Raw genomic sequence first — 115,343 nt, forward strand, 5'->3', positions numbered from 1 at the left:
GGCCGCCTCCTTCTTGAAGCGGGGTGCAAAGGTAAGAAGCTTTTCCTTCCTTGCAAGCACCTGGCGAAAACTTTTTTCTCAGCCCTTTCCACTGAACCGCCCCCTGCCGGAACGGGATGCAAAAGTACGAAGATTCCCCTGCCCCGCAAGCCCTGCCGCAAGAAAAAGACACTCCGGCAGCGGAAGCGCCTGAAAGTGAGAGGGAAAAGTTTTCAGTTTTACTTCTTCCCTAGTTTACCTTGCTGGCAAACCTCTTTTCGGACGCTTAGAAATAACAAAGAGGGGGCAAGATAAAGTTCATCTTGCCCCCTCTTTTTGTAGGAATTTCTTTTGCCTTATGCGTTTTTAGGCTTCTTATATAGCGGCACTGTGCTACACGGCTCTCCGTACATGACACTAGATGCCACCGGCACCAGCTTTCGCATCGCCTCTACATAAGCATATGTGGGTACTGGTACACTTCCGCAACCTTTTACTACAACCTTTGCATCCCGATACTCTTCCATATCGATTTTAGCGATTGCCTCTTGAAATAAAGCTTGCTCCAATGCCTCTAAATCACCAAACACATAGTAATTGGCATAGTTCTGCAGCTTTGAGGCCAACAGCATGTAGGCCCATGTTGGCACAATAGCATCTACTGAACAAGTGATGGCTACATTCTTACCTTCATACTGCGACCAATCATGCTCTTTTACAAAAGCACGGAAATCTTTCTCTCGCAGGATCAGCCCTTGAAAGAGGTTGTCTTTTATATCATATACAACACGCTCGCCTGGATGCAACAGCTCCTCCAAGTTAAGTGTTACCAGCGCACTTTGCGCCACTCGATTAATTATCTCTTCTGACATGGTTAATTCTCCTTTTACTTGGCTCCTTTACTCGGACTTGTAATATAAACATCCTTCAGGTAGAAGGGTTCATAGTATGCTACGTCTTCGAAAGCCTTTTGCTCATACTTTGGTAAAGCCAGCGCACCTATGGTTTTAGCTGTCGGCACCACATTGTCTACAAACAAAGCATTGGCTTCAGTGTTCATCAACTCTTTCAATTTAGCAGCGCCACTACCAAAGAAGATTATCGGCCGTTCTTTTAAATGTTCTTCAAACGCATGCTCATCTAGCACAAGAGGCGCAATTGGCTCCACCTCCTCCAGTTCATGTGTCAATAGACAGGTATAAACTTCCATTCGGCGGGCATCTAACATAGGGCAGTACAGATACCGCTCCGGGTTAGGCGTCATATTTATTACCTGCGCAGCTAGCCCGTACAAGGTAGACACTTCTAATAATGGTATATCCAACGAGTAGCACAACCCCTTAGCTGTAGACGTGCCAATGCGCAAGCCTGTATAAGAACCAGGCCCTCCTGATACCACTACCGCACTTAAATTCTGCAAGCTAGCACCACAATTTTCTACTAACTGCGACACCATTACAGTTATGTGTGAGGAGTGCGATTTCTCTATCTGCAGCTCAGATGCCCCCAGCAGTTGCTGATCTTTATAGAGTGCGATAGAACAGACGGTTGTGGAAGTTTCCAGTGCTAGCAACAGCGGCATGAGCAAATTTGATTATGGGTTATAGTTGGATGCAAAATTACGCCAAGCTGGCGAAGCCTCCAAAATTAGGACCGGCTAAAGCAAAAGAGGGAAGCACTGTCGCACCTCCCTCCCCTGCTTGTGTGTTTTATATCTTAGTTGGCCTTCAAGTATGATTTATACTTAGCCGGATCGTTAAGCACCTGAACGGCTGCTATAATATCCGGATCATCATCAAAAGAAGACTCTATATATCCTTTTTGCAGATAGTAACGAGAAGCAATCTCAGCCTCCAGCATTTCCTGTATCTCCGAGCGGAATCGGATCAAGTCGTTTGCTTTATTATGAGATACTTTCTTTTTGATAGCCTCCAACTCAGCCTTGATATCATCGAAATGTTTACCTTCTTTGGCTTTAGCTGCTACATCACTCAACTCACTCTCAATGGCTGTTGAATAAGAGAGGTCCTTATTTTCCAGATAAGCGATAAACTTCTTATACTCCGCATCTGTAAGCTTAAATTCTTTTGCTGATGGGATTGTCGGGTGCTCTAGCTTATACTTGTTAGCATAGTCGAAGAAGTAGCCTTTACCTGCAATAGTTCTGGTGATCTCAGAGAAAGAAGGCTGCTCTACCTCTACGTCAGGGCTTACACCGCCTCCGTCATATACTACTCTACCTGCTGCTGTTTTAAAAGCCATGCGAAGTGAGTCTGGGATAGTGGCTACACTGCCGTCTTCGTTACGATGCGCATAGTCTATAGCCTGAATGCAGCGACCACTTGGAATATAATATTTAGCTGTGGTTACTTTAAGTTGAGAGTTATAAGAAAGCGGGCGTGTTACCTGTACCAGTCCTTTACCGAAAGTACGCTCTCCTACCAATACAGCTCGGTCATAATCCTGCATTACGCCAGCCACAATTTCTGAGGCTGATGCACTACGAGAGCTGGTAAGCACTACCAACGGCATCTCCAGGTCCAGCGGCTCATCAAGGGCCTTATAAGTTTTGTTCCACTCTTCTACCTTACCCTTGGTGCTCACAATGTCTCTGCCTTTCTCCACAAAAACATTCGAGATGTTCACAGCCTCATGCAGCAAACCTCCCGGATTATCGCGCAGGTCAAACACGATTTTCTTAGCGCCCATCTCCTTCAGCTTCTGCACTGCCATTTTTACTTCCTTGCCTGCATCCACTGTAAAACCGGACAGCTGCAAATAACCGATTTCGCCATTCAGCATACCGTAGTATGGCACATTGTCCACCACAATGTTTTCGCGCATCAACTCTACTGTTCTGGACTTATTCTGTCCGTAGCTGCGCACCTCTAACTTTATAGGTGTATTAGCCTGACCCTTCAGCAATTTACTTACCTCATCGGTAGCTTTGCCTTTCACATCAACCCCATTTACTTTAAGAATCTCATCACCAATGGCTAAACCTGCTTTATGTGCCGGAGAGTTCTCGTAAGGCATTTGCACTATCACTTTGCCATCGCGGCTGCCGATGATAGCACCAATACCGCCGTACTGACCAGTGGTCATAGTGCGGAAATCCTCTATATCATCTTCAGGAATGTAATTAGTGTAGGGGTCAAGCGACTTGAGCATGGCATCGATACCCGTGCGCATCATTTGCGCAGGCGGCACGTCATCCACATAGTAGGTGTTTACTTCTTTGAAGAGTGTAGCAAAAACGTCCAGGTTTTTGGCTATCTCAAAGTATTTTTCAGAGTCGGTTTTAAAGGAAAAGAGGCCTAAGGCAAAAACGCCAGCTAAAAGGCCAGCTATAGATTTCTTGTACATAATGTCAGGCTTAAGGAGACGGGGGTAAGTCTATTTATTTAGACAACGCTCCAAACCTGAAATTAGTTTTTTTTGAATAGAGTGGAAGGTTTTTTTTTCCTTACCAATGTACAAGATACCCAGCAGGCGCGGAGCCTGATCCGGGCGCTGGTACAGCATGTGCTTATTAAGTCGATATGCCTCCCGCATTTGTCGCTTTAGGCGATTGCGGTCTACGGCGCGCTTAAAATAGCGTTTAGAAACAGAGACGAGAACCTGGGTTTGCCCAGGCGGCAGGTCCTGCGGTGTATAGTACACAAACCGCAGCGGATACAAATTAAAAGAAGAACCCTTTGAGAAAAGCAGCGAAATGAGCCGCTTACTACACAAGTGTTCTTCTTTTGAAAATGTATAACTGTTAGGCTGGTCGGCTTGCTGCTCGTTAGCTGCTGCTGAATCCATTAGCGGCTATGCAATAGCGAAGCCAATTCCTGTATCAGGAATTAAGCTGCCTTATGTCTTTTTTCGCTAGAAACTGTAAGTCTCTTTCTGCCTTTGGCTCTTCTGCTGGCCAATACTCTTCTACCGTTAGCGGTTTCCATTCTTGATCTGAAACCGTGCTTGTTTCTTCTTTTTCTCTGAGAAGGCTGGAATGTTCTTTTCATCGTCTGCCAATGGTTTTATTATGGCCTGCAAAATTAGTAAACCTTTATAGAATAGCAAAGTCTGCTTCAGATTTTTTGTAAAAAGATACTGAAGCAGTGAATGGTTGCTGTTGAAATAACTAGTAGTATATGCCTGCCGATGCTGTAGTTAAGGCTAACAAAAGCGGTTATACTTGTTGCTAGTTACTGTCTATCATATAGCTTTCAAAACTCTACAGTTGTATAGTCCATTTCCGACGCTCAAGCGTAGGAAATCAAATCATAGCAGCCCCCGCCCCTCCTTAGTCATGGAAGGGTTGGTGGAGCATGTTGCCGCACATTGCCTTTCCGCTTACCCTGCTTATACTTGTATCACTTTTGCGAAGTCCAAAGTATAAACTGATTCATCAGCAGCGTAAATCATGATCTACTACCACCTCTCCTTTCAGAACCCGCTTTCACATTTTGTTGATATCAAGATCACCATAAAGGATAACCAGCAGCAGGAGCTATACTTACAATTGCCAGCCTGGCGCCCCGGCAGGTATGAGCTGCAGCACTTCGCCCAGAAGCTGCGGGCAGTTACCGCCACGGCTAACGGAGAAAGTATAGCAATAGAAAAAGTAACGAAAGACCGGTGGCAGGTGCAAACGAAGGGAGCAAAAGAGATAGAGGTCAGCTATAGCTTTTTTGCCCGCCAGATGGATGCAGGGGGCTCGTGGCTGGATGAGGAGCAGCTATACCTAAACCCGATCAATTGCCTGATGGCAATAGAAGGGCGCGAGCATGAGCCTTGCCAGCTACAATTGCAACTGCCAGAAGAGTGGCAAGTTGCCTGCGGCTTACCTGAGACGGAGAAGCACATGCTTGAGGCAGCTACCTTCGACGAGCTGGCAGACAGTCCATTTATTGCCAGCGACACCCTAAAGAGGGAGACGTTTGAAATGGGTGGCTATACTTTCCACATCTGGCTTCAAGGCGATTGTCAGCTGGACTGGGAGAAGCTAAAAAAAGACTTTGCCGGCTTCACTAAAGAGCAGCTGGAGGTGTTTGGGGATTTCCCGGTTAAGGAGTACCACTACCTGAACGAAATTCTGCCTTACCGCTACTACCATGGGGTAGAGCACAGTCATTCCACTGTTATTACCCTTGGCCCGGGAGAACTGCTGATGACACCAAGCCTTTACAAAGAGTTTGTAGGGGTAAGCTCGCATGAGCTCTTCCATACCTGGAACATCAAGAAAATCCGCCCGAAGGAGATGCTGCCCTACAATCTTACACAGGAGAACTACTTTAAGACCGGCTACGTGGCCGAGGGTATTACCACCTACTACGGCGACTATATGCTTGCCCGCAGCGGCTTCTTCAGCGCCGAAGCATACTTTGAAGAGCTAAACACGACGCTGCAGCGCTATTTTGCCGACTACAGCCGCCACAACCTCTCCGTAGCCGACTCTTCTTTCGACCTGTGGCTGGATGGCTATAAACCAGGCACTCCTGATCGCAAGGTATCCATCTACATCAAAGGAGCCCTTACAGCACTACTCCTGGACCTGCAGCTTCGCAAGACTACCGACAATAAAGCAAACCTTGATGTGGTAATGCGAACGCTTTGGGAGCAGTTTGGAAAGAAAGATATAGGCTACACAGAAAAGGACTATGCGCAAATAGTAGCCGAAGTGGCAGGACAGTCGTTCCAGCCATACTTCGAAAAGTATATCAACGGCACTCAAGATATAGAGCCGGCACTAGATGAAGCACTGCGCTACGTAGGTTGCACCTTAGTCCAGCAGCAGAACTCTTTGATCTACGAGAGCAAGTATGGATTCAAGCTAGCATCGGACGGAAGTGCGAATGTAACAGCCATAGCCCCTGCCTCTCCTGCCAGTGAGTTGCTAAGTATGGATGATGAGTTGGTAGCTCTAAACGGGCGCAAACTGGAGAGCAACCTGCAACAGCTGCTTGCATTGGAGCCGCAGGAAATGGAGCTAACCCTGTTCCGGGACAAGCAACTGCGCGCGGTAAGGCTGGAGCCCAACGGCAAAACCTTCTATAGCAAGTATACTGTCCAGAAGCGCCAGGATGCCACAGATGCAGAAAAACAGAACTTTAAGTTGTGGCTGAAGCAGCAGTTTTAATTGGCGACACAAGTATAGAAACACAGGACTCAAGACTTTTCTGCTTGTGTAGTTAGACCGCTAGCCCTATAGGTACTAACCCATTCTAAAGCCCCACAAAACTGTATTCTGCCCCAATTACTAAGGCAGCAGAAGCAGTACATTATTTTACAAAAGTTCTGTGTCTTTATACTTATGCCCTTTGTCTCTAATCAAACAGCAGCTTAGCGTAGAACGAAGGTTGCTTCAATCGTTCACGCAGGTCCAGGTCGTTGAACATGCAGGAGATGGTTTCGGCAAGGGCTTGGTTTTTGGAGGCTTTACTTGCCACTTTATCGAAGAGCCACGGGTAGTTCAGGAGCTTTTGCATCTGCCGACTTAGCTTTAGCTCTTTCCAGAGGCGGTTGTATACAGCTTTATCGTAGCCATGCATGAAGGCAGCTGAGAAATCCTGCTGTTCCAGGCATTTGGCGGCCTGTTCTGCTGCCCATCTGCCGCTAATCATGGCATTGCTGATACCTTCGCCGGTAAAAGGATCTATCAAGGCACCCGCATCACCTAAGAGCATATAGTTGTCGCCGGAGATAGTGCGCTTTTTTGAACCTAGAGGTAGCCCGAATCCACGGATCTCATCCACCAGCTCAGCCTTTGCGAATCGCCGCTGCAACTCCGGGTGTGTTTCTATCATGCAAAGCATTTCCTTTTTCAGGTTTACTTTTTTGCGACTCACGGCGCTGCTCAACATGCCCACTCCTACGTTAGCATAACCACCAGGAAGCGGAAAAACCCAGAAATACCCCGGCAAAAAGTCTTTGAAGAAGTGTAGCTCTATAAACCCATCTGCATCCATATCGGACACACCTTTGTAATATGTCCGAAGCCCTGCGCAATAATGCTCCGGCTCTTGATCCAGACCTGCCACGTGCCGCGTGAAGCCAGACTGAGCTCCGTTAGCCATCAGTAGCAGCTTAGTCTGCACCAACGGTTGCCCCTGCTTATCAGAAAGGACATACCCGCCCTCTGCAGCAGGTTTATACTTGACCACATCCACCTGTTCCAGGAATTTTACCTCTGGCCGCTGCCTTACCTGCTGCACCAAAAAATTATCGAAATGAATGCGTTTGGAAATATAACCGGCTGGTGTATCCTGATCAGGCTGGTAGTTATACTTAAACGGCACACTCAGTTTATGTCCGCCGGGCGAGATAAAATGTATTCCCCAGGAAGGCATGGCTTCCTGCAGTTCTCCTAGTTGTGCGGGCAAGTCTGGGGAGATTCGGCGCAACTCATTCACTACCTTACCACTCAAAGCGTCGCCGCATACTTTATCCCGTGGAAAGCTAGCTTTATCAATCAAAAGCGAAGGTATGCCTTTGTTGGCGAGGTGAAGGGCAGCAGTGGCTCCGGCAGGTCCGGCGCCGACTATACAAATATCTGTGTTGTGCATGGTAAAGTATAAGGTATGCTAAAGATAGCAGAAGCTGCCAAACGGCACAAACCGGATATAAAAGAGGGGAAGTCCTTGTACAGGACTTCCCCTCTCCGTAATTTTCATAGCTTATTTTGCGTAGGATGCCTTATTTCTTCTTGTAAGGCATGTTGTTGCCACCTTTTGCCAAGTTACGATTCGGATTCTGTACCTTCGAGTCGTCCTGTTGCAGTGACCTTTTAGCAGGATCTATTTGAACTTGATCGTTATAGCCTTCCTGCTGGCGCTTGTTTTCTACTTTACCAGTTGCCTGCTGTTCGGCCTGCTTCTGTAATCTTTCCTTGTTGTTATCTTTATTATCGTTCATAAGCTTATCTCCTCATTTAGTCAACACTTAGTTTTACCCCATATGGCTATACTTTGTTGCACTTTGATACTGCACCTTATACCTGAGAAGATGCATGGAAGCTTATAACAAGAATTAAAGTTGCACTATATCTAAAACAAAAAGGGAGGCCTAAGCCTCCCTTTTAAAGTTGTATGTTTTGCTGTGCCTACTGCAGCACTGTATCAAATGCTACCAGATTAACGAACTCCTGCACACGGCTGTCAATTTCTTCCTGCGAAAGGTTTTTCAGGCGCTCTGTACCGAACTTCTCCACGCAGAATGAAGCCATTGCTGAGCCGTAAATTACCGCGCGCTTCATGCTTTCGAAGCTAATGTCGCCAGTGCTGGCCAGATACCCAATAAAGCCACCTGCAAAAGTATCGCCGGCTCCGGTTGGATCGAATACTTCCTCCAGTGGCAGGGCTGGCGCGAAGAACACTTTGTCCTCGTTAAACAGCAGGGCACCGTGCTCTCCTTTCTTAATGATCAGGAATTTTGGTCCCATTGCCATGATCTTTTTGGCAGCTTTCACGAGAGAGTACTCGCCGCTTAGCTGGCGCGCCTCCTCATCGTTGATAGAAAGCACATCTACCAATGCCATCGTAGCCTTCAGCTCATCCAGGACGATGTCCATCCAGAAGTTCATCGTGTCCATTACAATCAGCTTAGGGCGGTTGTTCAGTCGCTCGATTACCGTTTTCTGTACCTGCGGCGCCAGGTTACCCAGCATCAGGTATTCACAGTTCTGGTACGCATCCGGAATAATAGGGTCAAAATCGCCCAGCACGTTCAGCTCAGTAACTAGTGTTTCGCGGCTGTTCATGTCGTTGAAGTAGCGGCCAGACCAGAAGAAAGACTTTTCGTTCTCTTTTACCTGTACCCCTTCGGTGCTGATGTTACGCTGGTGCATCAGAGCGATGTGGTCCTGGTCAAAATCACCACCTACTACCGATACTACATTTACCGGCTTCACGAAGTATGAGGACGACAGCGAAATGTATGTTGCTGCACCACCTACGATCTTATCTGTTTTCCCGAAAGGGGTCTCCAGCGCATCAAACGCCATTGAACCTACTACCACTAAGCTCATCTTAATATAGTTAAGAGTTTAAATTTATGAACCGAGAGTTTGCACACCTACACGAGGCAGGCCTTACGCTCTGCTTCACTATTTCCTGACAAATATAAATAAAAAAAAGCCCTTGAAGTTTGCTTCAAGGGCTTTGGGTGGAAGATGGGGCTCGAACCCACGACCCCCAGAATCACAATCTGGTGCTCTAACCGACTGAGCTACAACCACCGTGTCTCTTTTGAGTGTGCAAATATACACATGAAATCAGACAACGCAATACCTCACGCGCATTTTTGCACAAAAAATTTCATTTACCTGCCGTTTTATATTTACGCAAACAAGTATAAATGTATGCCATTTCAGCTAGTAAAAAAGGCACCGACACAACTAACTACTTGTACATCTGCATTATACCGACTTCTAACCAGGTAAAGAGAAACAGATTCCATAGCCCAAGAAAGAATATAAGCGGTAAAGCTCTGCTGTTGCTATAAGCTTTTTTCTTATAGATTTTCCAAAAGTTGGGTTTTCTCTCCACACCTGATTAGGTTTAAAAGCACATTACTTAATGAGCTTACTGCCGCACCAAGGACAGTAGTTAATTACCACCATTGTGGCGCTGCCGTTGTATACCGGTATACCATAAAGTCCTTCGTCCCATTTGTTGATGATTACGTCAGGGTCATCATACTTTACCTCTCCATCCTCATCCAGGCTCTCGTGCACTTTGTCAGCCATCATCATACAGCAGTAGCCTTCGTAGTCGAAACCACTAGCCTTCAGCTTTTCAGCGGTGGCCCAGTTGTAGCACTCCTCGTTCTCGTGAATGGCATCTATATAGGCTTCATACTCCTCTGAGGCTGTTACCTCCTCCGGCAGTTCTTTCCCGAAGAATCGGGCATGCAGTTCTTTAAATTGCTCTAGCTCCATACCTTACCTGTCGAACAACAGTCGCTCTCCTTTCTTGCTCTCATCAAAAGCGCCATTAGCAAAGGCTATATGGCCCGAAACCAAGGTATGGGTAACACTGCTACTAAACGTATGGCCCTCGAAAGGAGACCAACCACACTTGTAATAGGTATTTTCCTTAGTAGCAGTATACGGTTTGTTCAGGTCTACCAGCACCAGGTCGGCCCAGTATCCTTCTCTAATGTAGCCACGCTCACGCACATTAAAAAGTATGGCTGGCGCATGGCTCATCTTCTCCACTACCTTCTCTAGCGTCAGCTTGCCTTGCTTTACAAACTCCAGCATCATCTGCAGTGAGTGCTGTACCAGTGGCACGCCAGATGGTGCTTGCTTATACTTGCCCTGCTTCTCATCCCATAGGTGTGGGGCATGGTCGGTGGCAATTACGTCCAGCTTATCCTCCAGCAGTCCTTTTAACAAGCCCTGCTTGTGGCGTGCCTCTTTTATAGCCGGGTTACACTTTATCTGCGTACCAAACTCATCATAATCCTCCTTATCGAACCACAGGTGGTGCACACATACCTCAGCAGTAATTTTTTTCTCTTCCAGCGGAATGTCGTTGCGGAATAGCTTCAGCTCTTCTTCGGTGGAGATATGCAGAATATGTAGGCGCGTACCGTGCTTCTCGGCAAGCTTAACCGCCATAAAAGAGGATTTGAAACAAGCAGCTTCGTTGCGGATCTCCGGGTGGCACTTTATAGGAATGTCTTCGCCATACTTCCCCTCATAAATGGCCATGTTGTCGCGGATAGTCTGCTCATCCTCGCAATGCACGGCAATAGGCAGCTTGGCTTTGGAGAAAATCTGCTCCAGTGTCTGCTCGTTATCTACCAGCATATTGCCTGTAGAGGAACCCATGAAAATCTTGATACCGCAAACGGTGTTGGGGTTAGTGAGCAGCACCTCGGCCAGGTTATCGTTGGTGGCTCCCATGTAGAAAGAGTAGTTCGCCAGCGAGGTTTTGGCGGCAATGTTATACTTATCCTCCAGCAGCTCCTGCGTGGTAGCGTTAGGCACCGTGTTTGGCATCTCCATAAAAGAGGTGGTACCGCCTGCCACAGCCGCTCTGGCCTCAGTTTCGATATTGGCCTTGTGCGTTAGCCCTGGCTCACGAAAGTGCACCTGGTCGTCTATCACGCCGGGCAGCAAGTGTAAGCCGGTGGCATCTATGGTTTCGTCAGCCTCGGCGGTTATACTTTGGCCAATCTGCGCGATGCGTCCGTTCTGCACCAGCACATCGGCGGTGAATATACTTCCTTCGTTTACGAGTTGGGCATTTTTTATGAGGATGGATTTCATGCTTGCTTAAGATATGTGCTGAACAAATTTAGCACACAATATCTAAGTTTCCTGCAGAAATCCCATTCGTTTACTACTACATCGCTGGCGAGCTGCTCATTTACCTATTCAGGCTTCATCAGCTTACCAATAAATAGAATAGCATTAGATGACTTCTCACGGATCATGAACACAAAAGGCCTGTTAATGCGGATGGAAGGCGGCAGCGATGTTTCTATGATGCCTACAGAGGTGACGGCTGCTGCTTCTGTACCTTCTTCGTTCACCTCTACAAATGTTTTGTGACTTACCTCTGATATAGCCAAGTTGCTCCTTCCTTCCACCATACGGCTTAGGTCAGCCTCACCTGTGAAGGCGATGCTCATTCCCATCTGCTCCAGCAAATCGTTGAGTTCTTTCTCATACTCCAGCTTAAACTTTGGCATATGCAGCTCCAGCTTTGTGCTGTCTGCAGCCATTAGCCATGTAGTCAGGTTAGCCTTGCTCAGCTCCTGCACCATATCCTGTACAGTCTGCTCCTCTTTAGGCACAACCAGCGTCATGCTATACTGTTGGTTACCGTAAGGCAGGTCAAGCACTTCTTTCGTCTGGTCCTGGTAGTAAAGGTACTTGCCTTCTCTCATCGTCATAAAGTCGTGCGTAAGGGTGCTGCCATCTTCGAGGAAAAACTGTCCAGGCTGTGTTAGCTTTTTATCGAAAGGGTAAGTCCAGGTTCCTTTAAAGTAAATAGCGTTGATCAGGAACAGCACATGGCGAGGTGTTACTTCCTTTACAATGTTTTCAATCTTTCCATCGGTTTTGTCCTTCACCCAATTGTTAATCTGATCTTTGGCAGCAGGCGAAGAGAAATCCAATCCCTGCACTGTGGCGTCGAAGTACGTTTGATTAGCGTTTAGGAAAGGAGCCTGCAGTTGCAGATCATTCCTATACCACAGGGAATTGGCAGAAGTAAAAATCACTTTCCTGTCGATACCTTTCAGCAGCTCTGCAAGACTCTTGAACGACCTGTTGATTTCCTCATCCGAAGCCGGCTCGAAACCCAGTGTCTGTCGCATAGCTTCTTTGGTAGCTCCATCAGCTCCGTTGTAGGTCATGGTTAAGGCCATGCTGATGCTAAGCGGAGAGACAAACATGTTCTCTGCTCCTTCGTCCTCGCTAAGCAGCGCGAAGGAACGAAAAGCAAAATCGTTAGAACTGGAAACTATTTTTTGCTCCTGCACTGTCAGCTCGCGCACATTCGGGGAGTTTTCAGCCACCTCGTCGTGTTGGCAAGCTGAAAGCAACACGCTTGCCGCTGTGGCTATACTTAAGATGAGTGGGTTCCTGTTCATGGTTAGTATGCGTAGCAATTGGCCTTCAATTATCTGACCCTGGACTTGCTTTAAGGGTTGCAAAGGAGCTAACTAAAATTCCAAACACAGTGGTGATAGTCAGTGCTTGTAGTTGCCAGTCTTATCATTTTAGCTCCCTCCCACAAAAATCCCGTACCTTTGTACATTAACACTAAGTACAAATACTACCATGGCCGAAGAAGCGGAGAAAGAAATAACCACGTTCGAAGATTTTAAGCTGAACAAACAGCTGCTGAACGCCATTGCCGATGCTGGCTACGAAAAGCCTACACCAATACAGCTACAAGCTATCCCGTTGATTATGGCGGGACACGATATATTAGGGATCGCCCAGACAGGAACCGGCAAAACAGCTGCTTTCCTACTGCCACTGCTCATGAAGGTAAAGTATGCACAGGGCCAGCATCCTCGTGCCATTATTATTGCGCCTACCCGTGAGTTGGTGATGCAGATTGAAGAAAATATCACGCTGCTGGCCAAGTACACTGACCTCCGCCATACTGCCATCTACGGAGGCTTAGGCCCCAAAACGCAAATCGAGATTATCAATAAAGGTATTGATATACTAGTGGCTACACCTAAGCGCCTGATGGAACTATACCTGAAAGGAGAGCTTGTGCTGAAAGACCTGAAAACACTGATTCTGGATGAGGCTGACAAGATGATGGACATGGGTTTTATGCCCCAGATCCGCCAGCTTCTAGAAGTGATACCGCGCAAGCGACAGAACCTGCTCTTCTCGGCTACCATGCCTGATAAGGTGGTGCAGTTGTCGGAAGAGTTCCTGGAGTTCCCTACACGTGTGGAGATTACGCCACAGGCCACACCGGTGGAAACAGTTAGCCAAATGTTATACCGTGTACCGAACCTGCGCACTAAAATAGAGCTACTGGAGCACCTGATTCAGGATATAGAGACATTTAAACGCGTGATTATCTTTACACGCAGCAAAAAGAACGCGGAGAGTGTCTCTAAGTTTTTGGAGCACCGCAATTATGGCGATGTGCGAGCCATACATGGTAACAAGGGTCAGAATACACGCATCAATTCTATGGAAGCCTTCAAAGGCGGGGAAGTGCGCTTCTTAGTAGCTACCGATGTAGCGGCCCGTGGCATAGACGTAACTATGGTAAGCCATGTGATCAACTTCGACGTGCCGCTTATATACGAAGACTATGTGCACCGTATTGGCCGGACAGGTCGCGCCGAAAACGAGGGAGCAGCCATTACGTTTGCTACTGAAGCTGAAATGTACCACGTGCGCAAGATCGAGAAGATCATCAGAATGCAGATACCGGAAGAGCCGATGCCTGCCGAGGTAAAGCTGTTTGAAACGCCTTTTGAAGAACAGCAGGAAATGGCCATGGAAATAGACCGCCAGAAACGCCGCGAGAACCCTGATTTTAAAGGAGCCTTCCATGAGAAGAAAGGCAAGCACAAATCTAACTTTGCAAAGGGCAAGAAGAGCAAAGGCGATCCGAAAAACTCGTTCTGGCAGAAGACCAAGAAAAAAGGCAGCCGGAGGAAATAACCAAAGCGGCCCGAAGTATTCAGAAGACTTCGGGCCGCTTCTTTTTATATTTGTTCATCTTTGATTAAAACCACTGCCCGGCCAGGTCACCAAACTCAAACACCATCAGGTTTAAAATAGCGCTCCACACTATGGCGCTCCAAAGCATATGAATAAAGATCTGTTTACGGGAGGCGCCAAAAACCGCGACCACTACGGTACCCAGTATGGGTGAGAAGATGACGGGAGTTAAAAAGGCCACTCCTATCACGCCATAGCTTCTCCAGACCTTAACAATGCGCCGGCTCCTCTTACTGAACACCGGCTTCCTTTGTGCCCGCTGTCGCGCAGACCACCATTTCGAAAACGCCTGCCCCACCACCGAAAAAATAACCACGGTAGTCATCATACCTGCGGCCGTAAGAAGCACCGACTCCATGTATGATAAGCCTGCTGCCACCCCTGCCAAGGGGCCTCCGATAAACTTCACCATACTCACCAGGTAAACTGTGAGGTACTTTAAGACTTCTACTGACACAGGTTCTAAATAAAGGTATAGTACAAGACGCTTGGCCAAGGGCCAAACAGTAGCTTATACGTATGGGAGGTGATTTAATTGAACAAAATCACGCACAAAGTGCACTGTAATGCTATTACAATTATGCTACAAAGCTGCAACGTTAACAGGCACGCGTGTTCAAGGCTTATATTAGATCTTCGGCCCAAATGCAAGGTCACCAGCATCGCCGAGGCCCGGCACAATGTAGGACTTCTCATTAAGGTGGTCATCCAATGCGCCCAGCCACACATGTGCCTCAGGCACATGCTCACGTACATAAGCCAACCCCTCCGGAGCAGCAATAGCAGCGGCAATATGTACTTGTGTTGGTTTACCATGGCGCAGCATGCCTTGGTAAGACTTCACCAACGATCGTCCGGTAGCTAGCATGGGGTCCGCCAGAATCAGGATCTTGTCGTGCAGATTAACTGAGGCCAGGTACTCCATGTTTATCTGCAGTTGCGTATTCTCCTCTTCTACACGGTAAGCTCCTACAAATGTACTGTAGGCTTTATCAAAATAATTAAGCATACCCTGATAGAGCGGTAAGCCAGCACGGAGAATGGTAGCCAACACCGGCTGCTCTGCCAATAACAAGGTGCTGGTTTCAGCAAGAGGTGTGGTAACAGGCACTTCCTTGTACGGCAATGTCTTCGAAATCTCGTAGGCTAGCAACTCGCCCAGCCGCTCCAGGTTGCGGCGGAAACGCAGGCTATCACGGTGCACGTGCACATCGCGCAGTTCTGCTACGTAGTGGTTAGCAAGCGAAGGAGTTTCTGTGAGGATATGTATATTTTTCTGTTCCATACAAGATATTGAAGGCTGTTTTATAGGCTTAAAGATACACATGTGCCTTAGCTTGCTCCAAAATTAGTATAACGTTTCGCTGTTAGGTGTAGGCACACCACCTTTCGGAAAGATACAGCGTAAACCGGCGAGGCTGAAGAATGTTAGGCCCTCCAAATACTTTAGGAAAGTATAATTTAGAGTTAAATACCAGCATTCTAAGCGGCAAAAACAGTACATTCGCACTTTATTACATAGATTTCTTTTAAACGCAACATACATGAAACGCATACTTGGTGCCTTCTCCCTTCTGCTTGCTACTTTTTCTACGCAGGCGCAGGACGTATATATGCCCTACAACCGCGACACGTACCACCTCGTGGACCGCTACCAGATAAAGCATGGCAATCAGGTACCGAACATGCACACAGCTGTGCGCCCTTATGGACGTGCAGAGGTAGCAGAGTTAGCCGAGATCAGTGCCCGCAACGCCCAGACTGCTGTTGACGAGTTCAACTCAGCTTACCTGCTTAACGACAACTGGAACTATACTGACCAGGCACAAAACGACAGCCGTAAGCCCTTCCTCAAGCACTTCTACCGCAACACCACAGACTTATATCATGTGGATACTGAAGATTTTGTTCTGCGTGTCAATCCTGTAATACATTTTGAACTAGGGTTGGATAATGAGTCAGATGGAGTACGCTACATTAACACACGTGGTGCACAACTTGAGGGAAGTATAGATAACCGCTTCGGCTTTTACTTCTTTGTTGGTGAGAACCAGGCACGTTTTCCGGAATATGTGACCCGCCGTATCCGCCGCGATGGTGTGGTACCGCACGAAGGCTTTTGGAAGGACTTTAAAGAGGACGCCACTGATTTTCTTACTGCACGCGGATACCTCAACTATGCCCTGAGCAAACATGTGGAGATACAACTGGGCCACGACCGCCACTTCATTGGCGACGGTTCCCGTTCCCTGATTTATTCAGACTATGCACCACCCGCTTTCTTCCTTAAGCTCAACACTAAAGTATGGAAGCTGCACTACATGAACCTCTTTCAGGAACTCATTCCGGTATTTAATCGCAGAGATGAGCTCTACCCTAAGAAGTATATGGCGATGCACCGCCTGGGCGTCAACATAACCGACAACTTCAATCTGGGACTGTATGAGCAAATCATCTTTGCGCGGGGCAAGGGCCGATTTGAGCTGCAGTACCTGAACCCAATTATTTTCTATAGAAGTGTAGAGCATGGCCTGGGCAGTCCAGACAATGCCTTGCTAGGTGGAGACTTCCGCTGGAACATCCTGAACCGCGTACAGCTGTATGGCCAGGTAGTGCTAGATGAGTTTGTGTTAGATGAGGCAAAGTCAGGCGAAGGCTGGTGGGGTAACAAGTTCGGTGGACAAATCGGTGCCAAGTACATCGACGCCTTCGGCATTAACAATCTGGATCTGCAGGGCGAGATCAATGCCATCCGACCTTATACTTACCAGTACGCCGATGAATTTTCTAACTACCAGCACTATCGCCAGCCACTGGCGCACCCTATTGGGGCAAACCTGGTAGAGCTAGTGGGTATTGTGCGATATCAGCCTATCCCGCGTCTGAATCTAACTGCCAAGGCTATTGCTACCCGGTATGGCCAGGACATCGTAACCGCTACCGATACAATAAACTATGGTAACAACGTACTTCTCTCCTACCTGGATCGTGTATCCACCTACGGTAACGAGATTGGGCAAGGCATCAAAACAAACCAGGTGTACCTCGACTTGAACGCATCGTTTCAGCTACGCCACAATGTGTTCCTGGACCTGAAACAGGTTGTGCGCCGCACCAAAGCACAAGGCGAGGCGCCTGATTATAACACATCCTTTACCTCATTTGCCTTCCGCTGGAACATTCCGCAAAGACTACACGAGTTTTGATAGAAAGTCTCTCCCATAAACAGGAGAGGCTTTCTTGTTGAATTTCAGAAACAAGTTTAGTCAAATACCAGCTTTGGTAAAACTTTTCCCTAGCATTTACCACTCCATTCTATTTAAGTATCTTTGCGGCAGCTTAAAAGGCTGGTGCCTTAACGGCCATAGTACAAACATTTTAAATATAGATTTGTGGTTGCTGCAAGGTAGCCATACTTGCTGTTTGCAGCCTGCCATAGGCTTGTGGCTAGCAGCGCCAGATATACCATGAAGACCTACCTTCGCATACTTCAGTTTGCCAAACCTTACAGCCGGTTTGTGCCATTATATTCCATTTATACTTTCCTGGGCATCATCTTCGGGCTTTTCAACTTTACGCTGATCATTCCTTTGCTAAACGTTCTGTTTGGCGAGGTAGGCCAAGAAGAAGCAGCGCTGATGGCTACCACCAAACCGGAGTTCTCGCTCAACATCGAATTTTTCAAAGACTTCTTCAACTACTATTTCGGACAGATCATACTGCAAGAAGGTCGTGAGGGTGCCTTGGTGTTCGTGTGTGTTATGGTGATCATCTCGGTGTTCCTCGCCAACTTGTTCCGGTACCTGGCCTTCCGAATAGTGGGTGCGCTACGGGCACACGTGGTGCGTAACATGCGCCAGACAGTATACAAGCGCGTTACAGAACTGCACCTGGGCTACTTCAGCAATGAGCGCAAAGGTGACCTGATGACGCGCCTGACCGTGGACATACAAGAAGTGGAGAATTCAGTAGTAAGTACCCTGACGGTGGTAGTGCGCGAGCCAATCTCCATCATCGCCTTTTTTATACTACTGTTCAATATGTCAGTGGAGCTGACGCTGTTTTCGCTTATCCTTCTGCCTTTGTCGGGTGGTATCATAGCAGGCATCTCCAAGCGCTTAAAGCGAAAGGCCAAAGAAGGCCAGAACTCCCTGAGCTTTATACTCACTATTATCGATGAGACACTGAGCGGTATGCGCGTAGTAAAGGCTTTTAACGCGGAGCCTTTTATACTCAGCAAATTCCATGATCAGAACAACCGCTATGCCCGCATTCAGCGCTCCATAGCTAATAAGCGTGACCTAGCCTCTCCCCTTTCGGAGTTTCTGGGGGTTTCGGTGGTAGCAGGACTGCTGCTGTACGGTGGTACACTGGTTCTAAACCAGGAGTCAGAATTATCGGCTAGTGAGTTCATTACTTATATTATCCTGTTTTCGCAGGTGCTGGTACCGGCCAAAGCCATGTCAGCAGCTTTCAGCAATATCCAGCGGGGCCTGGTATCCGGCGACCGTGTGCTGCAGGTGATTGATACGAAGCCTATGATCACCAACAAACCAAATGCGAAAGTTCTACCAGCCTTCAGGCATGAGATAGAGTTCCGGGATGTAGCCTTTGCCTACGGTGATAAACCAGTTTTGCAGGACATCAACTTCAGGATTGAGAAAGGTAAAACGGTAGCGCTGGTAGGCCCATCAGGTGGAGGTAAGTCTACCTTGGCCGATTTGCTGCCACGTTTTTATGACCCAACAGCAGGTGCTATACTTATCGATGGTCACGATATTCGGGATTATACGATAGAATCGGTGCGGGCGCAGATTGGGGTGGTAACGCAGGAATCTATCCTGTTTAACGATACGATCTTCAACAACATCGCCTTCAACAAAACCGATGCTACAGAGGAAGAAGTAATTGCTGCTGCTAAAATTGCCAACGCACACGAGTTTATCATCAACTCCGAAGATGGCTATCAGACCATGATCGGCGACCGGGGCGGCAAGCTCTCCGGAGGGCAGCGCCAGCGCCTGAGCATTGCAAGGGCTATACTGCAGAACCCGCCTATACTTATACTTGATGAGGCCACCTCAGCTCTGGATACGGAGTCGGAGAAACTGGTACAGGAAGCATTGACAAACCTGATGAAGAACCGTACTTCTGTGGTAATTGCGCACCGCCTGAGCACGATACAGCATGCAGATGAAATTCTGGTGCTGCAGCAAGGCCGTATAGTGGAGCGAGGCACCCATGAGGAGCTACTGGAGCACTCGGGTTTATATGCAAAACTGACCCAAATGCAGCTTACAGTATAAGTTAAATTGCACTGCATCACCTCAGAAAGTGCCCGCAAAAGCAAGTTTAGCCTATAATGGGTGGCAGCAATGATATTTTTTTGCTAATTTTAGCAAAACAGTTGTTGCACCAAAACTTGCTAAAGAAGCATGAAAGCTCTCAAAGCACTTCTCGATGTACTTGTGTTTGGCTACATCATATTTACGGTACTACTTTTGGCCGGCGTTATTGACGAAAATACTATTCTGAATACCACTGCAGAGGATCAGGCACTTACGCTTTACAAGTCTCTTGTGGCTGTGGGTGGTGTAGTGATGCTGGCCAGGGTACTGATGAGCAGCGTTTATGTAGCCGACCTGAAGCACGATAAGTATCGTGCTGAACTGAAGATCAATAACCTGAAGGCTAACCTTTACGAAAAGCGGCAGGCATTCAGGAGCAATAGCTATAAAGAAGAAGCCTTGGCCGAGGAACAGAAGGCTGAGGTAGCGTAAAACACCTACATGACATCTACTACCATACTTGCAGAACTAACGCAGGCACAGGAAGTGCTTTCTGCGTTTCTGTCTGATGCGCAAAACATCGCATCTATTGAACAGGCCGCCGACGCAATGGCTAACTCCATCAAAAACGGGGGCAAGATTCTAAGTTGCGGCAACGGAGGTTCCATGTGCGATGCCATGCACTTTGCCGAGGAACTAACCGGTCGCTACCGCGATAACCGCAAAGCCATACCTGCCATTTCCATCTCCGACCCCAGCCACATGAGCTGTGTCGGTAACGACTACGGTTATGACCATGTATTTTCCCGCTACCTCGAAGCGTTAGGCAATAACGGAGACGTATTACTTGCTATTAGCACGAGCGGCAACTCTAGCAACGTGATCAAAGCAGCCGAAACCGCAAAGGCAAAAGGCATGAAAGTAGTAGGCCTCACTGGTAAAGACGGCGGCAAACTTGCTCCGCTTTGTGATGTAGAGGTGCGTGTTCCTCACTTCGGCTACGCTGATCGTGTACAGGAAATCCATATCAAAGTGATACACATACTTATACTATTGCTAGAGCAGAAATTAGTATAACCGTACTTGAAAGTATATAAAATCCGGCTGGTAGAAACAAGTTTTCTGCCAGCCGGATTTTGCTTTTAAGGCTTTAGTTACTGTATACCTCAGCTGCAGTTAGCGTAGTATAAAGTAGTAGCCTTACAGACCCAAATTATATCATGAAGCACACGCTATACTTACTCTTAGCTCTATTGCTGCTTGCCTGCCAGAACCAAAGCAGCAATAACCAACTGGAGCCTAGCAGTGTGCCGATACCAGATACAGTGGTTACCGCACCTCCACCCAAACCCAACACACCGGACTCTGCCTACCTGATTGTACCTGGGAAAAGTATCGGGCACATAAGACTAGGTATGTCTGCCGAAACAGTAACAAAGCGGTTAGGCAAACCCGACAGCGGAGATGCTGCCATGGGAAAAGCATTGTCTTTCTGGATAGCTAAACAGCCTCAGGAGCCCCGACATTATGTAGCAGTTTATACTGTAACAGATTTTGACGGCAGATCAGAGAAGCCCAAAGTACAGCAGGTACAAGTAACATCACCAAGGTTCCGGACTAGAAATGGCATTGGTACTGGAATGTTGCTATCAGAGATACGGAAGCAGTTTAATAACTTGCAGCCGTTGGCTCACTACCTAAACAAACAGAAGCAAGAGGTGTACATTTATGACGACCAGGAGCAGGGGATAGCCTTCGAAGTGACAGTGCTGGATAGTCTCTGTACAGCCATCACCATACACCGAAAAGGCGAGAACATGACTGATGTGTACTTGCCTCTGTACCCAGACATTACTTGGCTGAATCAGCCTCGATGAGCAATTGGCTGCAACACACAAATATTTAAGTATAGACCGGAATCAATTAACAACCCGTGTTGTTCCGCATCAAAATCTTCTGAAACCTATATTTCCACAATAAGGAAACATGCTTATCAAAACGTTTGGCAGCGCTGTACAAGGCGTAAATGCCTACACCATTACTGTAGAAGTTAGCATAAGTGTTGGTACCAAGTACTTTCTGGTAGGTCTGCCAGATAATGCCGTTAAGGAAAGCGAGCAGCGTATAGAGTCTGCACTAAAGCAGTACGGCTACAAAATCCCGCGTCAGAAGGTCGTAATAAACATGGCTCCTGCCGATATTCGCAAGGAGGGCTCCTCTTATGACCTGACAATTGCCATGGGCATACTTACCGCCTCTGGCCAAATAGCACCTGACAGAGCTTCACAGTACATGATTATGGGTGAGTTATCGTTGGATGGCTCTTTGCGCCCTATAAAAGGTGTACTTCCGATTGCCATTCAAGCTAGGAAAGAGGGCTTCAAAGGATTTATACTTCCAGCTCAGAATGCACAGGAGGCGGCCATCGTGAACAATCTTGATGTTATTGGAGTGGACAATATTTTAGAGGCTATAGAATTTTTAGATGGCGCCCGCGACATTGAGCCACTCGTGATAAATACTCGCGAGCTTTTCAGCAATACCGCCGACCAACATGCTGCCGATTTTTCAGATGTGCAGGGACAGGAGAATATTAAGCGCGCCTTAGAGATTGCCGCAGCTGGTGGCCACAACCTGATTATGATAGGTCCTCCGGGAGCCGGAAAGACTATGCTGGCCAAGCGCCTGCCTTCTATTCTGCCACCACTATAGATGCATGAAGCACTAGAGACGATAAAGATTCACTCTGTAGCAGGTAAACTAGGCGAAGCAGCTTCGCTGCTGACGACACGACCATACCGCTCGCCGCACCACACTATTTCAGATGTAGCCTTGGTAGATGGCGGAGGCGTACCACAGCCTGGTGAGATTTCGCTATCGCATAATGGCGTCTTATTTCTGGATGAGCTGCCGGAGCTTAAGCGTACTGTACTGGAAGTAATGCGCCAGCCGTTGGAAGAACGCAGAGTTACCATTTCGCGTGCTAAAACCACTATAGATTTTCCGGCTAACTTTATGTTGGTGGCAAGTATGAATTCTTGCCCCTGCGGCTACTATAATCACCCAGAAAAAGAATGTGTATGTGCTCCCGGCGTAGTGCTGCGCTACCTGAACAAGGTAAGCCGGCCGCTGCTGGACCGAATCGACCTTCATGTGGAGGAAACACCAGTAACTTTTTATGAGATGACTGCCGCCCGCAAAGCTGAGAACAGCGCTTCGGTGCGTGAGCGGGTAATACAAGCCAGAGAAGTACAAACAGAGCGTTTCAAAGATGTGCCTCAAATCCACTCCAACGCAATGATGCCTTCGCAGATGGTGAAGGAGATCTTCCTGATAAATGAGGCTGGCCGCACGCTGCTTAAAACTGCCGTGGAACGCTTAGGCCTCTCCGCCCGCGCCTATGACCGCATCCTGAAAGTGAGCCGTACTACTGCAGACCTTGCCGGTAGCCAAGACATAAAAATTGAACATTTAGCAGAAGCTATTCAGTACAGAAGCCTCGATAGGGAAGGCTGGGCAGGCTAGGCATCAAAAACAAATAACCCACTTGTTAACAACAATTTAACATTAGCGGCAGCTACTTTTAGTTGCCGCTTTTTCTTTGCCTTTTGCTTAAACTGCACTCCCTTAATTGTACTACAATGTCGCCAAAATATAAGGCTAGTGTTATACTTTTCTGAAAACTGCGCGTAATACACTTACAAATAGCAACTGTGGCATAAAAGCCAAGCTAGTTTACATGCTTTACACGAACCATACTATGAAAAAGACACTATTACTGCTTACGCTTCTGCTTACATTAACCACTGTATTTACCGCTGAGGCACAGACACGCTTTGGGGTTAAAGTTGGTGTGAACTACTCAGGCTTTGAAGGCGATGATGCTGACGACGCTGACAGAAGGTTTGGCTTCCATGCAGGGGTGATGGCTTACATGCCTGTAGTAGAAGATTTCTTTGCCATTAAGCCGGAGATACTATACTCTCAGAAAGGAGCAGAGTTCGAGGATCTGGCAAACCTCAAGTTCAGGTTAAGCTACGTTGATGTGCCAGTGCTGGCACAAATCAATGCAGGGCCTTTGTACTTTGAGGCAGGTCCGCAGGTGTCGTTTAGGGTGCAGGATAAAGTAGAAGTAGATGATGCTAGTTATGATGTAGATTCTGATGCGCTAAAACGCACCAGCTTTGGTTATGCCGCCGGCATAGGCTTGGCCTCCACTCCTCTTGGCTTAAGTGTAGGGGTGCGCTACAATGCCGACTTTACAAAACTCTATGAAGATGACAATGCAGGTAATGTAAGAAACAGTGTCTTTATGCTGACGCTGGGCTATATGTTCCCGAGCCGTTAAAGAAGCCTTTAGTATAAAATAAAACTATGGAAAACGGAAAGTCCGGCTCGCCGCCGGACTTTTTACATACATCACTTCCGCTAGTAAAATATTCACCTCAAACATATTTTTAGATTCTATATAGAATCAAACTATATTTTGGCCCGCTTGTTGATAGTGTGTCAGTGCATGCATGTTTAGTGCAGCCTCTTTAGGCACAGATTTTTTATAGAATCAGTACCAGAGAGTTGCACCATTTTGAAGTTAAATTAATAAACTCTATTACCTTAAAACCTGTATGTTCTACGTTAGAGGCACATACAACTTAATTAACAAGATTATGAAGAAGCTAATTTTATCACTCGCAATTGCACTAGTTTCGTTTACTGCGGCACAGGCTCAGGCATCTCTGGGTGTACGCGGTGGTGCTAACATCTCTAACTTGTCCGGCGACCTGCGCGATGAGGACTTGTTTGAAAATAAGGTCGACTTCCACGCCGGTCTGATTTTAAATTTCCCGATAGTAGATGAGTTTTTCTCTATTCAGCCGGAGCTGCTTTACTCCAGAAAAGGGTTCAAGAACAGCGATGAGGAGTTTACCCTGCTTAATCAAACCTACAGACGTGAGGGTAAGGTTAACTACAACTATTTAGACCTGCCTATACTAGCTCGTATAAAAGCTGGCCCACTATACTTTGAGGCTGGTCCGCAGGCATCTTACCTGCTGAACGTTAATAACGAAACTAAAGAATACATTAATGGCAGCTTACAGAACACAAACCGCGACGAGAAGAGCAAAGAAGGCCTTTCTGAGTTTGAAGTAGGATACGCCGCAGGTATCGGTTTTGAGTCCAGAAACGGTATAAGCTTGGGTGTACGCTACAACGGTAGCTTCTCAGATTTTGTAGATGAGGACGTAAACTTCGAAGGAGATTTGACCAACGCACGCCACTCTGTGTTTATGGTTACCTTAGGCCTGCGTTTCCCATCCGGTAGATAAAGATTTTTATTCCTGTCTTGCTTAGCCAGCCTCGCCAACTTTTGGTGGGGCTGGCTTTTTTATGAACCAACCAATTAGAGGCGGCATAAGTAAACAAGTTTAAATGCCTAACCCCTGCTACTATGAAAAAGACGCTCCTGCTCCTGCTCTTCATACTTTCTCCGGTGCTGTTAGTGCAGGCACAGTATACACGCTTTGGAGCCAAGGTGGGTGGTAACCTTTATAAGGTGCAGGGCGACGATGGCTCCTCTAACACGACCAACACGCTAGCTGGCTTTCATGGTGGAGTGGTGGTAAGCTATGAGTTTGTATCTAGGCTTGCAGTGCAGGGGGAACTGTTGTATGAGCAGAAAGGATTTGTATACGATGAACACCCTCTAAACGCGACAGAGGCACTTGCCGATGACCACCGGCTACACTACATTACACTGCCCGTAATGCTGAAACTACAGAAAGGAGGCTTTTTTGTAAAGGGTGGTCCTTACATAGGCTACCTTATTGCCGAAGCTACTCAGGTAAAACGCCTCGACCGCAGCACTCTCGACGATCCTGCACCAACAGAACTAGGCAACTACAGGTTAAGTATGGATGATTTTGAACGCTGGGACTATGGCTATACCGTAGGACTAGGTATAGAGTTGGATAACGGTTTCTCCTTAAGCTTCCACAACACAGGCGGACTTACCTCCTTTTCAAAAGCGCTGGATCAGAAAAATTTTGGATTTAAGTTGAGTATTGGCTACCTACTTCGCCCACCTACTCCAGACGAAATGATGCTGCGCTAAACGAAAAGGCCCGGCTGAGATTTCAGCCGGGCCTTTTTTATACTTATGTCCCGTCCTGAAATAGGTTGACACTAAAACCAACCTTCTATGGAAAAAGCGACAGAGAAAAAAAGCAAGCGCACCCAGCGGGACTACACCTTAGGCTTTAAACTGGCCGTGGTGGCCGAGGTAGAGCGGGGAGATCTGACCTACAAACAAGCCCAGAAAAAGTACGGCATCCAGGGCAGAAGCACCGTTTTGGTTTGGCTTCGCAGGCACGGACGCTTAACTTGGAACTACAATCCCAACGCTATGTCCCAGACACCCAACCAACGCATCAAAGAACTGGAAGCCCAGCTGGCAGCTTCCGAGAAAAGAGCCAAAGAAGCCGAGCTCAAGGCCAGGCTGCTGGACACCATCATTGACGTGGCCGAGGGGCAGATGGGGATCCAGATCCGAAAAAAGCCTGTGGCGGGGCCCTGGAACGTCTCCGCCGGAAAGAGCAAATAAGCCTTTCGCTGGCCTGCCGGCTGCTTGGCCACAGCCGGCAGGCCAGCGGCAGGCAAGGGCTCTGGGGCAAAAGCAGCTAGCCGACCGGGTGGTGGAAATGGTCAGCCAGGTCCGCCTGCAGATGCCGCGGCTGGGCACCCGCAAGCTCTACCACCTCTTGCAGGGGCAGCTCCGGGAACTGAAGGTGGGAAGAGACAAGTTCTTCTCTATCCTCCGCGACAGGGCACTGCTGGTCAGGCCAAAGAAAAGCTACCATAAAACCACGAACTCAAAGCACTGGATGAAAAAGCACAAGAACCTGGTGGAGGGGCTCAAAATCCACCGTCCCGAGCAGGTATGGGTCTCGGACATTACCTACATCCCGACAAGGGAAGGCCACAGCTACCTCTGGCTCATCACCGATGCCTACTCCAAGAAGATCGTGGGCTATCACCTGTCCGGGGACCTGCGGGCGGAGGGGCCCGTCGAGGCCCTGCGGATGGCCATCGGCAAGAACAAGTACGGCCTCAGCCTGACCCACCACTCGGACCGGGGGCTGCAGTACTGCTCGGATGAATACCAGCAGCTGCTGGAGAAGGCCCAGATAAAGCCGAGCATGACGGAAAGGTACGACCCTTACCAGAACGCGGTGGCAGAGCGCGTGAACGGCATTTTAAAGGACGAGTTCGATCTGGAGCGGGGCTTTTCCCACCACCTGGAGGCAGTGCAGGTGATAGCCGAGTCAGGGGGTATCTACAACACCCTCAGGCCCCACCTCTCGTGCCATCTCCTGACGCCTGAGCAGATGCACCGGCAGCAGGAACTCGAGGTAAAGCAGTGGAAAAAGAAAACCTCCAACACAAACGCATTGGAGGTCTCAAATTAAAAAGTAACTTCGTCTCAAATCCGTCAACCTATTTCAGGACAAGACATTATATCAAACCTAGTTCTTTAGCTCAGCAAAGTGCTGGTAAAACAGAGGTATTGTTTCGATACCTTTCATGTAGTTAAACAGGCCAAAATTCTCGTTTGGAGAATGGATTGCATCAGAGTCCAGGCCAAAACCCATCAGCACAGAATCCAGGCCTAGCTCCGACTTGAACATAGCCACAATCGGAATAGAGCCACCGCTGCGTACCGGCACTGGTTTTACGCCAAAGGTTTCTTCATAAGCTTTGGAAGCGGCCTGGTAAGCAGGAGAGTCGGTTGGTGTTACCACTGGCTCTCCACCATGGTGCGGCTTCACCTCTACTTTTACACTCTTAGGCGCTATGCTTTTAAAGTGCTTTTTAAATTTCTCTGTGATTTCCTCTGAGCTCTGATTTGGCACTAGGCGCATCGAGATCTTAGCATATGCCTTAGAAGGAATAACAGTCTTGGCACCCTCGCCAGTATAGCCACCCCAGATACCGTTTACATCCAGCGTTGGGCGAATAGAATTACGCTCCATGGTTACATACCCAGCCTCACCGTGTACATCGCTTAAGTCTAGAGCCTTCTTATACTTCTCCAGATCAAACGGAGCACGGGCCATCTCAGCACGCTCCTCCTGGCTCAACTCTTCTACATTATCATAGAAGCCAGGTATGGTGATGTGGTTATTCTCATCGTGCATAGAAGCGATCATCTGGCAAAGTATGTTGATTGGGTTTGCCACTGCACCACCATATAAGCCAGAGTGCAGGTCGCGGTTAGGACCGGTAACTTCCACTTCTACATAGCTCATACCACGCAAGCCTGTTGTAATAGATGGCGTATCGTTACCCAACATACCTGTGTCAGAGATCAGGATAACATCACCCTGCAAACGGTCTTTATTCTCCCGCACAAACGTAGCCAAGTTCTTAGAGCCAACTTCCTCTTCACCTTCGATCATGAACTTTACGTTACAGGCCAGCGTGCCTGTCTGCATCATAGTTTCGAACGCTTTTACGTGCATGTACATCTGTCCTTTATCATCACAGGCACCACGGGCGTAGATCTTTCCATCTTTAACTACAGGCTCAAACGGAGGCGAGTTCCACAGCTCATAAGGGTCGGCTGGCTGCACATCATAGTGCCCATACACCAGCACTGTTGGCAGATTAGGGTCTACCATTTTCTCTCCGTACACCACTGGGTTGCCAGGCGTTTCCACCAGCTCCACGTTATCAGCACCGGCTTCAAGCAGTCGCTCTTTCAGAAACTCCGCATTGCGTAGTACATCGGCCTTAAACCTGGCATCGGCACTAACAGACGGAATACGTAGCATGTCGAGCAGCTCATTTACAAAGCGGTCTTTGTTGTCGTTGATATATTGATTGATCATATCGTTTTATTTTGCTCTGTTTTGTCTTAAAGTTACAAAAAAAAGCCACCCTTGCTTAGCAGGATGGCTCTTGTCATATTTTTTATACTTAGTAGTGGTTAGCGCCTGCGCCCCAATTTTATGTTTGCCTTACTCTCCTCCCCGGCAATCAGGCGGTTAATATTTTTACGGTGCGTAAGCACTACCACCGCAAAAAGTATGAAGCCGAAGATAATCAGGATTGGGTTCTCCGGCTGAAAGCGCGGAACCAGCAGCAACAGCATCGGAAAGGCAAGTGCCGCGATAATAGACCCCAGCGACACATACTTTGAGGTAAACAGAACCACGATAAAAATAGCGATACACATCAGGGCAACTACCGGCTCAATGGCGAGCATCATACCCAAAAGTGTTGCTACCCCTTTACCTCCAACAAAGTTCTCATACACTGGGAAGATGTGCCCCAGTACGCCAATAGCTCCAAAAATCAGCTGGAAAACTATTAAGTTCTCTGGCTCAATGGCATTAAATATAACCAGAAAGCCTGCCAGTGAGGTTGCCGTCCAACCTTTAAAAATGTCGATCAGCATTACAATTGCACCGGGCTTCTTACCTAACACACGGAAGGTGTTGGTAGCACCCGAGTTTCCGCTACCATGCTGGCGGATGTCGATGCCATAGTAGGCTTTGCCTATCCAAACAGCTGAGCAAATAGAGCCAATCAGGTAAGCTGCTATGGCAAATAATGCAATCAGTAATATGTTCATAAGTATTCGATTTGAACCACGGGTTTGCTTTTTGCTAACCGCCTACAATAGTGAGTGCAGGTGCAGTTTTTTATAGCAAAAACGAGCCCAAATATAGGCAAAACTAAATTCACTGCCTAGAATTTAAGCGCTCCTTTAACCTATACGCGGTGTTTGGGGTTCCTGGTTATATCAGAATATTTCTGATTGCTCCTCTTCCTCCTTCTTCTTTTTCTTCTTCTTTTCCTTTTTGCTGTCTTCTTCTGAGATAAAGTCGAAGTTTCCGGTTGGTTGGTTTGCCACCTTTTCTGTTATAGCCTTGAAGCCTTCCTTACCACCCAAGTAGGTGTTCTGGAAGTAGTTCAGGAATTCATTCTTCTCAATCAGTGCGCCATCGTAGATACTATAACTGCCACTAGACCCGCGGCTGCCTTTCGACTTGGAGCTAACGGCTTTGTTAAACTTATCATCTGAGGAAACCATAGAAAGGCCATTCTCGAAATAGCTGAAGTAGTACCAGGTGTACGGATCAGCCTGCAGGAACAGGTTTACGACAGGCTCGCCATGCATATCCTGCTTCATCTCCAGGTAACCGTTCATGCTGGCGTTAATGTCATCTTTCAAGCTGCTGGCAACACTAATACCGCCTACACTATACCATGCTTTCTGCTCGTTCGACCAACGCAGATCAACATTACTTAATACCAGGCTGCGCTCTAATTTCTTCGATAGCTTAGGCAGCGGCACATAGTTTATCATGGATTGCTCTTTATACTTACGCACTTCCTTGTCCCCAATAAATTCACCTAGCTTGTACAGCATACGCTCATCAGCAGTGCTTAGGGTAGAAATACCAACTGCATTACCCCGCAGGTTGCCAGCCATGGCATTGAGCGCCTGTGATGGCACGTTCATATCAAATGCCAGAAAGGTGTTTAACTCATAGCGGCTGCTGTCAACATTTGCATCGCCACTACCGGATGCCTCCAGTCCGAAATTCTTGTTCGACTTTAAAAGGTTAAGCTTTCCTTCGAAATGGATGGTGTTAGAGGTTTCGTTGTACCGTAGCACATTGCCTTCATAAGCATTCCCGTAAGCTCTGGCTTCCCTACCGATTTTGAACTCACTGTTTGCTTTATCATAAGACAACAGCCCATCTACTGTAAAGAGATCCAGGTCTTCTGCCCCTTGTTTTCTGGAAACAAAAGTATTGTACAACTTGCCTGAGCCGGTTGCGACATGTAGACCAGTATGAAGAGGAGAACCGTCTGCTGCCTTTGGTTTCAGGATTGGTATACGAACGTTAGTCGGGTTAAGCGTGTCTTTCTTGTAAGGGAACCAATCGGAATCGTTCGGATTACCTGTAAAGTTAAGTTTTACCTCTCCATCAAAGTCCATATGTGCATTCGGCGCCTGTAGGATAGCCTTTCCTCGATACATAATTCTAGGGAAGATGTAGAATGGCTTCACTTCTTCGTCCAAGGTAGCAGTAGCATAGGTATAAACAGGTTTCTTTTTCTGCTGAGGGTTACCGTACACAAAGTCTGCAAAAACTAACCGGAAAGAGTCGCCAGCGGCATTGTAATAATCATGCACGGCATCTCCTTTGAAAGCCAAGCGCGATAGCACGTCAATATTACCGCTATACATCTTGTGGTGCTGCTGTACGGAGTCGGCTAGTACTTTCGCATTTCTAAGTGTACGCATGGTGGCATCTGCCGACACAGCAACTTTGCCGCTGTCTGGCATTATGAACGCATCGGCCACGGCTATGTAAGGAACACCTGTAGCGTGCAAGGTATTTTCTTTAAGCCCATACTCGCCGCCATCGGCCATAAACTTTAAACCTTCCTGCTCCGGGTGCTGTGAGTAGAACCAGTTTTTACCTCCGTTCTCATCTGCCTTTAGGCTTACCTTCTGCGTATTCATGTCCCAGCGGGCGCTGCTCATTGAAGTTTTGTACTGTGTTTTTGGGAACTCCATACTAGCGGCTCCTTTCTGCTCGCTCTCAAAGTCTACAAAACCGGTGGTCATGTCATAAGTAAAAGCGACATCCAAGGCTTTAACGGCTGGTCGACCTTCCACGTCAGATTTCACGAGCATTTGGGCATTATTGCCACTAAAGCTACGCTGCCCAAACAAGAACTTAGGTGATGTAACATTGGCGTTGGCATTATCGAGCACACCGCTTCCGTACAAGCCTCCTGGCGAAAGTTTGGCTACTCCGGCAAGGGTGTAGCCTTCTTTATAAACCTTCATAGGCTCGTCCGTTGTCTGCAGGTACATAGTATCTGCTTGCGGCTGCCAGTTCATGTTAAACTTCTTTAGAGAGGCTACTGGGTAGGCTGTTCCGTTTACTGTTGCCTCCTTGATCGTTACTTCGGTGCCTCCTTCGGCTACTGCTCCATTCTTGTAGAAAGTATATACTGGAGCCTGCAAGGTAGCTGATAGGTACTGCAGCTTGCCTTTGCTCTGAATACCTGCCGAGCTCATCATGATGGTGTCATAAACCACACCTTTCCCACCGTAGGCTGCCAAGCCCTGAGCGGATGGCTGGTAGTAAAAGCCAAGTGTCTCATCTGGCATCATCTGGAGCTTTGTTTTGATCGGCGGGAAAATACCTCCAGAGTTAAACGTGCCGTCAAAGGCCACTACTCTTTTGCCAGAGCTTAAGCTGTCGAGTTTGAACGGCGGCATATCGAAGTATACGGTGCTGTCGTAGGCTCCACCTGCTACGTCCGGTCGTGCAAAGGCCATCTGAGCACCTGCCACTGCATCAAATTTCGGATATTCTGCTAGGAACTTCTCCCCCGACTTGTTACTTGGTTTGTTAATGTAGAGCTTGCCTGACAAGTTTCCGCCGCTGTTGCTCGTTAGCACCTGCTCTGGCACCTTGCTTGCTCTCGCTCCTCTTCTTTTAGACACTAGAGCGATGGTGTCCAGTTTGGCCAAATCTATAGAGAATTCATCATAGTTAAACCTGAATTCCTTACCTCTTAATGCAAGGCGACTAGCATACACTTGCCCATCAAACTCAATATCTCGGTTCTTCAGGATGTGCACCTCCTGGCGGCGCGGCAGTATGAACACGCTGGCAGTGTCGTTGTTAAACAGGATTTTGTTGACCCCTCGTACTGTAAGCTTATTGTTCTCCAGGTTTAGGGTGGCATTACGGCCAGAGGGCACCACCGATTTTATCACGATGTGGTCGTAATCATTTTTATCGCGGGAGGCTCCTACATAATGCCATGCCTTGTTCTTGAGCTGCACATAACCCGATGCCGGGTCATAGTCCAGGTAGCCCTGGTAAGACATTACCTGAGCAGCTTCGCGCACGGCTTTCTCATCCAGGCGAGTGGCACGGGCTACATCAGCTGTATAAAACGTACTTGATTTTATCTTTGCTCCGTAGCCAACCAACACCTGCAGCGGATGGAAAGGCGCGATGCCTACCAACTGCTGGTAACGTTCATTAGAATAGTACTCTGTTGATTCCAGCTGCACCGGAATCAACGTTTTAGTGTTGAGGATGGAGAATTCTATTTCCGGCTGATTCAGGTTCCAGTGTACCCGCTCCGCTGTTATCTCCAGGTTGTGGTAGGAGTCGTAGAATGGGGTGCGGGCGTAGGGACCTTTATCTTTTGTGAGGGTTAAGTTCTGATTTACGCGAGAGTAGCGCAGCTGCATAGCAGGGTGCGTCAGCGAATCTTTTTCCTGGTACACCGCCACCGCTGCACGGTTTGCCAGCACCAGCGAATCCTCAAAAGTATAGTTGCGGGCCAAGGTGCGAAACTTGCGCTTGCCCTGGTACGACACCACCAACTGCGATAAGCTACCATCCAGCGGGCGGCTACCTATTATATTACCTGATAGTGAAAACCCGCCAGTATAGGCAGTATTACCGCCTAGATTGTTTAATCGGGCATCACTTGTAAAGGAGGTGAACTTGGGGTAAGGATAGTTGCCTGTCTTGCGCTTGCTGCTCATCCATTCCAATGCGCCTTCCACAGGGGCTGCCAGTACTGTTGAGTAGTTTACTTTTACTTCCGGTGCCTTGAAACCTGCAAAGCTTGTGTTAAAACTATACTTACCTAGCTCAGCACTGGCTGGCTGCTCTTTCACCTGCCAATCAAACGTTCCGCCCTCTCCTACAAACACATTCTGCGCCAGCATTAACTGGCCACCTGTATTCTGTATAGCAACCGAGTCCCATGGCGTAACAAACACCAGTGCTACCTTATCCAGCTTCAGCACCGGACCTGATACTTTAGGCATGGTAGGTACAAACTGTCGTTTCAGGCTTTCCAGGCGCTTTTGTGCGCTAACTTTCTTTTCTTCTTTTTTTGGCTGTGGAGTTGCCGTTCCCCAACCATCATCTACCCAGGTTTCCTCTTCTGTTGTACTTACCTCATCATCCCAGGAAACACTATCCCAAGCTCCGGCATTGTCTTCCTGCTCCTCAACTGGCTTGCTGCCCCCTTCATAGGCAAAGCTAAAACTACCGCCAGAGGTTCTAAGGCTGTAGTAAGAGTTCTGGAACAGCTTGTTCTGATCCATGTAAAGGCTGGTGGTACGCAGAAATTGTTCGAGGCGCTTCGTGTCTTCCTGCTTCACAGCTTTGCCTGTAACCTCCAGCAGGTTATCGAGCTGATCCGCACGAAGATTCTGCTTTTTTATACCTGCCGTAAGGGTGGTGAAGAAGTCTGAGAAGTGAGGAGTGCTGCGCATTCGCTTACGGTACATGCGCTGAGCAATGTCAATCACTTCAGTCTTCTGCTTTGAAGAGAGCTTTCCGCTGCTCCATACTTCTTCCAAGTCAGCGGAAAGTGCCTCGGCGTTTTCAACTTTACCCGCCACCAACATCGCTTTCACATCTCCTACGAAGTCGGCAGGCTCTGTCGATAGCTTTGTCTGTGATTGTGCCTGCGCTGTTAGTACTGCTAAAAAAAAGACGAAGGGTAAAAGTTGTTTCATAAAGGTAGGGGTTGGATGATTGGTTGGTAAACTACACTTTTAAACTATGCTTTGAAGATGGCCGATACCCAATTGTTTTTAACCCGGTGCGACTCATACTTCAGCCCCAGCTCTTCGCAGCGCTGCTGTATCATTGGCAAGTCTTCTGTATAGAAGCCGCTCAGCAACAGCCAGCCTTCAGGCTTAAGCACTGCCTTATAAGCAGGCATGTCTTCCAGAAGAACGTTTCTGTTGATATTGGCTAGTATAATATCGAAAGGATTTTCTCCTGTAACTGTCTCAGCACCACCAAGTCGCACATCTATATTACCGTAACCGTTCAGCTCAGCATTATCGCGAGCATTCTCCACTGTCCAGTCCTCAATCTCCACAGCCACAATCTCAGAGGCCCCCAGCTCCCCAGCCATAATGGCTAGAATACCGGTCCCGCAGCCCATGTCCAGCACACGCTTGCCCTGGTGATCAATCGTCAGCTGATTTTCGATCATGAGTGTGGTGGTTTCGTGGTGGCCTGTGCCGAAAGACATCTTCGGATTGATAACAATGTCATACTTGGCATTGGAAGGCTTCTCGTGGAAAGAGGCACGCACCGACACTTCACCGCCAATAAATAGCGGTTCAAAGTTACGCTCCCACTCCTCGTTCCAGTTCTGTCGCTCGATTTTCTGCACTGTATACTCTACCTGCACAAAGTCGGCATAGCGATTAAGAGTATCCTCCAGGTCCTGCTGGTTGTACTTATTTTCTTCAATGTAAGCACTGAAACCGTCTTCCGTCTCCACAAAGGCATCAAAGCCTAACTCCCCGAGTTCGGCTGTAAGTATGTCCGCAAAGTCTGCGTTTACTTTTAAAGTTACTTCTATAAAATCCATGGTAAATAATTATTCGCGGCAAGTAGCAAAAGATCGAGCATCGGTAAAATGCACAGTAAAATCAGCCTGGTAGCGCTGCTCTGTTACGTACAGCACGTAGTCGGCAAAAGCTTTATTAGGAGTTAAGTACCAAACAGCTGGCGCATCGGCAAAAAGCTTGTTGCTTTCGCGGTACACTACCATATTGGCAAAAGCCTCCTCTTCCCCCAGGTACACCACATGCGAGGCGGTGTTTTTATACATAGGGTTACGTTCCAGGTATACAGAGCCGTACACCTGGCAATGGTTGCGCCCTACTGCTTCTGTAGCAGGCATTAAATAAGGCAACAACGCCATCCAAAGTATGAACAGTGGCTGCATATATTAGTAAGTTAAAATATAGGCAAGATACAAAAAAGGTCGCTACCTTAACAGGTGAGCGACCTTTTTAATAATTTCTTATTGTATTTTAGATAGATTTAATCACATCCGTAAAATCTCTGGATTTAAGAGAAGCTCCCCCAATCAAACCGCCATCCACATCGGCCTGAGAGAATAGCTCTTTTGCGTTGCCCGGGTTGCAGCTACCGCCATAAAGAATAGAGGTATTGTAAGCAGCCTCAGCATCGAACATGCGTGAAATCTGCTCACGAATGTACTCGTGCATTTCCTGTGCCTGCTGGCTGCTGGCAGTACGGCCTGTACCTATCGCCCAGATTGGCTCATAAGCTATCACCACCTGGTCAAATTCTTCGTTGCTCAGGTAAGAGAGGCTGTCGTGCAGTTGCTTACCTACGAAATCGAAGTGACGATCGGCATCGCGCTCCTCCAGTGATTCACCGCAGCAGAAGATCGGCTTCATTCCATTGGCAATGGTAGCTTTCATCTTTTTGTAAAGCGTTTGCGCGTCTTCGTGGTGGTACAGGCGGCGCTCGCTATGGCCTATAATTACGTACTCCACACCCACAGACTTCAGCATGGCAGCCGAAACCTCGCCAGTATAAGCGCCACTGTCGTGCTCGCTTACGTTCTGTGCAGCTAGGTGCATCTTATCGTTGCCCTGCAGCAGTTTGCCAACACTTTGCAGGAACGGGAAAGGAGGCGCTACGAGCACAGTCACATCACTGTTCACCTCGTCTTTCACCATATTATCGATCTCCGAAACCAGCGTCAGCGCTTCTTCGGCTGTTTTATTCATTTTCCAGTTGCCTGCAACAATTCGTTTTCTCATGTTTTATACTTTGTTGATGATGGATATACTTTGGTTTGCTTGCTCCGAAGCTTTACGGCAAGATAGGAAAATTTGGCGTACCCGTCGCAGTTATAGTTTGTGTGAGTTTGAGTACAGGTGTTTTGGGGAGTAGCATATTGCATGGCTGCTCCTCATCTCTTTAGGCTGATATCTCAGTTGGCTTGCTGAGCCATACTTGCTGACTTGCTGCTCTGGACATCCGTGTTTGGAAATCTCTACTGTGGGTCTCCACGTCCGCGTAAGCTATACTTTGAACTTCGGCTATACTTCACAGCTACTGCTTTATGCAGCTTGAGGTAAGCTACCCTTTCTTGCTGCTGTTCATCCTCTGCTTTACTTACTGCTCGTTTCACCTCCGGCTGTGGTGCGCTCAAGGCCGGGTGGCCTCGTCCTGGGGATAGGGGCCACTACTGTTCGAAACCTTTTTAGGTACGTATTCTATAGCGGGTATGTATAGAAGGAGGCAGAGATGAAGGTAAAGGACATATTGGCGTTTGTTCCCGATGAGGACCTGGCGCTGCTGGCGGCCCAGACACGTGTGGACCACCAGGTCAAAAAGCTCAGCGGGCGGGCCAGCCTGCGAGTGATGGAGGACCTTTCTGCTCGCTGCGCTTCCGCACCCTGGCCGAGCTGGAGCAGGGGCAGACCACGCGCCACAACTCCATCCGGGACCGGATCGTGACCATGCGGCCCGATTTCTTCCGGGCCATCTTCGAGCTGCTCTTTGAGCGCTTCAACCGCCACCTGGGCCAGGGGCGGGCGCTGGTGCGCTACGACCCGACCCTGATCGCCGTCTCAGCCCGGCTGGTGGGGTGGAGCACGCGCACCAGCCGGGCCCTGAGCGAGGGCTGCGCCCTGGCCCAGCTCGACGAGCAGGGCCGGCTCTTTGTCGTGGGGGTGCACTACCTCGAGCGGGAGCCCCTGGCAGTGGGGCAGCGGCCGCCGTCACCGTCCACAGTGACGCCTGGGTGAGCTTGCGGGAGCGGGGCGGCCACTACGCGGGCAGGCCGCTGCGGCTGGTCAGGGCCAGGGTGGAGGCCTCGGGGGAAGAGATCTGGTTTGTCACCAGCATCGCCTGGCTGGAGAGTTACCAGGTGGCGGCCATCTACCAGGAGCGCTGGCAGATCGAGGGGCTCATCAAGTTCTTAAAGCAGCGCCTGCAGCCCGGGCACCTGGTCACCCGGGACGTGAACGGCATCCAGGTCATGGGCAGCATGACCCTGATCGTGGCCCTGCTGCCCATCGTCTACCGCAAGCTCGACAGCGACCGGCGCGCCAAGCTGCGCTTCGCCCAGGAATTGGACACAGAAATAGTCCGGCAAATCGTGCTGCTCTGCGGCGGGGACCCCGCTAAAATGGAGAATTTCGTCACATGAGCAGGTTTCTCACAGTAGTGGGTAGGGGCCCTCGACAAGGGCATCGCGCCGGGAGCTTTTCTTTGCTCCTACGTCGCAATGCCTGGCTATCGCTTGTCACCGGAACCTCTCGAGGCGCTCAACCCAAGGACTGGGATCAGGTGCAGTTAGCTACAACTGACGGAGCTTGAACATAATTCCCCTCCTTAGACAAGGAGGGGCCAGCGGTGGCTGGACCCGGTACTGCAAAGCTCGCGCCCCTGTTTTTAGGGGAAGGGCTGAGGAGAGGTAAAACAAAAAAACCGCTGCATTTATACTTGCAGCGGCTTTTTACACCTGATCTTTCACTTACAGCTTGTCCTTCAGGAAGCGGGCGGTGTGGTTATCCTCCAGCTTTGCCATCTCTTCTGGTGTACCCTCAAATAACAAGTGACCGCCATTTGTACCTCCCTCAGGGCCAAGATCTATAATCCAGTCGGCACATTTCACTATATCCATATTGTGCTCAATGATCACAACAGTATTGCCGTTTTCGATAAGTGCATTGATCGAGGTAAGTAGCTTGCTGATGTCATGGAAGTGCAAACCAGTACTAGGCTCGTCAAAAACAAAGAGGATGTTCTCCTGGTGCGGCTGCGCTCCTTTGGTCAGGAATGACGCCAACTTCACGCGCTGCGCCTCGCCACCAGATAGCGTATTACTTGACTGCCCCAAGCGAATGTAACCTAGCCCCACATCGTTCAGCGGCTTTAGCTTCTCAATGATTTTTGATTGGTCAGCAAAGAAGTCGATGCTATCGGCAATGGTCATGTTCAGTACCTCCGAAATGCTCTTGTCTTTATACTTGATATCAAGCACATCCTGCTTAAAGCGCTGTCCGTGGCAGCTCTCGCAAGTCAGGTAGATATCAGCCATAAATTGCATCTCGATCTTCACCTGCCCTTCGCCCTGGCATACTTCACAGCGACCTCCTTCGATGTTAAACGAGAAGTGCGACGGCTTAAAGCCACGCGACTTAGCCAGCGGCTGATCGGCATAAAGCGTACGGATCGCATCGTAAGCCTTTACGTAAGTTACTGGATTGGAACGCGACGATTTACCAATTGGGTTCTGGTCCACAAACTCAACATGCTCTATCTTATTAAAATCACCTGCCAGTCTATCGAACTTACCTGTAGCTTCAGAAGTTGTACCGTGCAGCTTTTGCATAGCCGGAGCCAAAATCTTCTTGATAAGCGTAGACTTTCCAGAACCACTTACACCTGTCACCACGGTCATCACACCTAAAGGTATCTTCACGTTCAGGTTCTTGAGGTTATTTTCCCGCGCCCCGATGAGCTCTATGGCATTGCGCCACTTACGGCGTTGCGCCGGCACCGGCACTTCCATACGGCCACTCAGGTATCTGCCTGTATAGGTATCAGCCTTGGTTGTGATTTCGTCAAAAGTGCCCTGAAACATTAAGTTACCACCTCCGGATCCAGCCTCTGGCCCTATATCGATCAGCTGGTCAGCGGCACGCATCATCTCTTCCTCGTGCTCAACCACAATTACGGTATTGCCCATCTGCTGCAGCGAGCGCAGTACACCTATCAGCTGCTCCGAGTCTTTCGGGTGCAGTCCTATACTTGGCTCATCTAGAATGTACATAGAACCCACCAAGGCACTACCCAATGAGGTAGCCAAGTTGATACGTTGGCTCTCGCCACCAGACAAAGTATTAGAGAGGCGGTTGAGCGTCAGATACCCCAGCCCTACCCGCTCCAAGTAACTTAAGCGGTTAGTTACTTCCGTGACCAGACGCTCGGCCACGTTTTGCTCATGCTCTGTTAGCTGCAGATTGCGGAAGAACGGCAGTACCTGCGTAATTGGCATCAGCACCAGGTCGGTTATACTCTTGCCGCCTACTTTTACGTAGCTGGCATCTTTGCGCAGACGCGAACCTTTGCAGTCGGGGCAAGCAGTACGGCCACGGTAACGCGACAGCATTACGCGGTACTGTATCTTGTGCGTTTGCGACTGTATTTCTTTAAAAAAGGCATTTAGGCCTGCAAAGTATTTGTTACCGGTCCACAGCAGTTCCTGCTCGGCCTCTGTCAGCTCATTGTAAGGGCGGTGGATTGGAAAGTCGAAGCGGATGCCGTTTTTGAGCAGCGGCTGCAGCCACTCGTTCATTTTTTCAGAACGCCATGGCGCAATAGCTCCTTCATATACCGTCAGGCTCTTATCCGGGATTACCAGGTCCGGATCTATGCCTAATACACTACCAAAGCCTTCGCAGGTCTGGCAGGCGCCGTAAGGGTTGTTAAAGCTAAAGAAGTTAACTGTCGGCTCCTCAAACACCATCCCGTCCAGCTCAAACCTGTCGGAAAATACGCGCTCCTGCTCGTTGCTATACTTCACACGGCACTCGCCATGTCCTTCAAAAAAGGCAGTCTGCACTGAGTCAGCTATTCTGAACTGAAGGTCTTCGTCAGATTTATAAATAACCGCTCTATCGATTAGGATATACACTTCTTTACCCAGCTTCGGCTTCTTCTCCTCCAGCAGCTCCTCAATAAAGTATACTTGCCCATCAGCATAGATTCGGGAGTAGCCTTTCTGCAGCAGCAGGTCCAGCTCTTTCGCCAGTGTACGCTCCTTGTGCTGGTGTAGCGGTGCCAGAATCATAACACGAGCCTCATCCTCCAACGAAAATACAAAATCCACTACATCAGCTACCGTATCTTTCTGCACCACCTCACCAGAAATTGGCGAATAAGTTTTGCCGATGCGGGCGTAGAGCAATTTCAGGTAATCGTAAATTTCAGTGCTGGTACCTACCGTAGAGCGGTTATTCTTTATACTTACCTTCTGCTCAATCGCGATGGCTGGGCTTATGCCTTTGATATAATCTACATCAGGCTTATCCATACGGCCCAGGAACTGGCGCGCATAGGAGCTTAAACTCTCCACATACATGCGCTGCCCTTCGGCATAAAGTGTATCGAAAGCCAATGATGACTTGCCAGAGCCAGATAGACCGGTAATAACTATAAACTTATTGCGGGGCAGCGCCACACTTAGGTTTTTGAGGTTATGAACCCGGGCACCTTTTATAATGATGTTCTGGCGGGCGTCGAGCTCCTCAAGTTTATCTGCAGTTGTATTTGCCATATATTAGAAAGCCTCTTCCAGCAAGTATAACAAGCCGGAACAGAGGCTATATTAAGCCAATTTTTAATTTGTAAAGATACGAATAGATAACCTCTTTTAGAAGGGCTTTGTTGCAATGGCGACTGTGATAATATATTGCAAGACAGGCAACCCAGAATTTAAACATTGTCCCTGCCTTGCCATTTGCTCCAAGGGCACAGGTTAACGAGGATTTTGAGTTGCTTCACTAAATTCCCTTCTGCAACCTACTCTTGCTGTTTGCGCACTCGTACATATGAGGGAGAAAGTCTATCAACTGGCAACAGTATCAGAGCTTAGACACATTGTCTTAGGTCTCTGAATATAACACCGCCGTTTACCCCCTCTTAACTGGGTATGCACCTGTTGAACTTTGTGTTTGAACCTCAAGCTGCCCTATTATGAAAAGAATCTTTACACTGCTCCGGCTATTTGCCGCCTGCTGTCTGCTATTACTGACAACAACAGAAACCAAAGCTCAAGCCATTGATGAAGCTGTTTGCCTCTACGAAGACAACTGTATCTTTATAGCATACTCTGCTGTACAGGAAGAAAGCCCAACCTCCACTAACCTGGTAGTTATATTAACTGCCTTCATAAACCAAGGTGGTCGCTGCTCTACTATAGATGGTTTGGTTCTCTCTCCGGTAGGTGGAGTTCCAGTTTTGGTTACAAGGGAAGAGCTTCAGGAGAATGCCTTTTTTATTGAGCTCCCCGTTAACAGAGCCCTTTTCACCGCAACGCCCGATGTTTTAGTTTCTACCTTCAGGTATATCGGCATTCCCTTCTTTGGCATCCGGTTTCCTTTACCTACAAACGTAGTAGACCTGCAAGCACGCTTAGACTCAAATGATCCGTGTTTGGCTATCACTCCACTTCCAGTTGAGCTGGCAAGCTTTGATGGCAAGGTCACCCAAAGCGGTATTCAGCTGGAGTGGGTAACAGCAAGCGAAGAGAACAACAGCAAGTTTGAGGTGGAGCACAGTGCTGATGGAACTACGTTTGAGCAGATTGGCAAGGTAGACGGCCATGGCAACTCCTCTATAACCATCGAATATGATTACTTGGACAGCTATCCGCTACCCGGCCTTAACTATTACCGTTTAAGGCAGGTTGATTTTGACGGCAGGTATGAGTTCTCAAACGTGATAAGTGTGAATGCTCCGGAAAGAGCACAGTCGTTGCAGGTAACGCTCTCTCCTAACCCCTGCCGCGGTGATGATTGCCAATTAAGTATAGCTTCCGTTGCTCCTTGGCAACAGGTGCGGGTACAACTACAGGACCTTACTGGAAGAGTGGTCTTTGAGCAAATTCTGAAAGACTCCATGGAAAAGCTACAGCTTACACAGCAACAGTTACAGAACCTACGGGGCATCTTTATACTTTCGGCTGAGGCTGGAGCAGAAGTTGTGCGACAACGGGTAGTGCTGGAGTAGCTACTAATTTTCACCAGACATCATTCCTTATCTTAAAGAATCCTTGGTGCTAAGCAATACGTATGTGCTTGTATTGTCAAACCAATAAAAGCCGTCGTTTTACTATGGGAAAAGGAGATAAGAAATCCAGAAAAGGCAAGATTGCTAAAGGTACTTTTGGCAAAAAGCGTACACGCAAGGCTTACAACCTAAAGGCAAAACCAACCGACAAGGAGGCTAATTCATAAAAGGCACCCACCGGCTTACAAAAGGCCCCTGCGCAAGAGTATGAGCTCTTGCGCAGGGGCCTTTTGCATCACAATACATATAACCAGCCTTAGTCTTCTTGAGCAAGCTTGAACTACGTTGGCATGGCTATTGATTGTACATTGTAGCAGCATTCTACTAAAGGTCAATAACATCCAAAAAACTTAGTAAAAACTGACCAATTTCCGCAACTATGATTAAAAATCAGAAGTATAAACATTTACCTATTTTTACTAAAGGGCCACGCTCACCAGAGGCCGCCGCTGGCCAGCTTTGTTAGCCCACAGTAACAAAATTGCAACCTCTCTGTTATGATAGAGGCTTATATTTAACTAAATTAAAAAGTATATTTTTCCAAGCCAACGCTTGTTCTGAAGGCTCGTACCTTTGTGGACAACAAGACGTTGATAAACTAATTTTCAACTTAAAAACACTATTCCATGCAAGTACTGGACATCCGAAATTTGTTGGAGAACATCGAGCGGAAGGTGTACCAGCAGGAGATCACAACTGACGACGCTGTAACGAAACTTATAAACACAGAGATTGCAAAAGCCATAAACTTGAAGACGAAGAAAGAAAGTGAGGCGGAAGAAGACCTGTTAAAGAATGTTTCGTGCACCACGCTAGAGTGTTACCTGGACCACCTGAAAGCCGTAGAGGCTAAACTTAAGAAGCCCTGCAACATTTCCGCACAATGCACACCCGTAGAGGAGCGCGATATTAACCGCCGCCTGTTGCTTATACTCAACCGCCTGAAAGGCTACAGCAGGAAGTAACAAGCAGGCATTAAATTTTGTAAGATCATCCTTCGCAAAGATCCCTCAGCTCTTTCGAAGGATTTTTTTGTGCCTATACTTTTCTCCTCTTTCTCCTCAAGCCCCAATACTACATTTAAGCCACACATTAATAAAGGTAATTTTATAAGACCAAGGGCCTACCTAAACTTGCATAATAGAAACCAAATACTAGGAAGGCCATGACAACAGCACACATAAAGAAAGACATAACTTCTACAGAAGACATAAAACTTCTTATAGACCCCTTCTATGACAGCGTAAACGAAGATGAGTTGCTCGCGCCAATCTTTAACCAGGTTGCAAAAGTAGATTGGCAGCACCACCTGCCTACCATGTACAGCTTTTGGGGCTCATTGCTTATAGGAGGTATAGCTTACAATGGGCGTCCCTTCCCTAAGCATTTGAACCTGCCTATCAACAAAGAACACTTCGCTCGCTGGATAAGCCTCTTTACGCAGACGGTTGACGAGCTTTTTGAGGGTACTAAAGCTGAAGAAGCAAAACTTAAAGCCCACAGTATTGCCCGGACATTCCAGATGAGAATGGGATTATTAGGGATTATGGGTCATGTGTAACAAGTACACTCACCCCACATCAAAAGGGAGGCGGTAGCATTGCACGCTACTGCCTCCCTTTTTTCAGCTTCTCTGCGTTATGATCCTTATCAGTTTAAGAGGCTAAGCCAGCCTACAGAACTATAAGATATAGTATATCAACTGCTTGCACCTAGCTTCACAGGCTTTTTATATATGTGGAAAACTAAATTTAACAGATCGCATTATATCTTTAACTCTTCTCACGTATATACCACTTTACAGGCAAACGGCGTAACGTTTAGGGGCAAGAAGAAGTATAAGGCCGAGCATTTTTTTACATAATACCGGCTTTAAATCTTGCACATCTAAAAGGCGTTCTATATATTTGATTTACCTTTCTAATAAAAACTGTTTTTAAACAAGTAAACGCTACAATATGATATAAAGCTCTACGTTAACCTAATGTAGCTTTAAGATGAATACAACTACCCAGATGAGCGACTCTGCATTGGTATCGCTCTACATCGCAGGTAATGAAGGTGCGTTTGAACAGCTTGTAAACAGGCACAAAAACAAAGTCTACACTACTATTTTACTGATCGTAAAGGACTCGTATACCGCTGAGGATCTTATGCAGGATGCTTTTATCAAAGCTATCCATACCATGAAGGGCGGGCGATATAACGAGGAAGGCAAGTTCTCTTCGTGGATATGCCGCATTGCACATAACCTTGCAATCGACCATTTCCGTAAAGAGAAAAGGAGCCCGGTGATCACGCTGGAAGATGGCAGCAACGTGTTCAATACAATGTCTTTCTCTGAAGACTCCGCTGAGTCTCTGCAGATTAAAGAGGACACGCATGCCCGCTTGCGCGAGCTTATCCAAACGTTGCCACAGTCGCAGCGCGAAGTTCTGATGATGCGTCACTACGCTGAGATGAGCTTCCAGGAGATAGCCGACGCTACTGGCGTGAGCATCAACACTGCCCTGGGTCGTATGCGCTATGCGCTGATCAACCTGCGGAAAAAGATGCTTAAAAGTGATATTGCGTATGATAAAAACCTCTACTCAGAATGAGCTGATCCAGTATGTATATGACGAGTTGGCCGATGACGCCTGCGCGCAGCTGGAATCAGCGTTTATGCAAGACACAGAACTAGCCGAGGGCTGCTCTGACCTGCTAATGCTGCAACAGCTGCTCAATGGAGCGGCTAAGGCACCGAGCGAACGCTCGGTACAAAACATATTAAATTACTCAAAAAGCTTAAGTTTGCAGTCCTAACCAGATTGCAAGCTTTTTTTATGCATAAAAAGGAACGTTACAAGCTCCTGATTGAGTACTTTACCCAACACTTTCCGGAGCCGGAAACTGAATTGGCTTATAGTAACCCCTACGAGCTGATACTGGCTGTAGTACTTAGCGCCCAGTGTACCGACAAACGTGTGAATATGGTAACTCCTGCCCTTTTTGAGGCTTACCCTACACCCGAGCACCTGGCAACAGCCACACCAGAGGATATTTTTCCCTACATTAAAAGTATATCCTATCCCAACAATAAAGCCAAGCACTTAGCTGGTTTGGGTAAGATGCTGGTGGAGAAATTTGACAGTGAAGTACCCAGCACGGTAGAGGAGTTGGTAAAACTACCGGGAGTTGGCCGTAAAACGGCTAATGTGATAGTATCAGTTATCTGGAACCAGCCAGCTATGGCTGTAGACACGCACGTGTTCCGGGTTAGCAAGCGTTTAGGTTTGGTAACCAAGACTGCTAAAACGCCACTAGAGGTGGAGAAGCAGTTAGTAGCCAACATACCAAATGAGCTGGTGTCAAAGGCACACCACTGGCTTATACTTCATGGCCGTTACATTTGCGTAGCCCGTAGACCTAAATGCGAGGAGTGCCCTCTAACTCATTTCTGCGCATTTTTCCAGAAGAACTTTCCAAACATTCCGGACGACCCGGAAAATAAGTTAGGTGGTATTTAAACAGCTGTGTTCGTAGCTCTTTGCAGCTCTTCAAAATATATACCCCAGAGGAACAAGTGTAAACTAAAACAGGCAAGCTCTACTAGCTTGCCTGTTTTAGTTTATGTATTAGCGTATCTGTGTACTTCTTTCATGGTGGCCGCGTCTATCTTTACCACCACGTTCCTGATGTTTGGCTTTCATTTGCTCACGCTGCTCCTCGTATTTAGCATACTGCTTCTTATCAAGGATGCTTTTCAGTTCTTCGTTGTGGCGCTTGTGCGAAGCCATCATCTCCTTACGGAAATCAGCGTTTCTATCTCCTTTTTTGAACCTAGAGCGCATTGCGTCTTTATCTTTTGCCTGCTTCAGATACAGTGCCTCCACTTTCCTAGCCTGTGCCTTGTTTAGCCCCAGTTCTTTAGTCATACGTTCAGTTCTGGCTGCAGCTCTTTCTTCCGGACTTCTGCGCTCACCTCTTTCTTTGTGCGCTTTTACTTCCTGACGAGATTTGCTTCCCCCTTGCGCTACTGCAGGTGCTACAGAGCTACCTGCAACCAGCACACTAAGTGCCAGCATAAGAATATTCTTTTTCATCTTCTTCTTTTCTTTTGATTATGTACAATGGCAGCAAATCCAGGCCCGGAACTTTGTCCTTTTTTACACATTTACCAAATGCGTGCCAAGTTTTACATCCTTAGCAGGAAGAAAGAACACTTGCTTTATAACCAATTGATTAACAGAAAGAAAAAAACAACTTTAGAAGGGACTATACAAAGGAAACAGCAGTAGCTTAATAAATTGGTTGCGCTGCAGCAGAAAGCAACTGCTCTTCCACCTGCTTTATCAGCTGCTTCCGATCAAAAAGCTGCCGTGCTATAGCAGCGCCATTAGCAGCAGCAGCCTGCAGCTCTTGTGGCTGAGCCAACACTTGCTTCAGCTTTTGAGATAAAGCCTCCGGCTGCTCAGCAGGCGTGTACCAACCACAGTTATTCTTCTCTACAAAAGCTTTCGTCCACCCAGGGTTGGTAACCAGTGCTGGAGTGCCGCAGGCAAGGCTGTCATAGAATTTAGCAGGAGAGTTACTCGCCAGCACAGGCAGATCATTGAACGTTACAAGAGAGATATCTGCCAGTTTGAAAAGCTTAAACACCTCAGGGCGGGGCTGCGGGGGTAACAAGAGCATATTAGGCAGTCGCTGTGCCAGGTCTTGCAGCTGCGGCTCATAGTAGCCGTTGCCCGTGAATATAAAGACTATGTTATCATCAGAAGCCATGTAAGTGATAGCCTCCATTAATGTAGGTATACTGTTTGCCCGGCCATAGGTGCCAGCATATAGCGCCACCTTTTTACCCTGCAGATTGTATTTCTTGCGCAGTAACTCTACTTCTTGTTCCTGCACAGCATCTGCCATGTTTAGGTCAGTACCATTATAGTTGGTAGTTATCTTCTCCCGTGAGATACCCAAGCTGGCAACATAATCTGACATGTCGGAAGAGAGCGTAATAACGTGGTTGGCGCTTTCGTATAAGCGCTTCTCCATACTATAAAGCCGCTGCTGTAACCAACTATTCTGTACTGCTCCCATCTGTATTGGGAAGCTTGGCCATAGATCCTGCACTTCAAACACCCAAGGCACCCCCCGCAACTTAGCCACTTGTGCTGCTACCCATGGAGTACTTAGTGGCGTGGACACGGCCCACAGCACATCCGGCTTCTGCAGCTGCATGGTTTTCTTAAATGCACTACCCGCAAAGCCTGCAAACGATTTTAAGCGCTTACGCACCCCCATTTTGTTTGAGTAAGGCGCAATACACTCATGCAGCTCCACCCCTTCCGGCACCCAGCTATAGTTGTCGGAGATGCGAATTCTACGCCAACCGTCGCTTGCCACCAGGCTTACCCTATGCTCGCGCACCAGCTCCTCCATATAAGTATAATGGCGGCACGTGGCGGGACAATCAGGATTATGGTGATGCTGATTCAGCAGGGCAATGTGCATGCGAGCTTATTATGTTTTGGCTTATTAAATTGTTGAGGATAAGCAGTTGCAGCCTTCAGTAATTTAATTTTTTAGCAGTCTAATTTTACCGTTTCTTTTCTGGCTTATACTTCGACTCATCAAAGATCTTGCGGTAGTCAGTTTCAGCCATTAACTCCGGCAGCGTTACATTGGGGTTACGCTCCATATACTTACGCACAATTTGCCAGCCTACCCAGGTACCTATGCGGCCAGGGGCAGTGGCATCAATCTCAGGTGTATTAGGCCGCTCGCCAATATACTTATTCACCACAAAAGGCGTTTTCTCAAACAAAAGCTCCTTCTCCACAAAGTGTGCCCAGATGCGCCCTTCATTATGGGCTACATCAGCAATTTCTTTATCGGTATAAGATATGATTTTTGAGTCTTGCACACACGGCAGCACCGACTGTACAAAGTAGTAGGCTTTACCCATTCCTATCATTTCTGCAAGAAGGGTGCGGTCGCCGAAATTAGTCTTGTTAAAGCGGTTCGATAGCAACAGCATAGCAGCAGGCACCATCTTATCCGGCTCATAACGATTTAAAATGTAATCATAAGCCTGTGGTCTGTAGCTCGCTTCCGGACCAATAAAGTAGTCAAGACCAAACACAATCAGGCTATCAGACACATATAAGTCGTTACCTAAGGTACCTAAACCTGTTACAAAGGTTTTTACCTTTGGCACTTCAAACTCAGGATAGTAGTGCTTTAGAACTTTGAAAGCTCCCTCCAGCTGGTCTTCCTGCTCTTGCATATCGCTAAACGTGCTCATGGCCTGCTGAGCCAGAGAGTCAAGGGCAGGATTAGTAGAAAGCTCAAACAATGGATTGATAAAAGCAGAATCAGAAGGGTATTCATTCTGCTGTAGGTACTGTTTTGCAAAGTATGGTTGCGCCTTCAGGAAAGAAGCCATGTCGGCCTTTGTGTCTGCCTCATAAAAAGGCTTCTCCAGCCGCTCAATCTGTACTTCCACAGGTATCTTGGCAATTTCGTCGGGCAGTCCACAGCCCTTATCGCCGCAGCTAAAGGTTAATACAAGTATGGCAAGTATAAGTAATCTGTAATACATTGTTTCGTATCTTTGTACAAAAATAGGGGGTTACTTCGTAATAGGGTAACACTAAGTATAATTTAAGCTAAGCTGATGAAGAAAATTACACTATTGCTTCTGTTTTTATGTGCCGGTTTTACATCCATGGCACAGGTTGAAATCGGTTTACAGCTGTCGCCAACTGTGTCCGGCAACCGCTTTATAGCCGAGGACAGGTACAACTTTAACAAGGAGAACAATAATCTGCGCCTTGGTGTAGGGGTTATTGCTGATTATTTCTTTGCTCAGAACTATGCCTTTAGCACCGGCCTTATGTACCGCAGCAAAGGCGCTGAAATCTCTTATACTGAAACTGATGACAGTGGTGTAGCCCGCTCTAGCAAGGATGATATTGCTGTGCAGTATATTGAATTACCACTTACTCTGAAACTTTTCACGAATGAAGTGGCCCCGGGCACCATTCTTTATTTCCAAGTTGGTGGCTCACTTAACACGAAAGTAGCTGCGCAGGTAAACGACAAAAAAGTAATCAATGGTGAGAAAGTAATAAAGCGCTTCAACATATTTGAGGCTGACGCCAAATTAGGTGGTGGCGCTGAGTTTCAGCTAGGGCAGAGCACAAAGGTATTTGCCGGCCTCACCTACCACCGTGGTCTTACCGATATCGATGACTTCTATGAGAAGAAGTTCGGCGACAAGAACATCTCTGTGAAGAATAACGGTGTATCACTTGACTTTGGTCTTAAGTTCTAGAGCCATAACCTCCTGATAACAAAGAAAGCCGCTGCTAATTATTTAGCAGCGGCTTTTTTGTGAGAGTAAGTTTGTTTTACTCTTCTTCTTTATCCTGCACGCCATTCATGTCGCTGAAGGCGGATCGCAATTCAATTTCCTCTCCTCTACTGTCCATCACTTTAAATTCCATGATGCCAAGGGAGGTGTCTTTTATTAAGCTCACCCACTTAAAGTACTTAAAGAACCACTTTACCTGTCTCGACAGCAAACCTTTTGTATAGTAGGCATGCACGAACGGGTGTAAGTATACTTGCAGACTCCTGTGGTTGTGGCTTGTCAGCAGGTCGTCTACCGCTGCATCAATTTCGTCTGTTACCAGAATACTGGCAGATGTTTTACCGGTGCCGCCACAAGTAGGGCAAACTTCGCCGGTTACAATATTTTGCTCGGGCCTTACACGCTGTCTTGTGATCTGCATCAGGCCGAATTTCGAGATTGGAAGAATGGTAGACTTGGAACGGTCTCTCTTCATTTCCTCCTTTACCACCTCGTATACTTTCTGGCGGTTTTCTGGCGACTTCATATCGATGAAGTCTACTACAATTATACCACCTATATCTCGGAGGCGCAGCTGGCGGGCCACTTCTTTAGCGGCCATCATATTTACGTGCAGTGCGGTTGCTTCCTGATCGGTCTCGGTATTCGATTTGTTCCCACTGTTCACATCAATTACATGCAGTGCCTCGGTGTGCTCTATTACCAGGTATCCGCCACCTGGTATGGTCACCGTTTTACCGAACGCAGCCTTTAGCTGTTTCTCGATGTGGAAGTGTTCAAAGGTCTTAGTTTTGCCAGTATAGTGCTTGAGTATCTTTATTCTTTCAGGCGCTATACTTTGCACGTATGCTTTGATCTCGTCATAGAGCTGCGTATCGTCAACTACTATGTTGTCAAAGCTCTCGTTTAATAAATCCCTCAAGATGGAGGAAGAACGATTGAGCTCGCCAATAACTTTGTCGTTTGGCTTTGCTATTCTGAGAGTTTTGAAGCCCTCTTCCCAATTTGCTAACATGTTACGCAGGTCTCTGTCGAGCTCTGCCACATCGCGGCCTTCTGCCACTGTCCGAATAATCACGCCGAAGTTTTCCGGCTTTATACTTGTGATCAGGCGTTTCAGTCGAGTCCGCTCCTCTTTGCTAACGATCTTCTTAGATACGCTTACCGTGTTTGAAAACGGCACCAGTACCAGGTATCGGCCGGCAAGAGAAAGCTCACAGGATAAGCGTGGACCTTTTGTTGAGATAGGCTCCTTTACAATCTGCACCAACAGCTGCTGTCCTTTTTTAAGCACATCAGCTATTTTGCCGAGTTTATCTATCTCAGGCTCAAATTTAACCTGGTTTAGCTTGGGTGTTGCGTTCTTCTGTGTTTGCGCCGCCTTTACATACTTATTCAGTGTTTTAATATTGGCCCCCAGATCATGGTAATGCAAAAAAGCATCCTTCTGGTAACCAATATCAATAAAGGCGGCGTTCAGTCCAGGCATTACCTTTTTTACAGTGCCCAGGAAAATATCGCCTACAATGTAGTCCGTGTCCTTCGACTCGAAATGATATTCTACTAGCCTTTTATCCTGTAATAGCGCAATGCGATCCCCATCTTGAGTAGAATTGATAATCAGCTCGTTGCTCAATTTCTCTCAAATGGTTATGTTGGATGTATAAGACCAAAGCCCACTTTAGCATATGCAAAGTGGGCCCTCGTGAACGCTGAAGAAATTACTTCTTCTTATGTCTGTTTTTTCTAAGGCGCTTCTTTCTTTTGTGTGTAGCGATCTTATGTCTTTTTCTTTTCTTTCCGCAAGGCATAATCTTGTTCTTTTGTTTATGGATATTTTCTTTAATTCTTACTTAAGCTTAGCCAGGTACTCATCAACAGAGGTGTTCAGGGCAGGATCATTGCTCATGCCTTTCACCTTATTGAACATCGCCTTAGCTTCTTCGGTTTGCCCCGTCTCAGCCAACGATACAGCTAAGTAGAAGGTTCCTTCTACGTGCTGAGGGTTAACTGAAACCAGCTTCTGAAAACGCTCTACAGCTCTGTCATACTGGTTAGACTGGATAGAGAGGATACCTAAGTTAAACAACGCCTTCTCATTGTTAGGATCAGATGCAATAACCTCACGCAGCATTGTTATACCTTGCATCGGGTTTGAAGTCGCGATGTAGGTCATCGCTACGTTAGTCTTGGCATCGTGGTCAGAAGGATTGTTCTTCAGTACCTGCTCATACATGCTACGGGCTTTTGCCCCCATTTCGTTGGCACGCTCCTGTGTAGCAGCAAACGTAAAGGCCTCATAGTAGGCGTCTCCAGCTCTCTTGTAGCTTTTCTCACCTCCACGGGCCTTCGCAGCAATCTCGTAGTAGTAACCAGCACTGTCATACTTGGCAGCATTGGCGTAAGCCTCGCCTAGTTCAACAGCTACCCTGTTGCGTGTCTGCTCATCGGTAGCTTTGTTATACTTGGCACGTGTAGTTGTAAGCGCCATCAGCTGCTCTGGTGTAGCAGTTCTATGCGCTTCAGGCGTTGCGGCTCCCGATTCTGCCCCGTGGTTGTGGCCATCATCTTCTGAGTGGCCTTCCGGCACGCCAGCAGTTGTTTCAGTGGCAGCAACGTCTTTATCCTCATTGTTTACAACAACTTTAGGCAAAAAGAACAGAACGGCCACCAAAGCGATGGCTGCAATAACTATCAATATTTGAGACCGTTTCATTCTTTTTGCCTTAATGCTGTAGTACTTTAATCAATTCAGATTAGCAAAGATACAAAAAATTAAGAATGCGTTAACTCCTGAATCTTTTTGCTGTTTTTGATCTTCTGGATGAAGGTCTTAGATGGTTTGAAGCTTGGGATAAAGTGTTCGTCGATAATGATAGATGTGTTTTTAGAAATGTTACGAGCTACTTTCTTCGCACGCTTCTTATTCACAAAGCTACCAAAACCTCTCACGTAGATGTTGTTACCATCAGCCATAGAGTCCTTCACCACTTTGAAGAAAGCCTCGATTGTAGACTGTACATCTGCTTTATCAATCCCTGTCTTATCAGCAATCTCTGATATTACTTCTGCTTTAGTCACTTTCTTAGATTTTTAGGATATTAATAATAAGTTAACTTTCTAATCTTTGTAAATCAGCATGTTCCGTCGAACTGTGATTTTCGGGGCACAAAGGTAGTTTTACTTTTTGAATAGTAAAAGCTTTAGCGCTAAATTATTAGGTGCAAAACAACGTCATTTTTCGCGCGCTACACGCCTCCACTCGCAACACCCGTGCCACAGTTTCCATCCCTTAACGCGGCATCAAAGTTTATATTTTAATGTTTTGACATTAAACCCAAACTTGCCCTAGCCCTGAACAAAGCCTTAATTTGCCTGTTCCAATTACCTTTTTCAAATATAATTTATGTCATCTGCACCGCACGCGCACTTTGCGCAAACTCTTATTAGTTGGTATGGGCGCCACAAGCGTTCTTTACCTTGGCGCGACACAACTAATCCCTACTTTATCTGGCTTTCAGAAGTAATTCTGCAGCAAACACGTGTGGCACAAGGGCTTCCGTATTATGAGCGTTTTATTGCTACTTACCCTACGGTTGAAGACCTTGCGGCAGCCCCGCAAGACGAGGTACTCCGGCTATGGCAAGGATTAGGCTACTACTCCCGGGCCCGCAACATGCACCATACGGCCCAACTGGTTGTAGAGAAGTATGGAGGCCGGTTTCCAGACAAGTATGAGGAACTGATTAAGTTGAAGGGCGTGGGCAGCTACACTGCTGCAGCTATTGCGGCTTTTGCTTTCCGGGAGCAGGTGGCTGTACTTGATGGAAACGTTTTCCGGGTACTGGCACGCGTGTTTGGCATTACTGATGATATAGCGGCACCTTCGTCGCGCAAGGTATTCCAAAAGCTGGCAGATGAGTTAGTACCTAAAGGTGAGCCAGACACCTATAACCAAGCTATAATGGAGTTTGGCGCTGTACAATGTACCCCTTTGATGCCAGACTGCCTCTTCTGCCCCCTACAACAAAGCTGCTTCGCTTTTAGCCATGGCATGGTGCAGGAGTTGCCTGTAAAGTCGAAAGCAAAGGCTGCACGCCCACGGTTTTTCCACTATATTACTTTTGAACTGGAGGGAAGATTTTACCTGCGGAAGCGATTGGAAGGAGACATTTGGCAAGGCCTTTATGACTTTTACCTCTACGAGAATGACAGCAAAGACTTATCTTTGGAGCAACTTTTACAGGAATTGCAGGAAGCAGGCATCCCGGTGCAGGAGGCACAACTGCAACCGCCCCAAAAAGAATATAAACATATTCTAAGCCACCAGAAAATAACGGCCCGTTTTTATCGTATTAAGCTTAAAGCAGACCTAAAAGATGAAGTGCTAAAAGAAACAAGATTAGTACCTTATAACGTTCAAGAAATAGAGGCTTTACCTAAGCCAGTTTTGATCAGTAGCTATTTGAAAGATGCTAAGATTTTAGTATATTTATAAGCTGAAACTAATCTGGAATAAAAAGCATTCTAGTAGTTCAAAAAGCCATATTTGCCTCCAGCTTGGTTGTTGGAGTAGCCCAATTAAACTTATTTTTACAGACGAAGAGACATGGCAAGTGTAAACAAAGCAATTCTGGTCGGAAACTTAGGTAAAGACCCAGAAGTACGTCACCTGGAAGGTGGTGTGGCAGTAGCTCGATTCCCAATCGCTACTTCCGAAACTTTCAAAGACAAAAACGGACAGCGCCAGGAGCGCACCGAGTGGCATAACATTGTAGTATGGAGAGGCTTGGCAGAGGTAGCTGAAAAGTACCTGCGCAAAGGCAATTCAGTATACATTGAAGGACGTATCCGTACGAACAGTTACCAGGATAAAGATGGTGTGCAGCGCTATAGCACTGAGATAGTGGCAGATAATATGACCATGCTTGGTGGCCGTAGCGATAACGGCGGAAGCGGCGACTACCAAGGCCAAGGATCCACTGCTGCCAGCAGCGGAAACTATAGCGGTGGCGCGACGGCTAACAAAGGCGGCAGCCCAGCCGGAGGATTCCAGAGCGACGAACCGGACGACCTGCCCTTCTAACCTATGTTTCACTAAACTGAACAATTTTGGAAAGTACAGATCCCGGAGACCCCCTGAGTTATAGCTTACTCCAATTTTTACAGAGTTCATTGACCCAGCTCAGGGTAGAATACCTGATCGCCATACTAGGCGGTTTCATTTTATTGCTGTTCTCGGCCCTGACTTCAGGGGCCGAGGCAGCTTTCTTCTCTCTTTCGGAGCAGGAGCTAGAGCAGTGCAAAACGAGCAAGCGCCCCGCTGAGCAACATGTGTACCGCCTCCTGCAGAACCCGCGTCAGCTTCTTACTACTATACTTGTTTTCAACAACGGCATTAATGTCGCCATCATTACGCTGTTCGCTTATGTAGCGTGGCAAGTGTTTGGCACCATGACGTTATCGGCTGGTGCAATGGCACTATGTATGCTATTTGCCACCTTCTTCATTGTTTTCTGTGGAGAGGTGTTGCCAAAAGTATATGTGCAGAAACACCGTATGTCGCTCGTACGCCGTATGGCCGGAGTGTTAGACAGGCTGCAGGTAATTATCCGCCCTGCCTCCTGGCTTCTTACCTCCATAAATGAGTACATCGAACAAAAGTATATTATCAGAGGCTACAATCACACCATAGAAGAGCTGCACCACAGCCTAGACGTGGCTCTGATAAATGCCGACACCTCTCCGGAGGAGCGCAAAATATTGCGTGGCGTTGTAAACTTCGGAGCCATCAATGTAAGGCAAATCATGCGCCCTCGCGTGGATATTGTAGCGTTCAGTACAACCATGACACTGCAGGAGCTAATGCCTGAGATTGTGAAATGGGGATACTCCCGGGTGCCAGTTTATACAGAGAACACAGACCAGATAGAGGGTATACTGTATGTAAAAGATCTTCTGCCACACCTGGGCAAAGGCGAAGACTTTGAATGGCAGCAGTTAGTACGCCCACCATTCTTTGTACCAGAGACAAAGCGCATCGCTGACCTTTTCCAGGATTTCAAAGAAAAGCATGTGCACATGGCCATTGTAGTAAATGAGTATGGAGGCACTGTAGGCTTACTTACCTTGGAGGACATTGTTGAGGAGATTGTGGGTGAGATTAACGACGAATTTGATGACGATGATGATATCATCTATTCTCAACTCGACGAAAATACCTATATCTTTGACGGCAAGACCTCGCTACATGACTTCTGCAAAATAACCGAGGTGCCATTTGATGCCTTTGATGAGGTAAAAGGTGATAACGAGACAGTAGCTGGTCTAATGCTGGCGCTGTTTTCCAGGATTCCGCGAGTGGGCGACTCAGCAGAGTATGGGCGCTTCCATTTCACGGTAGAGTCGGCGGACACAAAGCGCGTTAAACGAATTAAGATCAATGTCGCAAGCAAAAAAGAACAGTATCATAAAGTTAGTTAGCCTGAAGGCATGTATGTGGATTGGCCTTACTGCTGGTGTAGCAGCCTGCGGAGCCGAGTATACCCCAAAGCCTAAAGGCTACAACCGCATCGATCTGCCGTCACAAGCATACCAACAGCTACAGGAGGACCACCCGTACAGTTTTGAGTACTCCGCTCACGCCAAAATACGTCCTGACTCTTCTGGCATTGCGCAACCACACTGGATCAATATTATATATCCAAGCCTTGGAGCCAATGTGCAGCTAACATACAAAGACCTGCAAAACAGCAATGAGGTGCTAAATGACCTGGTGGAAGATGCTCGCAAACTAACTGCCAAGCATCAGATTAAGGCTTATGCGATTGAGGAATCTGAGATAAAGATCTCTTCCGGAGATGTGGCTTCTGTATTTGAACTGGAGGGTGAGGTACCGAGTCAGTTCCAGTTCTATGTTACTGATTCTACAGAGCACTTCCTGCGCGGTGCTTTATACTTCAGAACAGCTACGCAGAATGATTCACTGGCTCCGGTAATTGAATTTGTAAAAAAAGATATCATACACCTGCTGAACACGCTAGAGTGGAAAAGTAAATAAGCCATTTGAGCATAGCAAAGTCATCAACAAGTATAAAGCCCCGCCAGCGTTTAAACCTGTCGGGGCTTTTGCTTATTTTTGCATTCTATACTTGCCATTCCTTTCACCCAAAAGCAAGCCAGATCACGTGAGTAACTTCTTCAACACTAAAATAGAATTCCTGAAAGGCGTTGGGCCGATGCGGGCGGAGCTGTTGCAGAAAGAACTCAACATCTTCACCTACGGCGACCTAATTCAGCACTACCCTTTCCGATATCTAGACCGCACGCAGTTTTACAAAGTAGCCGAACTGGATGAGAGTATGCACTATGTGCAGGTGCGTGGCCGCGTTAGGGGCAAAGAAGTCATTGGCGAAGGGCGTAAGCAGCGCCTGGCGGCAACGCTGGTAGATGAGAACGGTGACCAGTTAGAGCTGGTATGGTTTAAAGGTGTGAAGTGGATGCAGAAAACACTGAAGAACCACACCGACTACATCGTGTTCGGAAAGCCTACGGAGTTTAATGGCAGGTTCAGCATGGCACACCCTGAGCTAGAGGAGCTGGCTGAGGAAAAACAAACAACCTCTTTTCTGCAGCCAGTTTACCACACTACCGAAAAGCTCAAAGCACACCGCATCGATAGCAAAGTGATCAGCAAAATAATGGAGATGCTGTTAAAAGTAGCATTGCCACAGGTGCAGGAGTCGCTGTCGCCGGAGCTGATTGATACGTATAAGCTGATGGATAAGCGTAGTGCTTATGCCAACATTCACTTCCCGGAAACGGCGGAGAAGTATAACAAAGCTAAGTTCAGGCTCAAATTTGAGGAGCTCTTTTACATACAACTGCGCCTGTTCCGCCAGAAGGTAGTGCGCAAAGCAGATCTGCAGGGGCAGGTGTTTAAGAACACTTCCACCCTCACCGAATTTTATAAAAACCACATGACCTTTGACCTGACCAATGCTCAAAAGCGGGTGGTGAAGGAAATATACGCTGACTTAACGGCCGGAAAGCAGATGAACCGCCTGCTGCAAGGGGATGTAGGCTCCGGCAAAACCATTGTGGCCTTTATTACTATGCTGATTGCGGCAGATAATGGGGCGCAGTCGGTGCTAATGGCACCAACCGAAATTCTGGCCGACCAGCATTATGTGGGTTTAAAGGCCTTTGCCGATAGGCTGGGCATCAACATTGGCAAACTTACAGGCTCTACAAAGGCCAGTGAGCGAAAAGTAATACACGAGCAGCTGCGCTCTGGCGAGATGAAAATGATTGTGGGTACGCATGCGTTGCTGGAAGACGTGGTGCAGTTTCAGAACCTGGGGCTCTGCATTGTGGATGAACAGCACCGCTTTGGTGTGGAGCAGCGTTCTAAGCTCTGGCGCAAAAACCCGCGAGTTATTCCGCACGTGCTCGTGATGACGGCCACCCCTATTCCCCGCACCTTAGCCATGACTTTATATGGCGATCTGGATGTGTCGGTGATTGACGAGTTACCAGCCGGCCGTAAGGAAATCGTAACCGTACATCGCTTCGATTCGCACCGCCTGCGTGTGTTCCAGTTCGTGCGCGACCAGATAAAGCTGGGCCGGCAGATTTACATCGTGTACCCGCTCATTGAGGAGTCAGAGGGGATGGAGAATTATAAAGACCTGATGGATGGCTTTGAGAGCGTGCAGCGGGCTTTCCCGGAGTACAAGGTAAGTATGGTACACGGCAAGATGAAGCCGCAGGACAAGGATTACGAGATGCAGCGCTTCGTAAGGAACGAAACGCAGATAATGGTAGCTACTACCGTAATCGAAGTAGGTGTGAACGTTCCAAATGCTTCTGTGATGATAATAGAGAGTGCCGAGCGATTTGGCCTTTCGCAGCTACACCAGTTGCGCGGCCGTGTAGGCCGTGGAGCCGAGCAGAGTTACTGTATCCTGATGACAGGCTATAAGCTGAGCAAGGACAGCAAAACCCGTCTTGAGACGATGGTACGCACGAACAACGGCTTCGAGATTGCAGACATTGACCTGAAACTGCGTGGTCCCGGCGACCTAATGGGCACACAACAGAGCGGCGTACTGGACCTGCTCATTGCAGATTTGGCTAAAGATGCGCCTATACTTCAGGAAGCGCGAGCCGCTGCACAGCGCGTGTTACACCAGGACCCGCAGCTGGAGCAGCCGGGGCATGCCAACATCCGCCGCCACATTCAGTCACTGAGTGCCAACACTGTGAACTGGAGCAGGATCAGTTAGAGCTACAGCAGTTTTTCCACTACTCAGGTTAAATTTTACCCTTATCTTTACAGCGCCTGCGCTGTTCTGGTAGCATAACCAGAGCTTAAAAAGGAACCGTGTGTAAATCACGGGCTGACGCGCAACTGTAAGTAACATTATGTTAACGCCAAACAGGCCCTTTGTCCGGAGTCGGGTGCGAAGGGCGGCAGTAAAGTTATAAGCCAGGATACTTGCCACAGATGTTTATGCACAGCCTTCGCGCTTAAGGCCTGTGGTAAGAAATTAGCCGTACCAGTAGTACGGTCTACACTTCCTTTCCACACCTTCCTGCGCAGGCATTCAAACTTTTAGTAAAAGCACATGTCGCGCCACCCCTTGTAACTTTTATACTCTAAACTACCTTCGCTGTTAAAAAGCTGTACCGGTATGTGCTTGCCACCTACACATCAACAATCAAAACTTTTATGAACTTAGAAGAACGCATCAAGCAATCAGAAACCCGTATCTTTAAGGCTGTTTTTCCGAATACCACCAACCATTACGACACCCTTTTTGGAGGCACGGCCATGCAACTAATGGACGAGGTAGCCTTTATTGCTGCCACACGTTTTTGCCGCAAACGTGTGGTTACCGTTTCATCAGACAGAATTGACTTTACACAACCCATACCCGCTGGTACCATTGTAGAGCTGATAGCCCGCGTTATAAGTGTAGGCAATACCAGCTTGAAAGTACAGGTTGAGATTTATGTTGAAGAAATGTATTCTGATGTACGAACAAAGGCAGTGAGCGGGACCTTTGCTTTTGTAGCCATAGACGAGCACAAGCAACCAATACGAGTGCTTTCTGAGGTGTAATGCAAACACCATTTGAACAGCTCTTTATTGAGGAGCAAAGTTTATACTTTGGTTCCACGCGAAACAATAGTCAAAGGTTAATATTACAACTGCCTTAACTCTGGCCAGTGTAAATATAGTATATTCGGTAATCCAGTTCCGTTTATACGCTGGATTTGGGTGTATAGCAGGAGTAGTGTTCCTTTTATACAGTAGTGCCTGTATTGGCCCGCCAATGTTTCTGACATGATAACTTAAGCTCAGTTCTTTAGCCGAAAATTTGGGGAGACAGTAAAATTAGTTACAGGAGCTTTTGCAGCAAGACCTTTCCTAACATTGAGTGGGTGAACTCTGCCAGTAGTGTGGTTCTGCTGCCCCATTTGGTTTCAAACTGGGCGTTAGAGCCCGCATAGAAGAGTAAGCTGACTGGGCGGCAGGCAATGGCTTTTGTATTTATCCCAAAATATTAAAGCCTATGAAAAAGCAAACCACTACAAGAGAGAGTGCCATCAACATGCAGCTGGCCAACCCGAACGCGGCAGGTATTGATGTGGGAGACACCATTCACGCCGTTGCCGTACCCGAGGGCAGGGATACGCTGCCGGTCAGGTCCTTTGGGACGATGACCTGCGATCTGGAGGCCATCGCCGCCTGGCTGCTCGAATGCGGGGTGGACACGGTGGCCATGGAGAGCACTGGCGTATACTGGAGACCCTTGTTCAACCTGCTCACCCAGCACGGCCTGGAGGTGTACCTGGTTAATGCCAAACAGGTTAAAAACGTGAGCGGCAGGAAGAACGATGAGGATGATGCGCGCTGGATTCAGAAGCTGCACAGTTGCGGACTGCTCCGCAGCAGCTATCTTCCCGACGACCAGCAGGAGGCGCTGCGCACGCTGGTTCGCCACCGCAGAACGCTCACCCAGGATAGAGGCAGATGCGTGCTGAGGATGCAGAAGGCCTTGGAGCTGATGAACGTGAAGGTGCACACGCTGCTGCGCGACATCACCGGCAAGAGCGGCCTTGCCATCATTGAGGCCATCCTGAGTGGGGAGAGGACAGCGGAGAACTTCCTTACCTGCGTCCACTTCAAGGTGAAGGCCGACAGGGCAACCATCCTCAAGTCCCTACAGGGCAACTGGCGCGCAGAGCAGCTTTACCTGCTGGAGGACTGTTACATGAGTTATAAGTACCTGACCGAACGCATCGCCTTGTGCGATGTGGCCATTGAAAGGCAGCTGGAGCATTACTATAGGGAAATCCGCCCTGAAGCGGCGCCTGAGTGTGAGGCCGTCTCTGCTAAGAGGGCCAACAGGAACAAGCCATCGTTCAACACCTGCTCCTACCTGAAAAAAGTGCTGGGAGTGGACGTGATGGCCATTTACGGTATCAGTGACATTGCCGCACTGGAGATTCTCTCTGAAACAGGCACAGACATGAGCAAGTGGGAAACGGCTAAGCACTTTGCCAGCTGGCTGAACCTGTGTCCCAACAACAAAATATCAGGAGGGAAGCTTATTAGCAGTACCCTTATGAAAAAGAAGCCAAACCCGGCAAGCCAGGCTTTCCGTAACGCCGCCAATGCCGTGCAGCGAAGCGACAACTGGCTCGGTGACTACTTCAGGCGGATGAAAGCAAAGGGTGGTAACAAGTACGCCACTGTGGCCACGGCTAATAAGATTGCTACAATTTACTACAAAATGGTATCTTGCCAGCAGGAGTTCAGCCCTGTTGAACTGACTGCTTATCAGAAAAAGTACAAGCAGGCGAAGATCATATACCTAGAGCGGAGGCTCTTTGAACTAAAAATGGAAGCCGCTTAGTGGAGTTATATAGAAGTTCTCCGTAACTTAAAGTATGAAAAAAACTTTCCCACTCTTTACAACAATCTTATTACTTCTGCTCTTTGGGTGCCAAGAAGAAAAGAATATTAAAGTGTGCGAGAACTTCCAACTCCTTGGTTCTTTCAACAAAGGAGAGAAAGTGTCTATCAAGTTCAATTCAAAGGTGATTCATGAAGGCTTCTTTGAAGATAAAAGCTGGATAGTTTCCCAGTTATTTTGTGTAGATTATACAGATACTTTCAGGGTTGATTTTAGGGTTGTAAAAAAGGGGGAGGTGGTGTTGGATACCTCGATGGTAGGGTATTCAGGGTTCGGAAACTACCTGCTTGCTCTCCCTAAGGGAAGACCTACAGGAGATTTGCTTGAAAAAGTTCGTGCAGATATTGACTTTTACGAGACCATTCCTCCTGATTCTTTAGTTAGAACTGCTGAACCTGAATTGATTGTCTCACATTAACACCAAAATAAACTCTGGTTTGTGACATAAAAAGCTTCAGAGAACAAAGTTCAGCCTTAACCCTCGCTACGCTTCAGGCTTCGGCTGCACCAGCCCGTTATCCACAACAAACACTTTAAGCCTCCGTTTTACCCCTAGCACAAATCTATACCACCCGTGAAAAAGCAGTTCATCCTTTCGTTTATACTTCTGTGTCTGCTCTGCCAGCCGCAGGCTATACTTGCTCAGTCCAAAACCAGAGCATCCGTAGATTTCAGCTATAATCCCGATCCTGAAGCAGACCATTTTAACCAGCGCCTTCCTGACAAAAGTATACCTGTTGGGCAGAATGAGCTTGTGCTCCTGAACCGCACAGACAACAGCAAATACACAGTAGAGAAGTATAGTGCTGAGTTGAAAAAAGTTTGGTCTGTGGAGATCCCTTTAGAGGATGGAGAGACAGTAGATAAATTTACAGCCAACAACGAGGCAGTTCTGGTGATAACAAACCGCAAAGCTGGCCAAAATCAGCAGCTGTACGGGCACCGTATCAACCTTCAGGCAGAAAAGAAAGAGCAGCCAGTACTGCTTTTAGAAGCGCCAGCTAAAAGCCGACGTGCAGGAGTTGCCATTTCTGAAGATGGCTCTCAGGTTTTAGCTTATCGCTTCCATACCGACAACAGCTTTCAGATACAAAGCATCAGCGGCAGTTTATTTAACGGCAATCTGCAGAAGCAACAGGATGTTAAGTATGACTTGAGCGACCTGCGCGGTATTCTGACGGCAGATATTCAGTTGGGCAATGGCGGCGAGCAGTATGTAAGTTTGATTTCGGACCAGATGAACCGCCTGAGTGTGCGCCAGTTTAAACCGGGCCGCAAGGAAGCCAAAGTGATGTCGGTTTTGGTTGGAGGTGTGTTCGACGGACTGCAAGTATACATCCGCGATACCCGCTTCAAGTTAATGGAGGACGGTTTGCTTTATGGAGCCGTTCTAACTGCCGACGAAAAGAGCGGCGGCTACTACAGTCTTAAAGCTGTAAAGTACGACTTCGAGAATGAGGACATGGTTTTCGCTGAGGAGTTTAAGTTCAGCCCAGATTATGTGCAGAAGATAAATGCTCTCGACAAGAGCAATAAGGGCAACAGGCTACAAGACATTTCCCTAAGCGAGCTACTGCTGACACCGGAGAAAAAGCTTGTCATTCTGGCCGAGAAGAAGTATACAGAAGGCGGCGAGAATGCGCCATACTTCGCAGAAGAGCTGCACCTTTTCGCTTACGACGAGTACATGGGCTACGACTGGAATTCTGTGCTAACGAAGCAACAGCAAGCACCTGCCGCCGAAGGCTTCACCAGTATCTCCTACAGTTCTCACCTGAGCGGCAACACACTAAACCTGCTTACACTTGAGGAACTAAACGGGAAGTATGATTTGTACCTGCGCCAAATCAACACTAGCAATGGCAGCTCCTCAGCTCCTCAGGCCCTTCGGCTTAATGTAGCCAATGATAAGAAGCTAGCCTACGTGAAAGATTACACCGTTTGGCTAGCTCCTAAAGACATTGTTACCGTGGTACGCGCGGGCAAAAAACCAGACCAGCTTCAGCTTAGCCGTATAGAGATAAAATAAGCAGCTAACTACAGCTTAAGTTGCTGCAGAAAGCGGGGCATAACAGCCTCGCTTTTTTGTTTTACCTTCATCCTTCTGGTAAAAGAGGTTAGCTGTAACAGCATATGAGAGAAACCCACAAAGGATACTATCTCCAGGTACATTTTAAACTCCCTCTTTGAGCCATCCACCACCCCAAGCTTATCAACTTTATAAGTATTGGTGGCAGACCAAGGCATCCAGCGAACTTGCTTCCTGTGTCGCAGCATGTACCGGTTTATAGCTACCTCCAACTGGTACCTCTTTATCTTTTGATGTACTACCTGCTCCAGATCTGCTTTCTTGATCAAGCGCTCACCCGAGAGAAGGATATCACTGCGGTACCACCTCACAAACCATGGCGAATTTATGCGCCGCAGTATGATCATATCCACAGTGGGGTTTTTAGCCATAGCAGAGACGGCTGCCTCTATTTCATCTGTATTTAGTGCCTGCAGGTCCGCATCCATTAACAAGACATGCTCATTTTTGACTAACGTCAAGCCTTTCTTTATTGCGGCTGCCTTACCTTTGTTGCTCGGTAAGCGCACGACTTGTACTTGCGGCCAACATCTTTCAATATAATCAGCTGTCCCATCTGAAGATCCATCATCAACACATACAACTTGTGTAACCGATCTCACCTTTATTATTTCCTTCAGAACAGTACCAATCCGCTGCCGCTCATTGTAACACGGAATGAGACAAGATATTTGCATAGTTTTATTTTGTTCATGTATAGGTGCTTATTCCAAATACGTTGAAACCATGATAAAATTCGTTCTTATGCGACTTTTTTTTGCACAAAAAAGCTTACCAAACAAAGCTGATGCTCTCAAAAAGACAATAAAAAAGGCTGCTACCTTTGGTAACAGCCTTTGAACTATAAGTGGTCAGAATTAATACACAAACTCGTTTGCCTCAATTAGGGCAGCGGCTATACGACGACGCGCTTCTTTAGTGTTATACAAATCTTTCTTCGTGAAGCGCTTCAGGCCCATAAACAACAAGCGTTGTTCATCACCTTCGGCCATAGCGGCAATAGCCTCCTTACCTGCCTTAAAGGCAGTATCTACGGCATCGTTCACTGTAACTCGTACAATATCTATTTGATTTGCTACAGCCTCCTCACCTTTCTGGCTTACTAGTTTTTCCACACGCAACAAGGTCGATTCTGCTACATAGGTTTTGATAGCCATATCGGCAATGCTCATCAGTATCTCCTGCTCTTTAGCCAGTGAGTTCATATACTTCTGCACTGCCGTACCTGCCACCATCAGAATAGCTTTCTTCAGATTCTTGATAGCCTTGTGCTCCGCTGTAAACAGGCCTTCCTCCTCGTCACCAAAGTCTGGGATAGACATTAGCTCCTGCTGCACTGCCTGGGCTGGTCCCATCAGGTCCAGTTCACCTTTCAAGGCTTTCTTCAGGATCATGTCTACTGTCAGCATGCGGTTGATCTCGTTGGTACCTTCAAAGATGCGGTTGATACGGGAGTCGCGGTAAGCGCGGTCCATCGGATAGTCTGCAGAGAAGCCGTAGCCACCGTAAATCTGCACACCTTCGTCTACTACATAATCCAGCACCTCTGAGCCTTCTACTTTCAGCATAGCAGCCTCAACGGCAAACTCTCGGGCAGCACCCATCAGAGCCTCGTTTTCGTTGGCTCCGTTCGCCATTAGCTCCTGCTCTTTGCGATAGATATCCATACCGCAACGATATAAGGCTGATTCTACGCCGTAAATGCGAATAGCTTGCTCGGCCAGCTTATAACGGATAGCACCAAATTTTGAGATTGGAAGCTTGAACTGGTGACGCTCGTTAGCATACTTCACAGACAGGTCGGCTACTTTTTTTGCAGCTCCCAGTGTAGCAGCACCTAGTTTAATCCGACCAATGTTCAGGATATTAAAAGCAATCAGGTGGCCTTTACCAATCTCGCCTAGCACGTTTTCCTTCGGCACTTCACAGTCTTCGAAGAACACCTGGCGAGTAGAAGAACCTTTGATACCCATTTTGTGCTCTTCATTGCCAAGGCTCACTCCTTTGTAGACGCGCTCCACAATAAAGCCTGTAAACTTATCTCCATCTACCTGTGCGAACACCACAAACACATCCGCAAAACCTGCATTGGTGATCCACATTTTCTGGCCGTTCAGGATGTAGTGCGTACCTGCCTCGTTCAGTACAGCTTTCGTCTTAGCCGCCAAAGCATCGGAACCAGAACCAGGCTCCGTTAAGCAGTAGGCTGACATCCACTCACCACTCACCAGCTTCGGGATATACTTGTTCTTCTGCTCTTCGGTACCAAAGTATAAGATTGGCAGCGTACCGATACCCGTGTGTGCCGCAAAGGCTACCGGGAAGGAATGTCCACCACCTACTGACTCTGTTACCAGCAGCGAAGTGTTGAAGTCCATATTCAGCCCGCCATACTGCTCCGGAATAGATACAGCGAACAACCCCAGCTCACCTGCCTTTTTCATCAGGCTTTCCATCAGGCCTTCCTCATGGTTGTCAAGGCGATCTAGCAACGGGTATACTTCCTCGCGCACAAAGTCCTTACAGGTTTGTGCCATCATCAGCTGCTCCTCATTAAAGTCAGCAGGTATAAATACGTCCTGCGGGTTTGTCTCCTTTATCAGGAACTCACCACCTTGGATGGTGGCAGTTTGTGTTGTTTTTTCCATGGCTACTCAAATTTCTTATAGTTGTATCAAGTATCACGTATCAAGACACACGACCCTTTCTGTCAAGCATGTTTATAAAGCCGTTTAGCATCTTTTGTACGCCTTCATTCTTAGTTATCAAGTCTGAATACTGAGGCTGTTTAACGAAGCCGAAAGATTCAGCCAATATTAATTGTGTTTCAAGCTCGAAAGCAGATCCTAGAGCAATCCTCAGGAACTGACCAAATTCTTTATCCGATCCACGACCTGCCCCCTCAGCTATATTGGATGGAACTGACACAACAGCACGATTAATCTGTGATGTCAGCCCATATCGTTCATCCTGTGGGAAAAGAGCAGTCGCTTTATAAACGAGCTTAGCTAGCTCTATTGAATCTTTCCACACTCTTAGCTCTTTGAAGTTATGCATCTAAAAATTGTGCGTCGTGCTACGTACGTCGTTATTTCAAAAACTCAAACACTCCAGCTACACCTTGGCCACCGCCGACGCAGGCAGTTACCAAGCCGTGTTTGCCACCAGTGCGGCGCAGGTCGCTGAAAAGCTGTACAGAGAGCTTGGCTCCAGAGCAGCCGAGTGGGTGGCCAAGCGCGATGGCTCCACCGTTGATGTTTAGTTTGTCCGGATCAAAGTCCAGATGACGCATAACGGCAAGAGACTGAGCCGCGAAAGCTTCGTTCATCTCAATCAGGTCTATGTCGTTCAGCGTCATGCCTGCTTGCTTTAGAGCTTTTGGAACTGCAGCTATTGGCCCCATACCCATGATGCGCGGATCTACGCCACCGGTTCCGTAGCTTATCAGGCGTGCAATCGGCTCTAGGTTCAGCTCTTTCACCATACGTTCGCTCATCACAATAACAAAGGCAGCTCCGTCGGAGGTTTGAGATGAGTTACCAGCCGTTACTGTACCTCCGGCCGCAAATACTGGCTTCAGGCGAGCCAACGCCTCCATTGAGGTGTCAGCACGTGGCCCCTCGTCGGTGTCCACTACATAGCTGCGGGTTTTCTTCTTGCCACTTTCATCCAGGTAAGTTTCCTCCACCGTAATCGGCACGATCTGGTCTTTGAAGTACCCCTTCTCAATTGCATTCAGCGCCTTCTGGTGCGACTTAAAAGCAAACTCATCCTGGTCTTCACGTGAAACATTATAATCTGCAGCTACGGCCTCGGCTGTTAAGCCCATACTCAGGTACCAATCTGGGTTCTTGCTAGCTATCTTGTAGTTCGGAACAGTTTTCCAACCTGCTGTTGGCACCAGCGACATAGACTCGGTACCTCCGGCAATAATACAGTCGGCCATTCCTGCCGAAATGCGGTTAGCTGCCATGGCAATAGTCTCCAGGCCGGATCCGCAGTAACGGTTTACCGTCATGCCACTTACTGACATAGGCAAAGCCAGCAGCGAGATCATACGGCCAATCTGCAGGCCCTGCTCCGCCTCCGGCACAGCGTTACCCACAATCAGGTCGTCTACACGCTCTGGGTCCAGGGCAGGCACGGTAGATAGTAGGTGCTTGATGACATCAGCAGCCAGGTCATCAGGTCTGGTGAACCGGAAGGCACCACGCGAAGCTTTCCCCACGGCGCTACGAAATCCGGCTACGATATATGCATTGTTCATTTTTGATGCTCTTTTATAGTTTGTACTATAGTTCCTAGTTTCTAAGCGGCTTGCCTGTGGTAAGGATGCTCTGGATACGCTCCAGTGTTTTGCGCTCACCTGTCAGCGACAGGAACGCCTCACGCTCCAGGTCCAACAGGTACTGCTCGCTTACCTCGGTTGGGGCAGACAAATCGCCACCGCACATTACATAGGCCAGTTTCTGCGAAATCTTCAGGTCATGTGCTGACATATAGCGGCCTGTGTACATAGCATTGGCACCTGTCAGGAACATACCGAGAGCGCCACGGCCCTGTACTTTGATGTTAGTGCGCTGCACCGGCTTAGTATAGCCTGACTCCGCCAGAAGTATAGCCTGTGCCTTTGCATCAGCAATTAAGCGGTTGCTGTTAATAGTGATGCCATCGCTCGGACGCATGTAGCCTAAGTCCACAGCCTCTTTTGCTGAGGTAGACACCTTTGCCATACCGATGTTCAGGAACACGTTCTTCAGGTCGTTGTACTCTATGTCGCCATCTGCATACATATCAGCAGCGCGTAGCGTCATCTCTTTGGTACCGCCACCGCCTGGTATCAGGCCAACACCAAACTCTACCAAGCCCATATAAGTCTCGGCGGCTGCCTGTATCTGGTCGCAGTGCAGGTTCAGTTCGCAGCCACCGCCCAGGGTAAGGCCATGCGGAGCGCCCACTACAGGTATAGCCGAGTAGCGCATGCGCATCATAGCATTCTGGAACTGGCGGATGATCATATTCAGCTCATCGTAATCCTGATCCAAGGCATACATGTAGATGAGGCCTACGTTAGCACCGGCAGAGAAATTAGCGCCCTGGTTGCCTACCACCATACCTCTAAATTCTTTCTCGGCAAGATCTATACCCTTGTTCAGCGCCTGAATTACGTCACCACCCATAGTATTCATCTTCGTCTGGAACTCCACATTTAGGATGCCGTCGCCCAGATCAATGATGGAGGCACCACTGTTTTTCCAGATAGTTTTGCTGCCACGCAGGTTGTTCAGAATAATAAAGTTCTCTGCGCCAGGTATGGCTTTATACTCTTTGCTGTTGATGTCGTAGTAGCGGCGGGTGCCGTTTTCTACGATGTAGAAAGACTCCTTCTGGTGCTCCAGCATCTGTGTTACCCACGGCGCAGGCTCATAGCCAGCTTCAACCATGCGCTGCACACCTTCGCGGGCACCAATGGCATCCCAATACTCAAACGGACCTAGCTCCCAACCAAATCCGGCACGCAGCGCATCGTCTATGCGGTACAACTCGTCTGAGATTTCCGGTATGCGGTTAGAAACGTACTGGAACAGGCCGAACAGCGTCTCGTTGAAGAATTGTGCCGCTTTATCAGTTTGGCGGGAGAAAAGCTGGATACGCTTGCGCAAATCTTCCACCGGCTTCAGCACCTCAAGGCTCTGGAACTTCACCTTCTGCTTTGGCCCGTACTCCATGGTGTTCAGGTCCAGCGTCAGAATCTCTGTTTTGCCTTTGGCGTCTTTTGTCTTTTTATAGAAACCCTGTCCGGTTTTGTCGCCCAGCCACTTGTTCTCCACCATCTTCTGCACATAGCCCGGAATCTGGAACAGGTCCCTCGACTCGTCTTTCTCCCCTGCCTGGTAAAGACCATTGGCTACGTTTACAGTAGTATCCAGACCAACAACATCCAACGTTCGGAATGTGGCTGACTTCGGACGACCTACAACTGGGCCAGTGATCTTATCTACCTCATCTATGGTGAGACCTGTTTTCTCCATGGCCTTCAGCGTATGCATGATACCGTAGATACCCACGCGATTGGCGATGAAAGCAGGCGTGTCTTTGGCTAGCACCGTAGTTTTGCCCAAGTACAGATCACCGTAGTGCATCAGAAAATCCACTACAGCCGGGTCTGTCTCTGGCGTAGGAATAATCTCCAAAAGCTTCAGGTAACGCGGTGGGTTAAAGAAGTGCGTGCCACAGAAATGTTTCTTGAAATCATCAGAGCGGCCATCCAGCATCAGGTGGATAGGAATGCCCGAGGTGTTGGAGGTGATTAGTGTACCCGGCTTGCGATGCTGCTCTACCTGCTCGTACACTTGTTTCTTTATCTTCAGGTTCTCCACTACTACCTCAATAGTCCAGTCGGCAGTAGCGATATCCTTCATGTTATCTTCAAAGTTGCCCGTTTGGATAAGGCGTGCATCGGACTTGCGGTACAGCGGCGAGGGGTTAGAATTGATGGCCGCCTTGAGCGAGCTGTCTACAATGCGGTTGCGCACAGCTTTACTCTCCAACGTGAGGTCCTTCTTCTCTTCTTCAGGCGTTAAATCTCTTGGTACGATGTCCAGCAGCAGCACCTGCACCCCGATATTGGCGAAGTGGCAGGCAATGCGGGAGCCCATCACCCCGGAGCCAAGCACGGCTACCTTCTTTATTATTCTTTTCATAGAATAGTTGTAGTTGTCTATGGGTTAAAGATTTCTTTATTCTCGATCATGCCAAGTATGCGGCCACAAACCTTTAGGAACACTTCCAGCTCCTCTTGTGGTATTTCCTCGCGAATTATGTGGTTAAACTGCTTTACCGTCTGACGTGATATTTCCTTTTTCTCCAGCCCCTTTTCTGTCAAAAAGATGCGCACCAGGCGCTTATCATTAGGGTCAGACACTTTATAGATGAGGTTTTTCTCCTCCATGCTTTTAAGGATACGGGTCAGGCTTCTTGCCTCCAGCCCGAGCAGCGGAGCAATCTTGGTTGCGGGTGTTCCTGTTTCCTGGTTGATGTTCAGTAACACGAACCCTATGGATGTAGTAATGTCGGCCTTGGCTGCCTCTGTATTATACATACGAGAGATGGCGTGCCAACACACTTTAAAGTTATAATCTACTGTTTCTTCCGGCTTCATTCTCTGTAATGGTGTATACCAAATATAGTTAAAAATGTTATGCTTGCATACCTTTTTAACAAAAAATTCATCTAGCCACCAGCTTCATCAACTGAAGGTAATGTTATAAGCAGCACAGGTATAGTTATACTGCAAACTGGCCAAGGGGATATATTATGGTTGCAGAAAGTATAGACAGGGCAACAAAAAAGCCCTCCCCGGCATGGGAAGGGCTTTTGATCTGTTTCTTATGATTTATCACCCGAAGGTTCATGACCTAATCAGGGATGACAAAGCCATTATGGAAGTACAGCTGAAAGCTCAGAGAGTCTAAACAGCCACATCTATACCTTAGTACAGGCTTTCAATAACGTCTTTGTAATTGGCCGTAATGATCTTGCGCTTTACCTTAAGGGTTGGTGTCAGTTCACCGCTTTCCACCGTCCACAGCTTAGGGATGAGTGCAAACTTCTTAACTGTTTCATATTGTGCTAAGCCTTCGTTCGCTTTTTCAAGCTCGCGCTTATACTTGGCTATTACCTCCGGATGCTTAATCATCTCCTCATCTGTAGTATACTTAATACCCTTGTGGTTAGCCCAGTCCTGTAGACCCATGAAAGACGGCACGATCAGCGCAGAAGCATACTTACGGCCATCGCCCACAATCATTACCTGCTCTATCACCACCGACTCTTTCAGCTTATTCTCAATTGGCTGAGGTGCCACATACTTACCGCCAGAAGTTTTAAACATCTCTTTCTTGCGGTCTGTGATCTTCAGGTATTTGCCATCAATCATTTCGCCGATATCGCCAGTATGGAACCAGCCATCCTTATCAATTACCTCTTTGGTTAGCTCTGGCTTTTTATAGTAGCCTTTCATTACATGAGGGCCACGCGTCAGAATCTCTCCGTCTTCGGCTATTTTTATCTCTACGCCGTCGATGGCAAGTCCTACTGTACCAATCATATTGTTTTCCGGCTCATAGCGATTCACTGCGATTACCGGAGACGTCTCCGTTAATCCATAGCCTTCCATCACCCGAATGTTAGCCGACCAGAATACACGTGCCAGGCGCGGTTGCAAAGCTGCACCTCCCGAAACGATTACGCGTATGTTGCCTCCCAGCGCTTCGCGCCACTTGCTAAAGATGATTTTGTTAGCCAGGTCCAACTGCTTGTTGTACCACCAACCCTGGTCTTTCTGCGTGTCGTAGTTCAGCCCTAGCTCCAGCGCCCAGAAGAACAACTTGCGTTTTACTCCTGTCAGCTCCATACCTGTGGCCACAATCTTATCATATACTTTCTCCAGCAGGCGCGGCACTGTGGTAAACAGGTGCGGTTTTACCTCTTTCAGGTTGTCAGCTACTTTTTCTATACTCTCGGCATAATATATAGAAACTCCGATACGGAAGTACAGGTAGAGCAACATGCGCTCAAACACGTGGCATAACGGCAAGAAGCTCAGCGCACGGTGGCGTTGGTCTACTGGTACATAAGGCAGTGTTCCCTTCACGTTGCTTATCAGGTTGTTGTGCGTCAGCATAACTCCCTTAGGATTGCCAGTTGTACCAGAAGTATAAATAATCGTTAATACATCGTCTGGCTTAACAGCAGCCTTTAGCGGCTCGAGCGACTCTACATCTCCACCCTCGCCTAATTTCAGTACCTCTTTCCAGTTGGCGGCTCCCTTTACCTCATCAAAGGTGTAGATTTCCTTGATCTCTTGCATGCCTTGTGTTGCAGCCACTACTCTGTTGTACAAAGAGGCATCTGACACAAACACGGCCTTTACTTCGGCATCGCTGAAAATATAACGGTAGTCCTCCTCCGTAATGGTTGGGTACATAGGCACACTAATTGCACCTATCTGTTGGATACCAAAATCTACCAACACCCACTCCGGGCGGTTAAACGAGATGATTGCCACCTTGTCTTCTTTCCTGATACCCAGCTTTAGCAGCCCCAGGCTCACCTGGTTTGCATAATCCTGCACATCTTGGGTGCTATACTTTTGCCAAGTACCATTTACTTTAGCTGCCAAACAGTCAGGCTGCGGGTAATGGTGCAACTGGTAGGGCAAGAGGTCGAAAGTACGGGTTACGTCCATGTTGTATGAATTTGACAGCTTTGTTTTGATTAGATTGGTTCAGAACAGGCGAAAAAGGTTGTTCTTGATGCATTTTAAATATTTTTTTCGAATTCTGCCATGGCAGTTTTAAATTAATATTCCGCATGTGTTATATTTATACTTTTCACTAAGTATGGACTTACTTACATGTAAAACAACGTGTATGTTACCTATACATTTTCAAATTTAGCTAGAGATACCGCCACCAATGAACCTATCGATCTTTTTTGAGCCCCTTAGCGAGGATGTATTTGCAGCTCTAAACAAACCACGAACACTGGGCTCATACATCAGTCGCTTCGTGAGCAAGTTCCCTGATTGGCGCTCAGCTGACATAGCCATACTTGGTGTGAACGAAACGCGCGGACGAAGTAACGACGAAGTACCTGAGGCTATCTCAGCCCAGACCCCGGCTCGCCTGGTGCGCAGAAAGTTATACAGCCTCAACAAAGGCTCCGGACGCTGCCAGATTGTAGACCTTGGCAACTTACGCCCTGGTATTACACTAGAGGATACGCATCTCCGCCTCAAGGAGATCGTAGAGGTGTTAATTTCGCACAATACGCTCCCTGTTATAATTGGTGGTTCTCATGATTTAGAGTATGGCCAATATATGGGATACGAGCACCTGGATCGGGTAGTGAACATGGTGACCGTAGACAGCAGCGTGGACATGACCGAGGACACTGATGCGCCGCATAATAAAAAGCAGCTGCGCCAGATACTCATGCACGAGCCTAACTATCTCTTCAGCCTGAGCCAGATCGGCTACCAATCTTACCTCGTGGAGCCTGAGGTAATGGCAACACTGGAGAAAATGCATTTCGAGGCTTATCGCGTAGGCGAAGTACACCGTAGCGTGCAGGAGATGGAGCCAGTAGTACGCGTAGCAGATCTGCTTACATTCGATATATCCGCCATACGATACCAGGATGCACCTGCCGCTGAGCCTGCCAATCCGTTTGGCCTTACCGGTGAAGAAGCTTGCCAAATATGCTGGTATGCTGGCCTGAACGACAACCTTACATCACTAGGTATATATGAGTATAACCTAGAGCAAGACGAGCGTGAGGTAACCGCTATGACCATCGCTACAATGATCTGGTACTTTATTGAAGGATTTTACCACCGCAAAAACGAGACAGATTTTAACAGCAGACATTTCACGAAATATGCTGTGGCCTTTGCCGAAGATAACCCTGACCGTATGATCTTCTACAAGAGCAAGAACAGCGAGAAGTGGTGGCTGGAGGTTGAACCCCTGAGCACTGATAAAGGCAGCCGTATAGTGCCCTGCAGCTACGAAGATTATCTACAGGCCACCAAGGGCGAAGTGCCAAACCGTTGGATTTTGACACAGGCTCGTATTGGTTGATGTTGCCAGAAAAATTAGAAAGTCAAGCAGAAGGCAGAGTATAAGCTAGTGCCTCTTACAGCCTGCTGCACTTTCAAGACTTGCGTTTACTGCTACATTTCCCCATCTTCGAGGTCCAAATTTTTTAATAGTATGGCTTTACCAGAGTATACGCTACAGCAGCTGGCGCTGCGAAATGGGCAGGACCGCGATGAAGTATGGGTAGCATACCTCGGAGTGATCTATGATGTTAAAAAGTCGAGGTTATGGCGCAACGGCAAACATTATGAGCATTGGGCAGGCCAGGATTTAACAGAAGAGCTGACTGATGCACCGCATAATGCCAATGTTTTTGATAAATTTGAGGCTGTGGGTTTTATCAAGAATTCTGTTTACCGCCCGCAACAGAACTAACAGCCCTAAAAATAAAAGCGTATATTGGGGTTACGACATAAATTAACGCACATATTACTCAACCTTATACAGATGATATTAATAGCTGATAGCGGCTCAACTAAAACAGACTGGCGCTTGCTGACAAGTGACAGTGTGCTGGGCCAGGCACAGACAGCCGGATTTAACCCAATGTACCAGGAGGCTGACGAGATTTACCAAGAGGTACATGATGTGCTGCTGCCACAGCTGGGCGCGAATGTTCCAACAGCTATTTATTACTATGGGGCTGGTTGTAGCACCCCAGACAGGAACAAACGTGTGGAAAATGCTCTACGCAGGGTTTTTCCAGATGCTCTAATAGATATCGACCATGATCTTCTAGGTGCAGCACGTGCAATTTGTGGCCGTGAACCAGGTATAGCTTGTATCTTGGGCACAGGCTCTAATACCTGCCTCTATAACGGCACAGATATAATAGACAACGTACCATCCCTAGGCTTTTTGTTGGGCGATGAGGGCAGCGGCGCTTTTATGGGTAAGTTACTGATAAAGGCTTTCATGTACCGCGAATTACCGGAAGAGCTTGCTACCCCGCTGAAGAATACATACAACCTGAACAAGGACACCATTCTTGAAGCGCTTTATGGCTCTTCTATGCCAAGCCGCTATGTAGCTAGCTTTGCCAAGTTCATGCACGATAAGCAAAAGCACCCTATAATCCGTGACATGATTTACGAGAACTTCTCTGAGTTTTTCGAGCGCCACGTACTCAAGTATGATGGCCATGAAAGCTTGCCTGTGAACTTTGTAGGATCCGTTGCCTTCCACTTTAGCGATATTCTGAAGCAGGTAGCTAAGAAGTATGGCCTTTGTGTAGAAACCATCATTAAGAGCCCTATTGAAGGTCTTATCTTGTATCACCAGGAGCTGCTTCAGACTTTCGGCGTTCCCAAAGCATAGTATAGTTAAGTAATAAAGAGCAAAGCTGGAGAAATAGCAAAAGTCCTTTTGTCTTCCCGGCTTCGCTTTGTTTCATCTATTCAAAAACCTCTCAAACAGTGTCTACTACCGAATCATCCTCTAATTACGACAGCCTGGAGCAGATGAACGTGCATGAGCTGCTCGTTAACATCAACCGTGAAGATAAAACCGTACCACTGGCTGTTGAAAAAGCCATCCCACAAATGGAGAAACTGGTAAATGCTACTGTTGAGCGCCTGCAGCAGGGTGGCCGCTTGTTTTACATTGGTGCTGGCACCAGCGGCCGCCTTGGCGTTGTGGATGCTTCAGAGTGTCCTCCTACTTATGGTGTTCCTCATGGTATGGTAATCGGCATTATGGCTGGCGGCGACACGGCTATCCGCAAAGCAGTTGAGTTTGCAGAGGACGATGAGGAGCAAGCATGGAAAGACCTGCAGGAGCATAACATCAATGAGAAAGATATTGTAGTAGGCATTGCTGCTTCTGGCCGTACACCTTATGTGATTGGAGGCCTGAAGGCTAGCCGTGAGCGAGGCATTGCTACCGGCTGTATTGTATGTAATGCAGGTAGCGCCGTAGCCGCAGCAGCTGAGTTTCCGGTAGAGGTAGTAACAGGCCCTGAGTTTGTGACTGGCAGCACCCGAATGAAAGCCGGAACTGCTCAGAAGCTTGTCCTCAACATGCTTACTACCTCCACCATGGTAAAATTAGGCCGTGTAAAAGGTAATAAAATGGTAGACATGCAGCTTTCTAACCACAAGTTGGTAGACCGCGGCACACGCATGGTAATGGAGGAGCTAAAGATAGACAGAGAACAGGCAGGAACCCTACTCCTAAAGTACGGCAGCGTACGAGCAGCCGTAGATGCATATCGCAATTCAAACGACCATCAGGTTTTATAGAATCATAAAGACAAGAGCCGGAGCAAACAACTCCGTCTCTTGTCTTTCCTGCACCACTATTCTTTAAGGGTAAGTCCTTCCAAAAGTACTTTAGCCGCCTCTTTGCTTGGCACCACATAATGCATGATGGACCAAGTGAAATTAAGCTTAAACCTGTCATCAGTGGTGCTGAACAAGATCTTTCTCCTGTAGTCATCCAGCGGTTCCAATCCTAACTTTTCCCGGCGCTCATTTATTTTTTGCTGGTCCTCCTCACTTATCTTCATCACCAGATAGTCGCCTATTTGTCCGAGTTCTTCTTCTTCGCAGGTACTACAGTTTACCTTAACATAAGCACGGGAGCCGTACTTGTTTTGCCCAGCCTGCTGGTCTAACAAGTATGCAGCCGGTTGAGGTGCCATGCGCCCCTGCTGCACTGCCTGCATCAGCACTTCTGTAAAATCGTGCCCTTTGCGGGCTTTTGTTTGCCTCCTGATCACGATGCTGAAACGGGGCAACTGCTCTAAAGTATCGGCCACCCCTATCAGGTCCTCGCCCGGGTATCCATACTCCTCAATCCAGTTCAACAGCTTTAGAGTGTTGGCTGCTTCAATCTTGCGGATAGTATCGCCATGCACGCGCCAACCGCCTTTCGCTTGCCGGAAGTACTGGTCCTGCGCGTATAGTTCGTCTAAGTCGGCCCGAAGCTCTTTATTTAACTTTTGATCAAACTTGTGTCGACGCTTAGGGTACTTTTTGGCAAACCTGCGCCATTTCCTTGTCTCCTGCAGCGAGTCGAGTACCGGCTGCTGCTCCAGGTACTCCAGGCTTACCCCCTTCTCCACCAGATTTTCTAGGTAGTTGAATGTTTTTCTTCGATCCTGTAGCAGCACTGCGCAGATAGCCGCATTATAATAATCGCGTGCAAAGGGTGAAGGCACAGAAGCAAAAGCCTGTTCGTAAGCCTGTAGCGCTTCCTCATACTTGCCTTTTACCACACGCAGTTCTGCATGGTTTATCACCGGGTGGTAAACCTTTGTATAATCTGGTATCTCCTGTGCCAGGACTACCTGCTGCAGTATACATAACAGGCCCAGTAAGTATAAATTTGTTTTCTTGAGCATAAAATTAGAGCTGATGGCGCGGCTGGTAAGCGGCAGCCTTTTCAGCTGCTACCTTAGCCAGTCTATGGCTGTATCGCGCTCGTTTAATTTAAAGAACCTAACGTTGCTTTCTGTAGCAAGCACATGGCCACTGGCAGCAGATCGCTGCAGCCACTCCTCGTGTCCTGCTATGGCTACTTTACTAAACTTGCTGTAGTACCTTACGCCATGCTTCAGGTCTTCCCACATGGCATCGGGTGTATCTCCGTCAGGCTTTAGCACCTCCAGGTAAAAGCGCAGGTCATGGTTCTGCTGAGCCTGCTCTTCCAGCAGGTTATTTATAGTACTGAAATCGGCAGACGAGAGGTTGCCAAGTGTAGCTATTCCAACTACATGCCTGGGCATAGCCTCCAGCACAGCAACGCCCTGTGTTGGCACCTGCTCCGCAGGCTGTCTCAGCCACTCCAATGCCTGTTCTTTCTCAGCTATACCGAAAGCCTTTACTTCAAACGTCGAAGAAAGAAAGTTCGCAAGTTTTGATTGTCTTTTTACCCAGTCTTTGTCCGTTGCGATAGCGTACTTGGAAATTTTGTTCCAGCTATCGAACTTGTTTTTCAGCATATCGAAAAAAGACTGTATGCTATCCCAATCACCAAAGTTCACGAACTCAAAGTATAACTGCACTTTGTCATGCCCGTTAGCTTTCTCCTCCATCTCATGCACTATTGCTCTTAGGCCAGCTTCGTCAATATAGTGTTGCACATGGAAACCAGCAAGGGTGTCCTCTTCAAAGTTGATTATTGAAACCATATTTTGGTGGAAAGTTAGAATTGATGTTGCGTGCCCCCACTGAATACTGGTCTGAAATACAGGCAACTATATACTTACCATACCGCAGGAGCTACAAAACTGTTTCCTTATTTAGAACTTATAGTACAAAACTTTAAAGTACGGCCACTTTTTAGCTTATATTTTTGTTTGAAGTTTGCTTTAGGGGCCGCAAAAAGATGCGCTAGGCACTAACTTTGGAGGAGCCACAGCAGTAGACATGCTACGGCACCGCCACTATTTTTGAATACTGTTTATGCATACTATAGAACCATATTACAACTGGATAGAAAAGTACTCTGCATCAGAAGATCCGCGGTCGCCGCTATATGGTGCTGAGAATAGCCTTTCGCAATACACCCACACAATTTACGGATACTACATCCACCCACAGTGGGACGATATTGACTCTGAAACGCTTTTCCTGAAAATACTTTACGCAGATTATGAATTAGGTTTCGCTGTAATAGAGTTTATCGGCGAGTGGAATGATGCGCTGAACAACGACATCATGCAGCTGAAACGCAATATCATAGACCCCATGCTGGAGGAAGGCATTAAGCATTTTATCCTGATCGGGGAGAATGTCTTTAACTTTCATGGCTCCGACGATTCATACTATGAGGAGTGGTTTGAAGATATAGAAGAAGGTTGGGTAGCTGCGCTGGGCTTTCAGGAGTTTGTACTCAGTGAAATGAAAAATTATAACCTCGACTACTACATTAACTATGGCGGTAACCTGGAAGACATACACTGGCGCACTTTTACACCTAAGCGCCTGTTTGGGCTTGTAAATAGCCTGATCCAGAAAAGGCTTGGCCCATAAGCAAACGAAAAGAGCTGGCACCAATGTATTATGATGTTAGCTCTTTTCGTTTTAGTATCTGATAAAACCTCTACTTTTTGTCTATCTCGTCCTCTACTTCATCAGCCACTTCTTCAGCAGCGTCTTCTACTTCTTCAGCTCCATCCTCTACTGTTTTCTCGGTAGAGGCGCAAGCACCCAGGGTAAATGCCCCCGCGATTGCCATTGCATAAAATATTCTTTTCATTTGTTTTGCTATTAAGGGAGTTAACACCAAAATCAGGCTACGCTTTAGCGGCCTCCGCAGCATCGTAACACCTTATCATTCAACGAAAAACAAGCAGATAAGTTAAAGACAGCGAAGGGTTAGACTGTAGCCTAACCCTTCGCTGTTTCAGATAAATGTTATTGTTATTGTACTTCGTTCTCTACTTCTTCAGCGCCTTCCTCTACACCTGCTTCTACTTCCTCTGCGCCTTCTTCAATGTCGTTTCCGACTTCTTCAGTACCTTGCTCTACTTCTTCCATGCCCTCCTCAGTTCTGTTTTCTGTGTTAGATTCGCATGAGGCAAAGGTGAACAGGCCTAATGCCAGCAACATAAAAATTGGCTTTTTCATAATATTAGGTTTTAAGGGTTGTTTCTCAAAAATTAAAATTTAAAATAACCTGCAGCAATAGATTTAGTGCTTACAGGTGTTATGGTTACTCGATTACAGCGCTTGTATCCGCTTCCTCGGCTGTGTCTTCCATATTGTCTGTATTCTCCTCTGCCCTATCCTCTAGCTCTTCAACATTATTATCTGAATTCTCCTCAGCAGGAGCACTACAAGAGGCAAAGCCTGTGAGGCTTATCAGGGTCAGTACGTACAGTATTCTTTTCATGTTTAGTCGTTAATTTCTGCTTCCAGAGCCAATGCACCGGAAACTTGACAAACAATACGGTTGCACACACATATAGTTTAGGCTAAATATATAAAATGCCAAAAGGCACCCTTTTGGGGTGCCTTTTGAAGTATCCTGGCCATGCGCCAGGTGGTTCTTCCGGTGCTAATTACTGAGCAGCAGAAGCAGTATCAACTGCAGTAGCAGCAGTATCAGCCTCAAGAGAAGTAGTGTCTTCTACAACTGGAGCCTCTTCAACTACAGTTTCTTCTGTAGTCTCAACCTCAGTAGCTGTCTCTTCAGCGTTGTTGCAAGATGCGAAAGCGAACAGACCAGCAACGAAAAGTAAACCAAATACCTTTTTCATGGTGATGAATATTTTTTTGAGTGAGGCGCAAATATACTACTATATATGAGCCTCCAAATATCCACCCTGAAAAATTATTTTTTCTTGAACAACAGCCTGATCGGTACTCCTGTAAAGTCGAAGTGCTCGCGCATCCTGTTCTCCAGGTAACGTGTGTATGACTCCTTTACGTACTGCGGCAGATTACAGAAAAACGCAAACGTAGGGTTATACGTCGGCAGCTGTGTAATATACTTGATCTTGATAAACTTACCTTTGATCGCTGGTGGCGGGTAACGTTCGATATCCGGCAGCAGCAAGTCATTCAGCTTTGAGGTCGGGATTTTACGCGTTTTGTTATCGTATACTTCCATAGCCACCTCAATCGCCTTGTGAATACGCTGCTTGGTTACCACAGATGTAAAGATGATCGGTACGTAAGAGATCGGAGCAATTTTGCTGTAGATCTCCTCTTCGAACTTCTTAGTAGTATGGGTGTCCTTTTCAACCAGGTCCCACTTATTTACCAGGATTACAATGCCTTTACGGTTCTTTTCAGCCAGGGCGATAATGTTCACATCCTGCGCCTCAATGCCGCGTGTAGCATCCAGAATAACGATACAAACATCAGCCTCTTCCAAGGCACGCACAGATCGTAAGACGGAGTAGAATTCGATATCCTCGTTTACCTTACTCTTACGGCGCAGACCAGCAGTATCTACGATGATAAACTCTTTACCAAAGGCATTATAGCGAGCATGTATGGCATCGCGGGTAGTACCAGCAATATCTGTTACAATATTTCGCTCTTCGCCTAGCAGCAGGTTCACGAAAGAAGATTTGCCTACGTTAGGGCGGCCCAGCACAGCAATTTTCGGAATACCAGCATCAGGGTCTTCCACCCCTTCGTCTTTGAAATGCTTCACCACCTCGTCGAGCAGTTCTCCGGTACCAGAGCCACTCTGTGATGAGATCGGGTAAATTTCCTCGCCTACACCCAGTGCATAAAATTCACCCATCTGGTGTGCACGGGCATTTGTATCAGCTTTGTTTGCTACTACATATACTGGCTTATCAGAACGGCGTAGCACGTTAGCAAACTCCTCATCCAAGCTAGTAAGACCAGCGTCCACGTCTACCATAAACAGAATAACGTCAGCTTCGCGCATGGCCAGCTCTACCTGGCGGTTGATTTCTGTTTCAAAAATATCGTCGGATCCATGCACGTATCCGCCAGTATCTATCACAGTGAAGTACTTGCCTGTCCACTCGCCGTGGCCATAACTGCGGTCGCGGGTAACGCCGCTCACGTTGTCCATGATGGCTTTACGCTGACCAATCAGGCGATTAAAAAGTGTTGATTTGCCCACATTGGGGCGGCCTACAATGGCAATGATGTTTGATGACATCGATGTTAAAATAAATGGTTAAAGTACCCCCGGAGCACCGTGCCCCGAAGCTTTAAGGTGCGCTTACTGCTCGTTGTAGCCGAATCGGCGTAGCAGTTTCTGGTCGGTTCGCCAGTTCTCGTTCACGCGCACGTATAAATCAAGAAATATCTTTTTCTGGAAGAAGTCTTCCATGTCTATTCGAGCCTGTGTGCCTACTTTCTTCAGCGCCTCGCCTTTATTGCCTATAACAATACCCTTCTGGCTGCGGCGCTCTACTATAATCTCGGCACGGATGCGGATAATATCCTCCTCCTCTTTAAACTCCTCTATCACCACCTCTGTGCTGTAGGGGATTTCCTTTTTATAGTTGAGGAAAATTTTCTCCCGGATAATCTCCGACACAAAGAAACGTTCAGGCTTATCAGTCAGTTCATCTTTAGGATAAAATGGAGGATGTTGCGGCAGGTAATGCAGCAAGCGCTCAAACAGGTGTTCCAATCCTACCTTGTGCAATGCCGAGATCGGCAGGATTTCGGTTGGGTTCATGTGCTCCTGCCAATAAGCCACCTTATTCTTTACCTCTTCTTCTGTGGCTTGGTCAATTTTATTGATGAGCAAAACTATAGGCACTTTAGCATGCTGAAGGCGCTTTATTACATCATCCTCGTCGTGTTTCTCATAGATATCTGTCACAAACAGAATAACATCGGCATCCTCCAGTGAGGTACGCACAAAGCCCATCATTGACTCGTGAAGCGCGTACTGCGGCTTAATGATGCCAGGCGTGTCGGAGTAAACAATCTGAAAATCATCTGCGTTCAGGATGCCCATGATGCGGTGCCTCGTAGTCTGCGCTTTTGAGGTAATGATAGAAAGCTTTTCGCCTACCAATGCATTCATCAGCGTGGACTTTCCCACATTTGGTTTGCCCACTATACTTACAAAACCGGCTTTGTGCGGTGTTTCAGCCATACTTCTAAATTTGAGGTTGCAAAATTACTCCTTTTTTACGAATCCCGGTGAAAATGTGCAGATTTCGGGAGAGTTAGAAAGTTGGGAAGTTAGAAGGTTAGAAAGTTTGGGTCCTCCTGCATGTAGGTTGCGCTACCTTGTAACGCGAGGGTACGCTTGTGCTTTTGTTACAGGCTCCATAGCACGGCTCACCTCTTGCTCGCTTGCGCCAGCGGCAAGCGAGCAAGAGGTGAGCCGTGCCTAAACTTTTTAAGCCACTAACCTTCTAACTCCAAATAACCTCCTAACTGCAAAACATTTCTGATACTTCCTGCTTTACTCACTGTTGAACCCTCTATAAGACATTGATATTTATCATCAAAAAGAAAGCTTTATACTTTGTACCTTTGCACCAGATAAGCATTTAGACAGTACATGAGCAAAAAGAACACTGGTAAAATTGGCGTACTGCTGGTAAACCTCGGCACGCCAGACACTCCTGAAACGCCTGATGTTAGAAAGTACCTGCGCGAGTTTTTGCTGGACAAGCGCGTAATTGATATAAACCCGGTTAGCCGGTTTTTCCTGATCAATGGCATTATCGCGCCTTTCCGCGCACCGAAGTCAGCGGTAGTCTACAAGCAGCTCTGGACTGAGCGCGGCTCTCCCCTGCTCTACCACGGCATCGACCTGAAAGAGAAATTGCAGGCAAGCCTTGGCGACGGCTACCATGTGGCCTTTGGCATGCGCTACCAGAAGCCAAGTATAAAAAGCGCCCTGGAGGAGCTGCGTGAGCAAAGCGTGGACCGGATTATCGTATTCCCGCTGTTCCCACAATATGCTTCTGCCAGCACGGGCTCCGCCCACGACAAGATCATGGAAATTGTGAAGGACTGGTGGATTGTGCCGAGCATCAACTTTATCTCCGACTTCTGTAACGATCCCGGCTTTATCGAGTCGTTTGCGGAACTTGGTCGAAAGTATTTGGCTAAGGAAAACTACGACCATGTGCTGTTCAGTTACCACGGTTTGCCGGAGCGCCACATCCTGAAGGGCAGCGACCACGGCTACTGCAAACTAGGCACCTGCTGCAACAGCTATAACAAGCGCAACAAATACTGCTACCGCGCCTCCTGTTTCGAGACCTCGCGTCAACTGGCCGCAGCGCTTAACCTAAGCGAAGACCAATACTCTGTTGCTTTTCAGTCGCGGTTGGGCAAAGATCCCTGGCTGAAGCCGTATAGCGATGAGGTGCTGAAAACGTACCCAGAGAAGGGCATCAAAAAAGTACTTGCCTTCAGTCCTGCCTTCGTGGCCGATTGTCTGGAGACGACCATAGAAGTTGGCGAAGAATTCAAAGAAATGTTCTTGGAAGCCGGGGGCGAGAAATGGCAACTGGTGGAAAGTCTCAACTCTAACGATACTTGGGTAGAAGCCGTGAAGCAGATAGTTCTGCAGAACTAAACGCAGTATACTTTAAAGTGCGAAGAGCCGCCAGTAATGTTACCGGCGGCTCTTCTTTTGCCCCTAGGCAGAAGTAACTTTAAAAACTAGATTCTCTCTGAATCAACCCAATCTTCTGAGATGGCATCCGCATACTGGGTAATCTTTTGAAGCAGCACCTTTGCATCGCTCTCCACAATCAGATTGTCGCTGTACTCTGGTTTGATGAATCCTTCTTCCACACCATGAGTTATCAGGTCTATAAATTTGTTGTAATAACCATTTACATTGTAGAAGGCAACCGGCTTTTTGATGATGCCTAATTGGTTCCAGGTAATGATTTCGTTCACTTCGTCAAGTGTACCAAAACCACCAGGCATAGCAATAAATGCATCCGATTTAGAAGCCATGAGTGCCTTACGCTCGTGCATGGTTTTTACCACATACTGTTCTGTAAGACCAGTATGTGCCACCTCACGGTCCACCAGGCTTTGCGGAATAACACCAACAGCCTCTCCACCTTCAGCAAGTACGGCATCGGCAATGGCACCCATCAGCCCCACCTTACCTCCTCCAAAAACCAATCTTATTTTTTTCGTGGCCATTAGCTGGCCCAGGTTTGTGGCAGCATCACGATACTCCGGGTTAGTTCCGGTGTTAGCTCCACAGAATACGGCTATACTTTTCATGCTTATACTTTACCTAAAAGTTGATTAATAAGAAAGGCCCCGGCTGTATGCTGGGGCCTTATAATTCGCAGTTGCTCCCGTTACCTTAAACCAATTGCTTTTTATACATTTTGGCTAACGTTTCGGCAGCGTAGTCAATTTCTTCTGGTGTATTATACTTGCTAAAGGAGAAACGCACCGAACCACGGTTTTGATCCACCTCCAGTGCACGCAGCACATGAGAACCCGTATTGGCACCACTACTGCAGGCACTTCCTCCTGACACAGAAATCTTGTTTATATCCAGGCTGAAGAGAAGCATCTCGTTAATATCAGAGGCTGGTAAACTTACGTTTAGCACAGTATATAAACTCTTATCTCCGAACTCTGACATACCGTTAAAGCTTACATCGTCCATCTGCTCGCGCAGCTTGTGGATCATGCGGTCTTTTAAGCCTTGAATATGGCGGGTATGGTCCTCCATGTCGCGGTAAGCAATCTCCAAAGCTTTCGCTAAGCCAATGATACCGTACACGTTTTCGGTTCCGCCACGCATGTTGCGTTCCTGTGCTCCACCCTGTATCAGGGGCTGGATTTTGGTTTCGGCATCGCAGTACAAGAAGCCTACTCCTTTAGGGCCATGGAATTTATGTGCCGAGCCAACAATAAAGTTGGTCTTTAGCTTTTGCAGATCGTGCTTGTAGTGGCCCATCGTCTGCACCGTGTCTGAGTGGAGCACGGCATTATACTTCTTGCAGATTTCTCCTATGGTCTCAATATCGTTGAGGTTGCCGATTTCATTGTTGGCGTGCATAATGGAGACAAGCGTCTGCGGCTGCTTAGCCAATAACTCCTCCAGGTGCTCCAGGTCTAAATTTCCGCGCTCGTCGTGGCGCAGGTAGCTTACCTGTACTCCTTCCTGCTTCTCTAAAAACTCTATTGTGTGCAGTACTGCATGGTGCTCCAGTTTGGTAGTTATAGCATGCTTTATACCCAACGAGCGGCAAGTACATACCAGAGCCGCATTATCAGCCTCTGTACCTCCAGAAGTAAAGAAGACCTCAGCTGGAGACGTGTTTAGCAAGCCAGCTACCGTTTTGCGCGCGCGCTCAATTGCCGCCCTCACCTCGCGCCCATGCGAGTGTATGGAAGATGGGTTCCCGAAATGCTCCAGCATAAAAGGAGCCATGGCATCAAAAACCTCCTTATCAAGAGGTGTAGTGGCAGCATTATCTAAATAAACACGCATAGTTTTAAGCTATTTCTTATTTCTATTCTTTACTCAACCATTTAAGCATAAAAAAAAGTTGCGCCAATGGCAGGAACAATCCCATACCAGTGGCGCAACACTGTCTGTTACTCATGTTTTGTATTACAACAGCAACAACACATACTTTATGCTTTTACAGAAATGATTTCTTTGATGTCAGCAATAATTTTATTGGCCAGGTGCTCGGCAGTAGCATTACTATCGCTCTCTGCATAAATACGGATAATAGGCTCCGTATTAGATTTGCGCAGGTGCACCCACTCTTTATCAAACTCGATCTTCACACCATCTATTGTGTTGATTGGCTGCTTCGCATAGCGTTCCTGCATCTGGCGTAGCACCTCATCCACGTTTACATCTGGGGTAAGCTCTATTTTATTCTTAGAGATATAGTAGTTAGGGTAGCTGGCACGAAGGCGCGTCATACTCATACCCGACTTAGCCAGGTGAGACAGGAACAACGCAATACCTACTAAAGCGTCGCGGCCATAGTGCAGCTCTGGGTAGATAATGCCACCATTTCCTTCGCCACCGATGATGGCATTCTGCTCCTTCATCTTGTTTACCACGTTCACCTCTCCAACGGCTGCAGCATAGTAGTTACCACCGGCTTTTTCGGTTACGTCGCGCAATGCACGGGTAGATGAAAGGTTTGAAACCGTATTGCCTACTTGGTTTTTAAGTACGTAATCGGCTACTGCTACTAAAGTATACTCCTCACCAAACATGCTGCCGTCTTCGTTTATCAACGCAAGTCGGTCTACGTCCGGGTCCACCACAATACCCAAGTCGAATTTACCCTTCTCTATAACTCTGGCTATTTCGCGCAGGTTCTCTGGAAGCGGTTCTGGGTTGTGGGCAAAATTACCATCCGGCTCACAGAAAAGCTTCTCTATTTTATGTACGCCCAGCGCCTCTAAGAGCATCGGCACAGCAAATCCACCGCTTGAGTTAACAGCATCCACTACTACACTAAAGTTCTTAGCCTTTATAGCTTCTACATCTACAAGTGGCAGGTTAAGTATAGCTTTAATATGCTTCTTTAAAGCACTTTCGTTTTGCTTATACTTGCCTAACTGGGTTACCTGTGCGAAGTCGAAAGCTTCTTTCTCCGCAATCTCCAGCACCAGCTTGCCTTCCTCATCAGAGATAAATTCTCCTTTATGATTCAGCAGCTTTAGGGCATTCCACTGCTTAGGGTTGTGGCTTGCTGTAAGTATAATGCCACCACCAGCTTTTTTCTCTGGCACTACCATCTCTACAGTTGGCGTAGTAGAAAGTCCTACGTCAATTACATCTATACCCAAACCTTGCAGTGTGGCGCATACCAGTTTGTTTACCATGTCGCCTGAGAGGCGTGCATCGCGGCCAACTACAATTGTTTTCTTATCGGTGTTTTGAAGCACCCATGTTCCGAAAGCAGCGGAAAACTTAACTACATCCACAGGGGTAAGTCCCTCACCAACCTGTCCGCCTATCGTACCACGTATTCCTGAAATCGATTTTATTAAAGCCACTGTCCGTATATTAATTACTCAGACAAAAGTAGTAATTTTACTTATACTTCAAGGAGAATTTATGGCATGAAGCACACAGAAAAAACTACATCCATCTGAATACCTGCACCATGTCCTAAACATCAAAAAAATCACTCTCTGAGTTTACTGCAGCATCAATAGCAGAATGCGCTAATTAATAGCTAGGCTTTATTCTCTTTTTTCAGCTCCTTCACTTTAAGCCTGACTACCTCCAGTTCATCAATTCTGAGCCTATCCACTTCTCCTGTTTTAAGTGAGAACTTTTTAATAGCTAAACCACCTATGGCAAGTGCTATCTAAGACTGCACAGGTGTAACAGAAGATACAATTTCCCTGATCTGCTTTTTCTTTTTCATAATCTTATTTAGCTAGCCAATTTATAGTTACGCGTAATGAGAGATTTGCAACTGCTTGGGTCTTGTAGCTCTTACTTACGCGTAAATAAAAGCTTGCTTACCTTGTCTGCTCGCTCCATATGTTAAGACAATATTAAGCCTTGACACCCTCTGTTCTCGTACCTTAATTATTTAGTATCTTTGCCTTTATGACTACTTCACAATCCGGAAAAAACACGCGTCAACAGCAGCTTGAAGCTTTTAACAGGCTACTGGATATAATGGATGATCTGCGTGAAAAATGCCCTTGGGATCGTAAGCAAACAGTCGAAAGCTTACGACACCTAACTATAGAAGAGACTTACGAACTTTCGGATGCTATTCTAAAAGGAGATCTGCAGGAGGTAAAGAAAGAATTAGGTGATATAATGCTGCACTTAGTTTTTTATGCAAAAATAGCTGCAGAAAAAGGCGAGTTCGACATTGCTGATGTACTACATGCTCAGTGTGAGAAGCTTATTTTCCGCCACCCACATATCTATGGAGATACAAAGGCCGATAGCGAGGAGGAGGTGAAACAAAACTGGGAGAAGCTTAAGCTAAAGGAGGGAAACAAATCAGTTTTAGGCGGCGTACCGCAGTCTCTGCCAGCACTGGTTAAGGCTATGCGCATACAGGAAAAAGCAAGAGGCGCCGGTTTTGACTGGGATGAAAAGGACCAAGTATGGGCAAAGGTGCAGGAAGAGCTAGGTGAGTTTGGAATCGAGTTTAATGTTGCTGATAACTGTACCATTGATCAGCAAAAAGCCACCGCAGAGTTTGGAGACCTACTGTTCTCACTTATCAACTTTGCCCGTTTTGCAGGCATCAATCCTGAGGAGGCATTAGAGAGAACAAACCTCAAGTTCATTTCACGCTTTCAGTACATTGAAACGGAGGCCGCGAAAGACGGAAAGTCGTTACAGGACATGTCCCTGCAGGAGATGGACTATTACTGGAACCAAGCAAAAAAACTGTAGGCTTGCATACAGCATAATGAAGAAATTACTTATATTTAATGCGCTTTTCTCTAGAGACAGCTGAAAAGCTTTTATAGTGGCAAGGCTTAAATGTACTAAACTATAAAAGCGGAAGCCACTCCTGACAATCTGCTACCCATATGCTTAAGGCTTATATTAGGCGTATCAAATAAAAAGGTAAGGCGTCGCAGCTGGCTCCGATGTTCGTACTTTGAAACAAACTTGATTATTTATAATTTACGATATTGCTGCTCCTCAAATTTGGAATTATGAAGGACAAAAGCTTAAATTTAGGCAACTAAAGGAGCAGCTATAGGGTTTTATCGAATTTTTTCAGACATCTATTGTTTGAAAAATCAAGAAAAATCTGAAATTGCAAATCCAATAAAGAACTAAAAACGAAACAATTACATTTTATAATTACACAAACTTTTTTTTACAACACAAACAGCTAAACTTTAAACTTTAATTAAAATGGAAAAAAAGACTGCAGTAGTGAGCAAGAATGCTAATGTAGAGAAAAAACCGAGTCCGGTAGGCTCTCTATTTGCGACTATCGTTATTCCGCTCGCCCTGATAGCATGTGTGCTTATCTATATGTTCGTATTTGGTAATCCTGCCAACTTCGAAGGCAATGATCCGAACAACCACCCACTTCCAGGCAACTATCTTGGTATCGTTTACAAAGGTGGTTGGGTAGTACCAGTGCTTCTTTCTCTGAACCTGATGGTATTTATCTTCGCTATCGAGCGTGGTCTGACTATCGGTAAAGCGAAAGGAACTAAGAGCGTTGCTGAATTCGTACGTAACATTTCTGCTAAACTGAACCAGCGTGACATCAATGGTGCTATCGCTGCCTGCGACGTTCAGAAAGGTTCTGTAGCTAACGTAGTAAAAGCTGGTCTGCTTAAGTACAAAGAAATGCAGAACGAGCCAGAGCTGCTGAAAGCTGAGAAAGTTGCTGCGATTCAAAAAGAAATCGAAGAGTCTACTTCTCTTGAGCTGCCAATGCTGGAGAAAAACCTGGTAGTTATCTCAACTATCGCCTCTATCTCTACACTGGTAGGTCTGATTGGTACAGTACTTGGTATGATTAAGGCCTTCTCGGCTCTTGCAACTTCAGGTGCTCCTGACTCAGTAGCCCTTGCAAACGGTATCTCTGAGGCCCTTATCAACACTGCCCTTGGTATTACAGGTTCTACTATCGCGATTATTGCTTACAACTACTTTACAAGCAAAATCGACGAGCTTACTTACAGCATCGACGAGGCTGGTTTCAGCATGGTGTCTACTTTCACAGCCCAGCACGAAACTCCAGCTACTAAACCACAGACTGTTTAAGTTAAACCGTTTTAACCAGACAAAATGCCTAAAGTAAAAGTAAAAAGGAAAAACCCTTCATTGGACATGACTCCAATGGTGGACTTATTCTTCTTGCTGGTTACTTTCTTTATGCTGACTGCAACTGCCCGTCCTGATGAGGCAGTAATAGTAGATACGCCTTCATCGGCATCAGAAATCAAGATTCCGGATACTAACGTAATTACTATTACGGTAGACAAAAATAGCCGCGTGTTCTTTGGTGTTGATGGGCAGCAAACGAAAGAAGCTCTACTTGATAAAATGGCAGGCAAGTATGGCATAGGATTCACTGAAGAGGAAAAGAGAACATTCTCTCTCCTGAGCAACTTTGGTGTTCCGATCAGCCAGCTAAAGTCTATCTTGGCCATGGAATCAAGTGAACGCAAGGAGGTAAACCAACCGGGTATTCCAATCGACTCTACACATAATGAACTCGGTGACTGGGTTCTGCAGACTCGATTGACTAACCCGAAAGTGGTAATCGCTATCAAAGGCGACCAGGATGCAGATTACCCGACTGTAAAGCGTGTGATCGATATCCTGCAAGACAGAAAGGTGAACAGGTTTAACCTGATTACCGATATGGAAGCGAAGCCTACGAATTTATAATTAGAAAGGAGATTAGAAAATGGCAGAAATCCAAGAACAGGGCGACTCCGGTAAAGGTGGTAAGAAACGCGCGAAACGCTCGTCGACCAAGATCGACATGACGCCGCTGGTAGACCTTGCCGCCCTTCTGATTACATTCTTCATGCTTACTACGACTTTCAACAAGCCACAGACCATGGAAATCAACATGCCTGTGAAGCCTGAAAACGAGGAGGAGCAGATAGCGCTAAAAGCAAGTAACGCCATGACTATCATTCTTGGCGATAACGACAAGCTATACTACTACTTCGGCCTTGCAGAAGATAATCCAGAAGTAATTGAGTCGAGCTATGCATCAAACGGCATCCGTAAAGTACTGACCTCATCTCAAGTGAAGTCAAACGATAAGATGACCGTGATGGTGAAGCCGATGGAGGGATCCCGCTATAAAAACATGGTGGACATCCTGGATGAATTAAAGATAACTGACACCAAGAAGTTTGCAATGGTAGATATCTCCGATGCAGACAAGCAACTGGTGCAAGAACAAATTGGAAATTAAGATATGGACGCAAGTAAGTTAGCAAAAGCATCGCTTGATGATATCGTCTTCGAAGGACGAAACAGAGCGTACGGTGCCTACCTACTTCGCAGACTTTACAACAAGCATATCACGATTGCCGCTATTACAGCAATTGTTTTGTTCTTCCTCTTCCTGAGCATCCCATTGATCACCAAGTTGATTAAAGGCGACCAGGAAGAAGAGCAAGTGGTAGAGCGAATTGTAACAGAAGTAGACTTGGCCCCACCACCACCACTGGATGAGGCAACGCCGCCGCCGCCGCCGCCGCCGCCGCCAGATCTTCCACCACCGCCACCACCAGTGCGAGCTACTGTAAAGTATACTCCACCGGTTGTTAAGCGCGACAACGAAGTGGTAGAAGAGGAAGAAATTCCGGACGTGGAAGTACTAGAGGAGATTGATGCAGGTGTTAAAACCGTAGAAGGTTCTAAAGATGCACCAGTCGACTTAGGTGAAATTGACGGTACAAGTGATGTAGTAGCAGAAGTAGTTGAGGAGAAGCCTTATACTTACGTTGAACAGATGCCATCTTTCCCAGGTGGTGAGATGGAAATGATGAAGTATCTAGGCAAGAACATCCGATACCCAGCTGCAGCACAGCGTGCCGGTGTAGAAGGTCTAGTTGTACTTTCGTTTGTAGTAAGTAAAACAGGTGAAATCTCCGACATCCAGGTTGTTAAAAACCTTGGTGCTGGTACCGACGAAGAAGCAGTACGCGTTGTGAAAACAATGCCTAAGTGGACTCCAGGTAAGCAGAACGGTAGAGCAGTACCTGTACGCTATACACTTCCAGTACGATTCACGATCAAATAAGCAGTAGAACTGCAAAAGCCCAGCCTGAGAAGGCTGGGCTTTTTTTATGCACTCACTATAAAATATTACTCTGCATGCATACCATATAAATAGTAATGCGTATATTAAGTTATATAATGATAGAAACTAAAACGAAAGAGATAATGCATTAAACTGATTTTTAACCATAAACCCTAGAGCCATGGAAAAGAGCTATTATTTAAGTATGACCTTTAACAACATTGTATTCAAAGGTCGGAACAAGTTGTATGGAGCCTATGCATTGCGTAAAGCTTATAACAGGCACATATTTTTAGCAGCCATACTTGCTACTACAGTATTTTCCGGGGCATTAGTCGGTCCATTGGTTGATGCCATCTTCTTCGCAGATCAGGTAAAGTATGAAAAGCCTACCTATACCATAGTAGAGCCTATACCATTGTATCTACCAGAGCCACCAAAACCTGAACCAGCAAAATCTGAAACACCTCCACCAGCACCTGCAGGTGAGAAAAAAGTAGCTACGGAAAAGTTTGTTACACCAAAGGTTGTAGATGATAATACGCCGGCAGTAGAGGATATACCTAACCAGGAGGACCTCCTCAGTAAAAACATAGGTACAGAAAAAATAGAAGGTGAGTTACCTGAGATTCCAGCAACAACTATAACAGACGCACCACCTGTAGGTATAGAGGGAGGAACAGGTGAAATCTCTGCCCCACCTACTACTTATATACATGTAGAGCAAATGCCACAATTCAAAGGGGGCACCAGTGCACTTGCAGCTTACTTGAGCAAAAAAATTAGATACCCAGACCCTGCGCGAAGAAATGGAGTTGAAGGCACTGTAGTGGTAACTTTTGTGGTAAGTACAAGCGGAGAAATAACAGACGTGGAAGTACTGAAAGGCCTAGGCTTTGGCACAGATGAAGAGGCAGCCAGAGTGATCAAAAGTATGCCTAAATGGGAACCAGGTAGGCAAAATGGGCGAAATGTTCCGGTCCGCTACACTTTACCCATCAGCTTTAAGATACAATAACATCTAAAGTTTAGCAAAGAAAGGCAGAAGCATCAAACCAGTTTTGTTAGCTTCTGCTTTCTTTTTAAGGTCAATAGCCTTATTTTTAAGGGTTAAACAAGAAAATGGCTTAAGAAAAAGCAACGAATGCTTAGACCCAAGAGAGACGACGAGAGACCACAGCCCAGCATGCTATCGAAGTTTGCCCGAATCTTCGGCATTATCATGACACTTTTATATATCGCCATGGGTATATTTATTGTGTTTGCTGGAGATCGCATGAACCTTGACATGCCAGACAGCATGAAGTATGCCTTAGGGGGAATTCTCATATTATATGGAATTGTTAGATTTGTGAGAGTTTACAATAGCACACGTTCCAACAGAAACAGATATGAAGATTAAAGCACTAAGTATAGCGGCCTTTGCTGGCGTTGTAGCCTTGACAAGCTGTGGTGGAAACAGTGGAACGCAGCTTGACACACCAACCTCTGGCAACATCAATATAAGTGTTGATGAATCGTTTATGCCCATCATAGAGTCAGAGATTAGCACCTTTGAGGGTATATATAAGTATGCTAACATAGATGCAGCTTACAAGCCGGAAGGACAAGTTGTACAAGATCTACTAAACGACAGCACGAAAATAGCCATCCTCTCCAGAGAACTTACTCAAGAGGAAAAGGCCGTATTCGACAAACAAAATCGTGTCCCACGAGTAACAAAGATAGCCATTGATGCTGTAGCGCTTATCACCAATAAGCAGAACAAAGACACCCTGCTGACAATGGAAGAGCTAAAGAAGGTGTTTAGTGGTGAAATAAAGACATGGAAAGAGCTGGATGAAGAGTCGGAGTTGGGAGACATCACAATTGTATTTGATAATAACAACTCCAGCACAGCCCGATACGTACGAGACTCACTGATTACTGGCAATAAATTACCACCCAACACGTTTGCATCTAACTCACACAAAGCTCTTATAGACTACGTAGAGGAGAATAAGAATGCAGTAGGAGTAATTGGAGTAAATTGGGTTAGTGATTTTGACGATTCAACTGCTGTTGGATTCTTGAAAAGAATCAATGTCTTAGGAATCAGCGAAGATCCAGCACCCGTAACAACAGAAGATTATTACCAGCCATACCAAGCTTACATTGCACAAGAAGCATATCCATTGCGCAGATATCTGTATATCATTAGTACTGAGGGACGTACAGGACTTGGCACAGGTTTTGCATCTTATGTAGCAAGTGACAAAGGCCAACGCCTAATCTTAAAGTCAGGACTTGTACCGGCTACCATGCCGGTACGGGTAGTAAGTCTTGGTAACGAATAGTACCAGACACAATTGAACTCAAACAGCAACAACTAAACTTTTATAAAATGACAAATAACTGGAAGTACATCGCTTTAATGGCGGCTGCCTTCCCTGCTACTGCAGCATTTGCGCAATCAGGTGACGCAGGCAGAAGAGCCGTTGATCTTGAGCGCTATGAAGAAGCTAAATCTATCTATAAGTCTCAGCTGAACAACAAAAATGCAGCTGACAAGGCTTATTTCTCTCTTGGCGACATTTACCTGCGCACAGGACAAACTGACTCTGCTGCGTATTATTTTAATCAGGGAATCGCAAATAACAAGAAGTCATACATCAACCATGTAGGTCTTGGTAAAATTGCGATGCAGCAAGGCAATCAGGCACAAGCAGAGCAGCACTTTAACAATGCTCTGAGCGGCAAGGGTAAAAAAGACCCTTACGTATTAGCTATGATTGGCGAAGCTTATGTTAAAGCTCCAAATGCTACAGAAGATCAGATTAAGAAAGGTATTGATTACCTGAAGCAGTCGCTGGAGCGTGACAACAAGAACGCTGTAGCGAATGTGATCTTGGGTGATGCTTACCTGGCCCTGAAGCAAGGTGGCGAAGCGATGACTAGCTACGATAGAGCGATCCAGTTAGATGAGCAGTATGCTACAGCTTACCTGAAGCGTGGTCAGCTTTATACTAGCTCACGTAACTATAACGAAGCTGAGCAAGCTTTCCAGAGAGCTATCGAAATCGATCCAAACTTTGCTCCTGCCTACCGTGACCTAGGTGAGCTGTACTACTTCGCTGGTCAATATGACAAAGCTTTGTCTACTTTCCAGAAGTATGTAGATATGGCAGAGGATACTCCTGATACTAAAGCGAAGTATGCTTCATTCCTTTTCCTGACTAAAAATTACGATCAGGCACTGAAAACTGCTGAGGAAGTTCTGGCAACGCAGCCAGACAACATGGTAATGAACCGTCTGAGAGCTTACTCCTACCTGGAGCTTGGTCAGCCAGAAAAGGCTTTGGAAGCAATGCAGACGCACATGCAGAAAGCCGATCCAAGCAAGCTAATTGCTCAGGACTACGAGTACTATGGTCGTATCTTGGCTAAAAACAACCAGCCGGCTAAAGCCATCGAAAACCTGGAGAAAGCCCTGCAGATGAACAACTCTAACATTGAGCTGTATGCAGAATTGGCTAACGCATATGCACGCAATAACCAGTACGATAAGGCTATTGAGGTTTATGAGCGTAAGCGTGAAAACGTAGAGCCAAGCAACGCTGATTATTACTACATGGGTAACATCTACATGATGGCCGGTGAAGAAAATGCAGCTAATGGCAACACGCAAAAAGCGAATGAGTTCTTTGCTCAGGCAGATAGCACCTATGCTAAGGTAGTAGAAGCAAACCCTGATTATGCTTATGGTCACCTTTGGAGAGCTCGTGCTAACGCTAGCCAAGATCCTGAAACAGAAAAAGGTTTAGCTAAGCCTCATTATGAGGAGTTCATTAACAAGGCTGGTGGTGAGAAAGAGAAGTATAAGAGAGACCTTATCGAGGCTAACTCATACTTAGGCTACTACTACTACATCAAAGGAGAGAGAGACAATGCTGTGAAGTATTGGACAGAAGTAAGAAACCTGGATCCGAGCAACCCACAAGCAGAAGCTGCTCTTAAAGAGATTTCTAAAACTCCGCGAAAGAAGTAATAATAGCTTTTACTTCTTCCTATAAAACAGAAAGCCCGCTCTTGTAGCGGGCTTTCTGTTTTATAGGCTTTTCATTTACTCTCTAGCTGAGGTGATAAAAGCAGGGTACTACTAAACTCGCAACTGCTAATTAGAAACATCCGGTACATTTAATTACACTATAGGGACTCTTCATATAGCTCCCACTTCTCTAAAACAGATTTGAAATCTTCAGGAAGCTCTGAATCAAACTGCATGAATTCTTTTGTGCTAGGGTGTAGGAAACCAAGTGACTTTGCATGCAGTGCCTGACGAGGCATCAACTTAAAAGCGTTTTCTACAAAAGATTTATACGTCCCATTAGGTGATCCATATAATATCTTATCGCCGCCATACGTGCTGTCAGAGAAGAGCGCATGTCCTAGATGCTTCATGTGCGCCCGTATCTGGTGCGTTCTACCTGTCTCCAGGTTGCACTGCACCAACGAAACAAATTTGAAGCTCCTAAGCACCTTATAATGCGTTACAGCGTGCTTACCATAATCACCATCAGGATACACGGCCATTACCTTTCTATCTTTAACACTGCGGCCTATACGGCCTACGATAGTTCCTTGCTTCTCCTTAGGTACACCCCAAACTAAGGCATAGTACGTTCGCTCTATACTATGGTCAAAAAACTGCTTTGCCAGATAGGCCATACTATAATCTGTTTTGGCTATAACCAGCAAACCAGAAGTATCTTTGTCAATGCGATGTACTAAGCCTGGCCTTCCCTCCCCATTTCTATGCGTAGGCAGGTTCTGGAGATGATAGGTAAGAGCATTAACCAAGGTGCCGTTCCAGTTGTTGTAAGCTGGGTGCACTACCATACCTGCCGGCTTGTTTACCAACAGCAACTCGCCATCCTCATAAAGTATATTCAACGGAATGTTCTCCGGCACTACATCTGTATCGCGTGGAGGCTCGGCTAGCGTAACGGTAATCACATCAAATGGCTTTACCTTATAGCTTACCTTTACCGGCTTCTCATTTACCTGAACCGATTCAGAGCGGATAGCCTCTTGCAGCTTGTTACGTGTAACGTTTGGCAAACGGTCCATCAAGAACTTATCTACGCGCAACAACGCCTGGCCTTTATCCACCACTATGCGATGGTGTTCATATAACTCATCTGAGTCCTCAATGCTTTCTGTTTCTGTGTATTCTACCACGACTATACTAACAGGTATAAAAAAAGAAAGCCGAAGTATAAACAACGGCTTTCCTAAACTATAAAAAGTTATTTACTTAGTTTTTCTTCTTGTTGTTTTTCGCTGGTGTAGCTGGCTTAGCGGCTGGAGTAGCTGGCTTTGAAGCAGCTGGCTCTGGTGTCTGCTGCGCTTTAGCTGGGTCTACGCCAAGCTTCTTCAGTACAAGCGGAGAGATATCACCATCTTCAGGACCAGCAAGCAAAGCTTGGTTGCTGATAACATAAGTATAGCCATTCTCTTTAGCTACATCTTTGATGGCTTTGTCAATCTTAGTGATAACAGGGTCAACTAAAGATTTCTCTTTTTGCTGAAGAGACATTTGAGCATTACGCTGGAACTCCTGGATTGAATTGTTCAGGCCCATCAGTTCTTTCTCTTTGTCCTCACGGATTGTTGCATCCATAGTAGCAGCACCTTTTTCGTATGCCTGCAGTTTGCTTTCATACTCAGCATACTTGTTCTTTAGCTGGTTCTCAAGCTGTGTGCTATGGTCTTTTAGCTGAGACTCAATCTGCTTGCTTTCTGGCAATTGTAGTAGAATATACTCCACGTTTGTATAACCAATCTTAAGCGGCTGGTCATTGCTCTGTGCGAAAGACGCAAAGCTGATCAGAAAGAACGCTGCTACTAGAAGTTTAATTTTGTTCATCATTGGTTGGTTAATTAATAAGTATTTAGACGTTTAGTTGTTAGACTTCTTTTTTGTGGCCTTCTGGGCTGGTGGTTGCTGTTGCTCTTGCGGCTCCTCCCCTACCTCAGGCAGGTTTTCAGGGTCATCCACAATTGCATCAGCTGGTTGTTTACCTGTAGAGTTTTTTCTATCAGAAGCTAACCCCAGCTCCTCCAGCACATACTCTGTATAATCATGCACAGGGTTAGTATAAATCATAACTAGGTCTCCAGACTTATCAAACATTATCTGAATGCCCCTAGATTTAGATACTTTCTCAACGGCTTCGAAAACCTCATCCTGTATCGGGCGCATTAGCTCCTGGCGGCGCTTAAACATCATGCCTTCGTAGCCAAATACCTTGCGCTGGTAGTCGCGCAATTCATTTTCTTTCTTGGTTATTTCGGCTTGGCGCTTTTGCTTCATCTGCTCAGTTAGCAGCACTTCTTCCGCCTTATAGTCTTGCTTTAGCTTATCAGCCTGCTGCTGTAGCTGCTCTATTTCTCGTTGCCAAGCCTCAGCGTATTTGTCCATCTCCTGCTGCACCTGGTTGAAGGCTGGCATCTTGCTCAGGATGAAGTTGGAGTCAATATAGCCAATCTTCTGTGCTTGCGAAACAGACGCTAACAAAAAGCCTGCTAAAAAGATGAACAAAAACTTTTTCATACTAATTCAATTCTGGTTTTAGCGGATCTGCTGACCAATGATGAAGTGGAACATACCACGCTTATCATTCATGCCGCCTGGCAGATCATCCAATCTCCATGCATAATCAAAGCCAAGCAGACCAAACGCAGCCATAAAGATTCTGGCACCTACACCCGCTGAGCGGTAAAGCTTGAACGGATTATAGTTTTTGTAGCTACCGAAGTTATTACCAGCCTCTACAAATGCCAGGCCATAAATTGTAGCTGCCGGGTTTGGAGAGATCAGTTGGCGAGCCTCGAACACAAATTTGTTATAGGCTATACCACCAGCACTTAACAGGCTAGGATCATTTAGTGTGTTAACCACGCTTTCATCTTCGTAACCACGAAGACCGATATACTCTGTACCCACAAAAATATTACCACCACCAAGACCGGCACCACCTAACTTAAAGCGCTCAAATGGTCCTACACTTTCACCTGAACCATAAGTGCCTAAGAAGCCAAAGTGTGCTCTGGTGTTGAACACCAAATTTCCTGCCACATTTATAAAATATGAGGCATCGAACATCCATTTATTAAACTCGATGTACTCATACTGGTCTTTGCGATCAGAAAACAGCGAGTAAGGCGGTGTTAGGTTAAGGCTTAACGTGAAAGAAGAACCTCTTCTAGGGAAAGTCGGATTATCTATACTTGAGCGACCTAATGTATTTACAATCGAGATACTGTTAGAATTACCGTTGTCAAAGCCTGAGAATAACGCATAGTCCTTTAGAGTATAGCGGTTAAAGGACAGTGAGTGGTTCATAAAGAAGTAGTTATCAGGCCAGTTCAGTCGTCGGCCTAGACTTACTGCTGCACCATTCACATTCAGGCGGCTATAGTCGCCAGTTTCTTCGTAAGGGTTATAATAGCTTGCTCCTATGTTTCTTCTATAAACAGTCTTGAACAAGCTAACTGTAAGTGAGTTAGCCTTACGGCCTCCCAACCATGGTTCTGTAAATGAGAACGAGTATGACTGGTAGTATTTACCGTTTGCTTGCACATTCAGCGATAAGCGCTGACCATCACCAGTAGGTATAGGTCTCCATTCTGAGAAGTCGAAGAGCTTTCTTGTAGAGAAATTATTCAGGGTAAGACCAACAGTACCTACTGCACCAATTGGACCACCCCATCCACCAGATAAGCTTATTTGGTCGTTTGGCCGCTCAGTTACACTGTAGGCAATGTCCACAGTACCATCCGCAGGGTTAGGTATTGGGTTCAGTCCGATTGTTTCCGGGTCAAAGTAGCCAAGGGCAGCCAGTTCATTTCTTGTTCTAATCAAGTCATCACGGCTATACTTCTGACCCGGCAATGTTCTGATCTCTCGCAGAATCACATGGTCACTTGTCTTGTCATTACCAGAAATCAGGATTTTGTTAATCGTAGCTTGTGGACCTTCCTGCACACGCATCTCCAGGTCAATCGAGTCCCCTTCTACACGCGTTTCAACTGGGGTAATGCTGGAGAACAGGTAGCCGTCGTTTTGGTAAAGCGCAGATACGTCTACACCGGTAGGGTTATAAGTTAGACGCTTCTCCAGCTCCTGCTGGTCATATACGTCACCCCTGCTGATACCAAGTACACGCGCCAGGTAAGCATCGTCGTATAGGTAGTTACCTGTCCAGGTTATATTGCGATAGTAATACTGCTGTCCTTCATCTACCGTTATTTGTATACCAAGCCTATCTTCACTGATACGGTATACTGAGTCTGACACAATCGTCGCATCACGATAGCCTTGGCTGTTGTAGAAGGTTATAAGTGCTTCTTTGTCTTCTTCGAACTTTGTACGGTTAAATTTAGAGGACGTGAATATTTTGTAGAATCTCTTCTCTTTCGTATTCTTCAGCTGGCGCTGGAGTTTTTTATCAGCAAAGGCCTCGTTGCCGACAAACTCTATATCGCCAACCTTTACTTTATCACCTTTATCAACGTGAATGTTCAATACCACGCTATTCGGTAGAATAGAGTCAGGACGCTGTGTAATATTTACCTTCACGTTCAGGAAACTCTTATCCACAAAATATTCGCGCACTACATTGCGGGTGCTGTTTAGAACGGCATCCGTTACAATGCGTCCTTTTTGCAATGGCACTTTGTCTCTTAAGGCATCTCCCTGAGATTTATTTATACCTGAAAAGCGGAAGTTAGAAAGACGAGGGCGTTCCGTTAAGTTGAACGTCAGAAAGATAACATCCCCCTCAGTACGCGCTGTTACATCCACATCACCTAAAATCCCTTGATCCCATAGGTTTTCGATAGCGCGACTAATGTCTTCGCCTGGCACCGTCACCATATCACCCTCTTTCAGACCTGTTAAGGAAGTAAGTGCTATTGGGTCCAGAAACTTGTAACCGCTAACCGAAATTCCGCCAATGCGGTACTGGCGGGGCTGCTGGTAATCTACAGGAGACGACTGGGCAGGTCTGTTAAGTACTTGGGAGGAGGCCGTGCCTGCCATTAGCAGAAACACTAGCACCCAGATGCATCTTGTCATTCGTGTGTTTATCACTTTGTTATTTGTTCACTTGTCTTACCAAATCTGCGCTCACGGCTCTGGTAAGATAATATTGCTTCGTAGAGATGTTCCTTTCTAAAATCCGGCCAGAGCAACTCTGTAATGTATAACTCAGTATAAGCTAATTGCCAGAGAAGGAAGTTACTTATGCGCTGTTCTCCGCTAGTCCTGATCAAAAGTTCAGGATCGGGCATACCTGTTGTTGAAAGGTATTCAGCTATAGAGGCCTCATTTATTTCATCAGCCTTTATATTACCTTGACCCGCCTCGCTTGCAAGGCGTTGCACAGCTTGTGTAATATCCCAGCGGCCACTGTAGCTTAATGCCAATACCAGTGTCATTCTGGTATTGTGTTTAGTCAGCTCCATTGCCTCCATCAGTTCGCGTTGGCAAGCTTTAGGCAAACTGGCAGTGTTACCAATCGTCTGCAGGCGAATGTTGTTCTTATTAAGAGTGGCAGTTTCCTTACGGATGGTAGACACCAGCAACGTCATCAACGCTGAAACCTCTTCTGCTGGCCGCGACCAGTTTTCTGTAGAAAAAGCATACAAGGTCAGGTACTCAACACCTAACTCTGCTGCAGCTTCTACAGTATCGCGCACGGCCTTTATGGCATTCTGATGACCAAAGATACGCAGTCCGCCTCTTCGCTTTGCCCAACGCCCATTACCGTCCATGATAACGGCTATGTGCCTTGGTAAATTGCCTAAGTCTACTTTATCCTTTAAATTCATTAAAACACAATTTCCTTGCAAGTTACAAAAAGCAAGACAAATTTGTGAATGATTGCGGTTTAATCTAAAAGACCTGGCTTGTTCTTATATACTGGAGGGCAGTTGTAGCGGTAGAAAGTATAAGATATACTGATGCCGTTGTAGAAGTACCAGTCTTTATCATGTGGGTTTGCAATGTTATCTGAAAACTCAGGAGAGGCGAGATAATCTATCTTATCCGTAAAAGTTTTTCTAGCCCCGAATTCTAGCCCTAAGTTCCAGTGCATACTGAGAGCATACTTTACACCTACACCGAAAGGAATCGCTACGGTCATGTCGGTATCAAACTCCCTCTCGACATTCCCTGCCAACGTAAGCTTCTTATTGTATAGCAGGCCTGCAACTCCCACGAAGAGGTAGGGAGAAAACCGGGGGCTTTGGCTACGGTCATAGTAATCAAGAAAGTTATATTCAACCACACCAGAAAGCTCTAGTAGGCTAAGACGCAATTCTGCTTGGCGGTCAGCATGAAGTGGACGATCACTAAAGGCTTCATCGCTGAAGGTGTTATCATCTACAATACGATGGCTCCCCATTAACCCCCCACGGAGGGTAATAGCATTTGACATATCACGGCGATAAAATACTGTGAGTGCTGGCTGATTGTTCAGGAAGCGGTAATTAGGTGAGATTTCGCCTTTATAATTAGCTCCACCTATACCAACTCCTATCTCCGAGGTTGTTACAGATCTTCCTATTTGAGCTATAGCTGGGGCGACAAAAAAAGCACTCCCTACTTGCAGAAATAGACAAATAAGGAGTGCTTGTATAAAAGTACGTAGCGTCATGTATTCTGAGCAAAGTTTAGTAGTTGAACAACGCAGCCGCTGTCCGTTCTATTATCTAAACTTCGGACTTCTGACACGCGGTGATAAAATATAATTCAGTGTTAGGCCTGTGGTGATGTACCAGTCATCGTCAGATCTTTCGCCTCTCTGCTGTCCATCTCTTCCGTAACCTCTAACAATCATGTAAGGAGTACCACTTGGGTCTGGCTGAGTTGTAAAGCCTGAACCTGCACTTCTATCTGAAAGTATAGCGGCTGCCGTAGGATTCTCGCCACCGCCATTTAAAATATTCTGTTTGGAGGCGTAAGTTGTACTTACATCATCGAGATAATCCGTAAAGGTTTTTCTCCAACCAACTTCAAGGCTAAGATCCCAGTAGCGATCAATTTTGTAACGCACACCCAAACCAAACGGAATAGCAATTTGTACTCGTTTGTAAGGCTCTGGATAATTTCCTCCCTCAGCATACTGCCCTTCAGTACCTAAAGGTTGCAGTTCATACCAACCGGTTGCTATATCATTATCTCCAAAATCCCCCATAGAGCCTCTTTCATAATACGCCTTTGGATTATGATGCATTACAGCCACACCTGCAAATGCATAGGGCACAAAATCAGGGCGACGTTGATAAGTACTGCGGTTCTCGAAGAGGTCAACCACAGCTACGGTGCTAAGCTCTTTTATATCGTTGCGGAATGATAAATTTCTACCAAAGCGACCTCTGTTCTCACCTTCGTTCTGAGAGGCACTTAATGCATCATCTCCGGTTAAACGCCCCCAGGTAAACCCTACACGATAAGAGAAACGTGGCGCAAAGCGGTAGGTATAGCTAATTCCCGCACTTGGCCTCGTAGACTTAAAGCGAAAGCTTGTAAAATCTGGCTGAGGTACAATGTCCCCAAAGTAGTTCATAGCTCCGAAGGTCACCCCCACTGAACCATACTGCTTACGTCTTGTCCAACGCTGCGCTTCCGCATCATTGGAGAAAAGTGTAAGTGTAAAAATAAGCATTAATGCAAGGGTACAAAGTTTCTTCATAACAGAGAAATATCTAAATGGTAGCGTATCAGCAGGCTTGTATTCACCCCAAATTAATTGAAGACAAAAATAATCAGAATAGCCAATATTTAAAATAATATAACATATATATTTAATATTATTTTATTGAGCTATTTCGCTTATCAAGTCCCCAATTAAGTTTACTACGTAGCGTCGATAAAAAGTTAACATGATGGAGCTTCACCAGCCTGGCAACAAAAGCTTCTCTCCGTACTGCCAGCTGCACATTCATATCCACAGGAGTAGACCTGGAATCCAGAGCCGCAAGATAGCTACTACTACGCCCCTCCACCTCAAACGAGATAACACTACGATCAGAAACGATCATAGGCCGCACGTTTAGGTTATGCGGACATACGGGCGAAATAACAAAATTGTTGGTCTGTGGCAGCACCAAAGGTCCCCCGCAGCTAAGCGAGTATCCTGTTGATCCTGTAGGCGTGGCCACCACCAGGCCATCTGCCCAATAAGAATTTAGATATTCACCATCTATATACGTGTGCACCACAATCATGGACGAAGTATCACGCTTCTGCACACTAAACTCGTTTAGGCCAAAGTTTATCCCTTTAAAGACCTCCTGATCAGAATCAACACGGATAAGAGCACGGTCGTCTAGCGTGTAATGTCCTTTATATAGTGCGTCCAAAGCAATGTTAACACTATCATAAGGGATGGTAGCCAAAAAACCGAGGCGCCCCGTATTAATGCCAAGTATAGGAATTTGCTGCTCTCCCACATAGGTTACTGTATCCAACAGGGTTCCGTCGCCGCCTATACTCAACACTACATCCACTCCTTCCAATCTATCGCCACGCCTGAAGGTCTCTATTCCTGTAGGCAAATTTATTGTATTCTTAAGGTACAGCTCAAAATGCTCTACCATACACAGCTGCGCCTTTCGGCGCTGCAACTCATCAAAAAGCGTCTGGATGAAAGGTTGAATGTTATCACTAAACGGTTTGCCAAGTATAGCTATTTTCATTTCGATCGGGTTAAAACGGAAATCTCGCGCTAAAGTAAAAGCCTCTATTGCCTTCCCGGTTCAAAGTATACTCCAGCCGAAGCACAATATCATAAAAAGTAACTGCATGCAGCCCCAGCCCACCACCAACTAGTAAGCGATTGGTTAGCTGATTTCCCTTATCAAACACATCATCTACCACATAGCCAGCATCTGTAAAGCTATTCAGGTATAAGGACAAAGGTATATTATTAAACTTCGGATTATCTATAAATTTAAGCTTTATACTTTCAATATCAAGAAGCTGCCGCGTTAACCCTTGTTTAAATAAGCCATAGTGCTGACCTCCTATAACATAAAGTTCATACCCTCGCACATAAGATCGGTAGCCTAAGGCTATATTATCGGCAAAGGCATGCTCGCCAGCAAGCCGCAGCTGCCCCTCTGCTCCCGCCATATAAAAGTACTTATCTGAGAGAGGAACATACTTTACGTATTTTGTGCGGAACGCGGTAAAGGGAGAGCCAGTGTTGCGCAGGAATATTGTTTGCGACACCATGGCGTCAAAATAACTACCTGCAGTAGGATAAGCAAAGTTGTTGCGCCTGTTGATAACCTTGTAAAGCTCTACACGAGTATACTGCCGCTCCTGCTGTGCATCATGGTAATAATCTGGATTGAGAAAGGTAACAGAGTCAGAAATCTGCTCATTGTGATAGGAAAACCGCAGCCCTTCCTGCCGCTGCACATCCAGGCGGTGCACCAACGCTGCTGCTACAGAAGTACGTTTGATGGGCATACCACTCTCCTGCTCAAAAAAGCGTTGCCTGTTATTGAGGTTGGTATAGCTAACAGTGCGGCTACGATAGTCCGCAACAGAGAAATCTGCGCCAAGGTTGTGTCTTCGCCACACATATGGAACTCGATAGCCTAGTTCTAGGCGCTTATTGAATCCTCTCTGCACCCGCACTCGCACCTCTTCGTTACGTCCTCTAAAGTTTTTTTGAATAAGGTTGATACCGTAATCTATACGGCTCCAGTCTTCCTTTTCTAACCAAGCATTGAAATTGCGATCCGCGAAATCAAAAATAGGGATGGGGTAAAGATAAAAGCGCTCCTGCACCTGGTACTTCACCTGCACCTGACCATCGGCACAAGTATAAGTATAGTTTACATGATGGAATAGCCGGAGGTTGAAGAGGCGCTTTTGGTTTTCCTGAAGCAGTGGTTCCAGTCCTTCTGTTAGTATGGTATCACCGGGAGCAAATGTAAGCTCGCGCAGCATTACCTGACTTTTGGTTGTTTCGTTGCCCTCTAGACTTATATCAGTTATCACTAAAGCAGGCGCAGCACATGGCTCAGCCTGTGCTACTGCTCCATACAGAAGTAGAAGTATAAGCAGGAATGCTTGCAGTCGCATTACCGCAAATCTTAAATGTCGAGGTATTTAAAGAGCATGTCGAGGCGGTCGCGGCCTACATCGTAATCGGTGTTATCGTTAAACTGAGCAGTGATGCGATATTCGAAGCGCTCTAGTGTAGCAATGATACGGCTGAGGTCGGTGGTGTTCAGCTTCAGAGTCAGCTTTATTTTATAAGGATCCATTTCGTCGGGCGATACATAGGCGCTCAGGATCTTACTATTCTCCTCCTCTATCAGGCGACTGATTTGGCTTAGCGAATAGTCGCGGTCTGCCATGGAGAGCACCAGTATACTACCCTGCCCTTGCAGTGCCGACATTTGGCCAAAGGCTGCCAACGTATCATTTATCGTAATTACGCCAACATAATCCTGCTCCTCGTCCAGCACTGGCACCACCTGAATTTTATTCTTGATGGCGGCCTCCATAACATCGTAAAAATGCTGGTGTCCCTGCACATGCACATCCTGGTACTCCAGCTCCAGCTCCTTTAGCTGTTGTGCGCGGTCGGGCAGTTCTATTAGGCTCTGCTCTGTTGCCAGGCCCATATACTTACGGTTGCTTACCACCGGCAATTCGTTTACGCGGAACTCATCCATCCAGCGCAAAGCCTTGTCTACGGTGTCGTAGAGCTTCAGCGGCGGAATCATTTGATTGATGAGTTCTTCTGCGATCATACGGATGCGGCGGTTATTGGTGTTTTTGCTAAATATTTCTCTAAGATACTGTTAAACTTCTCCGGATGTTCCATCATTGGTGCATGTCCGCACTTATCGATGAAATATAATTCGGAGTTCTCAATGAGCCTGTTAAACTCGTAAGCTACCAACGGAGGAGTGATCGTATCATTCAGACCCCATATTAACAACGTTGGCACCTTAATGTTTGTGATATCTTTAGCCATGTTGTGCCGCTGTGCTGATTTGGCAATGGCAATGATACGCAAACACTTGGCATTACTATTTGTAATAGAGAACACCTCGTCTACCAATTCTTTGGTGGCTGTTTTAGGATCGTAAAAAGTATAACCCACACGCTCTTCCACATACTGGTAATTTCCTCTCTTAGGGAAAGATCCTCCCATAGAGTCTTCAAAAAGGCCAGAGCTACCAGTTAGCACCAGGCGCTTTACCATGTTTGCGTTGTTCAGGGTATACACAAGGCCTACATGGCCACCTAGTGAGTTACCCAGCAGCGTCAGGTCTTTAAGCTTCTTGAACTTTACAAAGCCTTCTACAAAATTCACCAAACCAGGCACACCAGCCTTATGCAGGGCCATTTCATAAATCGGCATCAAAGGAATTACAACACGGTAACTTTTCGAAAAGTGGTCTACAACGCCATTCCAGTTGCTGAGTGCCCCAAAAAGCCCGTGCAGCAGCAATAGCACTTCTCCTTCTCCCTCATCAATATACTGATAATCTCCTTCTTGTCTGACTTGTAAATCCATGAATTGAAAAAACTTTTTGAAAGAAACGTGTTTTTAGTCCTTATGGTCGAACTAGCCTGTAAAATTAGCAATCCTAAGCCAATTTTGAAGCATATGCAAGCCATAAGTGGTAAGGGCAGCTTCCGGGTGAAATTGCAACGCGTATAGCGGTAGCTCCCTGTGCCGAAAGGCCATCAACTCTCCTTCCTGCGTGTGTGCCAGCGGTATCATACTTTCTGGAACGTGGCGCAGCACCAGAGAATGATAACGCACCACTGGCATAGTGGCCGGCAAACCTTCAAAAATAGGGTCTGCCTGACAAATTATTTCTGATATTTTCCCGTGCATTGGCCGCAGCCCCTTCTCCAACTTAGCCCCAAAGAACTCGCCTAATGCCTGATGACCAAGGCATATTCCCAGCATGGGTACCCGTTCATGGTAATGAAAAATCACTTCCATCAAGCTCCCTGCACCTCGTGGCGCGCCTGGTCCTGGCGAAAGCACAACTGCTTCTACCGGTAATTTCTGAAGCTCCTGCAACGGCACATCGTTTCGCACCACCTTCACCTCCACCCCAAGTCGGCCAAAGTAGTCTACTAGGTTATAGGTAAACGAGTCAAAGTTATCGAGCAGGAGAAGCATATAAAGTTGGAAGGTTAAAGAACTAGAAGGTTAAAAAATCAAGGATGGGGGAAAGGAGTTAACTATTTTAGCTTCTTATACTTTGCTGGGCGCTCTCAGCATCTTACCTAAAGCAATGCTGAGGCACCTTCTACTTTTTTAACTTTCTAACCTTCTACTTTTCTAACTCCTAAAAGTGCTGTCTTAATGAAGTGATGAGCGCTTTGATAAACGGCAGCACGTAGCTCAGAATATCAAGTGCGTAAGGCGTTGTTTTTAGCACTACCGGGTACACCATAGAGGAATCTGCAGTATCCTGAGATATGCTTATACCCGCCATATCCGAAACGTACAACAGCAAGCTCAAAGCCAGGCACCATTTCAAAGCGCCAAGTATACTGCCCAGCACATTATCGAAAAGCCCAAATGGTGTGAAGTCTATTACTTTCTTAAGAAGGATACCACCTAGGTGAATAAGCAGGATGATCCCTACAAACACCACAAGGAAAGTAACGTAAGGCAGCAGCCCGTGTGCATCCCCGATAAAGCCAGCCATCAGAGGCAAGGCCGTATCCAGCAGCTTTAAACCTCCCAGGATAGCTAAAACCAACGCCACCAAAGACACCAGCTCCAGCAGCAAACCCTTCCGGAACCCCATAAACGCGCCATAGGCAATAGGTATGGCCAGAAAAAAATCAAAAGTACTCATGCGAAAAAGACACAAGGTTACAGGCGCAAATCAGATGTTCTCTTCCAACATTACACCTGTTGGTATTGATTACTTGATGTATGTTTCGCCTGCCACAAAGAAAATGCAGCAGGCGAACTATACTTTAAAAATCGGTATTACTCAGCAGATCTCCAACAGTCTGTGAAATAGCGCGTCCGTCGGCTTGCCCGGCCAGCTCTTTTGTAGCTACGCCCATCACTTTACCCATGTCAGAAGGGCCAGTAGCACCCACACGCTGAATGATTTCTACCAGGCGCGTGCGCAGGTCGCCTTCGTCCAGCTGCTTTGGCAAGTATTCTTCTATCACGGCCAATTCGGCCAGCTCTACCTGCTCCAGGTCAGCGCGGCCTTGCTGCGCGTAAAGCTCTGCAGACTCACGGCGCTGTTTTGCAGCCTTGGTCAGGAGCTTCAATTCTGTGCCCTGATCCAAGCCTTCAGATCCACCTTTTTCGGTTTCAGCCAGCATAATCTGCGACTTTATACTTCTTAGCGCCTGCAAACGGGCTTTATCTTTAGCCAACATGGCTTGTTTGATGTCGGCATCAACGCGTTGTTTTAGTGTCATAGTTTTTAGCTTTTATACTTTTATCTGGTTGAGGTGCTACTGCTTACGCGGCAGGTGCCTTTTTGTATGTTTCCCTGGCAGCAGTAAGAGGCTATCATCTTAAACAAAATTCCAGTAATTTAGTCATTCTATTAAACAATGATGAGCAAAGGGCATATGCCCAACTAGTAGCCAATGACGAAACTGAGTGTAAATATAAACAAAATAGCCACGCTTCGGAATGCCCGCGGCGGTGATAGGCCAAATGTTGTACAGGCAGCAAAAGACTGCGAGCGCTTCGGTGCACAAGGTATTACGGTGCACCCACGCCCCGACGAGCGCCATATCCGTTACCGCGATGTGTACGACCTGAAGGAGATCGTCACCACCGAGTTCAATATTGAGGGTAATCCAACGCCGGACTTCCTGAAATTGGTAAAAGATGTACGTCCAGAGCAGGTTACACTTGTACCTGATGCCCCGGATGCCATCACCTCTAACGCCGGCTGGGACACCATCAAGCACAAAGATTTCCTGACCAATGTGATTGGGGAGTTGAGAGAGCTGGGCATCCGCGCTTCTATTTTTGTTGACCCGGTGGAAGAGATGGTGGAAGGTGCCGCCGCCGTTAACACTGACCGCATTGAGCTATACACAGAAGCTTACGCAAGCGGCTACCACAAAAATCGTGAAGAGGCTATTGCACCATACTTACAGGCTGCTCTGAAGGCGCAGGAGTATAACTTGGGCCTTAACGCAGGTCACGACCTGGACCTGGACAACTTGAAGTACCTGCACGATACACTGCCAAACCTGAAGGAAGTAAGTATAGGCCATGCCCTAATCTGCGATGCACTGTACCTTGGCCTGGAGAACACGATACAACTATACCTGCGCCAGCTCAAGTAGATGGTGAACAGTGTAACCATACAGGAGTTTCTGGAGAAGGCAGAGCAACTACCCGTACTGGATGTACGGGCACCTAAAGAGTATGCGGCTGGTCATATTCCACTGGCACACTCCTTTCCTATTTTTGACGATGAACAACGCGCCAGAGTAGGCACCGCTTATAAGCAACAAGGCCATGACCCGGCTGTGCTGATAGGCCTGGACCTGTTCGGCCCGCGTATGTCAGGTTTTGTGAAGGAGGCAGGAAAGCTGGCTAAGAACAAGGAGGTGTTGGTGCATTGCTGGCGTGGCGGTATGCGCAGCGGGGCTATGGCCTGGCTTCTTGGTTTCTCCGGCTTTAAAGTGCACTTGCTGAAGGGTGGCTACAAAGCTTACCGCCGTCTGGTGCACGCCGAGTTCGAGAAGTCCCGCAGATTGGTTATACTCAGCGGCAACACCGGCAGCGGCAAAACAAATATTCTGCCGTACCTGCAGAAGCTGGGTCAGCAAAGTATAGATTTGGAAAAGCTCGCCAGCCATAAAGGTTCCGCCTTCGGAAGTATAGACATGCCGCCTCAACCTACCACCGAGCACTTCGAGAACCTGCTAGGTATGGAACTCCTGAAGCTGAACGGGCAGCAACCGCTGTGGCTGGAGGACGAGGGCATTACTATTGGCAGGGTACAGATGCCCAAGCCACTCTTCGACCAGATGCAGACCGCTCCGACCATTGCGCTGCAGGTGCCGTACAAGCTGCGGGTACAGAAGTTGGCGCAAGAGTACTGCCGCACGAACGAAGCCATACTTGCCACAGCCATTCTCAAGATCAAAAAGCGCTTAGGAGGTCTCGCTACCAAAGAGGCACTCGCCGCTATTTCGGATGGCGATATGGAGAAGATGGTAGAGATTGCCCTCACCTATTATGACAAAGCTTATACTTTCGACTTGGCTAACAAACAACAGGTACTACCACTGGAACTGCCAGGCATAGACCCTGAGGAAAACGCAACGCTGGTGCTGCAATTTGCCAAACAACATAATCTGCTTTAACATGGAAACGACCATCGAAAACATACGACTGACCCAGTACAGCCACGGCGCTGGCTGCGGTTGTAAAATATCGCCTAAAGTGCTTGATGCTATCCTGCACTCCGACATCAGCTATCCTGAGGAGCAGAACCTACTGGTAGGTAACAGCTCCCGCGACGATGCCGCTGTATACGACATTGGCCAGGGCCGCGCCGTCATCAGCACCACTGACTTCTTTATGCCGATTGTGGACGATGCCTATGACTTTGGCCGTATTGCCTCTACTAATGCCATCTCGGATGTGTATGCTATGGGTGGCACACCGATGATGGCGATTGCCGTACTTGGCTGGCCTGTAGACAAGCTTGCTCCTGAGGTAGCTAAACGCGTGATAGAAGGCAGCCGCAGCATCTGCCACGAAGCAGGTATTCCTTTAGCAGGCGGACATAGCATCGACAGCCCTGAGCCAATTTTCGGTTTGGCCGTAACAGGTATGGTAGATATCAAGAACCTGAAGCAGAACGATACTGCCACCGCCGGCTGCGAACTGTACCTGACCAAACCACTTGGCGTAGGCATACTTGCCACGGCGCAGAAGAAAGCCATTCTTAAACCAGAGCACGCGCACCTGGCACCGCAGCAGATGATGAAACTCAATAAAATTGGTGCAGATCTAGGCCAGCTGGCACAGGTAAAAGCCATGACCGACGTAACCGGTTTCGGCTTAATGGGTCACCTTGCGGAGATGTGCGAAGGCAGCAACCTAAGCGCAGAAGTATACTTTGATAAGGTACCGGTGATACCAGAGGCATTGGAGTACCTTGCTCAGAAAGCTATTCCGGGCGGCACGCACCGCAATTTCGACAGCTACGGTCATAAATTGGCCGAGTTGACTCCTGAGCATAAACACCTGCTCTGCGATCCGCAAACCAGCGGCGGCCTCTTAGTGGCCGTAGATCCTGCAGGCCGTGATGAGGTACTAGCTATTTTTGCAAAGCACAACCTGCAGTTGGAGCCACTAGGCGTGCTGAGAGAGCGAGCAAATGGAGAGAAGTTAATCCGAGTGGTTTAGACTTCCGTAAGCCATACTTGATTATTTGAATCAGAAAACTGAACACATGAAATTACACTATAAGGAAATGGGCCATGGCCAACCGCTGCTGATTCTGCACGGTTTGTTTGGCACATTGGATAATTGGGCAACGCTAGCTAAACGCTTTGCCGAGCACTACAACGTGTTTCTGGTGGACCTGCGAAACCATGGCCGCTCACCTCACAGCGAGGAACACAACTACGACGCTATGGCCGACGACGTACTGCGCCTGGTGGATGAGCTGGGTATACCGACACCAGCCATCATGGGCCACTCCATGGGCGGCAAGGTTGCGATGAAATATGCGCTGAAGTACCCTACACGTCTCACAAAACTAATTGTAATAGACATTGCGCCTAAAGCTTACCCTCCGCACCACGATGAGATTATAGAGGCCCTGCAGTCGGTGGACCTAAGTACTGCCACCAGCAGAAGCGAAATAGACGAGCAGTTGGCTAAAACTATAAAAGAGCCAGATGTGCGGCTGTTCCTAATGAAGAACCTTTACCGCAAGGAGGATAATACCTTTGGCTGGCGCATGAACCTGGATGTGATCGAGAAGAACTATGAGCATATTGCCGCTGCTGTTACAGCTGATGTTCCTTTCAAGAAACATGCACTATTCATCAAAGGCGGCCGGTCTGGGTATATCAAGCAGGAGGATATCTATAGCAACATCGAGCACCTGTTTACACTGGTTGAGGTAGAGACCATACCAAACGCTGGCCACTGGGTACATGCCCAAGCACCTGATGAAGTCTACAACCTGGTCACCAGGTTTCTGGAAACAGAGTAGGCTGAAACTGCTTTGCAGAATAAATATTCTTGCTCAACCTGTGAAGCAACTATCTTACAAGCCTTAGTCAAAGTATAACTGCCACCGCCAAAAGCTGTGGCAGTTATCTTTTTAGGCACTCTTGATGATTCAGTAATCTACAATTAACTCCTACCTTTGCACCATGAAGAAGACTGGCACTTTATACTTGATCCCGACTGTACTGGCTGAAAACACCCAAGATCAGGTTATTTCACCTCAGGTAAAGGAAACAGTGCAGCACCTGACGTACTTTATTGTAGAAAACCTGCGCACTGCCCGCCGTTACGTGAAGAGCATTTGCCCGGAGCTAGTTATTGAGCACCTAAAGTTTGTTCAGGTGGATAAGGATGCTAGTCCAGCACAGGTACAGAACTCACTGAAGCCATTACTGGAGCAAGGCATAGATGCCGGAATTATTTCGGAAGCGGGTTGTCCCGGTGTGGCTGACCCTGGAGCCGAGGTAGTAAAGTACGCTCACCAGAAGGATATCAAAGTAGTGCCTTTCGCTGGTCCATCAGCCATTCTACTCAGCCTGATGGCTAGTGGCTTTAACGGCCAGCAGTTTTGCTTTCACGGTTACCTGCCCATCGATAAGCGCGATAGGTTACAGGTACTTCGGCAGTTAGAGAAAGAGATGCAGCAACGTAACCAAACGCAGATTTTCATGGAGACACCTTACCGCAACAACAAGTTGCTGGAGGATTTGCTTTCTACCCTGAGTTCTGACACCAGGCTATGCATAGCCGCCAACATCACCTCCCCGGAACATGAGTTTATCCAAACCAAAACAATAAGCCAGTGGCGCGGCAAGCTACCGGATATACACAAGCAGCCGGCGGTGTTTTTAATTTATCGGTAGAGTTTACCAATCTGCCGGAAACTCTGCAGTTGAGCCAGGTAACTCACGGCAGTCATCTGGAAACTGGTAAGGCAGAAAGTCGTGATTTATCTCGTCGCGGAGCACAGTTATCTCATTCGTTGTAACTGCTGATACATCAAAAAATCCGATTACCTGCTCGCTCTTATAACGAACATTGTACATGTTACCTACTACTCTGGCCGGGGGCGGGTCAAACACAGTGCCAGTGGCTTCTTTCTGCTGCTCCATGATGCGGTAAAAATTATATGCCTCCTCCGTTACCGCGTACTGGTATACTTTCAGCCCGTGCTTCACCCCGAAGTACCGGTAAAAGGGCATAAACAACACCTCCTGGTTTATCACCTTGTTGCCGTCTGTCAAACGATCATCAACAACTTTAAACCTGTCCAGTTTTTCTGTCAGCAGGCATTTGGCACAGCAATCTTTGGGTTTTGGATTCCCATATGCATCGATATAATACCAAGGTTGTGTAAACACCTCATAGTTTACCACAAACGACCATCTCAGGAAATTCTTTTCTCCTGCCGGATCCTGATAGTCAACCAGCACTTTGTAGCCGGGGAAACGCGTTTTTTCCCGGTCTCCCTTAAAAGCATACAGCTGCTCATCCATCTCAAAATGCACTTTCTCTACAGGTATGGGGTTCGGCATGGTTATCCACGGAGATTGATAAACAGAATCACCAATGTCAATATGGAGCATGTATGTTTTACCCGGCTTACCGTATGCAGCGGCTCCA

Annotated in this window: 108 protein-coding genes, 1 tRNA gene, 2 pseudogenes and 1 riboswitch (1 of these 112 running past the window's edge); of the genes and pseudogenes, 50 read left to right on the plus strand and 61 right to left on the minus strand. The window is 47.0% G+C overall.

The features are described 5' to 3' along the window. Positions 1–335: 335 nt before the first annotated feature. From PKOR_RS04050 to rpmH, 5 genes are all read right to left on the minus strand, one after another. Positions 336–851, minus strand: coding sequence for a DUF2480 family protein (locus PKOR_RS04050; protein ID WP_046309268.1), 516 nt, complete (start codon positions 849–851; stop codon positions 336–338). A 14-nt stretch (positions 852–865) separates the two neighbouring features. Then, positions 866–1,561, minus strand: a complete 696-nt coding sequence (gene tsaB, locus PKOR_RS04055) for a tRNA (adenosine(37)-N6)-threonylcarbamoyltransferase complex dimerization subunit type 1 TsaB (RefSeq protein ID WP_046309270.1) — start codon at positions 1,559–1,561, stop codon at positions 866–868. Positions 1,562–1,695: 134 nt separating this feature from the next. Continuing rightward, the gene (locus PKOR_RS04060; protein WP_046309271.1) at positions 1,696–3,345 is read right to left on the minus strand and encodes a S41 family peptidase; all 1,650 of its coding nucleotides are present in this window, start codon (positions 3,343–3,345) and stop codon (positions 1,696–1,698) included. 30 nt (positions 3,346–3,375) lie between these two features. Continuing rightward, a complete protein-coding gene (locus PKOR_RS04065) occupies positions 3,376–3,786 on the minus strand; it encodes a ribonuclease P protein component (RefSeq protein ID WP_046309273.1) in 411 nt (136 codons plus the stop codon). Between the two features lie 41 nt (positions 3,787–3,827). Next, on the minus strand, positions 3,828–3,989 hold the full coding sequence (gene rpmH, locus PKOR_RS23995; protein WP_071784616.1) for a 50S ribosomal protein L34: 162 nt from the start codon (positions 3,987–3,989) through the stop codon (positions 3,828–3,830). Between the two features lie 401 nt (positions 3,990–4,390). On the opposite strand from rpmH, the gene PKOR_RS04070 reads away from it, so the two are divergent. Continuing rightward, on the plus strand, positions 4,391–6,106 hold the full coding sequence (locus PKOR_RS04070) for a M61 family metallopeptidase (protein ID WP_046309274.1): 1,716 nt from the start codon (positions 4,391–4,393) through the stop codon (positions 6,104–6,106). A gap of 187 nt (positions 6,107–6,293) precedes the next feature. On the opposite strand, the gene PKOR_RS04075 is transcribed toward PKOR_RS04070, so the two are convergent. The 7 genes from PKOR_RS04075 to PKOR_RS04105 form a co-directional block, all read right to left on the minus strand. Beyond that, positions 6,294–7,532 carry an NAD(P)/FAD-dependent oxidoreductase gene (locus PKOR_RS04075; RefSeq protein WP_046309275.1) on the minus strand — a complete coding sequence of 413 codons (1,239 nt, stop codon included), beginning with the start codon at positions 7,530–7,532 and terminating at the stop codon, positions 6,294–6,296. Positions 7,533–7,662: 130 nt separating this feature from the next. After that, a complete protein-coding gene (locus PKOR_RS04080) occupies positions 7,663–7,881 on the minus strand; it encodes a hypothetical protein (RefSeq protein WP_046309276.1) in 219 nt (72 codons plus the stop codon). A gap of 187 nt (positions 7,882–8,068) precedes the next feature. Next, entirely contained in the window at positions 8,069–8,992 is a 924-nt protein-coding gene (locus tag PKOR_RS04085) for a PfkB family carbohydrate kinase (protein WP_046309277.1), read from the minus strand. A 135-nt stretch (positions 8,993–9,127) separates the two neighbouring features. Continuing rightward, positions 9,128–9,203: transfer RNA gene (locus tag PKOR_RS04090), tRNA-His, on the minus strand. 332 nt (positions 9,204–9,535) lie between these two features. Continuing rightward, complete coding sequence (locus tag PKOR_RS04095) at positions 9,536–9,904, minus strand: DUF6980 family protein (protein ID WP_046309279.1); 369 nt, start codon at positions 9,902–9,904, stop codon at positions 9,536–9,538. 3 nt (positions 9,905–9,907) lie between these two features. Beyond that, positions 9,908–11,242, minus strand: coding sequence for a dihydroorotase (locus PKOR_RS04100; protein WP_046309280.1), 1,335 nt, complete (start codon positions 11,240–11,242; stop codon positions 9,908–9,910). Between the two features lie 104 nt (positions 11,243–11,346). Further along, a complete protein-coding gene (locus PKOR_RS04105; RefSeq protein WP_046309282.1) occupies positions 11,347–12,573 on the minus strand; it encodes a serpin family protein in 1,227 nt (408 codons plus the stop codon). 190 nt (positions 12,574–12,763) lie between these two features. On the opposite strand from PKOR_RS04105, the gene PKOR_RS04110 reads away from it, so the two are divergent. Then, positions 12,764–14,125, plus strand: coding sequence for a DEAD/DEAH box helicase (locus PKOR_RS04110; RefSeq protein WP_046309283.1), 1,362 nt, complete (start codon positions 12,764–12,766; stop codon positions 14,123–14,125). Between the two features lie 64 nt (positions 14,126–14,189). On the opposite strand, the gene PKOR_RS04115 is transcribed toward PKOR_RS04110, so the two are convergent. After that, a complete protein-coding gene (locus tag PKOR_RS04115; RefSeq protein WP_235337234.1) occupies positions 14,190–14,642 on the minus strand; it encodes a hypothetical protein in 453 nt (150 codons plus the stop codon). Positions 14,643–14,813: 171 nt separating this feature from the next. Further along, entirely contained in the window at positions 14,814–15,470 is a 657-nt protein-coding gene (gene upp, locus PKOR_RS04120; RefSeq protein ID WP_046309286.1) for a uracil phosphoribosyltransferase, read from the minus strand. A 259-nt stretch (positions 15,471–15,729) separates the two neighbouring features. On the opposite strand from upp, the gene PKOR_RS04125 reads away from it, so the two are divergent. From PKOR_RS04125 to PKOR_RS24350, 10 genes and pseudogenes are all read left to right on the plus strand, one after another. After that, complete coding sequence (locus PKOR_RS04125) at positions 15,730–17,391, plus strand: hypothetical protein (RefSeq protein ID WP_046309288.1); 1,662 nt, start codon at positions 15,730–15,732, stop codon at positions 17,389–17,391. 261 nt (positions 17,392–17,652) lie between these two features. Next, a complete protein-coding gene (locus PKOR_RS04130; protein ID WP_046309289.1) occupies positions 17,653–19,491 on the plus strand; it encodes an ABC transporter ATP-binding protein in 1,839 nt (612 codons plus the stop codon). Positions 19,492–19,620: 129 nt separating this feature from the next. Beyond that, positions 19,621–19,965 carry a hypothetical protein gene (locus tag PKOR_RS04135; protein ID WP_046309290.1) on the plus strand — a complete coding sequence of 115 codons (345 nt, stop codon included), beginning with the start codon at positions 19,621–19,623 and terminating at the stop codon, positions 19,963–19,965. A 9-nt stretch (positions 19,966–19,974) separates the two neighbouring features. Beyond that, positions 19,975–20,550: a D-sedoheptulose 7-phosphate isomerase gene (gene lpcA, locus PKOR_RS04140; protein WP_046309291.1), complete on the plus strand. Its 576-nt coding sequence runs from the start codon at positions 19,975–19,977 to the stop codon at positions 20,548–20,550. Between the two features lie 143 nt (positions 20,551–20,693). Beyond that, positions 20,694–21,350, plus strand: coding sequence for a hypothetical protein (locus PKOR_RS04145; RefSeq protein WP_148561629.1), 657 nt, complete (start codon positions 20,694–20,696; stop codon positions 21,348–21,350). Between the two features lie 109 nt (positions 21,351–21,459). Further along, positions 21,460–22,998, plus strand: a pseudogene (locus tag PKOR_RS04150) (YifB family Mg chelatase-like AAA ATPase). Positions 22,999–23,233: 235 nt separating this feature from the next. Beyond that, positions 23,234–23,821, plus strand: a complete 588-nt coding sequence (locus tag PKOR_RS04155) for a porin family protein (protein WP_046314066.1) — start codon at positions 23,234–23,236, stop codon at positions 23,819–23,821. Between the two features lie 319 nt (positions 23,822–24,140). After that, a complete protein-coding gene (locus PKOR_RS04160) occupies positions 24,141–24,800 on the plus strand; it encodes a porin family protein (protein ID WP_046314068.1) in 660 nt (219 codons plus the stop codon). Between the two features lie 122 nt (positions 24,801–24,922). After that, the gene (locus PKOR_RS04165; protein WP_046309293.1) at positions 24,923–25,585 is read left to right on the plus strand and encodes a porin family protein; all 663 of its coding nucleotides are present in this window, start codon (positions 24,923–24,925) and stop codon (positions 25,583–25,585) included. A gap of 87 nt (positions 25,586–25,672) precedes the next feature. Next, positions 25,673–26,939 (plus strand): annotated as a pseudogene (locus PKOR_RS24350) (IS3 family transposase). A 57-nt stretch (positions 26,940–26,996) separates the two neighbouring features. Here PKOR_RS24350 and PKOR_RS04180 read toward each other — a convergent pair. From PKOR_RS04180 to PKOR_RS24970, 7 genes are all read right to left on the minus strand, one after another. Then, positions 26,997–28,361 (minus strand): dipeptidase, encoded by a 1,365-nt coding sequence (locus PKOR_RS04180; RefSeq protein WP_046309295.1) that lies wholly within the window; start codon positions 28,359–28,361, stop codon positions 26,997–26,999. 98 nt (positions 28,362–28,459) lie between these two features. Beyond that, positions 28,460–29,107: a glycerol-3-phosphate 1-O-acyltransferase PlsY gene (plsY, locus tag PKOR_RS04185; protein ID WP_046309296.1), complete on the minus strand. Its 648-nt coding sequence runs from the start codon at positions 29,105–29,107 to the stop codon at positions 28,460–28,462. A gap of 171 nt (positions 29,108–29,278) precedes the next feature. Further along, positions 29,279–34,060, minus strand: coding sequence for a hypothetical protein (locus PKOR_RS04190; protein WP_046309297.1), 4,782 nt, complete (start codon positions 34,058–34,060; stop codon positions 29,279–29,281). Positions 34,061–34,104: 44 nt separating this feature from the next. Then, positions 34,105–34,932 carry a 50S ribosomal protein L11 methyltransferase gene (gene prmA / locus PKOR_RS04195; protein WP_046309299.1) on the minus strand — a complete coding sequence of 276 codons (828 nt, stop codon included), beginning with the start codon at positions 34,930–34,932 and terminating at the stop codon, positions 34,105–34,107. 9 nt (positions 34,933–34,941) lie between these two features. Beyond that, positions 34,942–35,292 carry a 7(1) septoil knot domain-containing protein gene (locus tag PKOR_RS04200; RefSeq protein WP_052738716.1) on the minus strand — a complete coding sequence of 117 codons (351 nt, stop codon included), beginning with the start codon at positions 35,290–35,292 and terminating at the stop codon, positions 34,942–34,944. 88 nt (positions 35,293–35,380) lie between these two features. Further along, entirely contained in the window at positions 35,381–36,142 is a 762-nt protein-coding gene (gene tpiA / locus PKOR_RS04205) for a triose-phosphate isomerase (protein ID WP_046309300.1), read from the minus strand. A gap of 236 nt (positions 36,143–36,378) precedes the next feature. Further along, positions 36,379–36,516 carry a hypothetical protein gene (locus PKOR_RS24970; protein ID WP_158453737.1) on the minus strand — a complete coding sequence of 46 codons (138 nt, stop codon included), beginning with the start codon at positions 36,514–36,516 and terminating at the stop codon, positions 36,379–36,381. Positions 36,517–36,847: 331 nt separating this feature from the next. Between PKOR_RS24970 and PKOR_RS24975 the strand changes: the two genes are divergently transcribed. Continuing rightward, positions 36,848–37,135, plus strand: a complete 288-nt coding sequence (locus PKOR_RS24975) for a hypothetical protein (RefSeq protein WP_046309302.1) — start codon at positions 36,848–36,850, stop codon at positions 37,133–37,135. 2 nt (positions 37,136–37,137) lie between these two features. Continuing rightward, a complete protein-coding gene (locus PKOR_RS04220; RefSeq protein WP_158453738.1) occupies positions 37,138–37,539 on the plus strand; it encodes a transposase in 402 nt (133 codons plus the stop codon). A 327-nt stretch (positions 37,540–37,866) separates the two neighbouring features. Here the strand turns inward: PKOR_RS04220 and uvrA are convergent, their stop codons facing one another. Continuing rightward, positions 37,867–40,674: an excinuclease ABC subunit UvrA gene (gene uvrA / locus PKOR_RS04225; protein WP_046309305.1), complete on the minus strand. Its 2,808-nt coding sequence runs from the start codon at positions 40,672–40,674 to the stop codon at positions 37,867–37,869. Positions 40,675–41,093: 419 nt separating this feature from the next. Here uvrA and PKOR_RS24360 point away from each other — a divergent pair, with 419 nt between their 5' ends. From PKOR_RS24360 to nth, 7 genes are all read left to right on the plus strand, one after another. Beyond that, positions 41,094–42,128, plus strand: a complete 1,035-nt coding sequence (locus tag PKOR_RS24360) for a hypothetical protein (protein ID WP_052738717.1) — start codon at positions 41,094–41,096, stop codon at positions 42,126–42,128. A gap of 104 nt (positions 42,129–42,232) precedes the next feature. Beyond that, positions 42,233–42,355, plus strand: coding sequence for a 30S ribosomal protein THX (locus PKOR_RS24005; protein WP_071843109.1), 123 nt, complete (start codon positions 42,233–42,235; stop codon positions 42,353–42,355). A 459-nt stretch (positions 42,356–42,814) separates the two neighbouring features. Further along, positions 42,815–43,153, plus strand: coding sequence for a hypothetical protein (locus PKOR_RS04235; protein ID WP_046309307.1), 339 nt, complete (start codon positions 42,815–42,817; stop codon positions 43,151–43,153). 200 nt (positions 43,154–43,353) lie between these two features. Continuing rightward, positions 43,354–43,749 carry a group III truncated hemoglobin gene (locus PKOR_RS04240; protein WP_046309309.1) on the plus strand — a complete coding sequence of 132 codons (396 nt, stop codon included), beginning with the start codon at positions 43,354–43,356 and terminating at the stop codon, positions 43,747–43,749. Positions 43,750–44,185: 436 nt separating this feature from the next. Then, positions 44,186–44,788 carry an RNA polymerase sigma factor gene (locus PKOR_RS04245; protein WP_046309310.1) on the plus strand — a complete coding sequence of 201 codons (603 nt, stop codon included), beginning with the start codon at positions 44,186–44,188 and terminating at the stop codon, positions 44,786–44,788. Beyond that, entirely contained in the window at positions 44,763–44,993 is a 231-nt protein-coding gene (locus tag PKOR_RS04250) for a hypothetical protein (protein WP_046309312.1), read from the plus strand. The genes PKOR_RS04245 and PKOR_RS04250 overlap by 26 nt, the downstream gene beginning before the upstream one ends. A gap of 20 nt (positions 44,994–45,013) precedes the next feature. Further along, positions 45,014–45,697, plus strand: a complete 684-nt coding sequence (gene nth / locus PKOR_RS04255) for an endonuclease III (RefSeq protein WP_046309314.1) — start codon at positions 45,014–45,016, stop codon at positions 45,695–45,697. Positions 45,698–45,805: 108 nt separating this feature from the next. Here the strand turns inward: nth and PKOR_RS04260 are convergent, their stop codons facing one another. The 3 genes from PKOR_RS04260 to gldB all read right to left on the minus strand — a co-directional run bounded on the left by PKOR_RS04260 (position 45,806) and on the right by gldB (position 48,768). Continuing rightward, positions 45,806–46,273, minus strand: a complete 468-nt coding sequence (locus PKOR_RS04260) for a hypothetical protein (RefSeq protein WP_046309316.1) — start codon at positions 46,271–46,273, stop codon at positions 45,806–45,808. A 196-nt stretch (positions 46,274–46,469) separates the two neighbouring features. Beyond that, positions 46,470–47,678, minus strand: a complete 1,209-nt coding sequence (locus PKOR_RS04265; protein ID WP_046309317.1) for a glycosyltransferase family 4 protein — start codon at positions 47,676–47,678, stop codon at positions 46,470–46,472. Between the two features lie 85 nt (positions 47,679–47,763). Further along, on the minus strand, positions 47,764–48,768 hold the full coding sequence (gldB, locus tag PKOR_RS04270) for a gliding motility lipoprotein GldB (RefSeq protein ID WP_046309319.1): 1,005 nt from the start codon (positions 48,766–48,768) through the stop codon (positions 47,764–47,766). A gap of 75 nt (positions 48,769–48,843) precedes the next feature. Between gldB and PKOR_RS04275 the strand changes: the two genes are divergently transcribed. After that, on the plus strand, positions 48,844–49,503 hold the full coding sequence (locus PKOR_RS04275; RefSeq protein WP_046309320.1) for a porin family protein: 660 nt from the start codon (positions 48,844–48,846) through the stop codon (positions 49,501–49,503). Between the two features lie 76 nt (positions 49,504–49,579). On the opposite strand, the gene PKOR_RS04280 is transcribed toward PKOR_RS04275, so the two are convergent. The 3 genes from PKOR_RS04280 to PKOR_RS04290 form a co-directional block, all read right to left on the minus strand. Then, positions 49,580–51,178 (minus strand): Rne/Rng family ribonuclease, encoded by a 1,599-nt coding sequence (locus PKOR_RS04280; RefSeq protein ID WP_046309321.1) that lies wholly within the window; start codon positions 51,176–51,178, stop codon positions 49,580–49,582. 213 nt (positions 51,179–51,391) lie between these two features. Continuing rightward, positions 51,392–52,258, minus strand: a complete 867-nt coding sequence (locus PKOR_RS04285) for a tetratricopeptide repeat protein (RefSeq protein WP_046309323.1) — start codon at positions 52,256–52,258, stop codon at positions 51,392–51,394. A 59-nt stretch (positions 52,259–52,317) separates the two neighbouring features. Continuing rightward, positions 52,318–52,623, minus strand: coding sequence for an HU family DNA-binding protein (locus tag PKOR_RS04290; RefSeq protein WP_046309325.1), 306 nt, complete (start codon positions 52,621–52,623; stop codon positions 52,318–52,320). 325 nt (positions 52,624–52,948) lie between these two features. Here PKOR_RS04290 and mutY point away from each other — a divergent pair, with 325 nt between their 5' ends. The 9 genes from mutY (at position 52,949) to PKOR_RS04335 (ending at position 63,558) form a co-directional block, all read left to right on the plus strand. Further along, entirely contained in the window at positions 52,949–54,040 is a 1,092-nt protein-coding gene (gene mutY / locus PKOR_RS04295; protein WP_046309326.1) for an A/G-specific adenine glycosylase, read from the plus strand. Positions 54,041–54,151: 111 nt separating this feature from the next. Then, positions 54,152–54,628: a single-stranded DNA-binding protein gene (locus PKOR_RS04300; protein WP_046309328.1), complete on the plus strand. Its 477-nt coding sequence runs from the start codon at positions 54,152–54,154 to the stop codon at positions 54,626–54,628. A gap of 89 nt (positions 54,629–54,717) precedes the next feature. Further along, entirely contained in the window at positions 54,718–56,025 is a 1,308-nt protein-coding gene (gldE, locus tag PKOR_RS04305; RefSeq protein WP_046309331.1) for a gliding motility-associated protein GldE, read from the plus strand. A 13-nt stretch (positions 56,026–56,038) separates the two neighbouring features. Further along, positions 56,039–56,602 carry a gliding motility lipoprotein GldD gene (gldD, locus tag PKOR_RS04310; protein WP_046309332.1) on the plus strand — a complete coding sequence of 188 codons (564 nt, stop codon included), beginning with the start codon at positions 56,039–56,041 and terminating at the stop codon, positions 56,600–56,602. A gap of 127 nt (positions 56,603–56,729) precedes the next feature. Next, positions 56,730–58,829 (plus strand): ATP-dependent DNA helicase RecG, encoded by a 2,100-nt coding sequence (gene recG, locus PKOR_RS04315; RefSeq protein WP_046314075.1) that lies wholly within the window; start codon positions 56,730–56,732, stop codon positions 58,827–58,829. 42 nt (positions 58,830–58,871) lie between these two features. Next, a riboswitch (cobalamin riboswitch) is annotated at positions 58,872–59,063 on the plus strand. A 212-nt stretch (positions 59,064–59,275) separates the two neighbouring features. After that, entirely contained in the window at positions 59,276–59,668 is a 393-nt protein-coding gene (locus PKOR_RS04320; protein ID WP_046314077.1) for an acyl-CoA thioesterase, read from the plus strand. Between the two features lie 454 nt (positions 59,669–60,122). Beyond that, entirely contained in the window at positions 60,123–61,469 is a 1,347-nt protein-coding gene (locus PKOR_RS04325; RefSeq protein ID WP_046309334.1) for an IS110 family RNA-guided transposase, read from the plus strand. A gap of 34 nt (positions 61,470–61,503) precedes the next feature. Beyond that, positions 61,504–61,947 (plus strand): hypothetical protein, encoded by a 444-nt coding sequence (locus tag PKOR_RS04330; protein WP_046309336.1) that lies wholly within the window; start codon positions 61,504–61,506, stop codon positions 61,945–61,947. 156 nt (positions 61,948–62,103) lie between these two features. Next, complete coding sequence (locus PKOR_RS04335) at positions 62,104–63,558, plus strand: hypothetical protein (protein ID WP_046309338.1); 1,455 nt, start codon at positions 62,104–62,106, stop codon at positions 63,556–63,558. An 8-nt stretch (positions 63,559–63,566) separates the two neighbouring features. Here PKOR_RS04335 and PKOR_RS04340 read toward each other — a convergent pair whose 3' ends face one another. The 7 genes from PKOR_RS04340 to PKOR_RS04370 all read right to left on the minus strand — a co-directional run bounded on the left by PKOR_RS04340 (position 63,567) and on the right by PKOR_RS04370 (position 72,868). Next, positions 63,567–64,295, minus strand: a complete 729-nt coding sequence (locus PKOR_RS04340) for a glycosyltransferase family 2 protein (RefSeq protein ID WP_046309340.1) — start codon at positions 64,293–64,295, stop codon at positions 63,567–63,569. A 180-nt stretch (positions 64,296–64,475) separates the two neighbouring features. Further along, positions 64,476–66,266 carry an acyl-CoA dehydrogenase family protein gene (locus PKOR_RS04345; RefSeq protein WP_046309342.1) on the minus strand — a complete coding sequence of 597 codons (1,791 nt, stop codon included), beginning with the start codon at positions 66,264–66,266 and terminating at the stop codon, positions 64,476–64,478. Positions 66,267–66,306: 40 nt separating this feature from the next. After that, positions 66,307–66,675, minus strand: coding sequence for a four helix bundle protein (locus PKOR_RS04350; protein WP_046309344.1), 369 nt, complete (start codon positions 66,673–66,675; stop codon positions 66,307–66,309). 31 nt (positions 66,676–66,706) lie between these two features. Continuing rightward, positions 66,707–67,885, minus strand: coding sequence for a thiolase family protein (locus PKOR_RS04355; RefSeq protein ID WP_046309345.1), 1,179 nt, complete (start codon positions 67,883–67,885; stop codon positions 66,707–66,709). 34 nt (positions 67,886–67,919) lie between these two features. After that, the gene (locus PKOR_RS04360) at positions 67,920–70,322 is read right to left on the minus strand and encodes a 3-hydroxyacyl-CoA dehydrogenase/enoyl-CoA hydratase family protein (RefSeq protein ID WP_046309347.1); all 2,403 of its coding nucleotides are present in this window, start codon (positions 70,320–70,322) and stop codon (positions 67,920–67,922) included. Positions 70,323–70,339: 17 nt separating this feature from the next. Further along, positions 70,340–70,780, minus strand: coding sequence for a MarR family winged helix-turn-helix transcriptional regulator (locus PKOR_RS04365; protein WP_046309349.1), 441 nt, complete (start codon positions 70,778–70,780; stop codon positions 70,340–70,342). 330 nt (positions 70,781–71,110) lie between these two features. Then, a complete protein-coding gene (locus PKOR_RS04370) occupies positions 71,111–72,868 on the minus strand; it encodes an AMP-dependent synthetase/ligase (protein ID WP_046309351.1) in 1,758 nt (585 codons plus the stop codon). A gap of 229 nt (positions 72,869–73,097) precedes the next feature. Between PKOR_RS04370 and PKOR_RS04375 the strand changes: the two genes are divergently transcribed. From PKOR_RS04375 to murQ, 4 genes are all read left to right on the plus strand, one after another. Next, positions 73,098–74,264 (plus strand): formimidoylglutamase, encoded by a 1,167-nt coding sequence (locus PKOR_RS04375; protein ID WP_046309353.1) that lies wholly within the window; start codon positions 73,098–73,100, stop codon positions 74,262–74,264. A gap of 132 nt (positions 74,265–74,396) precedes the next feature. Next, entirely contained in the window at positions 74,397–74,657 is a 261-nt protein-coding gene (locus tag PKOR_RS04380; protein WP_046309355.1) for a cytochrome b5 domain-containing protein, read from the plus strand. Between the two features lie 72 nt (positions 74,658–74,729). Next, positions 74,730–75,599, plus strand: coding sequence for a hypothetical protein (locus PKOR_RS04385; protein WP_046309357.1), 870 nt, complete (start codon positions 74,730–74,732; stop codon positions 75,597–75,599). Positions 75,600–75,697: 98 nt separating this feature from the next. After that, a complete protein-coding gene (gene murQ / locus PKOR_RS04390; RefSeq protein WP_071843110.1) occupies positions 75,698–76,522 on the plus strand; it encodes an N-acetylmuramic acid 6-phosphate etherase in 825 nt (274 codons plus the stop codon). A 56-nt stretch (positions 76,523–76,578) separates the two neighbouring features. On the opposite strand, the gene PKOR_RS04395 is transcribed toward murQ, so the two are convergent. Both PKOR_RS04395 and PKOR_RS04400 read right to left on the minus strand, forming a co-directional pair. After that, positions 76,579–77,625 carry a hypothetical protein gene (locus PKOR_RS04395; protein ID WP_046309359.1) on the minus strand — a complete coding sequence of 349 codons (1,047 nt, stop codon included), beginning with the start codon at positions 77,623–77,625 and terminating at the stop codon, positions 76,579–76,581. A 48-nt stretch (positions 77,626–77,673) separates the two neighbouring features. Further along, positions 77,674–78,414 (minus strand): SpoIIAA family protein, encoded by a 741-nt coding sequence (locus tag PKOR_RS04400; RefSeq protein WP_046309363.1) that lies wholly within the window; start codon positions 78,412–78,414, stop codon positions 77,674–77,676. Between the two features lie 274 nt (positions 78,415–78,688). On the opposite strand from PKOR_RS04400, the gene PKOR_RS04405 reads away from it, so the two are divergent. After that, positions 78,689–79,258 (plus strand): hypothetical protein, encoded by a 570-nt coding sequence (locus PKOR_RS04405; protein ID WP_046309366.1) that lies wholly within the window; start codon positions 78,689–78,691, stop codon positions 79,256–79,258. A gap of 70 nt (positions 79,259–79,328) precedes the next feature. On the opposite strand, the gene PKOR_RS25210 is transcribed toward PKOR_RS04405, so the two are convergent. The 6 genes from PKOR_RS25210 to era all read right to left on the minus strand — a co-directional run bounded on the left by PKOR_RS25210 (position 79,329) and on the right by era (position 82,829). Beyond that, on the minus strand, positions 79,329–79,484 hold the full coding sequence (locus PKOR_RS25210) for a hypothetical protein (protein WP_200897425.1): 156 nt from the start codon (positions 79,482–79,484) through the stop codon (positions 79,329–79,331). A gap of 164 nt (positions 79,485–79,648) precedes the next feature. Further along, entirely contained in the window at positions 79,649–79,855 is a 207-nt protein-coding gene (locus PKOR_RS04410) for a hypothetical protein (RefSeq protein ID WP_046309368.1), read from the minus strand. An 85-nt stretch (positions 79,856–79,940) separates the two neighbouring features. Then, positions 79,941–80,120 carry a hypothetical protein gene (locus tag PKOR_RS04415; RefSeq protein ID WP_046309371.1) on the minus strand — a complete coding sequence of 60 codons (180 nt, stop codon included), beginning with the start codon at positions 80,118–80,120 and terminating at the stop codon, positions 79,941–79,943. A gap of 169 nt (positions 80,121–80,289) precedes the next feature. After that, complete coding sequence (locus tag PKOR_RS04420) at positions 80,290–80,487, minus strand: hypothetical protein (RefSeq protein WP_046309372.1); 198 nt, start codon at positions 80,485–80,487, stop codon at positions 80,290–80,292. A gap of 74 nt (positions 80,488–80,561) precedes the next feature. Then, positions 80,562–81,875 carry a ribosome biogenesis GTPase Der gene (gene der / locus PKOR_RS04425; RefSeq protein WP_046309373.1) on the minus strand — a complete coding sequence of 438 codons (1,314 nt, stop codon included), beginning with the start codon at positions 81,873–81,875 and terminating at the stop codon, positions 80,562–80,564. Between the two features lie 63 nt (positions 81,876–81,938). After that, positions 81,939–82,829: a GTPase Era gene (gene era / locus PKOR_RS04430; RefSeq protein ID WP_046309374.1), complete on the minus strand. Its 891-nt coding sequence runs from the start codon at positions 82,827–82,829 to the stop codon at positions 81,939–81,941. 414 nt (positions 82,830–83,243) lie between these two features. Here era and hemH point away from each other — a divergent pair, with 414 nt between their 5' ends. Beyond that, positions 83,244–84,272, plus strand: coding sequence for a ferrochelatase (gene hemH, locus PKOR_RS04435; protein ID WP_046309376.1), 1,029 nt, complete (start codon positions 83,244–83,246; stop codon positions 84,270–84,272). An 86-nt stretch (positions 84,273–84,358) separates the two neighbouring features. Here the strand turns inward: hemH and PKOR_RS04440 are convergent, their stop codons facing one another. The 3 genes from PKOR_RS04440 to glmM all read right to left on the minus strand — a co-directional run bounded on the left by PKOR_RS04440 (position 84,359) and on the right by glmM (position 87,706). Next, complete coding sequence (locus tag PKOR_RS04440; RefSeq protein ID WP_046309378.1) at positions 84,359–84,940, minus strand: LOG family protein; 582 nt, start codon at positions 84,938–84,940, stop codon at positions 84,359–84,361. An 85-nt stretch (positions 84,941–85,025) separates the two neighbouring features. Beyond that, positions 85,026–86,168 (minus strand): cysteine desulfurase family protein, encoded by a 1,143-nt coding sequence (locus PKOR_RS04445; RefSeq protein WP_046309380.1) that lies wholly within the window; start codon positions 86,166–86,168, stop codon positions 85,026–85,028. Positions 86,169–86,314: 146 nt separating this feature from the next. Then, positions 86,315–87,706 carry a phosphoglucosamine mutase gene (gene glmM, locus PKOR_RS04450; protein WP_046309382.1) on the minus strand — a complete coding sequence of 464 codons (1,392 nt, stop codon included), beginning with the start codon at positions 87,704–87,706 and terminating at the stop codon, positions 86,315–86,317. 565 nt (positions 87,707–88,271) lie between these two features. Between glmM and mazG the strand changes: the two genes are divergently transcribed. The 8 genes from mazG (at position 88,272) to PKOR_RS04495 (ending at position 96,454) form a co-directional block, all read left to right on the plus strand. After that, positions 88,272–89,081, plus strand: coding sequence for a nucleoside triphosphate pyrophosphohydrolase (gene mazG / locus PKOR_RS04455; protein ID WP_046309383.1), 810 nt, complete (start codon positions 88,272–88,274; stop codon positions 89,079–89,081). A gap of 474 nt (positions 89,082–89,555) precedes the next feature. After that, on the plus strand, positions 89,556–90,422 hold the full coding sequence (locus PKOR_RS04460; RefSeq protein ID WP_046309384.1) for a MotA/TolQ/ExbB proton channel family protein: 867 nt from the start codon (positions 89,556–89,558) through the stop codon (positions 90,420–90,422). Between the two features lie 24 nt (positions 90,423–90,446). Beyond that, the gene (locus tag PKOR_RS04465) at positions 90,447–91,052 is read left to right on the plus strand and encodes an ExbD/TolR family protein (protein WP_046309385.1); all 606 of its coding nucleotides are present in this window, start codon (positions 90,447–90,449) and stop codon (positions 91,050–91,052) included. Between the two features lie 19 nt (positions 91,053–91,071). Then, positions 91,072–91,593: an ExbD/TolR family protein gene (locus PKOR_RS04470; RefSeq protein ID WP_046309386.1), complete on the plus strand. Its 522-nt coding sequence runs from the start codon at positions 91,072–91,074 to the stop codon at positions 91,591–91,593. 3 nt (positions 91,594–91,596) lie between these two features. After that, positions 91,597–92,427 carry an energy transducer TonB gene (locus tag PKOR_RS04475; protein ID WP_046309387.1) on the plus strand — a complete coding sequence of 277 codons (831 nt, stop codon included), beginning with the start codon at positions 91,597–91,599 and terminating at the stop codon, positions 92,425–92,427. A gap of 181 nt (positions 92,428–92,608) precedes the next feature. Beyond that, positions 92,609–93,445: an energy transducer TonB gene (locus PKOR_RS04480; protein WP_046309388.1), complete on the plus strand. Its 837-nt coding sequence runs from the start codon at positions 92,609–92,611 to the stop codon at positions 93,443–93,445. Positions 93,446–93,818: 373 nt separating this feature from the next. Next, positions 93,819–94,763 (plus strand): PstS family phosphate ABC transporter substrate-binding protein, encoded by a 945-nt coding sequence (locus PKOR_RS04490; protein WP_046309390.1) that lies wholly within the window; start codon positions 93,819–93,821, stop codon positions 94,761–94,763. A 47-nt stretch (positions 94,764–94,810) separates the two neighbouring features. After that, on the plus strand, positions 94,811–96,454 hold the full coding sequence (locus tag PKOR_RS04495) for a tetratricopeptide repeat protein (protein ID WP_046309391.1): 1,644 nt from the start codon (positions 94,811–94,813) through the stop codon (positions 96,452–96,454). A gap of 158 nt (positions 96,455–96,612) precedes the next feature. On the opposite strand, the gene PKOR_RS04500 is transcribed toward PKOR_RS04495, so the two are convergent. From PKOR_RS04500 to PKOR_RS04565, 14 genes are all read right to left on the minus strand, one after another. Further along, positions 96,613–97,647, minus strand: a complete 1,035-nt coding sequence (locus PKOR_RS04500; RefSeq protein WP_046309392.1) for an RluA family pseudouridine synthase — start codon at positions 97,645–97,647, stop codon at positions 96,613–96,615. A gap of 76 nt (positions 97,648–97,723) precedes the next feature. Beyond that, positions 97,724–98,338 carry an OmpH/Skp family outer membrane protein gene (locus PKOR_RS04505; RefSeq protein ID WP_046309393.1) on the minus strand — a complete coding sequence of 205 codons (615 nt, stop codon included), beginning with the start codon at positions 98,336–98,338 and terminating at the stop codon, positions 97,724–97,726. A gap of 30 nt (positions 98,339–98,368) precedes the next feature. Beyond that, entirely contained in the window at positions 98,369–99,022 is a 654-nt protein-coding gene (locus PKOR_RS04510) for an OmpH/Skp family outer membrane protein (RefSeq protein WP_046309394.1), read from the minus strand. Between the two features lie 18 nt (positions 99,023–99,040). After that, entirely contained in the window at positions 99,041–101,548 is a 2,508-nt protein-coding gene (gene bamA / locus PKOR_RS04515; RefSeq protein WP_046309395.1) for an outer membrane protein assembly factor BamA, read from the minus strand. A gap of 11 nt (positions 101,549–101,559) precedes the next feature. After that, positions 101,560–102,303, minus strand: a complete 744-nt coding sequence (locus PKOR_RS04520) for an isoprenyl transferase (protein WP_046309396.1) — start codon at positions 102,301–102,303, stop codon at positions 101,560–101,562. Between the two features lie 59 nt (positions 102,304–102,362). Next, positions 102,363–103,130: a type IX secretion system protein PorG gene (gene porG, locus PKOR_RS04525; protein WP_046309397.1), complete on the minus strand. Its 768-nt coding sequence runs from the start codon at positions 103,128–103,130 to the stop codon at positions 102,363–102,365. A 51-nt stretch (positions 103,131–103,181) separates the two neighbouring features. Next, complete coding sequence (locus tag PKOR_RS04530; protein WP_046309398.1) at positions 103,182–104,168, minus strand: DUF6089 family protein; 987 nt, start codon at positions 104,166–104,168, stop codon at positions 103,182–103,184. A gap of 118 nt (positions 104,169–104,286) precedes the next feature. Then, positions 104,287–105,174, minus strand: a complete 888-nt coding sequence (locus PKOR_RS04535) for an NAD kinase (protein ID WP_046309399.1) — start codon at positions 105,172–105,174, stop codon at positions 104,287–104,289. A 10-nt stretch (positions 105,175–105,184) separates the two neighbouring features. Beyond that, complete coding sequence (locus PKOR_RS04540) at positions 105,185–106,573, minus strand: BamA/TamA family outer membrane protein (RefSeq protein WP_046309400.1); 1,389 nt, start codon at positions 106,571–106,573, stop codon at positions 105,185–105,187. An 11-nt stretch (positions 106,574–106,584) separates the two neighbouring features. Beyond that, entirely contained in the window at positions 106,585–107,250 is a 666-nt protein-coding gene (locus PKOR_RS04545; protein WP_046309401.1) for a CBS domain-containing protein, read from the minus strand. Then, positions 107,247–108,023, minus strand: a complete 777-nt coding sequence (locus PKOR_RS04550; protein ID WP_046309402.1) for an alpha/beta fold hydrolase — start codon at positions 108,021–108,023, stop codon at positions 107,247–107,249. The genes PKOR_RS04545 and PKOR_RS04550 overlap by 4 nt, the downstream gene beginning before the upstream one ends. Before the next feature lie 51 nt (positions 108,024–108,074). Further along, positions 108,075–108,644, minus strand: a complete 570-nt coding sequence (locus tag PKOR_RS04555; RefSeq protein WP_046309403.1) for an anthranilate synthase component II — start codon at positions 108,642–108,644, stop codon at positions 108,075–108,077. Between the two features lie 169 nt (positions 108,645–108,813). Then, complete coding sequence (locus PKOR_RS04560) at positions 108,814–109,332, minus strand: CvpA family protein (protein WP_046309404.1); 519 nt, start codon at positions 109,330–109,332, stop codon at positions 108,814–108,816. Positions 109,333–109,456: 124 nt separating this feature from the next. After that, positions 109,457–109,918 (minus strand): GatB/YqeY domain-containing protein, encoded by a 462-nt coding sequence (locus tag PKOR_RS04565; protein ID WP_046309405.1) that lies wholly within the window; start codon positions 109,916–109,918, stop codon positions 109,457–109,459. 174 nt (positions 109,919–110,092) lie between these two features. Between PKOR_RS04565 and PKOR_RS04570 the strand changes: the two genes are divergently transcribed. From PKOR_RS04570 to PKOR_RS04590, 5 genes are all read left to right on the plus strand, one after another. Then, positions 110,093–110,806, plus strand: coding sequence for a pyridoxine 5'-phosphate synthase (locus PKOR_RS04570; RefSeq protein ID WP_046309406.1), 714 nt, complete (start codon positions 110,093–110,095; stop codon positions 110,804–110,806). Continuing rightward, positions 110,807–111,835 carry a tRNA 2-selenouridine(34) synthase MnmH gene (gene mnmH / locus PKOR_RS04575; RefSeq protein WP_046309407.1) on the plus strand — a complete coding sequence of 343 codons (1,029 nt, stop codon included), beginning with the start codon at positions 110,807–110,809 and terminating at the stop codon, positions 111,833–111,835. It begins immediately after the preceding gene. A gap of 1 nt (position 111,836) precedes the next feature. Further along, on the plus strand, positions 111,837–112,886 hold the full coding sequence (gene selD, locus PKOR_RS04580; RefSeq protein ID WP_046309408.1) for a selenide, water dikinase SelD: 1,050 nt from the start codon (positions 111,837–111,839) through the stop codon (positions 112,884–112,886). Positions 112,887–112,932: 46 nt separating this feature from the next. Then, a complete protein-coding gene (locus PKOR_RS04585; RefSeq protein WP_046309409.1) occupies positions 112,933–113,703 on the plus strand; it encodes an alpha/beta fold hydrolase in 771 nt (256 codons plus the stop codon). Between the two features lie 163 nt (positions 113,704–113,866). Next, positions 113,867–114,583 carry an SAM-dependent methyltransferase gene (locus PKOR_RS04590; protein WP_046309411.1) on the plus strand — a complete coding sequence of 239 codons (717 nt, stop codon included), beginning with the start codon at positions 113,867–113,869 and terminating at the stop codon, positions 114,581–114,583. A 3-nt stretch (positions 114,584–114,586) separates the two neighbouring features. Here the strand turns inward: PKOR_RS04590 and PKOR_RS04595 are convergent, their stop codons facing one another. Then, positions 114,587–115,343: the 3' portion of a DUF4249 domain-containing protein gene (locus tag PKOR_RS04595; RefSeq protein ID WP_046309412.1), read on the minus strand. The gene runs 281 nt beyond the window's last position; 757 of the gene's 1,038 nt are visible here — the last part of the coding sequence; the start codon falls outside the window, past its right edge; the stop codon is at positions 114,587–114,589.

This window comes from Pontibacter korlensis, assembly GCF_000973725.1.
Classification (GTDB): domain Bacteria; phylum Bacteroidota; class Bacteroidia; order Cytophagales; family Hymenobacteraceae; genus Pontibacter; species Pontibacter korlensis.

Coding starts and splice junctions, on each gene's coding strand:
- PKOR_RS04050 (WP_046309268.1), bottom strand. CDS start 851: ATGTCAGAAGAGATAATTAATCGAGTGGCGCAAAGTGCGCTGGTAACA.
- tsaB (WP_046309270.1), bottom strand. CDS start 1,561: ATGCCGCTGTTGCTAGCACTGGAAACTTCCACAACCGTCTGTTCTATC.
- PKOR_RS04060 (WP_046309271.1), bottom strand. CDS start 3,345: ATGTACAAGAAATCTATAGCTGGCCTTTTAGCTGGCGTTTTTGCCTTA.
- PKOR_RS04065 (WP_046309273.1), bottom strand. CDS start 3,786: ATGGATTCAGCAGCAGCTAACGAGCAGCAAGCCGACCAGCCTAACAGT.
- rpmH (WP_071784616.1), bottom strand. CDS start 3,989: ATGAAAAGAACATTCCAGCCTTCTCAGAGAAAAAGAAGAAACAAGCAC.
- PKOR_RS04070 (WP_046309274.1), top strand. CDS start 4,391: ATGATCTACTACCACCTCTCCTTTCAGAACCCGCTTTCACATTTTGTT.
- PKOR_RS04075 (WP_046309275.1), bottom strand. CDS start 7,532: ATGCACAACACAGATATTTGTATAGTCGGCGCCGGACCTGCCGGAGCC.
- PKOR_RS04080 (WP_046309276.1), bottom strand. CDS start 7,881: ATGAACGATAATAAAGATAACAACAAGGAAAGATTACAGAAGCAGGCC.
- PKOR_RS04085 (WP_046309277.1), bottom strand. CDS start 8,992: ATGAGCTTAGTGGTAGTAGGTTCAATGGCGTTTGATGCGCTGGAGACC.
- PKOR_RS04095 (WP_046309279.1), bottom strand. CDS start 9,904: ATGGAGCTAGAGCAATTTAAAGAACTGCATGCCCGATTCTTCGGGAAA.
- PKOR_RS04100 (WP_046309280.1), bottom strand. CDS start 11,242: ATGAAATCCATCCTCATAAAAAATGCCCAACTCGTAAACGAAGGAAGT.
- PKOR_RS04105 (WP_046309282.1), bottom strand. CDS start 12,573: ATGAACAGGAACCCACTCATCTTAAGTATAGCCACAGCGGCAAGCGTG.
- PKOR_RS04110 (WP_046309283.1), top strand. CDS start 12,764: ATGGCCGAAGAAGCGGAGAAAGAAATAACCACGTTCGAAGATTTTAAG.
- upp (WP_046309286.1), bottom strand. CDS start 15,470: ATGGAACAGAAAAATATACATATCCTCACAGAAACTCCTTCGCTTGCT.
- PKOR_RS04125 (WP_046309288.1), top strand. CDS start 15,730: ATGAAACGCATACTTGGTGCCTTCTCCCTTCTGCTTGCTACTTTTTCT.
- PKOR_RS04130 (WP_046309289.1), top strand. CDS start 17,653: ATGAAGACCTACCTTCGCATACTTCAGTTTGCCAAACCTTACAGCCGG.
- PKOR_RS04135 (WP_046309290.1), top strand. CDS start 19,621: ATGAAAGCTCTCAAAGCACTTCTCGATGTACTTGTGTTTGGCTACATC.
- lpcA (WP_046309291.1), top strand. CDS start 19,975: ATGACATCTACTACCATACTTGCAGAACTAACGCAGGCACAGGAAGTG.
- PKOR_RS04145 (WP_148561629.1), top strand. CDS start 20,694: ATGAAGCACACGCTATACTTACTCTTAGCTCTATTGCTGCTTGCCTGC.
- PKOR_RS04155 (WP_046314066.1), top strand. CDS start 23,234: ATGAAAAAGACACTATTACTGCTTACGCTTCTGCTTACATTAACCACT.
- PKOR_RS04160 (WP_046314068.1), top strand. CDS start 24,141: ATGAAGAAGCTAATTTTATCACTCGCAATTGCACTAGTTTCGTTTACT.
- PKOR_RS04165 (WP_046309293.1), top strand. CDS start 24,923: ATGAAAAAGACGCTCCTGCTCCTGCTCTTCATACTTTCTCCGGTGCTG.
- PKOR_RS04180 (WP_046309295.1), bottom strand. CDS start 28,361: ATGATCAATCAATATATCAACGACAACAAAGACCGCTTTGTAAATGAG.
- plsY (WP_046309296.1), bottom strand. CDS start 29,107: ATGAACATATTACTGATTGCATTATTTGCCATAGCAGCTTACCTGATT.
- PKOR_RS04190 (WP_046309297.1), bottom strand. CDS start 34,060: ATGAAACAACTTTTACCCTTCGTCTTTTTTTTAGCAGTACTAACAGCG.
- prmA (WP_046309299.1), bottom strand. CDS start 34,932: ATGGATTTTATAGAAGTAACTTTAAAAGTAAACGCAGACTTTGCGGAC.
- PKOR_RS04200 (WP_052738716.1), bottom strand. CDS start 35,292: ATGCAGCCACTGTTCATACTTTGGATGGCGTTGTTGCCTTATTTAATG.
- tpiA (WP_046309300.1), bottom strand. CDS start 36,142: ATGAGAAAACGAATTGTTGCAGGCAACTGGAAAATGAATAAAACAGCC.
- PKOR_RS24975 (WP_046309302.1), top strand. CDS start 36,848: ATGCGGCCCGATTTCTTCCGGGCCATCTTCGAGCTGCTCTTTGAGCGC.
- uvrA (WP_046309305.1), bottom strand. CDS start 40,674: ATGGCAAATACAACTGCAGATAAACTTGAGGAGCTCGACGCCCGCCAG.
- PKOR_RS24360 (WP_052738717.1), top strand. CDS start 41,094: ATGAAAAGAATCTTTACACTGCTCCGGCTATTTGCCGCCTGCTGTCTG.
- PKOR_RS24005 (WP_071843109.1), top strand. CDS start 42,233: ATGGGAAAAGGAGATAAGAAATCCAGAAAAGGCAAGATTGCTAAAGGT.
- PKOR_RS04235 (WP_046309307.1), top strand. CDS start 42,815: ATGCAAGTACTGGACATCCGAAATTTGTTGGAGAACATCGAGCGGAAG.
- PKOR_RS04240 (WP_046309309.1), top strand. CDS start 43,354: ATGACAACAGCACACATAAAGAAAGACATAACTTCTACAGAAGACATA.
- PKOR_RS04245 (WP_046309310.1), top strand. CDS start 44,186: ATGAATACAACTACCCAGATGAGCGACTCTGCATTGGTATCGCTCTAC.
- PKOR_RS04250 (WP_046309312.1), top strand. CDS start 44,763: ATGATAAAAACCTCTACTCAGAATGAGCTGATCCAGTATGTATATGAC.
- nth (WP_046309314.1), top strand. CDS start 45,014: ATGCATAAAAAGGAACGTTACAAGCTCCTGATTGAGTACTTTACCCAA.
- PKOR_RS04260 (WP_046309316.1), bottom strand. CDS start 46,273: ATGAAAAAGAATATTCTTATGCTGGCACTTAGTGTGCTGGTTGCAGGT.
- PKOR_RS04265 (WP_046309317.1), bottom strand. CDS start 47,678: ATGCACATTGCCCTGCTGAATCAGCATCACCATAATCCTGATTGTCCC.
- gldB (WP_046309319.1), bottom strand. CDS start 48,768: ATGTATTACAGATTACTTATACTTGCCATACTTGTATTAACCTTTAGC.
- PKOR_RS04275 (WP_046309320.1), top strand. CDS start 48,844: ATGAAGAAAATTACACTATTGCTTCTGTTTTTATGTGCCGGTTTTACA.
- PKOR_RS04285 (WP_046309323.1), bottom strand. CDS start 52,258: ATGAAACGGTCTCAAATATTGATAGTTATTGCAGCCATCGCTTTGGTG.
- mutY (WP_046309326.1), top strand. CDS start 52,949: ATGTCATCTGCACCGCACGCGCACTTTGCGCAAACTCTTATTAGTTGG.
- PKOR_RS04300 (WP_046309328.1), top strand. CDS start 54,152: ATGGCAAGTGTAAACAAAGCAATTCTGGTCGGAAACTTAGGTAAAGAC.
- gldD (WP_046309332.1), top strand. CDS start 56,039: ATGTGGATTGGCCTTACTGCTGGTGTAGCAGCCTGCGGAGCCGAGTAT.
- PKOR_RS04320 (WP_046314077.1), top strand. CDS start 59,276: ATGAACTTAGAAGAACGCATCAAGCAATCAGAAACCCGTATCTTTAAG.
- PKOR_RS04325 (WP_046309334.1), top strand. CDS start 60,123: ATGAAAAAGCAAACCACTACAAGAGAGAGTGCCATCAACATGCAGCTG.
- PKOR_RS04330 (WP_046309336.1), top strand. CDS start 61,504: ATGAAAAAAACTTTCCCACTCTTTACAACAATCTTATTACTTCTGCTC.
- PKOR_RS04340 (WP_046309340.1), bottom strand. CDS start 64,295: ATGCAAATATCTTGTCTCATTCCGTGTTACAATGAGCGGCAGCGGATT.
- PKOR_RS04345 (WP_046309342.1), bottom strand. CDS start 66,266: ATGGAAAAAACAACACAAACTGCCACCATCCAAGGTGGTGAGTTCCTG.
- PKOR_RS04350 (WP_046309344.1), bottom strand. CDS start 66,675: ATGCATAACTTCAAAGAGCTAAGAGTGTGGAAAGATTCAATAGAGCTA.
- PKOR_RS04355 (WP_046309345.1), bottom strand. CDS start 67,885: ATGAACAATGCATATATCGTAGCCGGATTTCGTAGCGCCGTGGGGAAA.
- PKOR_RS04360 (WP_046309347.1), bottom strand. CDS start 70,322: ATGAAAAGAATAATAAAGAAGGTAGCCGTGCTTGGCTCCGGGGTGATG.
- PKOR_RS04365 (WP_046309349.1), bottom strand. CDS start 70,780: ATGAAGCCGGAAGAAACAGTAGATTATAACTTTAAAGTGTGTTGGCAC.
- PKOR_RS04370 (WP_046309351.1), bottom strand. CDS start 72,868: ATGGACGTAACCCGTACTTTCGACCTCTTGCCCTACCAGTTGCACCAT.
- PKOR_RS04375 (WP_046309353.1), top strand. CDS start 73,098: ATGAACCTATCGATCTTTTTTGAGCCCCTTAGCGAGGATGTATTTGCA.
- PKOR_RS04380 (WP_046309355.1), top strand. CDS start 74,397: ATGGCTTTACCAGAGTATACGCTACAGCAGCTGGCGCTGCGAAATGGG.
- PKOR_RS04385 (WP_046309357.1), top strand. CDS start 74,730: ATGATATTAATAGCTGATAGCGGCTCAACTAAAACAGACTGGCGCTTG.
- PKOR_RS04395 (WP_046309359.1), bottom strand. CDS start 77,625: ATGCTCAAGAAAACAAATTTATACTTACTGGGCCTGTTATGTATACTG.
- PKOR_RS04400 (WP_046309363.1), bottom strand. CDS start 78,414: ATGGTTTCAATAATCAACTTTGAAGAGGACACCCTTGCTGGTTTCCAT.
- PKOR_RS04405 (WP_046309366.1), top strand. CDS start 78,689: ATGCATACTATAGAACCATATTACAACTGGATAGAAAAGTACTCTGCA.
- PKOR_RS25210 (WP_200897425.1), bottom strand. CDS start 79,484: ATGAAAAGAATATTTTATGCAATGGCAATCGCGGGGGCATTTACCCTG.
- PKOR_RS04410 (WP_046309368.1), bottom strand. CDS start 79,855: ATGAAAAAGCCAATTTTTATGTTGCTGGCATTAGGCCTGTTCACCTTT.
- PKOR_RS04415 (WP_046309371.1), bottom strand. CDS start 80,120: ATGAAAAGAATACTGTACGTACTGACCCTGATAAGCCTCACAGGCTTT.
- PKOR_RS04420 (WP_046309372.1), bottom strand. CDS start 80,487: ATGAAAAAGGTATTTGGTTTACTTTTCGTTGCTGGTCTGTTCGCTTTC.
- der (WP_046309373.1), bottom strand. CDS start 81,875: ATGTCATCAAACATCATTGCCATTGTAGGCCGCCCCAATGTGGGCAAA.
- era (WP_046309374.1), bottom strand. CDS start 82,829: ATGGCTGAAACACCGCACAAAGCCGGTTTTGTAAGTATAGTGGGCAAA.
- hemH (WP_046309376.1), top strand. CDS start 83,244: ATGAGCAAAAAGAACACTGGTAAAATTGGCGTACTGCTGGTAAACCTC.
- PKOR_RS04440 (WP_046309378.1), bottom strand. CDS start 84,940: ATGAAAAGTATAGCCGTATTCTGTGGAGCTAACACCGGAACTAACCCG.
- PKOR_RS04445 (WP_046309380.1), bottom strand. CDS start 86,168: ATGCGTGTTTATTTAGATAATGCTGCCACTACACCTCTTGATAAGGAG.
- mazG (WP_046309383.1), top strand. CDS start 88,272: ATGACTACTTCACAATCCGGAAAAAACACGCGTCAACAGCAGCTTGAA.
- PKOR_RS04460 (WP_046309384.1), top strand. CDS start 89,556: ATGGAAAAAAAGACTGCAGTAGTGAGCAAGAATGCTAATGTAGAGAAA.
- PKOR_RS04465 (WP_046309385.1), top strand. CDS start 90,447: ATGCCTAAAGTAAAAGTAAAAAGGAAAAACCCTTCATTGGACATGACT.
- PKOR_RS04470 (WP_046309386.1), top strand. CDS start 91,072: ATGGCAGAAATCCAAGAACAGGGCGACTCCGGTAAAGGTGGTAAGAAA.
- PKOR_RS04475 (WP_046309387.1), top strand. CDS start 91,597: ATGGACGCAAGTAAGTTAGCAAAAGCATCGCTTGATGATATCGTCTTC.
- PKOR_RS04480 (WP_046309388.1), top strand. CDS start 92,609: ATGGAAAAGAGCTATTATTTAAGTATGACCTTTAACAACATTGTATTC.
- PKOR_RS04490 (WP_046309390.1), top strand. CDS start 93,819: ATGAAGATTAAAGCACTAAGTATAGCGGCCTTTGCTGGCGTTGTAGCC.
- PKOR_RS04495 (WP_046309391.1), top strand. CDS start 94,811: ATGACAAATAACTGGAAGTACATCGCTTTAATGGCGGCTGCCTTCCCT.
- PKOR_RS04505 (WP_046309393.1), bottom strand. CDS start 98,338: ATGATGAACAAAATTAAACTTCTAGTAGCAGCGTTCTTTCTGATCAGC.
- PKOR_RS04510 (WP_046309394.1), bottom strand. CDS start 99,022: ATGAAAAAGTTTTTGTTCATCTTTTTAGCAGGCTTTTTGTTAGCGTCT.
- bamA (WP_046309395.1), bottom strand. CDS start 101,548: ATGACAAGATGCATCTGGGTGCTAGTGTTTCTGCTAATGGCAGGCACG.
- PKOR_RS04520 (WP_046309396.1), bottom strand. CDS start 102,303: ATGAATTTAAAGGATAAAGTAGACTTAGGCAATTTACCAAGGCACATA.
- porG (WP_046309397.1), bottom strand. CDS start 103,130: ATGACGCTACGTACTTTTATACAAGCACTCCTTATTTGTCTATTTCTG.
- PKOR_RS04530 (WP_046309398.1), bottom strand. CDS start 104,168: ATGAAGAAACTTTGTACCCTTGCATTAATGCTTATTTTTACACTTACA.
- PKOR_RS04535 (WP_046309399.1), bottom strand. CDS start 105,174: ATGAAAATAGCTATACTTGGCAAACCGTTTAGTGATAACATTCAACCT.
- PKOR_RS04540 (WP_046309400.1), bottom strand. CDS start 106,573: ATGCGACTGCAAGCATTCCTGCTTATACTTCTACTTCTGTATGGAGCA.
- PKOR_RS04545 (WP_046309401.1), bottom strand. CDS start 107,250: ATGATCGCAGAAGAACTCATCAATCAAATGATTCCGCCGCTGAAGCTC.
- PKOR_RS04550 (WP_046309402.1), bottom strand. CDS start 108,023: ATGGATTTACAAGTCAGACAAGAAGGAGATTATCAGTATATTGATGAG.
- PKOR_RS04555 (WP_046309403.1), bottom strand. CDS start 108,644: ATGCTTCTCCTGCTCGATAACTTTGACTCGTTTACCTATAACCTAGTA.
- PKOR_RS04560 (WP_046309404.1), bottom strand. CDS start 109,332: ATGAGTACTTTTGATTTTTTTCTGGCCATACCTATTGCCTATGGCGCG.
- PKOR_RS04565 (WP_046309405.1), bottom strand. CDS start 109,918: ATGACACTAAAACAACGCGTTGATGCCGACATCAAACAAGCCATGTTG.
- PKOR_RS04570 (WP_046309406.1), top strand. CDS start 110,093: ATGACGAAACTGAGTGTAAATATAAACAAAATAGCCACGCTTCGGAAT.
- mnmH (WP_046309407.1), top strand. CDS start 110,807: ATGGTGAACAGTGTAACCATACAGGAGTTTCTGGAGAAGGCAGAGCAA.
- selD (WP_046309408.1), top strand. CDS start 111,837: ATGGAAACGACCATCGAAAACATACGACTGACCCAGTACAGCCACGGC.
- PKOR_RS04585 (WP_046309409.1), top strand. CDS start 112,933: ATGAAATTACACTATAAGGAAATGGGCCATGGCCAACCGCTGCTGATT.
- PKOR_RS04590 (WP_046309411.1), top strand. CDS start 113,867: ATGAAGAAGACTGGCACTTTATACTTGATCCCGACTGTACTGGCTGAA.